Raw genomic sequence first — 110,644 nt, forward strand, 5'->3', positions numbered from 1 at the left:
GGGGGCCAAGCACGCCCTGACCTACATGCGCGAGAACCAGCCGGGCTCGATCGTCAACATCAGCTCGATCGCCGGCTTGATCGCCAACCACAATTCGCCGGCCTACAACGCCTCGAAGGCGGCGGTCTGGCTGCTCAGCAAGAACATCGCCCTCTACTGCGCCAAGCAGGGACTGGATATCCGCTCGAACTCGATCCACCCGACCTTCATCGACACGCCGATCCTGGACCCGCTGAGCCAGCGCCTGGGCAAGGAAGAGGCCCACGCCAAGCTGGGCCGCCAGATCCCGCTGGGCCACATCGGCGAGCCCAACGACATCGCCAACGCCGTGCTCTACCTGGCCAGCGACGAGAGCAAGTTCATGACCGGCGCGGAGATGCGCCTGGATGGCGGCATCTCGGCGATGTGAGTGAAGTTCTCCTCCCCCGCGGCGCGGGGGAGGTGGCCCAGAGGGTCGGAGGGGGCCAGCTGGGCGAACGCCGCATTAGCCCCCTCAGTCGCTCCGCGACAGCTCCCCCGTGACACGGGGGAGCAGATTTCCTTACCGCGGCGCGCGCTTGGCCAGGATCCGCTGCAGGGTCCGGCGGTGCATGTTCAGGCGGCGCGCGGTTTCCGAGACGTTGTGGCCGCACATCTCGTAGACGCGCTGGATGTGCTCCCAGCGGACGCGGTCGGCGCTCATCGGGTTTTCCGGCGGCGTCGGGGCGGCGTCCTTGGCGGCCAGCAGGGCGCGGGCCACGTCATCAGCGTCTGCGGGCTTGGACAGATAGTCGACCACCCCCGCCTTCACCGCCGCCACGGCCGTGGCGATGTTGCCATAGCCGGTCAGCATGATGACCTTGGCGTCGGGCCGCGCGTCGCGCACCGCCTCGACCACCTTCAGGCCCGAGCCGTCCTCCAGCCGCATGTCCAGCACCGCGTGGGCCGGCGCCGCGCCGCGCAGGATGGTCAGCGCCTCGGCGACCGAGGCGGCCAAAGTCACCTCGAAGCCGCGCTGCTCCAGCGCTCGGCCAAGCCGCGTCCGCAGCGGCCCGTCATCGTCCAACAGAAGAAGCGACTTGTCCGGCAGCGCCGAAACCAGCTCTCCGATATCCGCCATAGAAGTCAGCCCCTCCCCGGGCCAATACTCAACAGGCCAAATAACGACCCATACTTTCCCTTATCCGCGCCGTACATCAAGCCCCCGTATATCCGGGAGCTTCAAGCGCGTGTCTCGGCCAGCGGGCCGAGACCACGGCGCCACCCCGTCGACCATTGCGGAAATCCACCGTTGCGCCGGTTCGTTCCAGAAGGGTCTTGGCGATGAAGAAGCCCAGCCCCATGCCGATGTGGCCGGTGCGCGACCCCTCCGCGCCGGGGCGGGTCGTCACATAGGGCTCGCCCAGCTTGGCCAGCACCTCGGGCGAGAAGCCGGCGCCGTCGTCGCGGGCCTCGATGACGATGTAGCGCGCGTCGAAGCGGGCGATGACGATCACCTCGCTGCGGGCGAAGTCGACCGCGTTCTCGACGATCGAGGTCATGGCGTGGATGATCTCGGGGCGTCGCCAGATGTCCGGCGCGGCCTCGCCGGCCGGACCGTTGACTACGGCCTCGACGCGGATGCCATGCACCAGATGCGGCTCGATCACGTCCTGAACTAGCTGGACCAGGCTCATGCGTTCGTGCACGGCGTCCTTGGCCTCGGGCATCTCGGTCAGGCGCTGCAGGATCTCGCGGCAACGGGCGGCTTGGCCGATCAGCAACTCGGCGTCCTCGCGGATCTCCTCGCTGACGGCGTTGCGGGCCATCTCGCGCGAGACGACCGAGATGGTGGCCAGCGGCGTGCCCAGCTCGTGGGCGGCGGCGGCGGCCAGGGCGCCCAGGGCCGACAGGCGCTGCTCGCGGGCCAGCACCGTCTCGGTGACGTTCAGGGCCAGCTCCATCCGCGCGGATTCGCTGGCCGCCTGCCAGGCGTAGGCGGCGGTGATGACGATGCCGAAGATCCGCGCGGTGACGATCGACCACAGCATCAGCGGGCTGGGATCGGGCACGGGCGCATGGCCCGCCACGGTCGGCAGCGGCATGTGGAACAGCGCCAGCGCCACCGACGAGGCGATGGCCAACAGGCCCAGGCCCAGGGCGTAGCGCGCCGGCAGGGTCGCCGCCGACAGGGTCACGGGCGCTATCAGCAACAGCGAGAACGGGTTCAGCGCCCCGCCGGTCAGATAGAGCAGGCCCGACAGCTGCAGGATGTCGAACGCGATCTGGGCGGTGGCCTCGCCGTCGCGCGCCAGCCGCTGGCCGCTGGACGCCAGGCCCAACAGGACGTTCAGCCACGCCGACAGGGCGATCAGGGTGAAGCACAGGGCCCAGGGCACTTGCAGCTTGAGCGCGAGGCCGGCGACCAGTAGCACGGCGGTCTGGCCCACCACCGACAGCCAGCGCTGCGCCAGCAGGGTGCGAACCCTTAAGCGTCCACGGCGAAGCCCGGGCGCGGTCCAAGACCAGGCGTCGTCTTGCGCCGGTTCTTCGCCCGGCTTATCGAGCCCCTTATGACGTTGATCGTCGGGCGCTCTCGCGAACGAAACGTCGGTCATGACCGCAAGATTGACCATAATCTCCCGCCTGGCGAGAGTGAAAAGATCGGGCGGACCCAAAAGGATGAAACGCACATGCCTCGCCACCGCCTCGTTCTGATTCTGGCTTGTCTCCTGGGCCTCGCGGTGGTCGCGGGACTGGCGTGGAACGCCGGGGTCTTCAAGCCGCGGTCGGTGGCGGCGGTCGGCGGTCCGTTCCAACTGGTCGACCAGAACAATGTCCCGGCGACCGAGAAGGTCCTGAAGGGCAAGTGGAGCGCGGTGTTCTTCGGCTTCACCTATTGCCCCGACGTCTGCCCCGGCACGCTGCAGGGCCTGTCGGCGGCGACCGAGCAGCTGGGTCCGAAGGCCAAGGATCTGCAGATCGTGTTCATCTCGATCGACCCGGCGCGCGACACGCCCCAGCAGATGAAGACCTACCTGTCGGCCGACTACGTCCCGAAGACGACGATCGGCCTGACCGGGACCGAGGACCAGGTCAAGGCGGCGGCCAAGGCCTACAAGGTCTATTACGCCAAGGTCGGCGACGGTCCCGGCTACACCATGGACCACTCGACGGCGATCTACCTGATGGATCCCAAGGGCCGCTTCAAGACGGTGATCCCCTACAACCTGCCGCCCGAGGACATCGCCCGCCGGATCTCGGACGCGATGCGCGAAGGGTGAGCGGCGATAGAGGCCCGAGACCTCATCAGCCTTGAGCGCCCCCAATCAGATCTCCCCGGCGAAAGCCGGGGGAAACGGTGATGGGGGATGCGAGCTTGGCGCGGATGCTGATGTCTATCCGCTCTAGGCCTTGTGGAGCACCACGCCGAGGCGTTCGGCCGCCTGGCTGATGTACTCGGGCGCGGCCGCGTCGGTGATCAGGGCGTCCAGATCGGCCACCTCGATGATGCGGTGCAGGCATACCTTGCCGAACTTCGACGCGTCGCTGACGGCGATCACCTCGCGCGCGGTCTCGACCATCTTGCGGTTCAGCTGCGCCTCGGGCTCGTGATGCGTGGTGATGCCGCGTTCGACGTCGAAGCCGTCGACCCCCAGGAACAGCTTGTCGAGCAGCAGGTCGTCCAGCGCCGCGACGGTCTGGGCGCCGTAGAAGGCCATGTTGCGGCGGCGCAGCTCGCCGCCGAGCATGACGATCTTGATCCGTCGCTTCTGGTTGAGGACGCTCAGGACATCGAAGTCGTTGGTGACGACGGTTATGTCTTCCTCGTCGGGCAGGAAGCGGGCGATCTGCAGCGTCGTGGTGCCCGAATCCAGCATGATCGACTCGCCGGGCTTGACCATGCTGGCCGCCAGCTTGCCGATCCGCTCCTTTTCCTCGGTGTGGCTGACACGCTTGGTCTCTATGGCCGGCTCCACGCCGGCGTTGACCACCTCCGAGGAGATCGCCCCGCCATAGGCGCGCGTGGCGATCCCATGGTCCTCGAGATACGCCAGGTCCTTGCGGATCGTCTGCATCGACACGCCGAAAACCTCGGACAGGTGCGTGACCTGGACGCTGCCGCGCGAGCGCAGCATGCCGGTGATTTCCCGCCGGCGCTCGGACGTATCGCGCATCGCCTTGACCGAACCGTCCGCCATGAACCGTGTCTCCATCGCCGAACCGGAGCGCGCGGCGCCGGTTTCGGTATAGCGCGCAACAGCGTGCCTTCCTACCGACTCACCGTCAATCATACGACAAACCGGGCGTGGGGCGCGTGCCTGCCGGCGAGATGATGTTGCGGAAACGAAGCTTGTCGCGGCGCGCCGATCTCTCCGTCTTGGCGGCCCCTGAAAGCTAGGGCGCCGCGTCGGCGGAAAGCCGGAAGATCGAGGTCTGCCGGTAGGTCTGGCCGGGCTCCAGGCGCACGCTCGGAAACGCGGGTTGGTTGGGGCTGTCGGGAAAGTGCTGGGGCTCCAGGGCGACGCCCTCGTAGGCGCCGTAGGCATGGCCGCCCTTGCCGCGTCCCGCGCCCTTCAGCCAGGCGCCGGTGTAGACCTGCAGGCCCGGCTCTGTGGTCAGGAGCTGGACCGCGCGGCCCGAGCGGGGATCCTCGAGCCGGGCCACGGCGCGCGGTTCGGCGGTGACGGTGCCGTCCAGGACGAAGTTGTGATCATAGGCCTGGCCGATCACCCGCGCGGCTTTGAAGTCGAACGGACCGCCGGCCACCGGCGCCAGCTCGCCGGTCGGAATCCCCGTGGCGTCGACCGGCGTGTAGCGTTCGGCCGCCAGCGTCAGGCGATCGTCGAGGATCGTCCGGCCCGAGCCCGCGCCCGCCAGGTTGAAGTAGCTGTGGTTGCTGAGGTTGACGACGGTCGGCCTGGTCGTCGTGGCGCTGTAGCGGATCGCCAGTTCGTTCCTGTCGTTGAGCGCATAGGTCACGCTGACGCTGAGCGCGCCGGGGAAGCCCTCGTCGCCGTCGGGGCTGACATGGGTCAGGGTGACGCTCGCCTCGTCGCCGCTCTTGAGTTCGGCGATGGCCCAGAGCACGCGGCCGAACCCGACTTGGCCGCCATGCAGGGTGTTGGGGCCGTTGGTGGCCGCCAAGGCGTAGCGCTGGCCGTCCAGCGTGAAGCCGGCCTTGGCGATCCGGTTGGCGTAGCGCCCCAGCGTCACGCCAAGATAGGAGGGGTTGGCGACGTACTGGGCGACATCGTCATAGCCCAGGACGATGTCCGCGACCTGGCCGTCGCGGTCGGGGGTTTCCAGCGCTTGCAGCGCCGCGCCGTAGGCGATGATCCGCGCCTTGACGCCCCCGGCGTTGGTCAGCACCACGGCCGGCACGGGCCGTCCGTCGATCTGGCCGAAGGTCTCTCGACGGGCCTCAGCCGCCAAGGCGCTGGAGGCGAGGCCAAGCCCGACGACCATCAGGAACACAGCTTTCATCAAGGCTCTCCCGCCGGATCGCTCACGGTCCGACGGGATCGGGCGGGTGGCAAGCGCCGCCGTGGACGTCGTGGAGCGATCAGCGGCGCAGAGCCGCCTCGCCCCAGGTGACGACCAGCGGCTGGTCGCTGGTGCTGGTTTGCGAGCGCGCGACGATCTCGACCAGGCGCACGCCCTTGATGTCGGCGCTCAGCGGGCTGGGCCGGTCGCCAAGCCCCAGGGCGGGGCTCTGGGCCAGCAGCTTGCCGTCGCCATAGACGTAGAACACGGCCTTGTCCTTGGTGTTGCGGGTGGAATCGTCGACGCCGACCTTGGCCTCGAAGCGGCCATGGCCCGCGTTGCGGATCTCCAGGCGCGAATTGCTCAGGACGCCAATGCCGCTGTCGAAGCCCTGGCCGCCGATGCGCAGCGCCTGGTCGTAAGGAGTCGCATCGGCCTGGGCGCCGCCCCAACCGGCATAGCTGGGACGCTCGCCCGAGCCGCGGGTCTCGCCCCAGGCGTTGCGCATCCGGTGGATGACCGGATCGGGCTCGGGCGTGATCACGCCGTCGACCGCCACGTTCACGTCGCCGGGGATCTCCGACAGATAGACGCCGTCGTCGATCTGATGCTTGCCCGAGGCCTCGAAGATCAGCGTCTGGCGCGGCGCCAGGGTGAACTTGGTCTCGCCGGTGAAGGGCGCGGGCGAGGACTTGTCCCAGAGGTTCCTCAGCTGGATGGGCGCATCGTCCGTGAACTTCAGCTGCGCGGCCGTCAGGGTCACCTCGGTCCTGTCGAGGCCCCGGTTGAACAGCGCCACGGCCTTCCTGCCGTTCGACAGGGTCTTGACGATGATCTGCACGTCGTCGGACGCATAGGCGATGACGCCCTGGTGGCCGCCCGGGTCCTGGTTCAGCCGCACGATGTCGGCATTGCCCCAGATATCCATCAGGCTCTTGGGGGCCTGGCGCAGGTCGTAGCTGATCAGCAGCGGGGCGTTGATCATCGCCCAAAGCGCGAAATGCGACTGGGCCTCGGTCAGGTGGTTCTGGTCGAAATCGCCGTGGCCGATGAACAGGATGTCGGGATCGTTCCATGCCCCCGGCTTGGCGTAGAGGGCGCGGGTGGAGGCGCTGTCGAAGTTGTGCAGCATCCGGGTCCAACTGGGCGTGATGTCGCCGCTGGTGCGCCACAGGTGGCCGACATCCTTGCCCCAGGCGCGGACATTGGCCGAACCCCAGTTGCAGATCGCCAGGATGTAGTCGCCGTCCGGATTGTTCGCCTTCAGCGCCTGGGCCACCTCGGCATAGAGCGCGCGCACCGCGCCGATGTCCGTACGGTTGATAGAGACCTGGTCGATCAGCGGCGGCATGGGCCGGTAGCCGTGCTCGCGCACGATCGCCGCGTCGGGCCCGTAGACATTGATCCCGCAGGCGTCGACCTTGATGTAGTCGAAGCCCCATTCCTTGAAATACAGGCCGATGTCCTGGTCGACGTGGCCGGCCAGGCCCACCTCGCGCTCGGCCGTCGTACCTTCGGGCAGGTTCGGCGAGTGCAGGTCGTAGGCCTGCGAGCAGGCGTTGCGGCCGATGTCGGTATAGATGCCCGCCTTCAGCCCCATCCTGTGCAGGGCGTCGGTATAGGGCCGGAAGCTGGTGTCCTTGCCCTTGATCCTGGCCCCCTTGATCCTGGCCGACGGGAAGATCGCCGTGCGGATCTCCAGCCGGCCGTCCGATTGTCGGCGCTTGAGCCACCAGCCGTCGTCGATATTGACGTAGGTGTAGCCGAGCCTGGAAAGGCCGCTGTCGACCAGGACCTTGGCCGCGCCCACGACCTTGGCCTCGTCGACCTCGGTGCGGAAGGCGTTCCAGGAGTTCCAGCCCATCGGCGGCGTGCGCGCCTGGGCGCGCTCGGGCAGGGACCACTTGCCGGTCGCCGTCAGGGGATCGGTCGGCGCGGTCTGGGCCAGGACCGGGGCGGCGAGGGCCACAAGGCCGATCGCGGCGGCGGAGGCCAGCAGGGAGCGTACGGTCATCGGGGCCTTCGTCAGGACGGCTGCTTGGCGAGGAACACGCGCTTGGCGTTGCCGTAGTAGATCTTGTCGATCACCGACCGGGGAAGCGCCAGGCCGCGCACGTCGGCGTCGATGTCGTCGACGCGCCGGGTCTCGCCGGTCGCCAGATATGTCCAGTCCGCCAGCCAGACGGCATGGGCCTGCGTCTTGAAGGCCTGGGCGTCCTCGCCGGGGTTCAGCGTCAGGTCGGTGCCGTAGAGGATGCGGTCCTGGTGCTTGAGGAAGAAGTCGCGGACCTTCTGGTGGTCGCGGACAGACTGGTACTGGATCTGGGCCATGCGCGCGGCCAGCTCGACCACGGCGTTGGGGTGGGCGTCGAGAAACTTCCCCGCCTCGTCGACGCTCCATTCCAGGCTCGCCACATGGGCGCCGACGACGCGGAGCTTGGGGTGGCTGGCGACCATGTGGTCGCGCTTGGCCATCAGGGTCTCGTATCGCGGCATCTCCGGGTGGAGATACATGTGGTACTCCGGATGGGCGCTGAAATAGGACCGGTCGTTCTTGGTCGTCATCTGGTCCAGCGGCAGCCAGCAGTTCTTCGGCTCGCCCTGGTGGGCGATCAGGGGGATGTCGCGCGACGCGAGGTGGTCGAACACCGGATCGAAGCCCTTGTCGTCGATGAAGATCAGCTGGCCGGCCGAGTCCCGCTCGACCATGCCGATGTTCTTCCAGACCTTGACCGCCAAGGCGCCCTGCTGGAATTCGGCGTCGAGCGCGGCCGTGGTCTTCCGCGCCCAGTCCGCGCCGCCGAAGCCCTTCATCGAGAAGGTCGTGGCGTAGTGGAAATGCTGCGGGTCGAGCTTGGTGAAATGGTGGGCGGCGCTGGCCTGCAGCGCCAGCGACGGGAACGCCGGATAGTCGACGTTGATCGACAGCAGCTCGAAATTGTCGGCGCGCGCCTGATCGACGAAGGCGGGGTCCTCGACATTGACGTGCACGTGGGCGTCGAACTTGCGCACCTTGGCGAAGTCGGCGACGCCGTACGAAGATGAAGCCGCTGCGGCGTGGGTCGCGGGCGGCGCGCAGGCCAACAGCGCCAGGGGCGCCGCCAGGGCGGCAAGCAAACGCGTCTTGAGCCTCATAACCACCTCCAACACCCCAACGCGCCAAAAAGCAACGAAGCGAAACTTGTTGTTTCGTTTATGTGACTTTTTGTTTGCCTTCTAAAATCCGGCTGTGCAAGATCAAATATGCAGGCGCATGGGAGGCCGCGAGTGATCACCAAACCGCTGATGGATCGGCGCGGCGTTCTGGCGCTTTTCGGCGGCACGGCCCTAGCGGCCGTCGCTTTCTCGGGCCGCGCCCTGGCCGCGGCGCCCGTGGCGCAGGCCGGCGACGCGGTCCTCACCGTCGAGTTCGATTCCGCGCTGGGCAGCCGCCTGATCAGCAGGCTTTCGGGCCAGGCGGTGGCGCTCACCGACTTCGCGCCTTCCGAGACTCTCACCCTCAAGGGCGGCCAGGTCATCGACCGTTTCGCCTTTGTCGAGCGCCGTCAGGCGCCGGTCGCCGACCTGCATGGCCGCGGGGTTCGCCACACCGTGCGCGGCGTCTCGGCCGAGGGCTTGGAAAAGACCGTCGAACTGACCTTCTACGAGCGCTATCCCGGCTTTGCCCTGCTCAAGGTCGACTGGCGGCACACGCGAGGCGAACCCATCGTCATCGAGCGCTACCGGATCGGCGCCCACCTGCTGAAGTCCTCGGGCGCGGGGTTCTGGTCGTGGTCGGGCTCGACCCATCCGGACCGCCGCGACTGGGTTCAGCCGGTCAAGGACGGCTTCGAGCAGGCCAACTTCATGGGCATGAACGGGTCGGACTACGGTTCGGGCACGCCGATCGCCGACGTCTGGCGGCCCGACGCCGGCATCGCCGTCGGTCATGTCGAGCGCGTTCCCAAGCTGGTCTCCCTGCCGATCATCGCCTCCAGCGCCGGCGCGGCCGTGGCGCTCGAGGAAGAGCGCGCCGTCACCCTCAAGCCCGGCGAGACCCTGACCGCGCTCGACGGCTTCATCACCGTCCACCAGCGCGACTACTACGCCACGCTCGACGCCTATCGCCGGGTGATGGCCGATCGCGGCCTCGCCGCGCCCAAGGCGCCGGAGGGCGCCTATGAGCCGATCTGGTGCGCCTGGGGCTATGATCGCGACTTCAACGTCGCCGAGGTCGAAGGCACCTACGGCAAGGTCAAGGCGCTGGGCTTCAAGTGGGCCGTGCTCGACGACGGCTGGCAGACCAACGAGGGCGACTGGGCGCTGGACCCGCGCAAGTTCCGCAGCGAGGCGGACATGGTCGCCTTCGTCAAGACCATCCGCGCGGCGGGCCTCAAGCCCAAGCTGTGGCTGGCGCCGTTGGCCGTCGATCCCGGTTCGGACCTGCTGCACGACCACACCGACATGCTGCTGCTGGACGCCAATGGCGCGGTGCAGAACGTCACCTGGTGGAACGCCTTCTATCTCTGCCCCGCCTACCAGCCGACGCGCGATTACACCCAGAAGCTGGTGCGCAAGATCATCGGCGAGTGGGGCTATGAGGGCCTGAAGCTCGACGGCCAGCACATGAACGGCGTGGCCCCCTGCTACAACCCGGCCCACAAGCACGCTCGCCCCGAGGAGTCGGTCGAAAAGCTGCAGGACTTCTGGAAGCTGGTCTACGACACGGCGCGGGAGATCAATCCCAACGCGGTGGTCGAGTTCTGTCCCTGCGGCACGTCCTATGCCTTCCACAACCTGCCTTACACCAACCAGGTCCCGGCCTCGGATCCGCTGTCGTCCTGGCAGGTGCGCCTGAAGGGCAAGTCGCTCAAGGCGCTGATGGGCCGCGACGCCGCCTATGCCGGCGACCATGTCGAGCTGAGCGACGGCGGCGATGACTTCGCCTCCAGCGTCGGCATCGGCGCGGTGATCTCCACCAAGTTCACCTGGCCGAACGAGGGGCGTGGCAAGGACGCCAATTTCCGGCTGACGCCCCAGCGCGAAGCGGCCTGGCGAAAGTGGGCCGGGCTCTATGCCGACAAGATGCTGCCCAAGGGCCAATATCTGGGCGAGCTCTACGATATCGGCTTCGACAAGCCCGAGGCCCACGCGATCGAGAAGGGCGGGCGGCTGTACTACGCCTTCTACGCGCCGGCGTGGGACGGCCAGGTCGAGCTTCGCGGCCTGGGGCAGGGCGCCTATCGCCTCCTCGACTACTACAACGGCCAGGCGCTGGGGACCGCCAGCGCCAAGTCGCCGCGCATTCCCGCCAAGTTCGAGAAGTTCCTGCTGATCGAGGCCACCCCGATGAAAGGCGCCCGCGCATGACCGGCACCTCCGTCGCCGCGCCGGCCGTGGCGCCGGTCGGCGCTCGTCGCTGGCTGGTCTTCGCGCTGACGACCGTCGTGCTGTGGGGGGTATGGGGCGCGCTGGCCAGCGTCTCGGCGCGCCACGGCTTCCCCGAAACCCTCGTCTACTGCGTCTGGGCCCTGACCATGATCGTCCCGGCGGTCGTCGTCATGCACCGGGAAAAGTGGAAGCTGGACCGCGACCGCCTTTCGATCCTCTACGGGCTGCTGATCGGCCTGACCGGGGCCGGTGGTCAGATGATCCTGTTCTACGCGGTGACGCGCGGGCCGCCCTATCTGATCTTTCCGATCATCTCGCTGTCGCCGCTGGTCACCATCCTGATGTCGCTCGTCCTGCTCAGGGAGCGGACCAACCGCTGGGGCGCGCTGGGCGTCGCCCTGGCGCTGATCGCCCTGCCGCTGTTCGACTTCTCGCCCCAGGGCTTTTCGTTCGCGCAAGGCGCCGGCTGGTTTCCGCTGGCCCTGATCGTCATGCTCTGCTGGGGCGTGCAGGCCTATTTCATGAAGCTGGCCAACGCGCGCATGAGCGCCGAGAGCATCTTCTTCTACATGATGGTCAGCGGTCTCCTGGTCGCCCCCGCGGCGCTGGCCATGACCGACTTCTCCAAGCCGATCAACTGGGGCTGGGACGGTCCGGGTCTGGCCGCGGCCATCCAGGTGCTCAACGCCATCGGCGCCCTGACCCTCGTTTACGCCTTCCGACACGGCAAGGCGATCGTGGTGGCCCCGCTGACCAACGCCGGCGGACCGCTGGTGACGGCCGTGCTTTCGTTGCTGATCGCCGGTGTCGTGCCGGGCGAGCTGAAGCTGATCGGCCTGGCCCTGGCCTTCATCGCCTCGGCGCTGCTGGCCCTGGCGCCTTAGCGAGGACATTTCCCGCCTTTTCCCCTCGGGAGCGGTCGGGCCTGCGGCGACCGCTCCCTTTTTTGCGCGCCGACATCGCTGGTCGCGAGGTATTCAAAACGAAATTATGATGTTTCGTTTTCATTGCTTTGATTGCGTTGTGTCGAAGGTTGCGTTAGCGTGCCCCTCATTCAACGAAGGGTTCGACATGAAGGCGATGCTCGATCTGGTCGCCCGGCATAAGGCCGGCGAGGCGTGCGGGATATATTCGGTCTGCTCGGCCCATCCGCTGGTCATCGAGGCGACCCTGGCCCATGCGCTGGCGACCGGCGCGGGCGTGGTTCTGATCGAAGCCACCTGCAATCAGGTCAACCAGGACGGCGGCTATACGGGCATGACGCCCAACGACTTCCGCGACTTCGTCCACGCCATCGCCGATCGCGTCGGGTTGCCGCGCGAGCGGATCCTGCTGGGCGGGGATCACCTGGGCCCCAACCCCTGGACCAGCCTTTCGGCCGACGAGGCCATGGCCAAGGCCGATGTGCTGATCGAACAGTACGTGGCCGCGGGCTTCCGCAAGATCCATGCCGATTGCTCGATGTCCTGCGCCGACGACCCGACGCCGCTGCCCGAGGAAACCATCGCCCGCCGCGCCGCCCGCCTGATCGGGATCGCCGAGGCGACGCAGGCCCGTGTCGGCGGCGAGCCTTGCGTCTATGTGATCGGCACCGAGGTGCCCGTGCCCGGTGGAGCGGCCGAGGATTTGCCGGAGCTGGAGGTGACGACACCGTCAGCGGCGCGCGACACCATCGAGGCCCATCGCACGATCTTCGCGGAAGAAGGCCTGTCGGCCGCCTGGCCCCGTGTGATCGCCGCGGTGGTGCAGCCGGGCGTCGAATTCGATCATCACAAGGTCATCGACTACGACCGCGCCAAGGCCGTCGCCCTGAGTCATGCGCTCGATGATCAGCCGAGCCTGGTCTTCGAGGCCCACTCGACCGACTATCAGACCCCCAAGGCGCTGAAGGCTCTGGTCGAGGATCACTTCGCCATCCTCAAGGTCGGGCCGGGCGTGACCTTCGCGCTGCGTGAGGCCTTCTGGGCGCTGGACGCCATCGAGCGCGAATGGATCGGCGAGGATCGCGCCTCGCGCTTCCGCCACATCGCCATCGAGCGTATGCGCGCCGACCCTCGCAACTGGGGCAAATACTATCACGCCACCGGCGCGGCGCTGCGGTTCGACCTGCAGTACAGCCTCTCGGATCGGATACGCTACTATTGGCCCGATCCCGAGATCACCGCCGCCCAGGAAGCGATGTTCGCCAATCTCGCCGACAATCCCCCGCCGCTGGCCCTGATCAGCCAATACCTGCCCGACGCTTACGCGGCCGTGCGCAACGCGGCCCTGACGCCCAGCCCGGCGAACCTGGTGATCGCCCATATCGGCGCGATCCTGGAAAGCTATCGCGCCGCGTGCGTGGCGCAGCCGGAGTACGCCTATGCCTGACGTGACGCATCTGGGTCTGGACGAAGCGACGCTGGAGCGCCTGGGCGGGCTGTGGACCGCCCGCGAGATCGCGCAGCAACCGACCATGCTGCGCGAGACCCAAGCACTGCTGGCCGAGCGTCGGGAGGAGATCGAGGCTTTTCTGGCCCCGCTGCTGGCCAGGCCGGATCTCCGCATCATCCTGACGGGCGCGGGCACCTCGGCCTTCATCGGCGAGTGCCTGGCGCCGGTGTTGTCGACGCGACTGCGTCGCCGCGTCGAGGCCATGCCGACAACCGACCTGGTCTGCGCGCCCCACCTCTATTTCGAGCCCCAGACGCCGACCGTCCTGGTGTCGTTCGGGCGCTCGGGCAATAGCCCCGAGAGCGTGGCGGCCGTCGAGCTGGCCGACCGTCTGGTCGAGGATCTCCATCACCTCGTCATCACCTGCAATCCCGACGGGGCGCTGGCCGGCCATGGGCGAGGCGCGCGGGGTCTGACCGTGCAGCTGCCCGAGGCGACGCACGACCGCAGCTTCGCCATGACCTCCAGCTTCTCGTCGATGACCTATGCGGCGCTGGCGTTGTTCAGCGGCGTCGAGGCCATGGGCGAGCGGGTCGAATCCATCGCGCGGGCCATGCAGGGCGCGATCGCCGACCATGCCGGCGTGATGCGGGCCTTGGCTGACGAGGGCTATGAGCGGGTGGTCTATCTGGGCAGCCACATCTTCCAGGGGCTGGCGCGGGAGTCCGGCCTGAAGCTTCTGGAGCTGACCAACGGCGCGCTGGTGACGATGTTCGACTCGCCGCTGGGCTTCCGCCACGGCCCCAAGACCATCGTCAACGATCGCACCCTGATCGTCGTCTTCTTCTCCAACAACGCTTATACGCGCAGCTACGATCTGGATTTGCTCTACGAGCTGCGGGGCGATGGCGACGCCGCGCGCGTGGTGGCCATCACCGCGCAGGACGGAGTCGGCCTGGCCAAGGGCGACGAGATCGCGATCCAGGGCCTGGAGACGGCCGACGACGCCGATCTGCTGTTCCCGTTCATCGTCGCGCCGCAGATCTTCGCCTTCTTCCAGTCCCTGCGCCTGGGCCTGCGGCCCGACAAGCCCAACACCTCCGGCACCGTCAATCGCGTCGTGCAGGGCGTGCGCATCCACGAACTGAGCTGACGATGGACAAGCCGAACCTGTCCGCAGGATGTTTTCTGGGCGTGGATGGCGGGGGCACCAAGACCGCCTTCGTCCTCACCGATGCGGAGGGGCGGGAGCTGGCCCGCCACGAGGGCGGCTCCAGCTACCACATCCAGATCGGGTTCGAAGCGCTTCACACCCTGCTGCACGACGGCGTGGCCGCGGTCCTGGCCGAGGCCGGCGCGACGCCCCAGGACGTCATCTTCGCCTTCTTCGGCCTGCCGGCCCATGGCGAGGACTCCCAGGTCCAGCCATTTCTAGACGTCATTCCCGAGGCGGTGCTGGGCCATCAACGCTACGCCTGCGGCAATGACATGATCTGCGGCTGGGCCGGATCGCTCGGTGGCGGCGACGGTATCAATATCGTCGCGGGCACCGGCTCGATCGGCTACGGCGAGCGCCAGGGTCGCTCGGCCCGGGGCGGCGGCTGGGGCGAGGTCTTCTCCGACGAGGGCTCGGCCTACTGGATCGCCGTGCAGGGCCTCAACGCGTTCTCGCGCATGGCCGACGGGCGTCTGCCGCGCGGGCCGCTGCACGAGATCCTGACCCGGGAGCTCGAGCTGGCCAGCGACCTGGACATCTGCGCCTTCGTCTATGCCAAGTCCGCGCCCCAGCGCGACCGCATCGCCGCCCTCTCGCGCCTGGTCGCCCGCGCGGCGGCGCGGGGCGACGTCGCCGCTCGGCGAATCTTCGAGGAGGCCGGTCGCGAGCTGGCCGCGATCGTCGAGTCGATCCGCAAGCGCCTGGGCTATGAGCCGGGCGAGACGGTGGACCTGTCCTATTCGGGCGGCGTCTTTCAAGGCGGTGAGCCGATCCTGGCGCCTTTTCGCCAGCAATTGCTCGCCCACAGCCCCGACTATCGCCTGGTCGAGCCGCGCTTCACGCCGGCGATCGGAGCGGCGCTCTATGCCGCGCGCCTCAGCGGGCGGCGTCTGAGGCTGCCGGTCGATGCGTGACCGCGCCGGTTTCGGAATGTTGCGCTCCAGGCGCGCGGGTTTCGGCGCCGGTCGCGCTGACGCCGGGCTGTTCGCCGTGAGTCTCCTTCCTAGCGGCCAGTTTCGCGGTTCGGCGAGCCACCGGCGGCGCCTGATTTCGGTGCGGCCTCACGACGGCGTTGCTCAATCGCAACCAATGTTCACGGTACCAGTCGACGCGCAACGCGCGACGCGCTGGGGGTGCGTTAAAGAAATTACTTTGAAAACAGATATTTGCTGAGTTTGTGGGCGGAGGGTCGGCATTTGTGCAACGGATACGCGCTTGATAGAAAGTTTCGTTAAGTAGCGGTTTGACAACGTTGCGAAACCTTAGCTAGGATTAATACGATAAATAGGCCGCAGACCGAAACTTCGGAGTTTGCGCCACCAGAGGAAGGAAAGGGGTTCGTTATGTCACGTCGCCCATCGCACCGGGGGGCCGTCATGGCCGGCGCGGGCATCGCCGCATTGTTGTCGGCCAGCGCGGCTTTCGCGCAAACGCCCACCAGCGAAACGACCGCCAAGACCGGCGACACGGTCGAGGAAGTCGTGGTCGTCGGCGTCCGCGCCAGCGTGGCGCGCGCCGTCAAGACCAAGCGCGACGCCACCACGGTCCAGGATTCGATCAGCGCCCTGGAGCTGGGCATGTTCCCGGACGACAACGTCGCCGACTCGCTCAGCCACATCACCGGCGTTTCGATCTCGCGCACGGCCGGCGGCGAAGGCCAGAAGGTCAGCGTCCGGGGCCTGGGTCCGGAATATACGCTCTCGACCTTCAACGGCCGCATCCTCGCCACCGACGGCGCGGGGCGCGACTTCGCCTACGACGTGCTGCCGTCCGACGTGATCAGCGGCGCTGATGTCATCAAGGGGGCCGAGGCGGCCAACACCGAAGGCGCCATCGGCGGCCTGATCAACCTGCGCTCGGCCAGCCCCTTCGACCGGCGTGGCCAGCAGGGCATCGTGCGCCTCGAAGGCGACCGCAACCAGATGTCCAAGCTGGACGGGCGCAAGCTCTCGGCCGTCTACAGCAACACCTTCGCCGGCGACACGCTGGGCGTTCTGCTGGGCGTCGTCCTGGAAAAGCGCGACGACCGCACGGATGTGGCCGGCAATGACGGCGGCTGGACGCGCAATGCCGATCCCAACGACGAAAGCTGGGCCTTCGGCAACGCCTGGGGCGGCGCGATCGATCCCAACAACAACGGCGTGCTTGATCCGGAGGAATACGGCCTGATCGGCCCGGGCCAGTTCCGCGTTGGCTCGATCCTGGAGAACAAGAAGCGTCGCGCCTTCACGGGCAAGCTGGAATGGCGTCCCAGCGACAAGTTCAAGGTCGTCGTCGACGGCCTGACCACCAAGCTCGACTCCCCGCAAGTCGGCTACCAGCAGTCGTTCTACCCGCTCTACGCGCCGGGACGCTGGTCGAACATGGTGGTCAAGAACGGCATCGTCACCAGCTTCGACATGAACAATCCCGACCCGGAGATGCGCCTCAATCCGGAGCTGCTGAACCAGACCTCGTACCGGGTCGTGGAGACCCAGCTCTACGGCGCCAACGCCGAGTGGAGCGTCACCGACAACCTGACCCTGACCGGCGACGTCTATCGCTCGACCTCCAAGCGCCACTCGGGCGGCCAGGACAGCTACGTCGTCTTGCGGATGAACCAGCCCAACACCGCACACATCGAACTCTCCGGCGATCGGGTGCCCAACGTCACGGTCAACTTCGCCGACGGCCGCGAACTGATCAGCGGGCTCGACAAGGGTCAGTTCAAGGACTCGGATTTCAACACCCACTACTTCTCGCTCGCCGGCGACAATATCGACGACAAGATCACCGGCGGCTCGTTCAAGGGCAGCTGGGCGATCGAAAAGGGCTGGCTGGGCGGCGTGCTGTTCGGCGTCAACTACACCGATCGCAAGAAGTCGCGCGACCTGGTCAACAACGCCCTGACCGGCGGGGCCGACTACTACTCGGGCAACTACGCGATCAATGTCGGCGCCCTGGGCGGCAAGGTGATCTCCAACAGCTTCTCGCTGCCCAACTTCATGGACGAGGTCGACTCGAGGTTCCCGCGCACGTTCCTGGCCTTCGACATCCCGAAGTACCAGGCGGCCCTGGCGGCCTACAACGGCAAGCCGCGTCCGGGCGGCGGGACCTACGACTATTCCAAGGCCGCGCCGGTCTGGAACCCGCTGCAAAGCTACCGGGTGGGCGAAGAGACCTGGTCGGGCTTCGTCCAGGCCAATCTGGAAGGCGAGCGCTGGAGCGGCAATGTCGGCCTGCGGGTCGTGCGCACCAAGACCAACGCCCAGGCCTGGGACGCCAAGATCGTGCAGGTGATCGAGAACGGCGCGTTCAACTATACGGCCGTCTACGCGCCGCCGACCGCCATCGAGCAGGGCAACACCTATACCTACGCCCTGCCGTCGCTGAACCTGAACTATCGGATCACCGACGAACTGCGCGTGCGTTTCGGCGCGGCCAAGACCATGGCTCGTCCGTCGGTCGCGACCCTGGCGCCGACCAGCACCACCGAAAGCGTCTCGTGGGGCGACTTCACCCAGGTCTATAGCGGCAACGCCGAGCTGAAGCCCTATTCGGCCAAGCAGCTGGACCTGTCGGTCGAGTACTATTTCCGCCCGAACTCGATCTTCAACGTCGCCGTCTTCGGCAAGCGCATCAAGGACCAGATCACCACGAGCTGGGAGCCCGGCCAGGACATCGGCGTCGCGGGTCACCTGTTCAACATCAGCCGCCCGATCAATGGCGACCACGCCGAGGTCAAGGGCGTCGAAGTGGGCCTGCAGCACTTCCTCGACAACGGCCTGGGCGTTCGGGCGCAGTACACCCGCAACTGGGCTAAGAGCTTCGTCGGCGACCAGGAGCGTCCGCTGGAAGGCATCGCGCCGTCGGTCTACTCGCTGGGGGTCTTCTACGACCACGGTCCGGTCTCGCTCAGCCTCTCGGGCGACCGCACCGCCGGCTTCACCACGGCCGTCAACGTTCTGGGCAACGGCTACAACGAAAAGGCCGATCCGATCACCTGGGTCACGGCGCACGCGGCCTACAAGATCACCGAAAAGATGGACATCTCGCTGGAGGGCCAGAACCTCCTCGACAAGGCCAACACCTACAGCATCAACGGCAATCCGATGCTGCCACAGGGTTACTACCGCTACGGCCGCTCGGTGAAACTGGGCGTGAGCTACCGTTTCTAAGCCTCCCCCTGTCCGCCGTCGGTCCGCCATCGCGCGGGGCCGGCGGCGGTCTCTTTGCCAAATCATTCCATTCCACGACAATAAAGGGGGCGCGCATTGGTCCGGTCGCCAAGAGCGCAGCGATGGCTTGGCCACGCGTCCCTGGCGCTGCTGTCGGTCGCCGCCGTCGCGGCGGGATCCCTTGGCGATGCGGCGACGGCTCAGGCGGTCTCGCCGAATCGCGTCGCCGATTTCCGCGTCTCGGACGCCGATCTTCCCAATCCCGAGCGTGGCTTCTACCGCGCTGCCGACACGGATCTGGGCGCACTGGATCCGGCCTTCGTGGCCAAGACCTATGCCGAGGGCGACCGGCTGATCTATGCCCGCATCGATCTCGCCCCCTATCGCGACCGCGACCTGCCCGCCGCCTTTCTCGAGCGGCTGGAGAGGGGCTTCGAAACCGCGCGTCGGGGCGGGGTGAAGCTGATCATCCGGGCGACCTACAACTATCCCCGTGGTGAAACCGAGTACAGGGACGCCCAGGACGCGTCCCTCCCGTGGGTCCTGGCGCATCTGGCGGCGCTCAAGCCGCTGCTCCAGCGCAACGAGGACGCGATCGCCTTCATGCAGGCGGGGTTCATCGGCGCCTGGGGCGAGTGGCACACATCCTCGCACGATCTCACCGCGCCCGAGGCGCGGACGCGGATCAAGGACGCCTTGCTCGCCGCCACCCCCAACCGCTTCGTCCAGTTCCGCTATCCGCCGTATATCCAGGATTGGTCGCCCGAGCCGCCGGACCTCGCCGCCGCGCTCGATGGCGGGTTTCGGCTCGGCTTCCACAACGACTGCTTTCTGGCCAGCGATACCGATGTCGGCACCTACGACGACGATCCGGTCCCGCGCGAGCGCCAGCGCCGCTATGTCGACGCGCTGGGCGACCTGGCGCCGTTCGGCGGCGAGACCTGCAATCCCGCCGATGATCCCAGCCCCAGGCCGCGCACCACCTGCGACGACATTCTCATCGAGGGCCAGCGTTTCAACCTCACCTATCTGAACGAGGGCTACTACCGCCGACCCTTCCATGACCGTTGGCGCGCGCGAGGATGCCTGGACGCCGTGCGCGCCCGCATGGGCTATCGCCTGGCCCTCGTCACCGCCAACCACCCAGCGCGCGTGGCGCCCGGCGGCGAGCTTGCCGTCTCGATCGTGGTGCGCAACCTGGGTTGGGCGCGGCTCTACAATCCCCGTCCCGTGGAGATCATCCTGCGTGACGGCCAGTCTGGCGTGATGCGCCGCCTTCCGGCGCGGGGCGGCGAGCCACGCCGCTGGCTGCCGGGGTCGGACTCCGGCGCGACCCTCACCGTCACCGTGCCGGATGACGCGGCGGGCCCTCAGGAGATCTTGTTGGCCCTGCCGGACGCCGCGCCGAGGCTGAAGGGCGATGCGCGCTTCGCCATCCGACTGGCCAATGCCGACGATGGGGCCAAGGGGCAAGGATGGGACGCGACGAGCGGCGCCTTCAGCCTGGGAACGCGCGTGGAGGTCGTAGGAAAGTCGGTCGCGCCATGACTCGCGCGAGCGACGCCATGACGCGACGCAAAAAGTCTCGAAAGGGTAGACTCTATTAGGCTTGGGCGTGCTATGTTGCATTGCAACATAGCGGATGCGCCATGCTCTACGCCCTGCACGAGGCGGCTTACTACGCCTCCACCCCGATGCGCCTCGCGGCGCTGGCGGCCCGGGACTTCTGGGGATCGCCGTTGAACCCGGCCCATGACTCGGCCCTGGGCCGGCGCATGCACGCCGGCGCGGACCTGTTCGCCAACGTCACCCGGCGCTATGGCAAGCCGAAGTGGAACATCGACACGGTCAAGGTCGGCCAGGTCGACGTCCGCGTCCGCCCGACCGTGGTCTGGGAAAGCCCCTGGGCGCGCCTGATCCAGTTCGATCGCGACATGGCCGACATGCGCCGGGCCGGCAAGTTCTCGCTGGACCCCGCCGTGCTGATCGTCGCGCCGCTGTCGGGCCACTACGCCACCCTGCTGCGCGGCACGGTCGAGGCCTTCCTGCCCGACCACGCCGTGTTCATCGTCGACTGGATCAACGCCCGCGAGGTCTCGGTCCTGGAGGGTCGCTTCGACTTCCACGACTATATCGACCACATCATCCAGATGCTGGCCGTGCTGGGCCCGCGCCCCAATGTCGTGGCCGTCTGCCAGCCCGGCCCGCCGGTCCTGGCCGCCGCCGCCCTGATGGCCGAGCAGAACCACCCCTCGCGTCCGGCCAGCATGACCTTCATGGGCTCGCCGATCGACGCGCGCCTGTCACCGACGGTGACCAACCAGCTGGCCGAGGAAAAGCCGTTCACCTGGTTCCAGTCGAACATGATCTACACCGTGCCGCCGCCCTATGCGGGCGCGGGCCGGCGCGTCTATCCGGGCTTTGTCCAGCTGGCCAGCTTCATGAGCATGAACGCCGAGCGCCACCAGGAGGCCCACCGCCGCTACTTCAACGACCTGGTGAAAGGCGACGGCGACAGCGCCGACAAGCACCTGGAGTTCTACGACGAGTACCTGTCGGTCCTGGACCTGACCGAGGAATTCTACCTCCAGACCATCGACATCGTCTTCCAGCAGTACCTGCTGCCCAAGGGCGAGCTGATGCATCGCGGCGCGCGGGTGAAGCCCGAGGCGATCACCGACATCGGCCTGATGACGGTTGAGGGCGAGAACGACGACATTTCCGGCATCGGCCAGACCCAGGCCGCCCACGGCCTGTGCTCCAGCCTCCCCGAGGATCTGAAGCTGGACTATGTGCAGCCGGGCGTCGGCCACTACGGCGTGTTCAACGGTCGTCGGTTCCGCGAGGAGATCTATCCACGCGTGCGATCGTTCATCCTCAAGTGCGACCCGAATTTCGGGGAAGAGGCCTGAGGGACCGAAACCCCGCCCTGCGACGAGCTCAGGGTGAGGTTTTCTACTGAAGCGGCTCAAAGTAGCCCTCATCCTAAGCCTGTCGAAGGACGAGGGCGGCTCCTCCGCGCTTGCGGTGAACCTCAACGCACCCGATCTTAGAGCTAGATGTTCGCGCGCTCGGCCCAACGCTTTTCTGACGGTGATCGACTGGAGATCGGCGGCTGGCCCGTCCGCCTGCGGGTGGACGGCCGGGCCCGACGGATCTCGCTGCGCGTCGACCGCGCCAAGTCCGAGATCGTCGCCCTGGCCCCCAATCCCAAGCGCCTGAACGAGGCCGTGGCCTTCGCCCAGGAGAAGTCCGGCTGGATCGCCAAGCAGCTGGCGGCCTTGCCCGAGCGGATGAGCCTGGCCCCCGGCGGGATCCTGCGTCTGAACGATCGGCCCTATCGTCTGGAGGTCGGCCCCGGCGGCGCCCGGCTCGAGGACGGTCGCATCGTCGCGCCCGACGACGCCAATTGGGGCCTGAAAGTCATCCGCCTGGCCAAGCGCGAGGCCTTGGCCGTGCTGACCGAGCGCACCGCCATCCACGCCGCGGCCCTGGGCCGCCCGATGCCGTCGGTGGCGGTCGCCGACCCCAAGGCCCGTTGGGGCTCGTGCCGTCCCGCGACGCCCCGGGCGCCGGCGGCGATCCGCTACAGCTGGCGGCTGATCCTGGCCCCGGCGGCGGTGGCCGACTATGTCGCCGCCCACGAATGCGCCCATCTGATCGAGGCCAATCATGGCCCGAGATTCTGGGCGCTGTGCGAGCAGCTGGCGGGAAATCCCGCGCCCCACCGCGCCTGGCTCCGCGCCCACGCGGCGGAACTGCACGCGATCGGGGCTTAGTGAGGCTCTGCTCCCCTTCGAGGGGCGGAGATGCAGATTAATAAGGCAGCTGATCCGCCGGCGGCGGCGCGCCCGCGGGAGTCTCCGCGGCCTGGCCGGCCGGCGCGGCCGAGGGATCGATCAGATCGCCGATGGGGTCGGTTGACGGCGGCGGCTCGACAAAGCCGCCAGGGATGGGGGCGGCCTTCAGGCGCGGCAGGGCGGCGGCCATGAAGGTATGCCAGATCTCCGCCGGAGCGCCGGCGCCGCTGACCCGCTTCATCGCCGTGTTGTCATCCTTGCCGGTCCAGACGGCGGTGACGAAGCCGCCGGTATAGCCGACGAACCAGGCGTCCTTGTAGTCGCTGGTCGTGCCGGTCTTGCCGGCGATATCGTAGCCGTCGACCCTCGCGCGGGTCCCGGTGCCCGAGGCCACGACCGTCCGCATCATCTGGTTCATGTACTGCAGGGCCGGCGAGCCGATGACCGCCGAGCGGGGCTGCTTGTCGACGCTGTGGTCGTAGAGGACCTTGCCGCTGGCGGTGCGAATGCGCTCGATGCCATAGCCCTTGGCCAGGAAGCCGCCGTTCGAGAACGGGGCGTAGGCCTGGGCCATCTCCAGGGGGCTGACCTCGACCGCGCCCAGGGCCATCGACGGGTCCAGCTGGATCTTGCTGGTGATGCCCAGGCGGTGGGCGGTGTTGGCGACGTTGCTGGTGCCCACCTCGTTGGCCAGGCGGGCGGCGACCGTGTTGATCGACTGGGCCAGGGCCGTCTGCAGGGTCATCGGCCCCAGGTACTTGTTGGTGTAGTTCTTCGGCTCCCAGTTGCCGATCTTGATCGGCTCGTCGACGACCACGACGGCGGGCGTGCGGCCCTGCTCCATGGCGGTCAGGTAGACGAACGGCTTGAAGGCCGAGCCGGCCTGGCGGCGGGCGGTGGTGGCGCGGTCGAACTGGCTGTCGGCGTAGTCGGCGCCGCCGACATAGGCGCGGATGCGGCCTTCGCCGTCGATGGCCACCAGGGCCGCCTGCTGCACGCCCTGGGCTTCGTGCCCCTCGACGCCCAGCTTCACGGCGCGCTCGGCCGAAACCTGGATCGGCAGGTCCAGGGTGGTCTCGACCACCAGATCCTCGGTCGGTTCGCCGACCAGCGAGCGGACCTGGGCGTCGATATAGTCGGTGAAATATTGGGCGCGCTGGTTGGCCAGGGTGGCCGAGACCTGCACGGGGGTGCTGAAGGCCTGGTCGCGCTGTTCGGGGGTGATGGCCTTGATGCGGACCATCTCGTCCAGGACGATGGTGGCGCGGCGGGCGGCGCGCTCCTTGGCCGAGACAGGCGAATAGCGGGCCGGGCCCTTCATCATGCCGGCCAGCAGGGCGGCCTCGCCGATCGACAGGTCCTTGGCGGGCTTGTTGAAATAGCGCTGGGAGGCGGCCTCGATGCCGTAGGCGCCGGCCCCGAAATAGACCCGGTTCATATAGAGGGCCAGGATCTGCTTCTTGGAGAACTTCATCTCCAGCCAGACGGCCAGGATCAGCTCCTGGGCCTTGCGGCGATAGTTCTGGGCCGGGCTCAGGAACAGGTTGCGGGCCAGCTGCTGGGTGATGGTCGAGCCGCCGCGCTGGGGGCCGCCGTCATGGGTGGCGTTCCACACCAGCGAGCGGGCGATGCCCCAGGGGTTGAAGCCGAAGTGGTGGTAGAACTGGCGGTCCTCGATCGCCACGAAGGCGGCAGGCACGTACTTGGGCAGGGCGTCGATGTCGACCGGCGGCGCGTACTGGCTGCCGCGCACCGCGAGCAGGGCGCCCGAGCGGTCCAGATAGTTGATCGAGGGCTGGCGCTTGACGTCGTAGAGCTTGGACGTGTCGGGCAGGTCGCTGGCGAACACGGCGAAGAAGGCGACCACGAAGATCAGCCCCCAGACGCCCAGCACGGTCCCCCAGTAGACAAGGGCCTGAAGCGGGGTGCGCTGCGGCCTGGCCGCCTTGTTCCCGCCGAAGGGTCCGTTCGCCATGGTCGTCCTGTTCCAAGATACGGCGCGAAGAAACGCGCGAGGGCTCGCGCCCGCGCGTCTCGTTTAGCTGAAGCCCACACAACGCGCGACAAGATTGACGAGACGTGAACGATCCTTAAGGCGCCCTTGTGGCGAAGGTTCCCTCACGTCATATTGCTACCTATAATTGAGCCCCGAGGAGCGACGAACGACCATGACGCCCTTGGCCCGCCAACACTTGGCCAAGCCGTCCGAGGCTGCCAAAAGGGCGGCCGTGTACGTTCCTCCCGAATCCCCCGCCCTCGACCACGCCCGCGACGTCCTGCGGCGCACGTTCGGCCATGCCGACTTTCGGGGCATGCAGGCCGGGGTGATCAACGAGATCCTGGCCGGCCACAGCGCCATGGCCGTGCTGCCGACCGGCGGCGGCAAGTCGCTGTGCTACCAGATCCCGTCGCTGATCCGGCCGGGGGTGGGCCTGGTGATCTCGCCGCTGATCGCGCTGATGGCCGACCAGGTCCAGGGCCTGCGCCAGGCGGGCGTGGCGGCCGAGCGGCTGGACAGCAATATCTCGATGGACGAGCGCTCGGACATCTGGCGGCGCATCGACGCCGGCGAGGTCGACATGCTGTACCTCTCGCCCGAGGGCCTGATGCAGCCGTGGATGCTGGACCGCCTGGGCCGCACGCCGCTGGCCCTGATCGCCGTCGACGAGGCCCACTGCGTCAGCCAGTGGGGCCACGACTTCCGGCCCGAGTACCGAATGCTGGGGCGACTGGCCGAGCTCTTCCCCGATGTCCCGCGCCTGGCGGTGACCGCCACCGCCGACGCCCGGACTCGCGACGACATCCGCGCCGAACTGCGCCTGCAGGGCGCGGCCGAGTTCGTCGACAGCTTCGCCCGCCCCGAACTGGCCCTGTCGGCCGAACGCAAGCGCGGCAAGGGCCACGACCGGGTGGTCGAGCTGGTTCTGGAGCGCCCCGGCCGGGCCGGCGTCGTCTATGCCGGCAGCCGCGACAGCACCGAGAAGCTGGCCGAGAAGCTGAGCGCCGAGGGCGTGCCCGCGCTGGCCTACCATGCCGGCCTGGACAAGGCCGTCCGCGCCCGCCGGCTGGAGGACTTCCTCGAAGCCGACGCGGCGGTGATGGTGGCGACGATCGCGTTCGGCATGGGCGTGGACAAGCCCGACGTCCGCTTCGTGATCCACGCCGATCCGCCGGCCGCCATCGAGGCCTACTGGCAGGAGGTCGGCCGCGCCGGGCGCGACGGCCAGCCGGCCGAGGGCATCACGCTCTACGGTTCGGCCGACATGGCCTGGGCCGGCCGCCGGATCGAGACCCGCGAGGCGCCCGACGAGGTCAAGCAGGTCCAGTCGCGCAAGCTGCGCCAGTTCTATTCCATGCTGGAAGGCGTCACCTGCCGCGCCGCCGCTGTCCGCCGCTATTTCGGCGAGGAGGGCGTGGCCCGCTGCGGGGTTTGCGACGTCTGCGTCTCGCCGCCGACCGGCATCGACGCCACCGAGGCCGCCCAGAAGGCCCTGTCGGCCGTCCACCGCATGGGCGGGCGCTTCGGGCGCGGACGGATCATCGAGCACCTGCTGGGCAAGACCAAGGACGTCACGCCGCAGGAGGCCCAGCTGCCGACCTTCGGCATCGGTCGCGAGTTCAGCCAGCCCGTCTGGCGCGACCTGTTCGACACCCTGATCTTCGAGGGGCTGCTGCGCGAGGACCCCAATGACGGCCGGCCGCTGATCGGCCTGGGCGATGTCGAGGGCGTGCGCCAGGTCTATCGCGGCGAGCGGCGGGTCGCCCTGCGCCAGATGGCCGAGGCGCCCGAGAGCGGCCGCGCCTCGGGCGCGCGCAAGCGCCGCGAGGGCAAGGCCCTGACCATTCCGGCCGAGGACCAGGTGCTGTTCGAAGCGCTACGATCGTGGCGCAAGGAGCAGGCGCAGGCCCAGCACGTGCCGCCTTATGTCATCTTCCACGACGCCACCCTGGCCGAGATCGCCGCCGCCCGGCCCGGCAGCCTGGCGGCCCTCGGCAAGGCCGGCGGGGTGGGCCAGGGCAAGCTGGATCGCTACGGCGAGGCGGTTTTGAAGGTCGTGCGAGAGAACTAAACCGCTCTCGATGTGTTGGTACGGGGTCAAGCCGAGGAGCCTCCCCCCATGACGGACATCAGCAGCTTCACCCCCGACACTTCGTCCGCCGCCGCGGCGCTGGACGGCGCGAAGAAGACGACCGCCGAAAAGACCAAGCAGGCCAAGGAAGCGGTCAGCAAGGCCGTGAAGTCGGCCCGCGAGACCGCCACCGAAGTGGCCCAGCAGACCCGCACCTTCGCCAGTGAGAAGGCCAAGGTCGGCGCCGCCTGGACTCGCGACAAGGCCCAGGTGGCCCACCACGTCGCCGAGGACCACCCGATGGGCGTGGCCCTGGGCGCCTTCGCCATCGGCCTGGGCGTGGGGTTCCTGATCGCGCGGAACCTCGACTAGGGCTGGATCCAACCTCTCCTCCCCCAAAAGGGGGAGCAGAGGCGGATCAGAGCGCCAGCCGTTCGGCGTTCACGCCCGCGGCCCGCAAGGCCGCGAGGCGGGCGAACGCCAGCGTCAGGGCCTTGCGACGCGCCGGCGCCAGGAGGGTGACCGGCGCTTCGCGCACGACCGCGCCGCCGAATCCGTCGGCGACGACCAGCCCCGGCTCGTCCGGCAGGATTCCGTCCGGAAAGCTGGGCGCGACGGCGAAATAGAAGGCGTCGCAATAGGGGGCGTACTCGCCCCACTTTCGGTCGACCCGGAAGTCCTCCAATCCCGATTTCACCTCGACGATCAGCACGTCGCCTTTTGGACCCAGCGCCATCAGGTCGGCGCGCCGCCCGTTCGGCAGGGTCACCTCGGCCAGCGGCGCATAGCCCAGGTCGACGAGCAGCCGCGCGGCCCCGCGCGTCACCGTCAGGGTCGTCTCGGGGCGGGAGGGTTGGAGTTCGATGATCACGTCCACGGCGCGATCATGTTCCAGCTTTGTTCGTGGGGCAAGCGCCTTGCGACAAGGTCATCTACGGAGTTGCGTGGTCGCGCCGGCCTCTGTTCAAGGGGCTCTGTTCAAGGACCGCGGTCGACGGAATGATCGCCGCGATGGACGGACACTGGAGGCAGGATGCGCGTCGCCGTCTTTTCGGCCAAGGCCTATGACCGCCGCTTCCTGGAGGCGGCCAATAGCGAGTTCGGGCATGAGCTCGACTATTTCGACGCGCGCCTGGACGCGGCGACGGCGCGGCTGGCCAGCGGCTATCCCGCCGTCTGCGTGTTCGTCAACGACCGGCTGGACGCCGCCACGCTGGACGCCCTCGCGGCCGTGGGGGTCCGGACGGTCGCCCTGCGCTGCGCCGGCTACAACAATGTCGACCTAACCGCCGCCGAGACACTGGGCGTCACGGTCGTGCGCGTGCCGGCCTATTCGCCCGAGGCGGTGGCCGAGTTCACCCTGGGCCTGATCCTGGCCGTCGATCGCAACATTCCGAGGGCGTGGAGCCGGGTCCGCGAGAACAACTTCGCGCTGGACGGGCTGATCGGGCGCAACCTGTCGGGGCGTGTCGCCGGGGTGGTCGGCACGGGACGCATCGGCGCCCTGGTCGCGCGCATGCTGCGCATCGGCTTTGGCTGCGAGGTCCTGGCCAGCGACGTTTTCCAGGATCCCGACCTGGTCGCGGCCGGCGTCCGCTACGTCCCCGTGGAGACGCTGCTGCGCGAGGCCGATCTGATCTCGCTGCATTGCCCGCTGACGCCCGCCACCCGTCACCTGATCGACGCCCGGGCGATCGCCGACGCCCGGCCCGGCGTCCTGATCGTCAACACCAGCCGTGGCGCGCTGATCGACACCAACGCCCTGATCGAAGGGCTGAAGTCACGCAAGGTCGGCGGCGTGGCGCTGGACGTCTACGAGCAGGAGGCCGACCTGTTCTTCGAGGACCTGTCCAACGAGATCATCCAGGACGACGTCTTCCAGCGCCTGCTGACCTTTCCCAACGTGCTGATCACCGGCCACCAGGCCTTCCTGACGGAAGAGGCCCTGGGCGCCATCGCCAGGACGACCCTGGCCAGCCTGGCCGAGGTCGAGGCCGGCCGCGAACCCGTGAACCGGGTCGTGGCGGCGGTGGTGAAGGGATGATCAAGGGCTGGGGCCTACGGCGTCGGCTGCTTGGTCGGGCGCAGCATGCCCACGTCATAACCCAGCGCCTTGGCTCGCGCCGTCAGCGCCGCGCGATCGGCCTCGGTCGGGAGCTTGCGCGACAGCAGCCACAGATAGCGGCCCGAGCCCTCGCCGACGATCGACCAGCTGTAGTCGTCGGCGTGGTCCAGCACCCAGTAGTCGCCCCAGAACGGTCCGAAGAAGCTGACCTTCAGCTTGGCGTTGGTGGCCGTGTCGACGACCTTGGCCTTGCCCTCGCTGGTTTTGACCGGGCCGTCCACCGCGCCCTGGTGGCAGGTGTTGAGCACGCGGATCAAGCCGTCCGGACGCTTGGCGTAGTCGGCGGTGACGCCTTCGCAGCCCTTCTCGAACCGCATGTCGTAGCGGGCGACCTCGTACCAGCGTCCGACATAGCGATCGAGGTCGACGGTCTTAGCTGGCTGCGGCGGATTGCGATTGCCCACCGGGCCGGCGACGCAGGCCGACAGGCCGAGCGCGCCCACGGCGGCGGCGAGGAGGAGAGAAGGTTTCACGCGCCGGCTCCTGGCGGATGGTGGGGAAATTCCAGCTTGGCGTAACCCAGTGTCTTCACCCGCTCGAGGGCGACGGCCTTGGTCGAGGTCGGCATGTCGGCGACGCGGGAGATCAGCCAGACATAGTTGCCGCCCGGCGTGCCCATGATCGCCCACGACCCGTCGGCGGCGCGATCGAGCACCCAATATTCCTGCTTCTTGAGCCCGCCCAGAAAGCTCATGGTGAAGCGGGTGTTCTGGCTGCCCGGAATGATCTTGCCTGTGGTCGTGAAGACCTTCTCCAGGCCCAGCGGCGAGCCGCGATGGCAGACCTGACGGACCTTGAAGCTGGTCCCTTGGGCGGTGAAGTCGGTGGTCGGCGCCTCGCAGTCGCGTTGACCGAAGTTGGGCGTGCGGGCGATCTCGTACCAGCGGCCCGAATAGAAGTCGGGCGCGACGGCCTTGGCCGGCGGCTGGGCCGCCGCCAGGGCGATGCTGCTCGTCAGTGCGCAAGCCGCCACGGCGCCAAGCAGGGTCTTCGAAGAAAGCATGGGCGGACCTTTGTCCCAGGTCCGCCCAAACGCGATGGCTCGAGGTGAAGTTCCGAACTACTCGGCCGCGATGCTGACGCCGTTGACGGGGCGGTTCTTGAAGTTGATGGCCTGCAGGTGGCGGATGCCTTCCTCTGCGATGTCGTCGCCGACCATCCTGTCGCCCTCGCTCTTCAGCTCCTCGAGGTCGACATACATGGCGTAGAACGCCTTGGTGCGGTCGGTGATGATGCCGGCGTTGAGCAGGGTCTTGACCAGCACCCGGAAGATGTTGGTCTGCTCCTTCATGGTCTCCCGACGCAGGTCGTCGGTCATGATCTTCCCGTACTCCTCGACCACCTTGTCCGGATCCAGGCCGAACTCGGCGTAGAGATCCAGCTGCTGGTGCGGCGAGACAAGGTTGAACAGCAGGGTCTGGAAGCAGTGCGCGGCCCAGTCCTCGATGATGGCGTGTTCCTCGGCCGACAGCTTGGGCACCGTGCGGTCGGCCCAGATCTTCCCGAACTTGTGGTGGAAGGCCTCGTCGGTCATCACCAGCTGCAGCAGCTTCTTGCCGACCGGATCGTGGATCTTGGTGAAGAAGGTGGCGAAGGCGCCCATGGCCAGGCCTTCCACCAGCATCTGCATGCCGATGATCTTCTTGTAGACCTCGGGCGCGCCGATGATCTCGACCAGCAGGGTCTTCAGGGCCGGGCCGCACTCGACGGGCCTGCCCCAGCGGGCCTTGATGTACTTGGCGAAGGCCGTGACGTGACGGGCCTCTTCCCGGGTCTGGTTGGCGGCGTATTCCTGGGCGCCCTGGTCCTTCAGCACATGGCACAGGCTGGCCGACAGGTTCAGCGCGCCTTGCTCGCCGTGCAGGATCGACGAGAAGCTGCGCAGCACCGACTGGTTGATGAAGCGGATGCGCTGCTTGGGGTCGGACAGGTGGTTGGAGACGTAGTCGGTCGACAGGGCGATCACCAGATCCTCGGGAACCAGGGCCTGGTTTTCCATGTCGAACGGCTCGTCGAAATCGATATAGGCCTTGTCCAACGGGTCCCAGAAGTGGTCGTGGGTGGCCGAGATGATCTTGTCGAAGGCGCTGGAGCGGTTGCCGTAGCGGTCGAGTTCGAGCATCGACTCGAAATCGTCCGGCGCGACCGCGTCGTACATGGCGTCCTTGGTGATGTTCTTGTCGGTCATGTCGGCGCTCCCTGTCGGCCGTGGCCCGTCCATCCGACCGGATCCGTCTTGCGCGGGCTCTCGGCGATCTAAACACTGTCAACTCAACTCTTGACGCCGGTCAAATTAAAAATGACGGAGGCGTCAGGTTTGCGGCGCGGCTTAAGTTGGTGAACGGAATGAAGATCTTCGTGCTGACCGGGGCCGGGGTTTCGGCCGAGAGCGGCCTGGGCACCTTTCGCGACAAGGACGGGGTGTGGACGAAGTACGACCTGTCCGAGGTCGCCACGCCCGAAGGCTTCGCGAGGAATCCGGCCTTGGTGCGGGACTTCTACAACGCCCGCCGGGCCAACCTGGCGGGCGCCGCGCCGAACGCGGCGCATGTCGCTCTGGCGCGGCTGGAGGCCGGACTGGCCGCGCGCGGCGGCGAGCTGTGGCTGTGCACCCAGAACGTCGACGACCTGCATGAGAAGGCCGGATCCCAGCGCGTGATCCACATGCATGGCGAGTTGGCGGTGACCCGCTGCCATCACTGTCAGGCCACGCGACCGGACACCCAGGCGCTGACCGCCGAGGCCGTGTGCGCGGCCTGCGGTCGTGACGGCGGCGCGCGTCCGCACGTGGTCTGGTTCGGTGAAACGCCGCTGTTCATGGACGCGATCGAGGACGCCCTGGCCGACGCCGATCTCTTCGTCTCCATCGGGACTTCGGGCTCGGTCTATCCGGCGGCCGGCTTTGTCAGCGAGGCGCGGGCGATGGGGATCGCGACCTGCGAGATCAATCTGGAGCCTTCGTCGAACGCCTATGTGTTCGACGAGAAGGTCTATGGGCCGGCCAGCGAGACCGTGCCGGCCTGGGTGGAGCGGGTGCTCGACGGCCTCTAGGCCAGGCGCGCGACGCCCTGCTCGCACCAGCCCATCGGGCGCGGGACCTTGTCCAGGTAGAACCGCCGGGTCTCGTCCAGGGTGAAGCCGGCCGCCGCGATCGCCGCCGAGACCGGCCGGGTCAGGTGGCAGCCGCCGGCCAGGCGCGTCCAGAGCGGCTCCAGGCGCCGTTGCCAGCGGACCACCCCGTCGTCGGGCGACAGGCCGTGCTCGCAGAAAAGGAACCGGCCGTCGGGCCTCAGCACCCGCCGCGCCTCGGCCAGCACGGCCGCGGTCGAGCGCACCGAGCACAGGGTGAAGGTGCACAGCACGGTGTCGAAGCTGGCGTCGGCGAACGGCAGACGTTCGGCCTCGCCGGCGGTGACCTCGACGGCCAGGCCCTCGGCGCGCGGGGCGGCCTCGGCGATCGCGCGCAGTTCGGGGGATGGATCGACGCCGGTCACGCTGGTCGCGGTCCTCGGGTCGTAGAAGGCCAGGTTCAGCCCGCCGCCGATCCCCAGTTCCAGGACGCGGCCCCGCGCCAGGGGCACGATCTTCTCGCGCTGCTCGCGAATGGCCGGCGCGCCGCAGGCGCAGCACAGCAGCCTCGGCAGGATGTGGCGGTCGTACCAGGTGGCCATGCGGCGTTCCTCCCCGCCGACAGCAGGCCGCTCGCCGGCGGCGTCGGTCAAGACGACCTCCTGACAGATCTGGCAGCAATGGGGTCTATTCGGGCGCACGCGTTCCGGAGCTTTCGATGCCCAAGACCCTCAAGCCGCCCGCCGAGGAAGCCGAAGGCGCCTGCGCCTGCGGCGTGGTCCGCCTGGCCATCGGCGTCCCGGCCCGCTGGGCGTTCCACGACCACTCGGGTGAGGCCCGTCGCGCCCAGGGCTGCGCCTATGTCACCTATGTCGGCAGCTACCGCAGTCGCTTCCGCTGGCTGGCGGGCGAGAACGCCGTCACCCGCTACGAGCACGAGGGGACCACGCGCGGCTTCTGCGGCTGCTGCGGCACGCCGCTGTTCATGGAGCGCAAGCGCTCGCCGACCATGATCAACCTGCCGCGGGCCCTCTTCGAGACCCGTACGGGCCGCGAGCCGCGCTATCACACGTCCCTCGACCAGGCGCCGGACTGGGCCTATGCCGGCGGCAAGCTGATTCCGCTGAAGGGCTATCCCGGCGTGATGTGGGAGCGACCCAAGCCGAAGCGGAAGCGCGCCGCGATCGACGACTTTCTGTGAGCTACCGCTTGAGGCGGAAGACGCCGCAGTCGGCGTCGTGGAAGCGGGCGTCGCGTTCATAGGCGAAGCCGGCCTTGCGCAGCACGGTCTCGGATCCGGCATTGCCCTTCACGACAACGCCGACCAGCTCAGGCGGATCGCACCGGGTCCGCCAGAGCTCGACCAGCGCCGTGGCGATCTCGGTCGCCAAGCCTCGGCCCCAGGCGTCGCGCGCCAGGGCGTAGGCGATCTCGAATTCGCGGGTGTCTTCCAGCTCGATATAGCGCAGCGCCGCCCGGCCCGTGAAGGCGCCGTCCTCGTCGCGCAGGGTCCACAGGCCGACGCCGTGGTCGGCCCAGTGGCGCAGGCCAGTGTCAATATAGGCGTCGGTGGCTTCGGGCGAACGAACGCCGCCCAGGAAGCGCGAGACCTCGGGGTCGAGATGCAGCGCGACCAGGTCATCGCGATCCGTCAGGGAGAGCTTGGAGGCCCGCAGCCTGGCGGTCGCGAACGTCTCCATCAGTCCCGCGCGCCTTCCAGCGCCGCCAGCACGGCCGGCTGCAGCCGCGCCAGTTCTGCCAGGCGCTCGACCAGGGCTTCCTTGCTGTCCACGGCCAGGCCGTCGCGTAGGCGGGCCATGCGGTCGCGGACCTTGGAGAGGTCGGCGGCGTTGGCGGCGGTGACCACGGCCGCCTGGTGCTTGCAGGCGCCGAACTTCTCGAAGCCGGGGCAGGTGCAGGTTCCTTCGCCGGCCGGGGCCCATAGCTGCACGACATAGAGGTCGCCGACGCTGCCGGTGACGTGAGCGGTGACCTTCTCGTCCTCGATCGCCACGAGGTCGACGTCGCCCTTCTCGGCCATGGCCACGCCGGTGTCGAACCAGCGCTCGTCCATCCGCTCCTTCCAGGCGTCGGCGTCAAACAGCTGGCTCATTCCTCGTCCTCGATGCGGTGGATGTCGTCGTCCGACAGGCCGAAATGGTGGCCGATCTCATGGACCAGCACGTGGGTGATCAGGTCGCCGAGGCTGACGTCGCCGCGCTCGGCCCATTCGTCCAAGATCGGGCGGCGATAGAGAAACACCCGCGACGGCTCGGTCCCGTAGTCCAGCACCGAGCGGCGGCCCAGGTCCACGCCCTGGTAGAGGCCGGTCAGCTCGAAGGCGTCCTCGATGCCCAGCGAGTCCAGCACGTCCTCGGATGGGAAATCGTCGACCCGGATCACCACGTCGCCCGACAGCTTGCGAAAGCCGTCGGGCAGGGCGTCGAAGGCCTGCTTGGCCAGGACGGCGAAGTCGTCGAGCGAGGGGGCTAGGCGGGCGGACCAGGTCATGACCTCCCAAATAGAGCGATTGGGGCGGGACGCCACCCAGGCCGGGAAGGAAATCGCGACGGACCGTCACACCCGCCCTTGATCGCGCTCTGGTCATGGCCCGACTAATCTGGGATTCTGATTCGACGATCCGCTGGGGACCCGCCAGGGTAAGCGACGCGCCTGATGACTTCGTACGACCTGATCCTCGCGGCGGCGGCCGGCGCGGTTTGCTTGGCCCTTTGCGTGACCCTGTGGTCGCTGGGCCAGCGCCGGCGCTTCGAGGCGCGCATCGCGGCGCTGAAGGCGCGGCTCGTCCTGCAAGGCGGCGGCGAGGATGACGCGCCGGCCTGGGTCGAGGCGTTCGACGCCGCCGTGCTGGCTGTCGAGGACGGCCAGGCTCGCCTGGCCGCCGGCGCCGAGGGGCTTTCGGCCTGCGCCCAGGTGCTGGGTGTGGCCGCCGAGCCCCAGGCGGTGGTCGCCGCCCTGGCCGCGACCGATCCCGAGAACGCCCACAAGCTGACCGCCCTGTTCGAGCGCGGCGAGGCCTGCGTCTTCGAGGCGCGGGGGAACGGCGGCTGGATCTCGATCGAGGGCCGTTCGGCCGGCGCCCTGGCCTGGCTGCGCCTGGCGCCCGCCAGCGGCGGCGAGGCCGGCCTGCCGTCCGCGCCGCGCTTCGCCGCCTTTGTCGACAGCGTCGCCGAGCCCGCCTGGATCGCCGCCGCCGCCGACGGCCAGCCGACCTGGGCCAACGACGCGTTCGTCCGCGCGGTCGGGGCGACGTCCGCCTCGGCCCAGGCCCTGGCCGGCAAGAGCTTCGATCGCGCCGCCGACGCCCTGGCCATCGAGGCCGCCGAAACGGGCGAGCGCCGGGAGACCCTGCGCTGGATCAACCTGGAGGGCCGCCGTCGGGCGTTCCGCGTCTCGGCCCAGCCGCTGGAAGGCGGTGGGGTGGGGGTGTTCTGTGTCGACGTCACCGAGATCGAGGACGTCCGCGACGCCTTCAAGAAGCATGTCGAGGCCCACGACGAGACCCTGAACCACATCGCCGAGGCGGTGGCGATCTTCAGCCAGACGCGGCGTCTGTCCTACCACAACACCGCCTTCGCCGAGCTGTGGGGCCTGGAGCCGGCCTGGCTGGCCGAGCGGCCGACCCACGGCGAGGTGCTGGACCGTCTGCGCCAGCGTCGCCGCCTGCCTGAGACGATCGACTACGCCGGTTGGAAAGCCGCCGAGCTGACCCGCTACGAGGACCTGGGGCCGCAGGCCGACGACTTGTGGCACCTGCCCGACGGCCGCACGCTGAAGGTCGTGCGCCAGCCCCACCCGCTGGGCGGCATGCTGCTGATCTATTCCGACATCACCGGCGAGCTGCGCCTGAAGGCCCAGTACAACGCCCTGATCCAGGTGCAGCAGGCCACGCTGGATAAGCTGAACGACGCCGTCGCCGTGTTCGGCTCCGACGGCCGCCTGCGGCTGCATAACGAGGCCTTCGAGACCTTCTGGAACGTCAGCGCCTTCGCCCTGGAGGCGGCCGGCGACTTCGAGGGCGTGGTCGAGCTGTGCGTGCCGCGCCTGCATGACCTGGCCTTCTGGCGCGAGCTGAAGGGGCGGGTGGCCGATCCCGATCCGCAGATGCGCGCCCCGACCTCGGGCGAGGTGCGCACCTCGGACGACCGCATCGTCGTCTATCAGAGCCGGCCGCTGCCGGACGGCGCGACCCTGATCGCCTTCGCCGACGTCACCGACACCCGCGACCTGCAAAGCGCCCTGGCCGACCGTTCCGCCGCCCTGGCCGAGGCCGAACGGCTGAAGCGCGACTTCGTCGGCAACGTCTCGTACGAACTGCGCACGCCGCTGACGACGATCATCGGCTATTCCGAGCTGCTGGAGCGCGCCGACGGCATCTCGGAACGTGGCCGCAACCACGTGGCCGCCGTCCGCGCCGCCGCCACCCAGCTGGCCCGCTCGATCGACGACGTGCTGGACATGGCCCAGATCGACGCCGGCGAGATGGCGCTGGAGATCGAGGACATCCGCGTCGCCGACCTGCTGCTGAACGCCCAGGAGCGCGCCTTGAAGGACGCCCAGCTGGGCGCGGTGACGCTTGCCGTCGAGTGCGAGGAAGACGTCGGCCTGATCCGGGGCGACGCCAAGCGCCTGGCCCAGACCCTGGCCCACCTGGTCGACAACGCTCTGCGCCAGACACCGCCCGGCGGCCGCGTGACCCTGCAGGCGCGTCGCGCCCTGGGCGAGGTGCGGCTGGACGTCTCCGACACGGGCCGGGGCGTGCCGTTCCATGTCCAGGCCCACATCTTCGACCGCTTCGTCGGCCGGGATCGTGGCGGTCCGGGCCTGGGCCTGGCCCTGGTCAAGGCTTTGGTCGAGCTACACGGCGGCTGGGTGGCCCTGGAAAGCGAGCCGGGCGCCGGCTCGACTTTCACCTGCCACCTGCCCGAGACCCAGCAGCCGGGCGCCATGCAGCCGGAGCTGGGCTTCTAGTCGGCCGCCTTGGCCGCCTTCGGCCAGGCGCTGACCACGGTTTCGCCGCGCATGACCTGCACCCGGTCGATCCGCGCCGTGACGAAGCACTGCTGGTCCTTGATCCAATTCGGCGTGTAGCCGGTGATCTCCTTGAAGGTCAGCGCGCCGCGATAGCCGCCGCAAAACACCTGCGGCTTCTGGCCCAGATCGGTGATTTCGCCCTCGACCACCAGCGTCAGGTCGCGGGCGAAACGCTCGGCGTGGTCGCGGCGCCCGCGCGCCTGACTGACCTCCAGTGGGGCCATGCCCGCCGGCAGCGCCGAGGGGCCGTTCTCTTCATAGGGAATGGCGAGGCCAAAGCTGATGGCCTTGGTCGAGTCCGCCAGCTGGTAGCTGATGCTGGGCGGCGGCGCGCGGCCAGGCGTCATGCCGATGGCTGCGGACGGCGCCATCAGTCCGATGGGCCGGCCTTCGGCGTCCAACGGTTGTCCTCTGTGGGTTTCGACGTCGAAGAAGAACGACTGCAGCGGCGGCAGGACCTGTAGGCCGCTGTTCTTGAAGCTTCCGAAGTTGCGTTCGGTGATCTCGCCGAACCCGATCGAGGTGACCAAGCTTCCGGTGCGCTTGTCGTATAGCCACCGGCCCGATTGCTTGAAGATCCCGTACTTGCGCGGCTTCTCCTCGACGAAGCGGGTCGTCAGCCGAAAGCGACGGCCGGTCAGGGATGGCGCGGCGGCGCTGGCGGCGGCCTCGACCATGGCTTGGCGCAGGCTCTGCTGGTCCAGAACCGGCCCTTCGTCCATGGAGGTCCCAGCCATGAACAAGGCTGCGGCGAGAAGATATCCTGACATTGAGCGCCCCTTCGCACTCAATCATTGCGCGCGCCAGAGCACGATCTGTCAATCTCCATCGGACATAAAGATATCTTTATGCGTTAATTGCTCGGAAGGGCTCGGGGTTGTATAAGCTCGCCCAGAACTCCCCTACGACTTCAACGACGCAGGAGCCGCACGTGGCCGACTATATCGTCAAGGACATCTCGCTCGCCGACTACGGTCGCAAGGAAATCGCCATCGCCGAGACCGAGATGCCGGGCCTGATGGCCACGCGCGCCGAGTACGGCCCCAAGCAGATCCTGAAGGGCGCCCGCATCGCCGGCAGCCTGCACATGACCATCCAGACCGCGGTGCTGATCGAGACGCTCGTCGCGCTCGGCGCCGAGGTCCGCTGGGCCTCGTGCAACATCTTCTCGACCCAGGATCACGCCGCGGCCGCCATCGCCGCCGCCAACATCCCGGTCTTCGCCTTCAAGGGCGAGAACCTGGTCGAGTACTGGGAATACGCCCACAAGATCTTCGAGTGGCATGACGGCGGCTATCCGAACCTGATCCTCGACGACGGCGGCGACGCCACTCTGCTATGCGTGCTGGGCCCGAAGGCCGAGAAGGATCCGTCGATCCTGAACAATCCGCAGAACGAGGAAGAAGAAGCCCTCTACGCCGTGATGAAGAAGTACCTGGCGGAGAAGCCGGGCTTCTATTCGGCCATCCGCTCGGCCGTCACCGGCGTCTCGGAAGAGACCACCACGGGCGTCCACCGCCTGTACCAGATGGCCCAGAAGGGCGAGCTGCCGTTCCCGGCCATCAACGTCAACGACAGCGTCACCAAGAGCAAGTTCGACAACCTCTATGGCTGCCGTGAATCGCTGGTCGACGCGATCCGTCGCGGCACCGACGTCATGCTGTCGGGCAAGGTCGCGGTGGTCTGCGGCTACGGCGATGTGGGCAAGGGCTCGGCCGCCAGCCTGCGTCAAGGCGGCGCTCGCGTGATCGTCACCGAAGTTGACCCGATCTGCGCCCTGCAGGCGGCGATGGAAGGCTATGAAGTCCAGACCCTGAACGACGTCGCCGACAAGGCTGACATCTTCGTCACGGCGACGGGCAACAAGGACGTCATCACCGTCGACGACATGCGGAAGATGAAAAACAACGCCATCGTCTGCAACATCGGCCACTTCGACAGCGAAATTCAGATCGCCGGCCTGCGCAACTTCAAGTGGGACGAGATCAAGCCGCAGGTCCACCACGTGGAATTCCCGGACGGCAAGAAGCTGATCGTGCTGTCGGAAGGCCGCCTGGTGAACCTGGGCAACGCCACCGGCCACCCCTCGTTCGTGATGTCGGCCTCGTTCACCAACCAGACCCTGGCCCAGATCGAACTGTGGACCAACAAGGCCAAGTACGAGAACCAAGTCTACACCCTGCCCAAGCACCTGGACGAGAAGGTCGCCTTCTTGCACCTGGAAAAGCTGGGCGCGAAGCTGACCCAGCTGCGCAAGGACCAGGCCGACTATATCGGCGTGCCGGAAGCCGGTCCGTTCAAGCCGGACCACTACCGCTACTAAGGCGCGCGCTCGCGCCAGCGTTCGGAGGGCCCGTCGCGCATGCGGCGGGCCCTTCTGCGTTTCAGGGGTCTGGCGCCCTGTTCAAGTCCGCCTCGCTCGGCTAATCGCTTGGCATGCCGCTAGCCCTGATCCTCTCCAGCCATGTCGCCGGCAGTCAGGTCGGCGCGACCGCTCAGGCCGCCGCCTTGGCCCCGTTCGGGATCGACGCGATGGTCGTGCCCACGGTGCTGTTCGGCCGCCATCCCGGCTGGGGCGCGCCCGGCGGCGCGGCGACGCCGATCGAGACCTTCGAGGGCATGCTGGACGGGATCCAGGCCAACGGCCTACTTGGCCTGGTCGACGTGCTGATCACCGGCTACTTCGCCACCGCCGCCCAGGTCCATGGCGCTGCCCGAGCGATCGACGCCGTCCGCGCCGCGCCGCGCGGCAAGGCTTTCACCTCCGCGCCGACCGTCGTCGTCGATCCCACCATGGGCGACGAGGGCAAGGGGCTGTACGTGCCCGCCGAGACCGCCGAAGCGATCGTCGCCGAGCTGGCGCCGCGCGCCGACGTCATCGCCTGCAATGCCTGGGAGCTCGAGCGGCTGACCGGCGCCGACGCCCACGAGCCCATGGCGGCCGCGACCGCCGCGCGGGCGCTGGGCAAGACCACCCTGGTCTCGTCCGTCCGACGCGGCGACGAGATCGGCGCGGTGCTGACCGACGCCGACGAGGCCTGGCTGGCCCTGCACGCCGAGGCCGACCGCGCGCCCAACGGGACGGGCGACCTCCTGACCGCCCTCTACGCCGCCGCCCTGATCGAGGGGCAGACGGCCTCGCACGCCCTGGCGCGGGCCGTCGGCGGCGTGGCCGAGACCGTCGCCGCCGCCAAGCTGTGGAGCGCGCCCGAGCTGCCGATCGTGGCCATGGGCGCGCGGATCAAGCAGACCTCTCCCACCGTCCGCATCGAGCGCTTGGCTTAAGACATGACCGTCGACATCACCGGGCTGTGCCCCGACCGCTTCGCCCGCGTCCGCGACGCCTTCGCGGCCAATTTCGAGAATAACGGCGAACTGGGCGCGCGCTTTTCCTTCGCCCTCGACGGCGAGATCGTCGTCGACCTGATGGGCGGCTTCGCCGATCGCAAGCGCGAGGTCGCGTTCGGTCCCGACACCCTGACGGCCCTGTTCTCGACCACCAAGGCGGTGGCGGCCTTGCTGGTCGCGCGCCTGGTCGACGAGGGGCGCCTGGCCTACGACCAGCCCGTCGCCGACGTCTGGCCCGAGTTCGCCCAGAACGGCAAGGGTGAGGTGACCGTCGAGCAGGCCATGTCGCACCAGGCCGGCCTGTCGGGCTTTCCCGACGAGACCGACCCGGCGATCTGGTTCGACTGGGACGCCACCTGCGCCAAGCTGGCGGCCATGGCCCCGCTGTTTCCGATCGGCTCGGCCAGCGGCTACCACCCGGTGACCTTTGGCTACATCGCCGGCGAGATCTTCCGTCGCGTCGACGGCCGGACCATGGGGACGGCCCTGCGCGAGGACATCGCCGGGCCGCTGGGCCTGGACCTGTGGATCGGCCTGCCCGACAGCGAGCACGGCCGGGTGGCCGAGCTGATGCGCCCGACGGCCCTGCCGCAGTTCGGCGAGATCAACGCCGCCGTCACCGCCGCCTTCCTCAAGCCCTGGTCCTCACCGGGCGGCAAGGGGGCGGCCGAGTGGCGTCGGGTCGAGATCCCCTCGGCCAACGGCCACGCCACCGCGCCCGCCCTGGCCCGCCTGATGGGCGCCCTGGCCAGCGGCGGAAGCCTGGAGGGCCGCTCGATCCTGAACCCGGCCGGAATCAAGGCCGCCAGCGCCGAGCGGATCCGTGGCCGGGACCTCGTCCTGCCCTATGAGATCAGCTGGGGCGCGGGCTTCATGCGCAACGAGCCGAACCTGTTTTACGGCCCGACGGCCGAGGCGTTCGGCCATTCGGGCTGGGGTGGGTCGTGCGCCTTCGCCGACCCGACGCGCGGGGTGTCCGGAGCCTATGTGATGAACAAGCAGGGCGTCGCCCTGATCGGCGACCCGCGCGCTGTGCGCCTGATCGAGGCGGCGTACGCGTCGCTCTAGAGGTCTCGCTTCAGGGATCGTTGAGGCCTAGGCTCTAGCGTCGCCCGGAAAAGGGGAGAGACGCATGGCTTCGATCCGTATCGCCGCGCTGGCGCTGACCGTGTTGACCCTGGCGGGCGCCGCCCGCGCCGAGGAGCGCGATTTCTGTCCCGATCGACCCGGCAAGGGCTCGCCGCCGTGCGTGATGGACAAAGGCCGTTTCCAGGTCGAGGTCAGCGGCGTCGACGCGACGCTCGACAAGAGCGACGGCGTCTCGACCCGTGACATCGCCTATGGCGGGCTGGAGCTACGGTTGGGTCTGACCTCGATGGTCGAGGGGCAGATGTCCTGGACACCCTACGAGCGCGTGCGGACCAAGGACCATGGCGTCGTCTCGACGGTGTCGGGCGCGGGCGACCTTGGCCTGGCCCTGCGGTGGTCGTTGAAGAACCCGGCCGGCGATGGCCTGTCGATCGCCGTCCAGCCATTCGTGACCGCGCCGACCGGGGCGGACGGGATCGGCGGCGGCGAATGGCCGGGCGGGGTGATCGTCCCGGTCTCGATCCCGCTAAACGGCGACTGGTCGCTGAGCCTGTCGCCCGAACTCGACGCCCGGCCCGACGCCGATGGCGCGGGGCGTCACGCCGGATACGCCTTTGCGGGCGGTGTTGGTCGCGCGGTCGGCGCGGTGAGCCTGGGCGCGGAGCTTTGGGTCGATGTCGACGACGACCCCGCCGACCGCGTCACCCAGACCAGTTTCGACCTGACCGCCGCCTGGACGCCCGAGGCCTTGAAGGACGTCCAGTTCGACGCCTCGGCCTATGTCGGCCTCAACCGGCGGACCCCGGACCTGGAGCTGGTGTTCGGCGTGGCGCACCGGTTCTAGGGTTTGGGGTTCTGATGGTGACCAGGCCCACGAGGCCCGCCGCGATCGCCGCCGCGGCGCTGATCCCCATCACCCACGGATAGCCGCCGCCTCCCGGCGCGAAATAGACAAGGCCCAGCACCGCCACGGCCAGCAGCCCCGCGATCCGGGCCACGGCGTTGTTGATGCCGGAGGCGACGCCGGCATGGCTGGAGGGGACCGCCGCCATTACCGTGCTGGTCAGGGGCGCGACGCTGATCGTCATCCCTATGGCCAGCACCAGCAGGCCGGGCAGCACGCCGATCCAGAAGCCGCTGGCGATCCAGGGGCCGCCCAGCATCGCGAAGCCGATCCCGGCGGTGATCGGCCCGACCGTCAGCATGGCCTGCGCGCCGACCTTATTGGCGAGCCGGCCGGCGACGCCCGACAGCGTCCCCATCACCACCGACAGCGGCAACAGGGTCGCGCCGGCCTCGGCGGCCTTGTAGCCGTGCCGGGCGATCAGCTCGTAGGGCAGGAAGAACAGGGCTCCGGTCAGGCCGAAATAGAGGGCCAGGGTCAGGAGGTTGGCGCCGCTGAAGGTCGGCGAGCGATAGAGCGACAGCGGCATCATCGGATGCGTCTCGCGGGCTTGCAGCGCGATGAAGCCGGCCAGGATCGCGACGCCGGCGACAAGGGCGCTCCAGACGGCGGGGCTGGCCCAGCCGCGCTCGCCCGCCGCCGTCAGGCCCCAGGTCAGGGCGCCCAGGCCGGCGGCCGCCAGGATCGCGCCGCGCCAGTCCAGGTGGTCGACGTCGGGATCGCGGCTCTCGGGCACCGCCTTCAGTGTCAGCCAGACGGTGGCGGCGGCGATCGGCAGGTTGATCAGGAAGATGGCGCGCCACGACACCGCGTCGACCAGCCAGCCGCCCAGCACCGGTCCGATGGCGGCGGTCACGGCGGCGAAGCCGGCCCAGGCGCCGATCATCGGGCCTCGCGCCGTCTCGTCGAACGACGCGCCCAGGATGGCCAGGCTGGCCGGCACGACGAAGGCCGCCGCCAGGCCCTGGACGGCGCGGGCGGCGATCAGCAGCTGGACGTTCGGGGCCAGGGCGCAGGCCAGGGAGGCCAGGGCGAACAGGATGACGCCGGCCACGAACATCCGCCGCCGGCCCCAGCGGTCGCCGGCCGAACCGCCGATCAGCACCAGCGCGCCCAGCAGCAGCAGATAGGCGTTGACGATCCACTGGATCTGACCCGGATCGGCCTTCAGCGCCTGGCGGATGGCGGGCAGGGCGACATTGACCACCGAGCCGTCGATGAAGGCCAGGCTGGAGCCCAGCACCGTGGCGGCCAGGATCAGGCGGCCGCGCGCCGGCGAGATCGTCCCGTCGTCCGGAGAAGGTTCAGCGCCGGCCATGGCCACGACCATGGCCCGGCGCAGGGACGTTGGCTAGGCCGGCGACAGCTGACGGGTTTTCTTCCAGGCTCCGTAGGCGAAGGTCGCCACGCCCAGCCAGATGAACACGAACGACAGCGCCCGTAGCGGGGTGAAGGGCTCGCCCAAGGCCACGCCGACCGCGAACTGCAGGGTCGGGGCGATGAACTGCAGGAAGCCCATGGCGCTGAGCGGCATGCGGCGCGCCGACCAGGCGAACAGGGCCAGCGGCACGACGGTCGCGGGACCCGCCAGCAGCAGCAGGGCGGTGACCCCCGGGCTCGCGCCCAGGTGGCCCGCGCCGGTCGCTTGCAGGTGCAGGACATACAGCAGGCCCGGAACCGCCAGATAGGCGCACTCGATGAACAGGCCCGTCTGGGCGTCGGCCTTCACCTGCTTTCGCAGGATGGCGTAGAGGCAGAAGCTGAGCGCCACGCCCAGCGAGATCACCGGCAGGTGGCCCAGGGCGGCGGTCTGGATGGCCACGCCGACCGCGGCCAGGCCGATAGCGATCGCGCCCTCGCGGCTGATCCGCTCGCGAAACAGCAGCGCCCCGGCCGCCACGTTCATCAGCGGGTTGATGTAGTAGCCCAGGCTGGTCTCGATCACGTGGCCGGCGTTGACCGCGAAGACGTAGATCGACCAGTTGACGAAGATCGCCAGGGTCGACAGGGCCAGGACGAACAACGTCTTGGGCTGGCGCAGCACGGCCGCGACCTGGCCGCCCTGACGGGCCAGCAGCACGATCAGCAGCGCCCATGGCGCGGCCCACAGGGTGCGGTGGGCGATCATCTCCCACGAGCCCACGCCCAGGGTCGACAGCAGATGGAAATAGAGCGGCAGGAAGCCCCACAGCGTGTAGCAGCCGACGCCCGCGATCAGGGCCGCGCGTCCTTCGTCTCGGGTCTGGTTCACGTCCGCCGCCATGGCGTGTCGTCCTTGCTAGCGAAAAATCGGGGGCGAAAAGAAAAGGGCTCCCGGGACATCGGTCCCGGGAGCCCTGATTTCCACCCGCTTGTTGCGGAGGTCAGGCCGGGGTCTTCTGCTTGATCAGGCCCTTGTCGTGCAGCAGCTGGGCGATCTGCACGGCGTTCAGGGCCGCGCCCTTGCGCAGGTTGTCGGCGACGCACCAGAGGGCGATGCCGTTCTCGACGGTCGGATCGGTGCGGATGCGCGAGACATAGACCGGGAACTCGCCGGCGCTTTCCTTCGGCGTCATGTAGCCGCCGTCCTCGCGCTTATCGATGACTTCCACGCCGTCGGCGTCGCGCAGGATCTCGCGGACGTCGTCTTCGTCCAGCGGGGTCTCGAACTCGATGTTCACAGACTCGGCGTGGCCGACCATGACCGGCACGCGCACGGCGGTGGCGGTCAGCTTGATCGCCGGATCCAAGATCTTCTTGGTCTCGGCCATCATCTTCCACTCTTCCTTCGTGTAGCCGTCCTCCATGAACACATCGATGTGCGGAATGACGTTGAAGGCGATCTGCTTGGTGAACTTCTTGGGCGGCGGGGCGCCCAGGACGAAGACGCCCTTGGTCTGCTCCCACAGCTCGTCCATGCCTTCCTTGCCCGCGCCGGAGACCGACTGGTAGGTCGAGACGACGACGCGCTTGATCTTGGCTTCGGCATGCAGCGGCGCCAGCACCACGACCAGCTGCGCGGTCGAGCAGTTGGGGTTGGCGATGATGTTCTTCGGCAGCTTGTTGACCGCGTCCGGGTTCACTTCCGGCACGACCAGCGGCACGTCCGGGTCCATGCGGAAGTGGCTGGAATTGTCGATGACGATCGGACCGGCCGCGCCGATCTTCTCGCCCCAGGCCTTGGAGATCGCGCCGCCGGCGCTCATCAGCACGATGTCGACGGTCGAGAAGTCGAACTGCTCAAGGTCCTCGCAGCGGATGATCTCGCTGCCGTAGGAGACTTCCACGCCGATGGACTTGCGGCTGGCGATGGCGTGCATCTTGTCGACCGGGAATTTGACTTCCTCGAGGATGTTGAACATCTCGCGGCCCACATTGCCCGTGGCGCCGACCACGGCGACCCGGTAACCCATCGCGCTCTCCTGAAGACTGCCAACAACGGCTGACGCTCCGCGCATCGCGCGGAGCGGCGTTCCGTACGCCTCATGACCTCCGCGCGCAAGGCGAGGAAAGCTGGCGCGGCGATCAGCCGGGCTTGTCGGCGGCCTTGTCCGGCGTGGCCGGCGCGTCGTCTTCCAGGGTGAAGGTGATCGGCAGGGTGATGACCAGGCCGTCGACCGTGTCGCCCTCCTTGGTCCACGGATTCATGCGCATGACCCCGGCCGCCTTGATCGCCGCCGCGCCGAAGTCCAGGCCGGCCGGACGCTCGCGCACGGCCTGGCAGTTGCTCAGCTCGCCCGTCGCCGTGACGGTGCAGGTGGCCGCCGCCTCGCCGGTGCGGACGCCGGCCTTGATCGCCGCCTCCGGATAGATCGACGCCATGCCCTCGGGCGACAGGGTGCGGATCCATCGCGGCCTGGTCAGCTTGCGGGTGTCGGCCAGGGCCGGGTCTCGGAAGCGGAAGGGCACGTCGATCTTCAGGGCCTTGGCGGCCTTGGCCTCTTCCGGCGCGAGAGTGATGCCGAACGATTTCGACAGCGACTGGGCCGCCTTGCCGAAGCCCTTGCCGCGGGGGTTTTCCGAGATCACGTCACAGCCGCGCAGCCGGCCAGTATGGTGGTCGAGGCCGCAGCGCAGGGCCGCCTGGCCGGAGGTCAGGCCCGCCGCCCCTGCGGCCAGGCCGCGTTGACCTCGGCCTGGGTCGGGACCTGGGTCCACGGCGGGTCGAGAACGACCGAGGTGCTGGTCGTCGTGAAGGAGCGGCTGGGCGCTTCCCAGTTGATCGGGATCGCCACCGTGCCGCCGGGCACGGCCTTGCCGCCGCGGATCTTGGGGGTCATGCGAAGCTGCGGCGTCAGCTGCAGGCCGGCCGCGCCGAAATTGTAGTCCTTGGGCGACTCGCTCAGCACCTTGCAGTTCTGCAGGAAGCCCTCGGTGGTCACCTGGCAGCCGATCGTCGCCTTGCCGGCGACGCCGTCATCGATGGCCTTCTTGGGAAAGACGTTGGCGATGTCCTGGCCGGTCGGCTTGCGCAGCCAGTTGGGATTGGCGTCGCCGGGGGCCAGGAACTCGAAGAAGGTCCGCACCGGCCGCCCAGTCGTCGCTGCGCCGGCGTCGTCGGTGGTCTTGATCCGCTCGTAGCCCACCACCGACAGCGCCGCCTGACCGAAGCCCTGGCCGGCCGGCTCCTCCCTGGCGATCCGGCAATCGACCAGCTTGCCACCGGCGGCGGCCGTGCAGTCCAGGCCGGCCTTGCCGGTGACGGTCGCGCCCTTGGGATAGGCGGCCTTCATCTTGTCGCGGGGAACCGTGACCGTGAAGTGCGGTCGCCAGCCGCCGCCCGGCGCGCGGGCCAGGTCGTCCTCGTCCTCGGCCCGGACCTGATGGGCGAACGCAACCGAAAGGCCGGCCATGAGCGAGACCAGCAGCAGCTTACGCGACAGCACGATGAGACCCCGAGCAAGGGGCGGCGCGCGACCCCTTCGGCGCTCGACCCTAGGTCGAGGATAGGGCAGTCATTCGCCTCTCGCCAGAGGGTTTCCGACGCGCGCCGAGGTCCCTATGTTGCCGGCCATGACCGACGTCGCCGCGCCCCCGCTTCCGAACGCTTCCGAACTGACCCAGGACGGCCCCGCCGTCCGGCTCTTTCTCGTCGACGGCTCGGCCTATCTGTTCCGCGCCTACCACGCCCTGCCGCCGTTGACCCGCAAGAGCGACGGCCTGCCGGTAGGCGCCGTCCAGGGCTTCTGCAACATGCTGTGGAAGCTGATGCGCGACATGCAGGGCGACACGCCCACGCATCTGGCGGTCATCTGGGACCACTCCGAGAAGACGTTCCGCAACACGCTCTACGACAAGTACAAGGCCCACCGTCCGCCGCCGCCAGAGGACCTGATCCCGCAGTTCCCGCTGGTGCGCGAGGCGACGCTGGCGTTCGGCGTGCCGGCCATCGAGCTGCCGGGCTACGAGGCCGACGACCTGATCGCCGCCTATGCCTGCAAGGCGCGCGAAGTGGGCGGCGAAGCGGTGATCGTCTCGTCCGACAAGGACCTGATGCAACTGGTCGGCGACGGCGTCTCGATGTTCGATCCGATGAAGGGCGTGCGCATCGAGCGCGAGCAGGTGTTCGAGAAATTCGGCGTCTATCCCGAGCGGGTGGTCGACGTGCAGGCCCTGTGCGGCGACAGCGTCGACAACGTTCCGGGCGCGCCGGGCATCGGCATCAAGACCGCCGCCCAGCTGATCAACGAATATGGCGACCTGGACACGCTGCTGGCTCGCGCCGGCGAGATCAAGCAGCCCAAGCGTCGCGAGACCCTGATCGAGTTCGCCGACCAGATCCGTCTGTCGCGGGCCCTGGTGAAGCTGGACTGCGATACGCCGCTGCCCCAGCCGCTGGACGAACTGACCGTGCGCGAGCCGGACAAGGCGGTGCTGGCCGCCTTCCTCGAGCAGATGGAGTTCCGGACCCTGGCCCGCCGGGTCGGCGATGGCTCGGCCGCCGCGGCGCCGGGCAATCTGGAGCGAGCCCCTGGTCTTGGCGGCGGGGCCCAGCCCAAGGCGCCGGTCAGCACGGTGTCGTACATGGGGGCGGCCGCCCGCGCCGCCGCCAACCCGGTCGCCGAGCCGGTCAGCATCGACCACGCCGCCTATGTCTGCGTCCGCGACCTGGACACCCTGCGCGCTTGGGTGGCCAAGGCCACGGCCAAGGGCGTGGTGGCCTTCGACACCGAGACAGACGCCCTGTCCTCGGCCAATGCCGGCCTGTGCGGCGTGTCGCTGGCGGTCACGGCGGGCGAGGCCTGCTACATCCCGATCAGCCATTGCGAGAAGGCCGACGGCCTGGCCTTCGAGGCTCCCGCAGACATCGAGCAGATCCCGCTGGCTGACGTCATCGCCACCCTCAAGCCGCTGCTCGAGGATCCGGCGGTGCTGAAGGTGGCCCAGAACGCCAAGTATGACATCGCCGTGCTGGCGCGCCACGGCATCCAGGTGGCGCCGATCGACGACACCATGCTGATCTCCTACGTGCTGGAGGCCGGCGAGCACGGCCACGGCATGGACGAGCTCTCGGAGCTGCACCTGGGCCACAAGCCCATCCCGTTCAAGCAGGTCTGCGGCGCGGGCAAGGGCCAGATCAGCTTCAAGCACGTGGCCCTGCCCGAGGCGACGGCCTATGCCGCCGAGGACGCCGATGTCACCCTGCGCCTGTGGGAGATCCTGAAGCCCCGCCTGGCGCGCGCGGGTCTGTCGACCGTCTACGAGACCCTGGAGCGGCCGATGCCGTCGGTGCTGGCGGCGATGGAGAACGAGGGCGTCCGTGTCGATCCCGAGGCCCTGCGCCTGCTGTCCAACGAGTTCTCGCTGCGCATGGCCCAGTTCGAGGCTCGCGCCCAGGAACTGGTCGGCCGCCCCTTCAACCTGGGCAGCCCCAAGCAGATCGGCGACGTGCTGTTCGGCGAGATGAGCCTGAAGGGCGGCAAGAAGACCGCCACCGGCCAATGGTCGACCGACAGCGACGTGCTGGAGAGCCTGGCGCTGGAGCACGAGCTGCCGCGCGTGCTGCTGGACTGGCGCCAGCTGTCGAAGCTGAAGGGCACCTATACCGAGAACCTGATCGCCGCGATCGCCGAGCGCACGGGCCGGGTCCACACCTCCTACGCCCTGGCCGCGACGACGACCGGGCGGCTGTCGTCGTCCGATCCCAACCTGCAGAACATCCCGGTCCGCACCGAGGAAGGCCGCAAGATCCGCAAGGCGTTCATCGCCGCGCCGGGCAAGGTGCTGATCAGCGCCGACTACAGCCAGATCGAGCTGCGCCTGCTGGCCCACATCGGCGACATCCCGCAGCTGAAGAAGGCCTTCCAGGAGGGCCTCGACATCCACGCCATGACGGCCTCCGAGATGTTCGACACGCCGATCGAGGGCATGGACCCGATGATCCGCCGCCGGGCCAAGGCCATCAACTTCGGCATCGTCTACGGCATCAGCGCCTTCGGCCTGGCCAACCAGCTGGGCATCGGCCAGGGCGAGGCCGGGGCCTATATCAAGACCTATTTCGAGCGCTTCCCCGGTATCCAGGCCTATATGGATGCGACCAAGGCCTTCGTGCGCGAGCACGGCTATGTCACGACCATCTTCGGTCGGAAGATCAACATTCCGGAGATCCAGTCGAAGTCGGTCGGCCAGCGCCAGTTCGCCGAGCGAGCGGCGATCAACGCCCCTATCCAGGGCGCGGCCGCCGACGTCATGCGCCGGGCGATGATCCGCATGCCCGCCGCCCTGGAGGCCGCCGGCCTCGAGGCCAAGATGCTGCTGCAGGTTCACGACGAACTGGTGTTCGAGACGCCGGCGGGCGAGGCCGACCGCGCCTGCGACGTGGTCCGGGCCGTCATGGAAAAGGCCGCCGAGCCGGCCGTGGCCCTGTCCGTGCCGCTCACGGTCGAGGCTCGGGCCGCGCTCAACTGGGACGAAGCGCACTAAATGTAAAATTTCGCGGATTCGTCAAAACTGCGACATCGCGTCACGCCAGGGTTAATGCCCCGGCAATGGTTGTGGGCTCACTGCTTGGGTGACGCCCGCAAACCCTAGTATAGTTTCAAAGAGTAGCGTTATTCGAGGTTTAGCGGTCGTCGTCCACGAGACGAGGAGCCCGCCCGTGTCCATTGGCGACCTGAAGATTCCCCACAAGCTGATGGCGGTGTTCGCCGTCATGCTCACCACGATCATGCTGATGGGCGTGGTTCTCTACGTCAACAAGGTGAGCCTTGGACACTCCGTCGAACGCACCGAGCGTGCGTATGAGATGCTGCGCCAGGCGGATACGGCGGCCTTCCGCCTGACCCGCCAAGAGAACTCGCTGCGCGGCTTCCTGCTGTCGGGCGACAACTACTACGTCAAGCGCCTGGAAGAGGCGCACAAGCCCAAGTTCCTGAAGGCGCTGGACGAACTGCGCACCCTAGCCGACGGCGACCAGGAGGACCTGGGTCGCATCGCGGCGGTCGACGCCGCCTACGCCAACTATCGCAAGCTGGCCATCGAGCCCGGCGAGCGCCTGGGCGCCGATCCGGCCACTCGCCCGCAAGCCGTCGAGCTGGTCAAGAACGACGGCGTCGCCGACAAGGCCGTCACGCCGGTCGAGGACGCGATCGAAGCCATCACCAAGAACGCCGAGGCGGAACTGAAGGCGGAAGCCGCCGCTCAGAAGAAGGCCTCGACGGAATCGACCCTGGCCCTGGCCGTCGGCATCCTGATCACCGCCGGCATCGCCATTGGCGGCGGCCTGCTGCTGACCGGCGCCATCGCGGGACCCGTCTCGGCCATGACCAACGCCATGCGGCGTCTGGCCGCCGGCGACAACACCGTGGCCGTGCCGGCCCAGGGCCGCAAGGACGAGATCGGCGACATGGCCGGCGCCGTCGCCTTCTTCAAGGACGCCGCGATCGAGAAGATCCGCGTCGAGCGTCAGGCCGCCGAGCACCGCGATGCCGCCGACAGCGAACGCGCCGCCAACGAGGCCGAGAAGGCCGAGGCCGCCCGCGAGGACGCCGTCGCGATCACGGCGCTGAACGAGGCGCTGGACCTTCTGGCCGCCGGCGACCTGACCCATCGCATCAACACGCCGTTCGCGCCGAAGACCGAGAGCCTGCGGACCAATTTCAACGCCGCCGCCGACCGCATGCAGCAGGCGATCCAGGCGATCGGCTCCGCCACCGGCGGGGTCAACAGCGGCTCGGACGAAATCGCCGAGGCCTCGGACAACCTGTCGCGCCGCACCGAGCAGCAGGCCGCCAGCCTGGAAGAGACCGCCGCCGCCCTGGACGAGATCACCGCCACGGTCCGCAAGACCGCTTCGGGCGCCAAGGAAGCCTCGCAGGTCGTGGCCACCGCCCGCGCCGACGCCGAGCGCTCGGGCCGCATCGTCAGCCAGGCCGTTTCGGCCATGACCGAGATCGAGACCTCGTCCAACCAGGTCAGCCAGATCATCGGCGTCATCGACGAGATCGCCTTCCAGACCAACCTTCTGGCTCTGAACGCCGGCGTCGAGGCGGCGCGGGCGGGTGAAGCCGGCCGCGGCTTCGCGGTCGTCGCCCAGGAGGTCCGGGCCCTGGCTCAGCGCTCGGCCGACGCGGCCAAGGAGATCAAGACCCTGATCTCGACCTCGACCGCCCAGGTCGAGGCTGGGGTGGACCTGGTCGGCCAGACCGGCGAGGCCCTGGGCCGCATCGTCGAACAGGTCGCCTCGATCGACACCCTGATGCAGGAAATCTCGGCCTCGACCACGGAACAGGCCACCGGCCTCAACGAGGTCAACGGCGCGGTGAATCAGATGGACCAGGTCGTCCAGCAGAACGCCGCCATGGTGGAAGAGGCCACTGCCGCCACCCACTCGCTGAAGAACGAAGCCAAGTCGCTGGCCGAGATGGTGGCGCGCTTCCGCGTGACCCAGGGGCAGGCCGTCGCCGCGGCCGCACCGCCACGTCCCGCCACTCGCCTGGCGCCGCCGATGGTCTCCAAGGCCAAGCCGGCCTCGCGCCCATCCGCGCCGGCCTCTCGCGGCAACACCGCCTTGGCGGTCAGCGAGGACTGGGAAGAGTTCTGATCGCCGCTATCGGGCGCTACGAGACTTCAAGCAGGCTCTCCGGGAAACCGGGGAGCCTTTCTCGTATCAGCCCTTGTTGAGCGCGATCGTCTCGAACGACGACTTGGTCGGCTGCGGCGGGTGGCTCGCGCCGGGCGTCGGCAACGCCAGGCCGATGGCGGCGGCGGTCTGCGTCGTGAAGCGACAATCGCGGACGCTGACGCAGCCGTAGATGGCCCCGCCGGCGCCGGGTTCAAGAGGCTCGCATACCCGGGGTTTCCGAGTGCGTCGCGAGGTGTCCTGATCCAACAAGAAAGGCCGGAAACCGCCTTGACGGTTCCCGGCCTTATTTGATGCGCTCGATGGAACGAAATCAGAAGATTTCGAACAGGCCGGCGGCGCCAGCTGAGATCGCGATCAGCGATCTCAGCCATCCTTCATTGATGGGCGCCGTCCTCCGTCCTGATCGAAATCAGAAGATTTCGAACAGGCCGGCGGCGCCCATGCCACCGCCGATGCACATGGTCACGACGCCCAGCTTGGCCTTGCGCCGCTTGCCTTCCAGCAGCAGGTGGCCGGCGCAGCGGGCGCCGGTCATGCCGAACGGGTGGCCGATGGCGATCGAGCCGCCGTTGACGTTGTACTTCTCGGGATCGATGCCCAGGCGGTCGCGGCTGTAGAGGCATTGCGAGGCGAAGGCCTCGTTCAGCTCCCAGATGTCGATGTCGTCGACCTTCAGGCCGTGGCGTTCCAAGAGGCGCGGCACGGCGAAGACCGGGCCGATGCCCATTTCGTCGGGCTCGCAGCCGGCGATGGCGAAGCCCTTGAACAGGCCCAGCGGCTCCAGGCCGCGCTTGGCGGCTTCCTTGGCTTCCATCACCACGACGGCGGCGGCGCCGTCCGACAGCTGGCTGGCGTTGCCGGCGGTGACGAACTTGCCCTCGCCCATCACCGGCTTGAGGCTGGCCAGGCCCTCCAGCGTCGTCTCCGGGCGATTGCATTCGTCCTTGGTGACCACGTAGTCGACCAGGCTCTCTTCCTTGGTCTCCTTATTGACCACCTTCATCTTGGTGGCCATCGGCACGATCTCGTCATCGAACAGGCCGGCGGCCTGGGCGGCGGCGATGCGCTGCTGGCTGCGCAGCGAGTATTCGTCCTGATATTCCCGGCTGACGTTGTAGCGCTTGGCCACGATGTCGGCGGTGTCGATCATCGCCATCCAGAGCGCCGGATGGGTCTGCATCAGCTTCTCTTCGGTGATGTGGAAACGGTTCATATGACCGCCCCCCTGCACCAGCGAGATCGACTCCACGCCGCCGCCGATCGCGACAGCGGCGCCGTCGTTGCGGACGTAGTTGGCGGCCGTGGCGATGGCCTGCAGGCCCGACGAGCAGAAGCGATTGACGGTCTGGCCCGAGGTGGTCACCGGCAGGCCGGCCCACATGGCCGCGTTGCGGGCCACGTTCATGCCGGTGGCGCCTTCAGGACCGCCGCAGCCCAGGACCACGTCCTCGACCTCGGGGCCGTCCAGCTTGGCGCGCTTGACCGCGTGCTGGATGGCGTGGCCGGCCATGGCCGCGCCGTGGGTGTTGTTGAAGCCGCCGCGGTTGGACTTGGCCAGGCCCGTGCGGGCGTAAGAGACGATGACCGCTTCGCGCATTGAGGCGCACTCCCCGTTAAAACATTAGTTTGAATTGCCGCCACCCTAGACTGGCTTTTCGCGGTGCGAAAGGTCACGCGCACGTCAACGTCACGCCAGCCCACTTTCCGTACGGTGATTTCGAAACACGTCGACACCGGTGTCTAAAATGCTGATTTTCCTGATCTTCGTTTCGCGTTGACTTTCCCTGATTCCGGGATGAACGCTGAGATTGTGTCGCGGGCTCGACCTCGCGGCCGGAAAAACAACATTCGGGAGGCTATCATGACCACCGCCACGCCGCGCCGCCAGGCGCGCCGCGCGCTGCTGGGCGCCAGCGCGCTCACCGCCGTTCTCGCCATTCCCGCTCTGGCCTTGGCCCAGCAAGCGGATCAGACCTCGGTCGACGAAATCATCGTCACCGCCACCAAGCGGGACGCGACGATCCAGGACATCCCGTTCTCGATCAACGCCCAGACCGAGAAGGACATCCAGCGTTCGGGCGCCGTCACGCTGGAGGACCTGTCGCGCAACGTGGCGGGCCTGACGATCCAGAACCTCGGCCCCGGCCAAAGCCAGGTGTCGGTGCGCGGCGTCTCGGCCGGCCAGGTCGTCCGCGACCAGCCCGGCGTGAAGGAGCAGGTCGGCGTCTATCTCGACGAGTCGGTGATCTCGTTGTCGCTGTTCACGCCCGACATCGACCTGTTTGACCTCAACCGGGTCGAGACCCTGCGCGGCCCGCAGGGCACGCTGTTCGGCTCGGGCTCGGTCGGCGGCACCATCCGCTACATCACCAACCAGCCCAAGCTGGGCGTCAATGAAGGGGTCTTCGAGGCCAACGCCAACCTGGTCGGCGGCGACGACTTCGGCGGCCATGTGAAGGGGGCGGTCAACGTGCCGATCTCCGAAAAGGTGGCGCTGCGCGCGGTCGGCTATCTGACCCGCTATGGCGGCTTCATCGACGCGCTCAAGGAGGGCGGCAAGGTCGAGAAGAACGTCAATGACGGCACGCGGCGCGGCGGCCGGATCGCCTTGCTGATCCAGCCTTCGGAAAACTTCAGCCTGACCCCGCGCGTCGTCTACCAGGAAATCCGGGCCCACGGCTTCAACCGCCAGGAAGTCTTCAATCTCTTCGCCAACAACAACACGACCACCCGGCCCAAGATCCAGCTGGGCGAGCGCGAGCAGTACCTGCTGCTGGACGAGAGCTTCGCCGACAACACCCTGCTGGCCGACCTGACCGCCAACCTCGACCTGGGCGGGGCGGCCCTGACCTCGGTGACCAGCTACATCAGCCGCGACATCGCCGTGAACCGCGACGCCAGCGCGCTCTCGGGCAGCGTCTCGGTCGACCTGGGCTTCCCGGCCGCGGCGGTGACCCTGCCGTCCAAGCTGGTCGACACCACCGACCTGGAGCAGTTCACCCAGGAACTTCGCCTGGCCTCGACCGGCGACGGACCGTTCCAGTGGGTGGTCGGCGGCTTCTATTCGAAGGTCGACCGCGTCTACAACCAGCGCCTGCCGACCCCTGGCTACGACGCCTATACCGACGCGGTGCTGGGCGCGGGCACCTCGGCGGCGGTGGCCAACGGCTTCCCGTCGAACTCGCCCTACAACGCCTATCTGCCCTACGACATCAAGCAGAAGGCCGTGTTCGGCGAGGTGAATTACACCCTGGGCAAGCTGACCGCGACGGCGGGTGGTCGCTACTACGACTTCAGCGAGACGCGGCAGTTCAAGTCGGGCGGCCTGTTCGCCAACGGCGACAACCGCACCGACAAGACCTCGTCGGACGGCTTCACCCCCCGCTTCCTCCTGAGCTACGAGGCCAGCGACACCGTGACCTTCAACGCCCAGGCCTCGAAGGGCTTCCGCCTGGGCGGCGTCAACGATCCGCTGAACCTGCCGCTGTGCACCCCGCAGGACGCGACGATCTTCGGCGGCTACCAGTCCTATAACGACGAGACGCTGTGGAACTACGAGGGCGGGATCAAGTCGCGCTTCGGCGGCGTCCGCTTCAACGGCGCGGTGTTCTACACCGACATCAAGAACCTGCAGACCACCCTGGACGCCGGCTCGTGCAGCTCGCGCGTGGTGTTCAACGTGCCCAAGGCCCATACCAAGGGCATCGAGGGCGAGCTGACCGCGCGCCTGGCCTCGGGCCTGGATATCGGCCTGTCGGGCAGCCTGCTGGAAGCCGAGTTCGACTCGACCGTCAAGGACGGGACGGGCGCGGTGATCGGCGGCATCCGCGAGGGCAACCGCCTGCCGTCGGTGCCGAAGTTCCAGGTCTCGTTCGACGTCACCTACAGCCGCGAGGTCTGGGACGGCGCCAACGGCTATCTCAAGGCTTCGGTCCAGCACGTCGGCAGCCGCTTCACCCAGGCCAGCGACCAGGAGAACAACCCGCGCTCGTTCGTCTCGAACCTGCCGTTCGGCGGCGCGACGGGCCTGGTCCCGACAGTCGTCGACCTGAAGTTGCCCAGCTACGAGATCGTCAATCTCAGCGCCGGGGTCGAGATGAAGGACGGTGTCGACTTCACCCTCTACGTCAACAACCTGTTCGACGAGAACGCCCTGCTGTCCTTCGACCGCGAACGCGGCGGTCGCGCACGCCTGGGCTATTCCGTCGGCCAACCGCGTACGGCCGGCGTGACGGTGCGCAAGTCGTTCTGATCCCCGGAGGGGGCGGTCGCCTCGGCGGCCGCCCGCCTTACGCCGGGGTAAGCTTGACGCCCCACCGGCGCGGACGGACGCTGATCCCAACCATAAGGGAGGACGCGGCCATGGCTGATCGCGCCTACGATCTGGTCCTGCGGGGCGGGACGGTGTTCGACGGGTCGGGCGCGCCCGGCGTGGTCGCCGATGTCGGGGTCAAGGGCGGCCTGATCGCGGCCGTCGGTCCGGATCTGGCGGCCGGCGTCGAGGAGATCGACGCCCGAGGACGGATCGTCACGCCCGGCTTCGTCGATATCCACACCCACTATGATGGCCAGGCGACCTGGAGCGGCCAGCTGGGCCCCAGCTCTGGCCATGGCGTGACCACGGTGGTCATGGGCAATTGCGGCGTCGGCTTCGCGCCGTGCCGACCGGAGGATCACGACCGCCTGATCAGGCTGATGGAGGGGGTCGAGGACATCCCCTTTCCCGTTCTGACCGAGGGCCTGCCCTGGGCCTGGGAGAGCTTTCCCGACTATCTCGACTTCCTGGCGGGTCGAGCCTTCGACGTCGATGTCGGCGCTCAACTGCCGCACGCCGCCTTGCGGGTCTATGTGATGGGCCAGAGGGGCGCCGATCGCGAGCCGGCGACGGAGGCCGACATCGCCGCCATGGCCGCCATCGCCCGACGGGCGGTCGAGGCCGGCGCGCTGGGCTTTTCGACCTCGCGCACCCTCAACCACCGCACCAGCGACGGCCAGCCGACCCCGACCCTCACCGCCGGCGAGGACGAGCTGACCGGCATCGCGCTGGGGCTGGCGGCGGCCGGCAAGGGCGTGCTGCAGCTGGTCTCGGACTTCCATCCCGACGGCGCGGCCGAGCTGGCCATGGTCCGCCGGATCGTCGAGCGCTCGGGGCGGCCGCTCTCGTTCTCCCTGGTCCAGAGTCCCAAGTCGCCCGACGGCTGGAAGGCGATGCTGGTGGGTCTGTCGGCCGCCGTCGACGCCGGCCTCCCGATGAAGGCCCAGGTCTGCGGCCGTCCGGTCGGGGTGCTGTTCGGGCTGGAGCTGACGCTCAATCCGTTCAGCCAGACAGAGGTCTATGGCGAGATCGCCAGGCTGCCCCTGGCCGAGCGCGTCGCCGCCCTGCGCGACCCGGCCTTCCGCGCCCGCCTGCTGGCCGAGGACGCGGACCCGCAAGGGCCGTTCGCCGGGCGGGCCTTGAGGGCATGGGACATTCTCTTTCCGATGGGGGCGGAGCCGGACTACGAGCCGACCGCCGACAAGAGCGTGGCCGCGATCGCCGCGCGCGAAGGCCGCGACCCCGCCGCCGTGGCCCTGGACGCCCTGCTGGTGAACGGCGGGCGCGGCATGCTGTACCACCCGTTCCTGAACTATGCCGACGGCTCGCTGGACCCCAGCTTCCGCATGCTGACCCATCGCGACACCGTGCCGGGCCTGTCAGACGGCGGGGCGCATGTCGGCATGATCTGCGACGGCAGCTTTCCGACCAGCAACCTGGTCCACTGGACCCGCGACCGCGCGCGAGGGGCGCGCATCACGCTGGAGACGATGATCGCTCGCCAGACCCGCGACACGGCCGCCGCCGTCGGCCTGCTGGATCGCGGCCTGATCGCGCCCGGCTACCGCGCCGATCTCAACGTCATCGACTACGAGGGTCTTCGCCTGGACGCGCCGCGCGTCGCCTACGATCTGCCGGCCGGCGGCCGGCGCCTGGTCCAGCGCGCCCATGGCTATGTCGCCACGATCGTCGCCGGCGTCGTCACCCAGCGCGACGGCGAGCCGACGGGCGCCTTGCCAGGACGGCTGGTGCGCGGGGCCCAGGCCCCGCCCTTGTCCCTGGCGGCGGCGTAGAGAGTCAGTTCGCTTCGGGCTTCACCAGCGGGTCGGCGTGGCGGTGGATCAACCGCCACGCGCCGTCCTCGTGACGAAACAGCTCGGTGATCCGCAAGTGCATCTCGACCGGTTCGTCGTGGCCGGTCAGGCGCACCTTGGCGTGCTGCAGGCCGGTCCAATAGGCTAGGTCGCCGACGGCGTCGCTATGCAGGATCTCCAGCGTCGTCTCGCCGCCCTCGACGAACGATATGGCGTCGCGCGCATACATGTCCGCGACCCTGTCGGCGCCCTCCTCATGGCCGCCGCGCGGCGGAAAGAAGCTGGCGGGGCAGGCGGTGGCGGCCAGCATGTCCAGCGGTCCGGCCTTGCCGTTGACATAGGCCTCGGCGGCTTGGCGGCGGATGTCGAGGAAGGTGTCGAAGTCGGACATGGCGGCTCTCCTGCTGGTCATCAGGAAAGCGCGCGAGCCCCGGCGAAGGTTTCCGCGAACCGTCAGCGTTTCGGCAGGATGGTCAGGCCGTCCGGTAGTTCGTTGCGGTCGTCGCCGCGCGGCGGGACGTGCTCGGCCAGGATGGCGCCCGCGCGGCCCACGGCGGCGACGAAGCCGTCGGCGATGCGGCCGGCCTTTAGGCCGCCGACCAGATCGGCCACGACATCGTCCCACACCGTGTTCGGCGCGGCCTTGTAGATGCCCTCGTCGGCGATGACCTCGACGCGATGCTCGGCCAGGGCGGCGAAGATCAAGACGCCGGTGCGGTCACGGGTGACGTGAAGACCGTGGCCGAGGAACTGCTCCATGGCCGCGCGCTTGACCCGCGCTGCCTTCAGCGAGGCGGGCGTCAGGGCTCTGCGCACCGGCGGCATCGAGACCACAAGGGCGGCGACGACGAACACCACCACTTGCAGCGCGATGTAGGTGGAGAGCGCCGACAGGATCGCGCCGTCCAGCGCGGAGGCGTGGCCGATGCTCCAGCCGCCGAACAGGCGGGTCAGCATCTCGGGCCGGAAGCCGGCGAACAGGGCCGCGGCCGGCAGGACCAGGGCGGTCGCCGCCGCCCAGACCAGCGGCGTCTCGCGATAGTCCGACACCTCGGGCGCCAGGACGCAGAAGATCTCGCCGGCGGTGGTCCGCTCGGCCTCGGCGACCGCGCCGGCGATGCGGTCGAGGTCCTGCGGGGTCATGCCATGGGTCATTTTCGGCGCCATCTCACCAGCTCCCCGAACTGCCGCCGCCGCCGAATGATCCGCCGCCGCCCGAGAAGCCGCCACCGCCGCCACCGCCGCCGCTCCATCCCCCGCCGCCCCGGCCGCTGTTGTTCAGCGCGCCCAGGATGATCCACGGCAGGGCCGAGCCCAGACCGCCTCGGCGGCGGCCCCGGAACAGGCTGGAGAACACGAAGATCACGAACATGAAGATCAGGAAGCCGACGATCGGCGAACCCTTGGCCTGGTGCCGCTCGGGCTGGGAGGCCTGTTCGATGCGGGCCTTGGCCTGGTCGGCGGGCAGGCTGAGCTGCTCGACGAGGGCGTCGGTCCCCGCGACGATGCCGCCCTCCATGTCGCCGTCGCGGAACTTCGGCAGGATGGCGCTCTGGATGATGACGCTGGACAGGGCGTCGGTCAGCACCGGCTCCAGGCCGTAGCCGACCTCGATCCGCACCTTCCGCTCGTTGGGCGCCACCAGCAGGATGGCGCCGGTGTCCTTGTCCTTCTCGCCGATGCCCCAGGTCCGGCCCAGCTGGTAGCCATAGTCCTCGATCGGATAGCCCTGCAGGTCGGGCACGGTGGCCACGACCAGCTGGCGGCCGGTCGTGGTCTCCAGGTTTTCCAGCTTGGCGGTCAGGTCGCGCTCGGCGTCGGGCGACAGGATCTGGGCGTCGTCGACCACCCGGCCGGTCAGGGGCGGGAACTTCGGCGCGGCGAAGGCGGGGAGGGCCGTCATCAGCAGAATGACGGCCATCAGAAATCCGCTCATCCCCGCGAAAGCAGGGACCCAAGCGGACTTGGCCACGGCGACGCCGCGCGAAGCCGTCAGGCCCGGCTTGGGTCCCCGCGGTCGCGGGGATGAGCGGAGAATGTGCAAGTTACTGGACCTTCGGCGGGGTGGCCGTCGGCGGGTTCGAGAAGTCCACGGTCGGCGCGTTCTGCGCGGCGGCCGAGGCCTGGAACAGCTGGGCCGGCTTCTGGCCGCTGTACAGCGTCTTGGCCCAGAACACGCTGGGGAAGGTCCGCAGCGTCGTGTTGTACTTCTGGGCGGTCTCGTTGTAGTCGCGCCGCGCGATGGCGATGCGGTTCTCGGTGCCTTCCAGCTGGCTCTGCAGGGCCAGAAAGTTCTGATTCGACTTCAGGTCCGGATATTGCTCCTGGATGACCATCAGGCGTCCCAGGACGCCGGACAGCTGGTCCTGGGCGGCGGCGAACTTCTGGAACTGGGCTGGGTCGGTGATGGTCGAGGCGTCGACCTTGACCTGGGTGGCGCTGGCGCGCGCCTGGGTGACGGCGATCAGAACGTCCTTTTCCTGGGACGCGTAGCCCTTCACCGTGGCGACCAGGTTCGGCACCAGGTCGGCGCGGCGCTGGTATTGGTTCTGCACCTCGGCCCAGGCGGTCTTGGTCGCCTCGTCCTGGGTGGGGATGGTGTTGATCCCGCAGCCCGCCAGCGTGGCCGGGACCGCGACGATCAGGGCGACGCGCGAAGCGTTACGGACAAGACGGTTCATCAGGACCCTCCAAGGAGCCCGCCCCGCTCGGGCGGCATGCCCGGTAGGGAATGAACAGGCTCGTCTCTGGTTGCGAACATGTATGCTCGCGTACCGCTGTTAGATAGCGCGTGTATTGATACACGTCAGAGGCGGCAGAATTAAACCTTGTCCATGTCGGCGAAAGCCTGTTTTCGCGGGCCGATGTAGCCGAACAGCCAGGCGGCCACCTTGCGCATCTGAATCTCCTCGCTGCCCTCGGTGATCCGGTAGCGGCGGTGGTGACGGTAGATGTGCTCGAACGGCTTGTGTCGCGAATAGCCGATGCCGCCGTGGATCTGCATCGCCCGGTCGGCGGCCTCGCAGCACAGGCGGTTGGCCCAGTAGTTACACATCGAGACCTTGTCCGAGAGCCGCTTCTCGACCTCGACCTTGGACATCTGGTCCATCTCCCAGGCGGTCTTGCGGATCAGCAGGCGCAGCATCTCGGCCTGGGTCGACAGCTCGACGATCGGGAACTGGATGGCCTGGTTCTCGGCCAGGGCCTTGCCGAACGGCTTGCGCGCGCGCGCGTACCTGATGCTCTCTTCTATACAGTAGGTGGCCGCGCCCAGGCTGGAGGCGGCCTGGCGGATGCGGTTCTCGTGCACGAAGTGCTGGGCCAGCGCCAGGCCGCCGCCCTCGGGGCCGAACATCGCGCTCTCCGGAACCCAGACGTCGGTGAAGCTGACGCGCGGGTGGTCGGTCGGCATGTTGAAGGTCCAAAGATACTCCTCGATCTTCACGCCGGGCGCGTGGGCCGGGACCAGGAAGGCGGTGATCCCCCGGGCGTCGCCGTCCTCGCCGGACGTGCGGACGAACAGGCAGCAGTGGGTGGCCGCGTGCATGCCGGTGGTCCACATCTTCTCGCCGTTGATCCGCCAGCCGGCCTCGCCGTGGTGCGCCTCGCGGATCGCGCGGGTCTCCATGAAGGTGGCGTCCGAGCCGTGGTCGGGCTCGGTCAGGCCGAAGGTCGGGCGGAAGGCGCCCTTGTCCAGCATGTCGGTGATCAGGGACTGCTGGTCGGGCCGGCCGAAGTCGCGGATCATCAGCACGAACGGATTGTTGCCGACGATCGAGTGCTCGTTCTGCAGGTCGTTGAATAGGCCCAGGCCCTTGCTGGCCAGATGCTCGCGGATCACCGCCATCCAGAGGTTGGAGCCGTCCTTGCCGCCGTACGCCTTGGGCAGGGCGAAGCGGTAGTGGCCGGCCTGGTCGGCCAGCTTGCGGGCCTTGGCCAGCAGCTCTTCCCACTCGTGCCGGGGCAGGCCGCCCATGTCCCAGTCGGTGCGGGCCCATTCGCGGCGGTGGTCGAAGAAGCGGTCGTTGTCGTCGCGCGCCTGCAGGGGCGCGATCTCGGCCGCGATGAAGGCGTCAAGTTCGGCCAGATAGGCCGTCAGGTCCGGTGGCAGTTGGAAGTCCATGGCAAAGCCTCCCTCGCGCGCGTCTTCTGATTATGTGCGGAGAGACTATGCGCGCCCCGTCGCCGCGGCCAATCGTGCCCCTTGGGAATGTGTCGAAGGCGCCGAACCGCAAGATCGGTCGAGCGCCTCGGGGGCGAGCGCGTCTAACTGGCCTTGCCACGGAGACGGGGAGACGATGAAGGCGGCGCTTCGCAACTATAACGCCCGGATGCAGCGGGTGCTGGATCACATCGATCAGCACTTGGATGGGGATCTGGACCTGGAGACTATGAGCCGCGTGGCCGCCTTCTCGAAGTTCCATTTCCACCGCCAGTTCATGGCGACCTTCGGGGTGTCCGTGCACCGCTATGTCCAGCTGGCCCGGCTGAAGCGGGCGTCGCACCGCCTGGCGGTCCGGGAGGAGCAGAGCGTCACCGAGATCGCGCTGGAGGCTGGCTATGACGCGCCGGACGCCTTCGCGCGCGCCTTTCGGCGGCGGTTCAAGCAGTCGCCCTCGTCGTTTCGCAAGGCGCCCGACTGGGCGCCGTGGCTCGCGGCCTTCGGGCCTCTGGACAACGCCAGGAGCAAGCTGATGCAGATTATCTACGAACCCCAGGACGTGACGATCCGCGAGACGCCGCCGACCCCGGTGGCGATGCTGGAGCATCGCGGCAACCGCGCGACCCTGACTGCCACCATTGAGCGGTTCATCGCCTGGCGCAAAGCCGCGGGCCTGTCGCCCGAGACCAGTCCGACCTTCAATATATTCCGGTCGGAGCGCACGCCGGAGAATCCCGCCGACTACGCCATGGACATCTGTGTCGGGACGGATCGCGAGATCGGCCCCGACGACGGGGGCATGAAGGCCGGCGTGATCCCCGGCGGGCGGTGCGCGGTGCTGCGGGTGGCGCACAACACCAACAACCTGGAGCCCGCCGCGCTCTATCTCTATCGCGATTGGCTGCCGGCCAGTGGCGAGGAGGTCCGGGACTTCCCCGTCTATTGCCGGCGGCACATCTCGTTCTTCCCGCACGCGCCGGTGCACGACGTGGTGGTCGAGCTGTTCCTGCCTTTGAAGTAGCGGTCCGGCGGCGCGGTCTCGCCGTTTCCGTACGGCGGTCGCCGCGTTCGACTGGAAACATCCGTTTTCTGAAAAATCGACGCGCGGGCGAAATTGAGCTTGCGCAATTTCTGATCACTGATATCTAAGCGATGCTTAGTTCGGATCCGAAGCACCGGTGGGGATATCGGTGCGAGCCATCCAGATAGGGTGGCAAGGGCCGAGCGGCCAGTACCGCTTATCACCGATCAACGATCTGACCGCAACTTCCCCAACACCGGAGGGCTTTCTGATGAAGCTCCGTTCCCTGGCGGCCGTCGCCGCCCTGACCACGTTCATGTTCGCCGGCCCCCTCGCGGGTAGCGCCCTGGCTGACGGCCGCATCGCCGCCGCCCTGGACGCGCCCGTGGCCGCCAAGACCAAGGTCGTCGCCGGCGGCGCCGTCTTCGTCTGCGAAGGCGCCGAGTGCGTCTCGACCCAAGCCCCCTCGCGGGCCCTCACCGCGGTCGCCTGCAAGGCGCTCGCCAAGGAAGTGGGCCGCGTCGCGGCTTTCGGCGGCGAGACCAAGTCGCTGGACGCCGACGACCTGACCCGCTGCAACGCCTCGGCCAAGGGCGCTTCGGCCCTGGCCTCGGCTAAGTAAGAACACGTATCCGCTTTACCTGAGTACCCAGACGCTTTGGGGCTGTCGTTTCTCCGGCCCCGTCTGGCTGTTTCCTCGAGCATTCGCCTGAACGGGGCGGCGGGATCCTTCCGCCGCCTCTTTTCTTTTCCGGACGGAGCACTAGGTGTTGGGCATGGACACGAGCTTGGCCGCACAGCTGGAAACCGTTCTGCGCAAGGCCGCGGGCGAGGGAACGGCGTTGGCCTCGATGACCGTGGACTACGCCGCCGACGCCGGGGTGGACGGGCTGGAGCCCAAGGGCTGGATCGAGCGGGCGACCCGCAGCCTGGTCTTTGCCCAGGGCGAACTGCGTCGCCCGGACGGCGCATTGGCGGCTTCGGCCTCGGCCGTGTTCCGCCGCGCCGGGGATTGAACGCGGGACTTGCTCGCCAACTGGCGCGCCGGCTTGGTTGCGACCGCGAAAGGCCCGTGTTATCAGGCGCGCGGCTTCGGACGGGGCGGCGTTTACGCGCCGGCCGTCCATGTGCTTTTTTCAAGCGCGCTCAAGCCTTTAAGCCGCGATAAGGGTTAACCTTCTTGTTCGCGGCCATTTGCAACGCACCGGGCGGATACCAAGTGGCGGACGAAACCAAGGCGACGGATGCGGGTCAGCGCTATGCGCAGTCCCTCTTCGAACTGACGATCGAGAACGGCAATCTGGCTAAGGTCGAGGCCGACCTTAAGAGCCTGAAGGCGATGATCGCCGACAGCGCCGACCTGCGCCGCCTGATCGACAGTCCGGCCTTCTCCGCCGACGACAAGGGCAAGGGTCTCGTCGCCGTGGCCGTGAAGGCCCGCTTCGACATGCTGACCACGAAGTTCCTGGGCCTGGTGGCCACCAACGGCCGCACGGCCGATCTGCTGGGCGCCATCTCGGCCTTCGTCGCGCTGTCGGCCAAGCATCGCGGCGTGGTGACGGCGGAAGTCGTCTCGGCCGCCGCCCTGTCGCCCGCCCAGCTGAAGGGCGTGCAGACCGCCCTGGCCCAGGCCCTGGGCAAGACCCCCGAAGTTTCCACGCGCGTCGACCCGTCCCTGTTGGGCGGGCTGAAGGTGCGCGTCGGTTCGCGTCTCTTCGACGCTTCGCTCCGTTCGAAGCTCGATTCCCTGAAATTCGCCCTGAAGCGCGCCTGAGCGTATAAGCGCGCCTTAAAAAATTAGATCGCAGAGAGCCCAGAAGACCATGGACATCCGCGCCGCCGAGATTTCGGCCATCCTCAAGTCGCAGATCGCCAACTTCGGCGAAGAAGCCGCTGTTTCGGACGTTGGCCAAGTGCTGTCCGTCGGTGACGGCATCGCCCGCATCTACGGCCTGGACAACGTCCAAGCCGGTGAAATGCTGGAATTCCCGAAGGCCGGCGTGAAGGGCATGGCCCTGAACCTCGAGCGCGACAATGTCGGCGCCGTGATCTTCGGCGCCGACGCCGAGATCAAGGAAGGCGACGAAGTCCGCCGCCTGGGCGAGATCGTCGACGTGCCGGTCGGCAAGGGCCTGCTGGGCCGCGTCGTCAACCCGCTGGGCGAGCCGATCGACGGCAAGGGCCCGATCCAATACACCGAGCGTCGCCGCGTCGACGTGAAGGCTCCGGGCATCATCCCGCGCAAGTCGGTGCACGAGCCCGTGCAGACCGGCCTGAAGTCGATCGATACCCTGATCCCGGTCGGCCGCGGCCAGCGCGAGCTGATCATCGGTGACCGTCAGACCGGCAAGACCGCCGTCGCCATCGACACCATCCTGAACCAGAAGGCCGTCAACGCCGGCAAGGACGAGAGCGCCAAGCTCTACTGCGTCTACGTCGCCATCGGCCAGAAGCGCTCGACCGTCGCCCAGATCGTCAAGACCCTGGAGGAGCACGGCGCCCTGGAATACACGATCGTCGTCGTCGCCTCGGCCTCGGAACCGGCCCCGCTGCAGTACCTGGCCCCGTTCTCGGGCTGCGCCATGGGCGAGTGGTTCCGCGACAACGGCCTGCACGGCCTGATCATCTATGACGATCTGTCCAAGCAGGCCGTCGCCTACCGTCAGATGTCGCTGCTGCTGCGCCGCCCGCCGGGCCGCGAAGCCTATCCGGGCGACGTCTTCTATCTGCACTCGCGCCTGCTGGAACGCGCCGCGAAGCTGAATGAAGACAACGGTTCGGGCTCGCTGACGGCTCTGCCGATCATCGAAACCCAGGCCAACGACGTGTCGGCCTACATCCCGACCAATGTGATCTCGATCACCGACGGCCAGATCTTCCTGGAAACCGACCTGTTCTACCAAGGCATCCGCCCGGCCGTGAACGTCGGCATCTCGGTGTCGCGCGTCGGCTCGTCGGCCCAGATCAAGGCCATGAAGCAGGTCGCCGGCCCGATTAAGGGCGAACTGGCCCAGTATCGTGAAATGGCCGCCTTCGCGAAGTTCGGCTCGGACCTAGACGCCTCGACCCAGAAGATGCTGGCGCGCGGCGAACGCCTGACCGAGCTGCTGAAGCAGCCGCAGTACGCGCCGCAGTCGGTCGAAGAGCAGGTCTGCGTGATCTACGCCGGCACGCGCGGCTATCTGGACAAGATCCCGACCTCGTCGGTTCGCCGCTTCGAGACCGAGTTCCTGGCCCGTCTGCACAGCCAGCACAAGGATCTGCTGGACGGCATCCGCACCAAGAAGGCCCTCGACAAGGACCTGGAGAACACGCTGAAGAGCGCGCTCGACAGCTTCTCGTCGACCTTCGCCTAAGCCCCCTCGGAACCGCTCGGAGAGAGTAGCGCCGAATGGCCAGCTTGAAGGAAATGCGCAATCGGATCTCGAGCGTCAAAGCGACGCAAAAGATCACGAAAGCGATGCAGATGGTGGCGGCGGCCAAGCTGCGCCGGAGCCAGGACGCGGCGGAATCCGCCCGTCCCTACGCTCGGCGTCTGGCCAGCGTCATCGCCAACCTCGCCAGCGGCGTGTCGGGTGACGGCGCGCCGAAGCTCCTGGCCGGCACGGGCCGCGACGACCGCCACCTGGTCGTCGTCGCCGCCGCCGACCGGGGCCTGGCGGGTGGCTTCACCTCGTCGATCGTCCGCGCCGCGCGCCAGCACATCGACGGCCTGATCGCCCAGGGCAAGACCGTGCAGATCATCTGCGTCGGCAAGAAGGTGACGGCGCAGCTCGCCCGTCCCTACGCCGGCAAGATCGTCGAGACGTTCGACCTGTCGGCCTATCGCCAGCTGACGCTGTCGGTGGCCCAGCCGATCGCCGACACCGTCACGCGCCTGTACGAAGCCGGCGAGACCGACGTGGTCACCCTGTTCTACAGCCGCTTCAAGTCGGTGGTGCAGCAGATCCCGACGGGCCTGCAACTGATCCCGGCGACCGTGGAGGGTGTCGAAGCCCCGACCGGTCCGACGGCGGTCTATGAGTACGAGCCCTCGGAAGAGGCCATCCTCGAGACCCTGCTGCCGCGCAACCTGACGGTTCAGATCCTGTCGGCCCTGCTGGACAACATGGCCGGCTTCTACGCCAGCCAGATGACCGCCATGGACAACGCCACGCGCAACGCCGGCGACATGATCAAGCGCTACACCCTCGAGTACAATCGTTCCCGCCAGGCCCAGATCACCAAGGAGCTGATCGAGATCATCTCCGGCGCCGAAGCCGTCTGATCTAGCCTAACGACACAAGCACGCAGAGACCGAAAGACCGCATCGCCATGGCCAAGACCCCGACTGAAAAGCCGGCCGCCGCCGCCGCCAAGAAGCCCGCCGCCCCCAAGGCCGCCGCTGCTCCGAAGGCCGCTGTCGCCGCTAAGGCTCCCGCCGCCGCCGCTGCTAAGGCTCCGGCCGCCAAGAAGCCGGCCGCACCCAAGGCCGCCGCGCCGAAGGCTCCGGCCAAGTCCCTGGACGGCGCCACCGGCCGTCTGGTGCAGATCATCGGCGCCGTCGTCGACATCGAGTTCACCGGCGCCCTGCCGGCGATCCTGAACGCCGTCGAGACCGTCAACGAAGCCACCGGCCAGCGCCTGGTGTTCGAAGTCGCCCAGCACCTGGGCCAGAACACCGTCCGCGCCATCGCCATGGACGCCACCGAAGGTCTGGTCCGCGGCCAGCCCGTGCGCGACACCGGCGAAGCCATCCGCGTGCCGGTCGGTCCGGGCACCCTGGGCCGCATCATGAACGTCATCGGCGAGCCGATCGACGAGCAGGGCCCGATCCAGTCGACCCTGTCGCGCCCGATCCACCGCGACGCCCCGACCTTCGCCGAGCAGACCAACACCGCTGAAGTGCTGGTCACGGGCATCAAGGTCATCGACCTGATGTGCCCCTACACCAAGGGCGGCAAGATCGGCCTGTTCGGCGGCGCCGGCGTCGGCAAGACCGTGACGATGCAGGAACTGATCAACAACATCGCCAAGGCTTACGGCGGTTACTCGGTTCTGGCCGGCGTGGGTGAACGCACCCGCGAAGGCAACGATCTGTATCACGAGATGATCGAGTCGAACGTCAACGTCGACCCGAAGGCCAACAACGGCTCGACCGAAGGCTCGCGCTGCGCCCTGGTCTACGGCCAGATGAACGAACCGCCGGGCGCCCGCGCCCGCGTCGCCCTGACCGGCCTGTCGATCGCGGAATACTTCCGTGACGAAGAAGGCAAGGACGTGCTGCTGTTCGTCGACAACATCTTCCGCTTCACCCAAGCCGGCGCCGAAGTGTCGGCTCTGCTGGGCCGCATCCCGTCGGCCGTGGGCTATCAGCCCACCCTGGCCACCGAGATGGGCAACCTGCAGGAGCGCATCACCTCGACGAACAAGGGCTCGATCACCTCGGTCCAGGCCATCTACGTCCCCGCCGACGACTTGACCGACCCCGCGCCGGCCACCTCGTTCGCCCACTTGGACGCCACCACCGTTCTGTCGCGTGACATCGCGGCCCAGGCCATCTTCCCGGCTGTGGACCCGCTGGACTCGACCTCGCGGATCATGGACCCGCTGGTCATTGGCGAAGAGCACTACACGGTCGCCCGTCGCGTCCAGGAAGTGCTGCAGCAGTACAAGGCCCTGAAGGACATCATCGCCATCCTGGGCATGGACGAGCTGTCGGAAGAGGACAAGCTGGTCGTTTCGCGCGCCCGCAAGATCTCGCGCTTCCTGAGCCAGCCCTTCCACGTCGCCGAGCAGTTCACCAACACGCCGGGCGCCTTCGTCCAGCTGAAGGACACCATCCGCTCGTTCAAGGGCATCGTGGACGGCGAGTACGACCACCTGCCGGAAGGCGCCTTCTACATGGTCGGCCCGATCGAGGAAGCCGTGGCCAAGGCCGAAAAGATGGCGGCTGAAGCCTGATGACCGAAGAAACGGAACTGGCCGGTTTCTGCTGCGAGGAGTTGGCGGAGGCGGTGTCTCCGGACACCAACGCCGGCCTCATCGAGCATGACAGCGGCCTGATCCTGCTGAACCTCGGCGAGCGGGAAGAAGAGGGCGAAACCGGCCTGATGCTGGCGACGATCCACTTCTGCCCGTTCTGCGGAACCGAGATCCAGACCGACGAAGACATCGAAGCCGCCCTGGGCGGCGTCGAGGAGACCTTCAACTGATGGCCAAGCTGCACTTTTCCCTGGTCGCGCCCGAGCGTGAACTGTTCTCCGGCGACGTGGACCTGGTCCAGGCTCCGGGTTCGGAAGGCGACTTCGGCGTCCTGGCCGGCCACGCTCCGTTCATGACCACCCTGCGCGAAGGCAAGGTGACCGTGAAGGACGGCGCGACGACCAAGGTGTTCGACATCCAGGGCGGTTTCGCCGACGTCGGCCCGGATGGCCTGACGATCCTGGCCGAGCACGCCGTCGAAGCGGCCTGATTTGGCGTATCGCCGATACGTTTCGAAGCGCCCTCGTTCCTTGCGGACGGGGGCGTTTTCGTGTCTCGCCTGTGCGGGACGCGAAAAAATTACACTTGTGACCCAATCTACGCCTCAATCGGTAGCCATAAGGGTTGCGAGGGACCGCCTGTCGGTTTTAATGCCGACCTCTCGTCTTGTTGGGGATATCCAGCCTATGCGCCTTGCGCTCGTCAGCCTGATCGCTCTCGGTGCGGTCTCGACCGCCGTTGCCCAGGAGCAACCCGCCGCTCCGGCTCCCGCTCCCGCCCAGGCTCCCGCCGCCGCGCCGACCCCGGCCGCCGCGCCCGCCGATCAAGCCGCTCCGGCCGCTGCCCCGGCCGCCACCCCGGCTGACCAGGCCGCTCCGCCCGTGGCCGCGCCGCAAGCCGGCGCGCCGGCCGAAACCTACACGGCTCCGGTCCGTGGTCCGAAGACCACCGACCCGGTGACCCTGAAGCTGCTGGACGTGCTGGACAAGGTCTGCAAGCCGCAGGTCGCCGGCGGCGATTTCGCCCAGCTGACCAAGGACTACGGCTTCAAGAAGAAGAAGGAACAGCAGGTCCTCGACCTCGGCAAGCCGTACAACATCACGCTCGACAACCCGGGCTCGAACAAGAACGTCTGCACGGTCACCATCGACTACGCCCAGACGCCCGAGCAGGCCCAGGAACTGGCCAACGGCCTGCACGACTGGGCCACGTGGGAAAACAGCCCGCAGCTGCGCCTGATCCGCAACGACCAGACGGTCGGCAGCGACTTCCGCCGCTTCACCGTGTCGTGGGACGACGCCTGGGCCGGCGGCCACGCGGGCCTGGTATACATGCGCCTGAAGAAGCTGGACGAAAGCTCGGTCGGCAAGAACTTCGAACGCGCCCAAATCCTGTACAGCACCAGCAGCCGCTAAGCTGGTTGCCCCTCGGGGGCTCTGGACCTATCTAAGCGAGGCGCGGGGGACGACCCCCGCGCCTTTTGCTTTTGCAACCGCCGAATGCCGGGGACGACCCCACCTTTTCAGGAAAGGGGCTCGTCGTGGCCTGGATCATTCTCCTCATCGCCGGATTGTTCGAAATCGGCTGGGCCGTGGGCCTGAAGTTCACCGAGGGCTTCACCAAGCCGATCCCGATCGCCCTGACCGCCGTCAGCCTGGTGCTGTCGATGGGCCTGCTGGGCTGGGCCGTGAAGACCCTGCCGCTGGGCACGGCCTATGCGGTCTGGACCGGCGTGGGCGCGGTGGGCACGGCCATCGTCGGCATCGTGCTGTTCAAGGAGCCGGCGACCGCCGCGCGGCTGGTCTGCCTGGGCCTGATCGTGGCCGGGATCCTCGGGCTGAAGGTGTTCAGCGCCGGTTCGGCGGCTTAGGCCGCCGCGCGGCCCTCCAGGGCGATGAAGTCGAGGCAGCGCTGGGCGACGGCCTCCCAGCCGGGTTCCCCAGGCAGCCAGTGGCTCATCTCGGGGAACACCTCGACGCTCCCGCCCAGGCGCGCGGCCGTCTGGCGGACCGTGGCGGGCGGATGGATGACGTCCTGCCCGCCGGCGATGGCCAGCACCGGGCAGCCCGGCGCCGAGACCGAAGTGGTCATGAACGGGTCCAGCCACCAGTTCAGCGTCTCCCACAGCGCCCGGCCGCTCTCGGCCGTCATGCGGGCGAAGATCGCCTTGCGCTCGGGCTTGGCTAGCCGGTCGACGCTGTAGCGACGCACGACGCCGTAGTCCGGCGCGATGGCCTGCAGCCAGTAGGGGCCGAAGGTGTAGAGGCTGACGGCCGACACCGCCTCCTCCAGGCTGGCGCCGGAGACGCCCCAGGGCGCGGACGGAGCCAGCAGGATCAGCTTGGAGATCTTGGCGCGCGAGGCGGCCATTTGGGCGACCAGGCCGCCCATGGAGTGGCCGATCAGAATCGGCGGCGTCTCGCAGGCGTCGGCCAGGCGCGCGACCTGGCGGGCGTAGTCGGTCATCGAGACGCCGGCGGCGCTGCTCGCGCCGTCGTGGCCGATCAGATCGGGCGTCAGCACATCGTGCCCCGCCGCCTCGAACGGCGCGCGGAAGGCGTCGAAGGTCCAGCCGCCGCAGAAAGCGCCGTGGACCATGATCACGGGTGCGCGCATGGACGCCCTGAAGAAACCCCGCCGACGAAGCAGCCGGCGGGGTTCAGCCTACACTTACTTCGCCGGCTTGGGCGAGGTTTTGGCGGGCGCCTTTGTCGCAGGCTTCTTGGCGACCGGGGCCTTGGCGACGGCGGCCTTCGGCTTGGCTTCGGCCTTCGGCTTGGCCGGAGCTTTCGCCGGAGCCTTGGGCGCGGCGGTCTTCGGCTCGGCGGCGGTCTTGGCCGGAGCCTTCGCCGCCGGAGCCTTCGCAGCGGGGGCCTTCGTCACGGGAGCCTTCGCCGCCGGGGCGGCCTTGGCGGCCGGCGCGGCCTTCGGAGCGACCTTGGCCGGGGCCGGAGCGGCCTTCGCCTTGGCGACCGGCTTGGCGGCGGCCTTGGGCGCCGCGGCGGCCGCGACCTTCGGCTTGGCCGGGGCCTTGGCGGCGGGCGCCTTGGCCGGAGCGGCGGCGGGTTTCTTCGGCGCGGCGGCCTTCGGGGCGGCGGCGGCCTTGGCCGGAGCCTTCGCGGCCGGAGCCTTCGTCGCCGGAGCGGCCTTGGCGGGCGCGGCGGCCTTGGACTTGGGGGCGGCCTTCGGCTTGGCCGGGGCCGGAGCCGGAGCCTTTGCGGCCGGCGCCGGGGCCGGGGCGGGCGCCGGAGCCGCCGCGACCGGGGCCGGCTCAGGCGCCTTCACGGGTTCGGGCGCTGGAGCCGGGGTCGGCGCGGGCGCCGGGGTTGGCGCTGGCGTCGGCGTCGGCGCGGCGGCCTTGGCCGGTTCGGGCGCCGGGGCGGGGGTGGCCGGCTTCTTGCCGCTCAGCCAGGCGATCAGGTCGTCGAGGATCTTCATCGTGTTGGGCTCGTCTATGAGATAATGGGCGTTGTTCGGATATTCCTTGTAGTCGGCGGTCGCGTACTTCTTGCCGACTAGGCGGACGTCTTCGACCGGCGTCGTGCGGTCCAGCGCGCCCGCGAGCACCAGCACCGGCACGGTGACCTTGCTGGCGTCGACATAGGCGGTCTTGTTGGGGTCCTTGTGCGGCCAGGCCAGGTCGGCCAGCACCCGCCCGCTGTCATGGACCATCTTGGCGTAGAGCTCGTCGTGTCGCGCGGGCGGCACGGCGTTGGCCACGCCGAACTTGAAGCCCGCCTTCCACATCTTGCCGGCCTTGGTCTCGGGCTTGGAGGACAGAGCCAGGTTCAGGAAGGTGAAGACCGGCGCCAGCTTGGGCTTGCCGCGCGCATCGGCCGGCGAGGCGGGGGCGAACAGGGCGAGCGCGGACGCGTGGCCGGCCTCGGCGACCTTCTGGGCGATCAACCCGCCCATCGAATGGCCGATGACGATCGGCTTGCGGCCCGTCTCCTTGGCCAGGGTCTGGGCCAGGGCGCTCATCTCGGCGACGTAGTCGGCCAGGGTCAGCCCGGCCAGGCCCGCGCGCGGGCCCTCGACCGTGCGCACCGCCGACCGGATGGTCGGGGCCTCGACGCGATAGCCTTCGGCGCGCAGCCGGGCGGCGACGGGACCCCAGACGTCCCCTCCGCAGCCGTAACCGTGAATCAGCAGAACCGTGTCCGCCATTCCGTTCTCCCCACCGCGACGAACGCCGTTTTCAGGCATTCCGCGCGAACCCCGCGAAGGCGGCGACCACCGCTTCGTAGACCCCGCGCTTGAAGGGTACGATCAGTTCGGGCGTTTCGTCGAGCCTACCCCATTTCCAAGCGTCGAACTCGATGTGCTCGTCCGCCTCCAGATCGATCTCAGACTCCTCGCCGATGAAGCGATAGGCGAACCAGACCTGCTTCTGACCCCGCCAGCCGCGCGAGCGCTTTTCGTTGGCCAGGACCTCGGGCGGGAAGTCGTAGGTGATCCAGCCCTCGGTGCGTCCGAGGAGCTCGACGGACGTCACGCCGGTCTCCTCGGCCAGTTCGCGGCGGGCGGCGGCTTCAAGATCCTCGCCCTCGTCGACGCCGCCTTGCGGGAACTGCCAGTCGTAAGGCGGCGCCTGCTTGTGGCGGCGGCCCAGCCAGACGCGGCCGTCCTGGTGGAACAGGACGACGCCGACGTTCGGGCGGTGCTGGGGGTAGTCGGGCTCGATCATCCCGAGCCTTGTTCCACGAGTTCAGGCGGGGCGCTAGCTTAACGGTGGGCTAAGGCCGAGGCGGGGGCCAGCTGCAGGCCGCGCGCCTGCAGGCCGGCGGACCAGATGCGGACCTGGGTGATGGTCACCGGATAGGCGAAGCCCGAGCCCAGCGACTGGCCGCGACCGGCCGCACCGTTCTCCAGCGCCCGCAGCTGGGCGTCGATGGCGCCGGCCGACAGCTCGTCGTCGATCACCCGGTCGGCCGAGGCGCGCGGGATCGGGCCGCCGCGACGCGAGGCCAGGCCGTCGTCGACGAAGGCCAGACCGCGGGCCTTCAGCACGGCGTTGAAGGTGGTCATCGCCTGGTCGCTCTCGACGAACCGGGCGCCCAGATAGTTCGACAGGCCGAAGTAGCCGCTGGCGCGCGACATCAGCCACTCCAGCTTGCGCACGGTGTCTTCCGGCCGGTTGGCGGCGATCAGGGTGTAGGGGCCGGGGTCATTGGCCGGATAGTCGGCCGGCTCCATCGGCGTTTCCAGCAGCACCTCGTGGCCATGGGCGCGGGCCAGGTCGATCCAGCCCTGCAGGCCCTCGGCATAGGGCGCGAACGACAGGGTGATCTCGCCCGGCAGGGTCTCGATCGCCGCGCGGGTGGTCTGGGCGTTGAGGCCCAGGCCTCCGATGACCACCGACACCTTGGGACGGCCGTTCGGCGTGAACGGGCGGGCGTAGGCTTCCGCCGCCGTGCGACCATCCGCGCCGATGATCGGCAGCGGGCCGCCGCCGGGGCCGGGCGCGGTCAGGCCAGCGATCGGGGCCTGGGCCAGGCCCGGCCCCTGCGGGATCGGCGGCAGGTTCTGAAGGCCCTCGATCGGCGTCGCCTCGCCGCCCTCGGGGGCGACGGGCGCGAAGGGATCGCGCGACAGCCCCAACTGGCCGGGGACGAAATCGGCCTCGTGGGCGGGATCGCCGCTCAGCGCCTCGCGCCAGCCGTCCGGCGCGTTCTTGGTGGCGCCGATCTTGGTCAGCTCCAGACGAATCACCGGCGCACCGGCGTGCGGGTCGCTGGTGATCAGCACCAGGGTCGCCAGCGAGGTCAGGAACAGAAGGGCCGCGCCGCTGGCGCCGATATAGGGGTTGCTCAAGGCGGCCATCAGCTTGGCGCGCAGGTCCCCGGATCCGCCCTCGGCGGGCGCGGCGGCGGCATAGGCGGGCTTGCGCGAGAACGTGACGGCCATGACCCGGACAGGCTAGCGAGGAAGCTTCGAAGATATGGTTAACGAGATCCTGCGATCGGCCGGCGGCGGCGCGGCGCGACGTCGCGGGCCCAACGAAAAACGCCGCCCCGGTGTCCCGGAGCGGCGTTGATCTGGGGCGGGAAGAACGCCCTATTTGTTCTGGGTCACCGGCGCCTTGCCGGCCGCGGCGGCCGCCTTGGCGGTGACCTCGGCGACCTTGGCCGCCGGCTTGGGCAGCTTGGGCGTGGCGGCGACCGAGCCGGCGTTCAGCACGGCGATGGCGCGCTCCAGCTGGAAGTCGCCCTTCTTGTCGTCGAAGGCCGCCGGCGGCGCCTCGGCCGGGGCGTGCGGCGCGACGCGGGTCTTGCCCTCGTCGGCGTTCAGCGCGTTCTTGAAGCTGGCCTCGCTGAACCAGACGCGGTTGGCGATGTCCTGGGCCTGGTCGCGGGTCTGAGCGACCTCGAGGTCCGGGGCGATGCCGGTCTTCTGGATCGAGCGGCCCGACGGGGTGAAGTATTTGGCCGTGGTCAGCTTCAGGGCGCCGTCGGCCCCGCCGCGCAGCGGGATCACGGTCTGAACCGAGCCCTTGCCGAAGCTGGTCAGGCCGACCAGTTCGGCGCGGTGGCGATCCTGCAGGGCGCCGGCGACGATTTCCGCCGCCGAGGCCGAGCCCTGGTTGATCAGCACGACCATCTTCATGCCGTTCAGCAGGTCGCCGGGACGGGCGTTGTAGCGCTGGATGTTGCGCGGGTCGCGGCCGCGCTGGCTGACCACCTCGCCGCCGTCCAGGAACACGTCGGCCACGCCGACCGCCTGGTCCAGCAGGCCGCCGGGATTGTTGCGCAGATCCAGGATCAGGCCCTTCATCTGCGGGTTCTTGGCCTTCAGGTCGTTGATCGAGGCGACCACCGCGTCGGTGGCCTTCTCGTTGAAGCCCGGCAGGCGGACATAGCCATAGTCGCCTTCCATGCGGGCGATGGCCGCCTTGGGCTTGATCACCTCACGAACCAGCTTGACGTCGAACGGGTCGGTCTTGTCGCGGGCGATGGTCAGGGTGACCGCCTCGCCGGCCGTGCCGCGCATCTGCTTGACGGCCTCGGTGACCGTCAGGCCCAGCACGCTCTGGCCGTTGACCGCGGTGATGTAGTCGCCGGCCTGGATGCCCGCGCGCGAGGCGGGGGTGCCGTCCATCGGCGAGATCACCTTCACGACGCCGTCCTCGCTGGTGACCTCGATGCCGAGGCCGCCGTACTCGCCGCGCGTGGTGTCCTGCATGTCCTCGTAGCTGTCGGGCGACAGGTAGCCCGAGTGCGGATCCAGGCTGGTCAGCATGCCGTCCAGCGCCGCTTCGATCAGCTTCTTGTCGTCGACCTCGGTGACGTACTGGTCCTCGACCGTGCCCAGCACGTCGCCGAACAGCTCGAGCATCTTGTAGGTCTTGGTCTTGGGGGCGTTGTTCGCCTGGGCGATGGGGCTGACGTAAGCCATCGCGCCCGCGCCGAGGACGAAAGCCGAAACTCCGATGAGCAGATACTTGCGCATTAAGGCCCTGAAGGCTCCCTGGCGGCGCGCGGCGCCGCAAACCGTGTTTAGCCCCGTCCAACCACTGACAGTGGCCGTAGGTGTAATTACGGCCACCATTACTGAAAAAGTCGACTATCGCGACTCTTGTTTGAGCCAGCGTTCCGGGTCCGCCGGCTCACCGTTCTCCCGGACCTCCATATAGAGTTCCGGATCGGAGGATACATGATCCGGCATCTTCCCGATGGGGGCGCCGGCCGCGACAGATTGTCCGGGTGACGCCGTTATCTGGTCCAGGCCGGCCAGCACCAGATGATAAGCGCCTTGCGAGCGCAGGATCAGCACCGCGCCCCAGCCGTTCAGCGCGCCGGCGTATTCGACGGTGCCCGCGGCGGGGGCGGTGACGGTCAGGCCCTTGTCGACACGGATGGTCAGGCCGGGCGACTTGCCCCCGGCCGGCATCTCCTGGCCGAAGCGGCGGACGATGGCTCCTGCGGCGGGGCTGCGCAGGTGCAGCGGGCCCGTCGGCTCGACCCGGCCCAGCCCATCGGTCAGAGCGCCCAGGGTGCGCAGTTCGCTCTCCTCGGCCAAAGCCTCGTGGGCGAAGGCGCGCTCCAGCTGGGTCTTCTCGATGATCAGGCGCTCGATCTCGCCCTTGCGGTCGGCCACCACGCTCTCGGCGGTGAACAGCTCGGCCGAGGCGGCGGCGGCTTCGCGGCGCAAGGTCCCTACGGCCGTGGCCTGGCGGGCGTAGGCGTCGGCGCGGCGCTGCAGCTCCGGCGTCATCGCCCGGATCAGGATCGCCGCCCGCACGGCGTCGCGGGCGTCGCCCGGCGAGACCAGCAGGGCCGGCGGCGGGTCGCGGCGGAACAGCTGCAGGGCCGACAGCAGCAACGACAGCCGCTGCCGGTTGACGCCCAGGTCGGCCAGGATCGAGCGCTCGCGGGCGTTCAGCGTTTCCAGTCGGGCGCGCTTGGCGTCGACATCGGCCCCGGCGGCGATGCGGGCGTGATCCAGGCGGTCCAGCTCGGCCCGAAGATCCTCGATCTCACGGCGGGTGTCGGCGGCCTGCTGGCGATCCTTGGCGCGCTGGGCCTCGATGGCGCGATCGGCGCGCTGCCAGCCAACCACGGCCGTGGGAACGGCGAGGGCCAGGGCCACGAGGCCGATGACGAGTCGTGAGCGGGACATCGCTCGATCTCTAGCCCTAATCGCGGTGATAGGGCGAGCCCGACAGGATGGTGGCGGCGCGATAGACCTGCTCGGCCAGCATCGCCCGAGCCAGGGCGTGCGGCCAGGTCTGCACGCCAAAGGCCATGGTCTCGTTGGCGGCCGACAGGATCGAGGGATCCAGACCGTCGGCGCCGCCGATCAGGAACACCACGCGGCGATGGCCGTCGTCGCGCAGCCGGGCCAGGTGATCGGCAAAGGCGCGGCTCTTCCAGGCCTTGCCGTGCTCGTCGCAGGCCACGACATAGGCGCCCTCCAGGTGCGGCCGCAGCACCTCGGCCTCGGCGGCCTTGCCGGGTTTCCTGGCCTCGACCTCGACGATCTCGACAGGGCCCAGGGCCAGGGCGCGACCGGACGCGGTGGCGCGGGACGCATAGTCCAGGGCCAGTTGCGCCTCGACCATGCGGCCGAGTTTTCCGACGGTGAGGATGGTGATCTTCATCGGGAAACAGGGCTCGAGGCCGCTATCCCTTCACGAGACAGCGGCCGAGCGCGAGAGATCAGTTCGCAGCCGTACGGTGCGGGGCGTCGACCGCCCAGATCTTCTCGATGTTGTAGAAGCTGCGCACTTCGGGGCGGAACAGGTGGATGACGACGTCGCCGGCGTCGATCAGCACCCAGTCGCAATGCGGTAGGCCTTCGACCCGCGCCTTGCCGAAGCCGTTTTCCTTCAGCGCCCGCAGGATGTGATCGGCCAGAGCGCCGACGTGACGGTGCGAACGGCCGGACGCCACGATCAGGCTGTCGGCGACCGAGCTCTTGTCCGTCAGGTCGATGTGGACGATGTCCTGGGCCTTGTCGTCGTCCAGGCGGGTGAGGATCAGGCGCTCCAGCGCCTTCACGTCGAGGGGCAGACTCAGGCCCGGGGATTCAGTCGAGGACTCGGCGCCGGCCGAGCCTTCGTGCGCACTTTGCGCGGGGTCGCTACGCAGCGGATTGCTCCTTATGGGGTCGCTGTGGATATCCCTCATAGCACGGAATTGGAGAAACCGTGAGGGGGTGATGGCCGAACGCTGTTTGGCCGCGCGGCGTGAGGCCTCCGCGCCACGCCGGAAAGCTTGGCCTTCAGCCTTTCGGCCGCCCTGTCTGCCGCGACCTCAAAGCCGTCGAGGAGGCGAAGTTCAGTGGGCCGGTCAGGTAGACCCAGGCCGGGGCCGTGGCGTCGGGCAGGCGCGCGGCGGCGCTGGCCGGCCAGCGGGCGAAGGCGAAGCGGCGGGCGGCCGGGGCGGTGCGGGCTTTCAGCGCGATCCAGGGCCGCGAGATCACCGCCACCGGAACCTCGCGCATGATCTGGGTCCAGCCGCGCCAGCGGTGGAAGGTGGCCAGGCTGTCGGCGCCCATCACCCAGACGAACTTCACGCCCGGATAGCGCGCCCGAAGAACCCGCAGAGTGTCGATCGTGTACCGCGAACCCAGCCGCGTCTCGGCGTCGGAGACGATCATGCCCGAGCCGCGCGCCCAGCGGCGGGCGGCGGCCATGCGCTCAGCCACGGGACGGGTCTCGTGCGAGGACTTCAGCGGGTTCTGCGGCGAGACTAGCCAGATGACCCGGTCCAGCTCCAGGCGACGCATGGCCGTCTCGGCGACGTGGGCGTGGCCCTCGTGCGCCGGGTTGAAGCTGCCGCCGAACAGGCCGACGCGCATCCCGGGCTCCAGGTGGAACCCGAGGCGCTGGGCGTTGGGCCGGCCGGCCTCAGGGACGAGTCTGGCCGGTCCCGCGAACCACATACTTGAACGTCGTCAGTTGCTCGGCCCCAACCGGGCCGCGGGCGTGAAGCTTGTCGGTGGCGATGCCGATCTCGGCCCCGAAGCCGAATTCGCCGCCGTCGGCGAACTGGGTCGAGGCGTTGACCAGCACGATGGCGCTGTCGACCGCCGCCACGAAGGCGTCGGCGGCGGCCGCGTCTTCGGTGACGATCGCGTCGGTGTGGCCCGAGCCATGGGCGGCGATATGGGCGGCCGCGCCGTCCACGCCATCGACCACGGCCACGGCCAGGATCGGCGCCAGGTATTCGGTGGTCCAGTCCTCCCGGGTCGCCGTCGTCATGGACGGCACGATGGCGCGGGCGGCGGCGTCGCCGCGCAGTTCACAGCCGGCTTTCACCAGCGCGTCGGCGATCGGCGGCAGCAGGGTCTCGGCGGCGGCCCTGTCGACGAGCAGGGTCTCGGCCGAACCACAGACCGACACCCGGCGCAGCTTGGCGTTGACGACGATGTCGACGGCCTTCTTCGGGTCGGCGGCCGCGTGGACGAAGACGTGGTTCAGGCCTTCCAGGTGACCCAGCACCGGGGCGCGGGCCTCGGCCTGGACGCGGGCGACCAGGCTCTTGCCGCCGCGCGGGATGATCAGGTCGATGGCCTTGTCCAGGCCCGACAGGATGGCGCCGACGGCGGCGCGGTCCGGGGTCTTCACCGCCTGGACGGCGGCGGCGGGCAGGCCGGCGGCCTTCAAGCCGCGTTCGATCGCGGCGTGGATGGCGAGGTTGGAGTCGATGCACTCCGAACCGCCGCGCAGGATCACCGCGTTGCCCGAGCGCACGCACAGCGCCGCGGCGTCGGCGGTGACGTTCGGGCGGCTCTCGTAGATCATGGCGATCACGCCGATCGGGGTGCGCACGCGACTGATGTCCAGGCCGTTGGGCCGGGTCCAGCGCGCGGTGGCCACGCCGATGGGATCGGGGATGTCGGCCACGGCCTCGACGCCCGCCGCCACGCCTTCCAGGCGTTTCTCGTCCAGCAGCAGGCGTTCCTGCATGGGAGCGGTCAGGCCATTGGCGCCGGCGCGGGCCAGATCCCTGGCGTTGGCGGCCAGAATGACGGCGGCGTCCCGGCGGATCTCTGCGGCCATGGCCCGGATGGCGGCGGTGCGCTGCTCTGGCGTGGCGAGGCGAAGCGCGCGCGCGCCCTCGCGGGCCGTCCGGCCCATCCCCGCCATTGTCGCCTGCAAGCTGGCGCCCGCGTCGTCCATCGTCCCGGTCCTAATCCTAATGGCCCTGGTAAGTTATGCTCAGGTTGAGGCTTACCTAGGCGCTTTCCGGCAAGGATGAAACCGGCTTCGTCTGAAAACGGATGGAGTTTCGCTGCGTGGCCGATGCAGGCCCGGGTTTCGAAGAGGTTTCCGTGTCACAGGGCGCCAGTTCTTCGCGAACAGGTCACCTTGCCGCCTTATGGAAGCCCGTGAGCGCACCTATCTGTGCGTTCGAGGAGTCCATGGACAGTTTGCTTTCCCCCGTCAGCGCGTTCGTTTCGCAACACCAGGCTTGGGCCGGCCCGATTCTCGGGGCCCTGACCTTGCTGGAATCGATGTTCCTGATCGGAGCGTTCGTGCCGGCGACGGCCTTGATGCTGCTGGCCGGCGGCCTGATCGCCAGCGGCGCGCTGGATCCCGTCGAGGTGTTCTTCTGGTGCGTGGCCGGCGCGGTGCTGGGCGACGCCATCTCGTTCCAGATCGGCCGCCAACTGGGCGCGCGCGCCCTGCGCCATCCGGCCCTGCGGTCACGCCGCCGCGCCGTGGCGCGCACGCGCCTCTATGCCAGCCGCTATGGCGTGGTGTCGGTCTTCGTGGGCCGGTTCTTCGGGCCTCTACGCGCTTTCGTGCCGGTGATGGTCGGCATGCTGCAGATGCGCGCCTGGGTCTTTCAGGTCGCCAACGTCGTCTCGGCGATGCTGTGGGTCGGCGTCCTGCTGGCGCCGGGCTACCTGGCCGCGCGAGGCCTAGCGCTGCTGGAGCTGGAAGGCTGGGCGCTGTGGCCGCTTCTGGGCGGCGGCGCGGCCATCGTCCTGGGCGGCTCGGCCCTGATCAACGCGTTGCGCCGGTCGGCCCAGCGTCGGCGCGCGGCGCTGCCGGCGACCCTCTAAGGGCGCCGGCCTTTTCGCTCGTCCTATTCGGCATCCCAGGCGTAGGCCTTGTCCAGCCAGTCGCCCAGGCGCCCGTCCGGTTGGGCCAGGCCGTGGATGCGGGTCATCTCGTCGTCGGTGAGGGCGAAGTCGAGAATGTCGAAATTCTCCTCGACGCGCTTGGGGTTGCTGGTGCGCGGGATGGCGATGACGCCCTGCTGGATCAGCCAGCGCAGGGTGACCTGGCCCGGGGTCTTGCCGTGAGCGCGGCCGATCTCGATCAGCGTCAGATCCTGGCCGACCTTGCCCTGCGCCAGGGGCGACCAGGCGGTGATCGAGACGCCCAGGGCCTCGGCCTTGGCCTTCAGGGTCTTGAGCGAGAGATAGGGGTGATACTCGACCTGGTCGGTGGCGATCGGCGCCTCCGACAGCTTGGCGGCCTCTTCCAGCTGGGCCGCGGGAAAGTTCGACACGCCGATGGCCCGCGTCCAGCCGCGCGAACGGACCTCGTTCAGCGCCTTCAGGGTTTCGACCAGCGGGACCTCGGGCTTGGGCCAGTGCAGCAGCAGCAGGTCGACATGGTCGACGCCCAGGCGCTCCAGGCTCTTCTCGGTCGAGCGCTGCAAATCACCGTCGGCGAACTTGTCGATCCAGACCTTGGTGGTCAGGAAGATCTCGTCGCGCTTGATCCCGCTGGCCTTGATCGCCCGACCGACCTCGCGTTCGTTGCCGTAGATCTGGGCGGTGTCGATGTGGCGATAGCCGACCTCCAGCGCCTTCTCGACCAGCGTGACGGCCGCCTCGTTCTCCAGCTGCCAGGTGCCGAAGCCGAGGGCGGGGATCAGGACGTCGCCGGAGCGGACGGCGGGAACGAGCTTGGACATGAAGAACTCCGGAAAAGGCGTCAGGCGGATATGGGGGCGGGGTGGGCCTGGTCCCAGGCCTTCACGACCGTCTTGGGCGCGGTGGCGCGCCATTGGCGCAGGACCAGTCGCTGGACCGTGCCGGAATGGGCCTTGTCCAGGCGAACCAGCACATAGGGGTAGTTCTTGAAGTGGTCGGTGAAATGGAACACGTCCGGCTCGGCCTCGACCAGCATCTCGCGCTCGTCGAAGGGCACGGCCGGGCAGACCAGGCTCTCGCCGTCCTCGAACAGGCGGGTCAGGAACTTGCCGTGCGCCTTCAGGCACGGGCGGCCATAGGACGTGCCGTCCTCGACGCCGGGCAGTTTGAACGCGAAGGCTCTGACGTCTTCGTAGGTCATGGGCAAGCTCTCCCCAGCGCGACTATATGTGGTGAATGGACACCGAGAACACCCTGAAGACGCCGGTCCTGGTGCTGGGCGCGACCAGCCTGATCGGCGACCACCTGCTGCGGCGGCTGGTCGCCGAGGGTTTCGACCCCGTGGCCTTCAGCCGCCGGCCGCCGTCGGAGGACGCCTGCTGGATCGGCGGCGACCTGAAGGACGCGGACCTGGAAGAGCGCCTGCCGCCGGCGGCCACGGTGTTCTCGCTGTCGCCGATATGGCTGCTGCCGGCCGTGCTGCCGTTGCTGAAGGCGCGGGGCATGGAGCGGCTGATCGCCTTCTCCTCGACCAGCCGCTTCACCAAGACCGACTCGCCGGACGCGGGCGAGCGGGCCGTGGCGTTGGAGCTGGCCAGCGCGGAAGCCGCCGTCGAGACCTGGTGCGGCGAGCATGGCGTCGCCTGGACCCTGCTGCGGCCGACCTTGATCTATGACGAGGGCCACGACGAAAACGTCAGCCGGATCGCCCGCCTGGTGAAGCGGTTCCACGTCATGCCGCTGGCCGGTGCGGGCGAGGGGCTGCGCCAGCCGGTCCACGCGGCGGACCTGGCCGCCGGCGCCCTGGCCGCGGCCCATGCGCCCGCGACGCGCGACCGCGCCTACAACCTGGTGGGCGGCGAGACGGTGACCTACCGCGTCATGGTCGACCGGGTGTTCGAAGGCCTGGGCAAGACGCCCCGCAGCCTGCCGATGCCCGTGTGGCTGTTCGGTCTGATCATGCGGCTGGCCAAGCCGTTCTATCCCGGCGCGACCACGGCCATGGGGACCCGGATGGGCCAGGATCTGACGTTCGATTCCGGCGAGGCGGTCCGGGATTTCGCATGGGCGCCGAGAGCGTTCCATCCCCGGTTCTGAACCGATCTCCCGCAAGGGAGTAAGGGCGTCAATCCGCGTCGGCCAGCACCATGGCGAAGGGCGTCAGCGCGCCGTCGCGCTCGACATAGCCGCTGACCAGCTTGCGGTTGGGCGGCAGGGCGCCCAGGTCGATCTCCTCGCTCGGGAACACCACGGTGCGGCGGTCGCCGATGCAGACCACCAGTTCGTAGCCGTCGAAGGCCCGGCGCGACATGGCCTTGATGTACGAATAGTACGGCTCGCGCCGCCACGCGGCAGGCTTGCCGGGGTCGACGACCACGTTCAGGCGCTTGCCGTCGCGGTCGGAATACATGACGAAGCCGGCCTTGTCGGGGCGCCACTCGGGGCCGAGCTTCTCGGACGTGATCCACAGGCACATGAAGCCCCGGCAAGCGGTCGGGCGATGCTCGTAGTGGCCACAGCCGCCGCCTTTGCGGAAGTGCGAGCACCAGACGCCGTCGGCCTTGTCCAGGGCTTCGATCGCCAGGACCTTGCAGCACAGGCCGCATGACCCGCAGGTCTTGCCGGCGGCTGGCTGGGCGAACACCAGCTCGGTCACGCGGCGAAGCTCCGCACCACGCCCAGGTCGACGTCGCGATCGGGTCGGATCTCGAAGCCGCGCTGGCCGACCAGGACGTTCAGGGTCAGGCCGTCGGTGGCGCCGCGCGCGGCCCAGGCCCGCAGGGTGGCGTGGTAGGGCGCCTTGCGCCAGGCGTCGGGGCTGGCCGGATCGACCTCGACGACCATGCGGCGGCCCTGGTCTTCGCGGTGCAGGACGAAGCGGGCCCGGTCCGGCCGCCAGTCCTCGCCCAGGCCCTCGCTCTTCAGCCAGTAGCAGGCGAAGTCGGCGCAGGCGCGCGGGCGGTCGACATAGATGGCGCAGCCCGAACCCTTGCGGAAATGACCGCACCAGGCGTGCGGCGGCTTGGCCAGCGCCTCGACGCCCATCAGCTTGCAGCACATGCCGCATCCGCCGCAGCTCTTCCCGGCCATCGTCCCCATCCCGGCCAATCGTCAGGAGGCGGACGTTAGCGGGGCTGTGTGACGGTTTGATGCGGGGGAGCGGGGCGAGTCGTGCTCGGTCAGACGTCGCGGTTCTCAAACTTTGCTTTCCTGGGCCCTGTGCCCAGGACCCAGAGTTCAGGAACAGCTGAACGGCAGGCAGACCTCAGTCTGGCCGCCGCGCGAATTTTGATACGCACAGTGCGCCTTTGAGCTGGGTCCTGGGCACAAGGCCCAGGAAAGCGAGGATATTTGTCCCGTTGACTATCAAACGGCCTAACCCCTTGCGCACGTCGTCCGCGTCAGGGCGTAGCCGGCGAAGGCGTTTTCCTTTCCGCCCATCTTGGCGACGATGGTCCAGGTCAGCGTGTCGCCATCGCGCCGCCAGCGGTTGACGAAACTGGCGTCGGGATAGGCGTAGGCGATGTCGAAGCCGCCCGGCTGGACCTCGCCCTTGCCCGTGGCGGTGAAGTCGCCGCCGAAGCTGTCGGCCCAGAAGCCGGAGACGCCAATGGGCGGTCCATCCTTGGGCGGGACGCCTCGGCCCGCCAGCACCAGGTGGGCGGCGTAGCGGTCGGCCGGATCGGCCTTGGCGTGGCTATCGGCGTCCACCGTCAGCAGCGTTCCCAGCGCCGCCGGCCGCGCCGACAAGCTGATCTCCACCGCCTTGCCCATCACTTCGCCGGCGCCGCGCCAGCAGCCTTCCAGCGCCTTGACCTCGGCGGGAACCGGGGCGGGCGGCGGATCCTCCGCCCGGGCGGCCCCGGCCATCGCCAACAGCAAAGCGCTCACGCTCGACACGCGCATCATCATCCCCCGAACTGCGGCCGCCGATCCGCGCATGAGTCGGCCCTGACGCCTACTCGACGCCCGTGGCGCTCCACACGCCCAGCTCGTTGCCGGACGGATCGGTGAAGTGGAAGCGGCGGCCGCCGGGAAAGCCGAAGATCGGGGCGGTGATCACGCCGCCGGCCTTGACGACCTTGTCCAGCATGGCTTCCAGATCATGGGCGTAAAGGATCACCAGCGGCCGGTCGGTCGAGCCTTCCTGCGGCTTGGCGAAGCCGCCGTCTGCGCCCTGGCCCTCGAAGGCGACATAGTCGGGACCGTAGTCGACGAAGCTCCAGCCGAAGGCGACGGAATAGAAGCTCTTGGTCGCCGGCAGGTCGCCGCCCGGCCACTCGATGTAGTCGATCTTGCCGTCCTCGCGCATGACGCTCTCCAGGAGTTTTGTTCCTTTTTTGTTCTAGATGCCGCTTACGGCAGAGTCCAGACGCTGGTCCGCTTGACGGCGAAATCCTCGAGCTCGCGCGTGGTCTCGACCTGGTACTCGGCCAGCTTCAGCAGGTCGTCCTTGCGGAAATAGGTGCGGCCCGGATCGCCAATCAGCACGCTGGCGCCGGCGGCCCGACCCAGGCGTAACCAGTCCATCACCGCCTCGGCCATCGGCCGCTCGTAGCAGATGTCGCCGGCCAGCAGCACGTCGACCTCGGGTGGCGGGGCGTTCAGCAGGTTGACGTCGGTGAAGTCGACCGCGACGCCGTTGGCTTCCGCGTTCAGGCTGACGGCCGCCTCGCAGAAGACGTCGATGTCGGCGGCCAGCACGCTCCGCGCGCCCGCCTGCATGGCCGCGATGGCGACGATGCCCGAACCGGTGGCGAAGTCGATCACCCGCTTGCCCGCGACGATTTCGGGGTGGTCCAGGATGTAGCGCGCCAGGGCCTGGCCGCCCGCCCAGGCGAAGGCCCAGAACGGCGGCGGCAGGCCGATCTCTTCCAGCGCCTCCTCGGTCAGTTGCCAGATCGGCGTGATCTCGTCGGCCAGATGCAGCGACAGCTCGGGCGCGTGCGGCGTCGGCTGGAAGCGCGTGTTGTCGCGGATGAAGGCCCGCCGGCCTTCCAGGGTCTGGACGATCATGGGCGGCTTAGAGCACGCGGCGGGTCAAGCCGCGACCGGTTTGCTCGACGCGGCCTTCAGCACGGTCAGATAGCCCGGCGCGGTCAGCATGCCGGCGGTCAGGCCCTTCTTCTCCAGCAGGCGGTGGGCCAGCGGCAGGTTCCAGCACGGGGTGTGCATGAACATGTGGTGCTCGGCGTGGAAGTTGACGTGGTAGGGCGCGATCAGGGCGCGCTCGATCCAGTTGGCGTGGGTGGTGCGGGCGTGACGGAACGGGTCGGGCTCGTCCTTGGCCACCAGGGCGTGCTCGGCGATGTTGCGCAGGCGGGTGACCAGCGGAAACCACGTCGCCATCGGCACGATCCAGAGCGCCAGCCAGGCCCACCACAGGCCCATCGCCGACAGCACGAGCAGGATGCCCAGGTTCCAGAGCAGGAACGGCCTTTGTCGCGCCACCTCGCCGGCGAAGATCGCGCCTTTCGGCTGGTCGCCGGAAGAGACTCGAAGCTTGCCCAGCAGCGGCCCGAAGCGCTGCTTGAAGAAGGTCTGGCCGGTCAGGTCGCGGACGATCTTGCGGCGCAGGGACGCGCGGGTCGTCGGGAACGGCGCGGAGAGGACCAGGTCCGGATCCTCGGCCTGCTGCGCGAACTTGTGGTGGGTCAGGTGATAGGGCCGATAGCTGGCCAGCGACGCGCCCGTCGGGGCGGCGCACAGCCATTCGCCGATCCAGTCGTTGACCTTCAGGTTCGGGTGAAGTCCGCCGTGGGCGGCCTCGTGCATCAGTATGGCCAGGCCCAGTTGCCGCGCGCCGATCAGCATCACGGCCAGGACATAGGTCAGCGGGTTGGGGAACAGGACGAACAACGCCCCGGCCAGCAGGATCACGGCCCAGGCATGGGCGACCATGGCGATCCCGCGCCAGGACGAGCGCGCCGAGATCCGCGTCCATTCCTCGGGCGTGAAAAGGTCCTGGGGTTTGACGCGTGCGGCGACGGCCATGGAACGATCATCGCACATTCAGGTTGGTCCCGACAGCATGACCCGACGTCACATTCCGGAGCCGCCGATGCGCCGACCGACCGCCGCCTTCCTGCTCGCCATGACCTTCGCCGCCGGGGCCTTGCCGGCCGCGGCCGCCAGCTTCGACTGCGCCAAGGCCCACAAGGCCGACGAGCGGGCGATCTGCGCCAACCGCGCGCTCAACGACCAGGACGTGCGGATGGACCAGCTGTACGGCATCACCCGCCATCTCGTTCCGATGGGCGGGCGCGGCGCGATCATGGATGACCAGCGGGTCTGGCTGAAGTCGCGGGCTAGCTGCGGGGCGAACCGCGCCTGCCTGGCGCGCAGCTACGACGACCGCATCCGCCAGCTGAACACGGTCATGGACCGCGTCTACCGGCAGGGGCCGTTCTAAGCCTTTAGAAGCTGACGCCCGGCTTCCACAGCCCCGCGACCAGACCAGCGAAGACGATCAGGCCGGCGACGGCGTTGGACTTGAACAGCTTCAGCGCGCCGGAGCCGTCGTCCAGCCGGACGGCGGCGGCCTGGCGCGACAGGTGCAGGGCGAATAGGGCCGCCAGCGGCAGGAACAGCGGGCCGATGTTCCCGACCCAGCCGGCCGCGACCACGAAGCAGAACGACGCCAGGTAGAAGCCGGCCACCCCGACCTGGACCCGGTCGCCCAGCCGCCGAGTCGACGACTTGATCCCGGCCAGGGCGTCGTCCTCGATGTCCTGGATCGCGTAGATCGTGTCGTAGCCGAGGGTCCAGAAGATCCCCGAGGCGTAGAGCAGGGCGGCCGACCACGACAGATGGCCCACGGCGGCGGCGTAGCCCAGGAGGGCGCCCCAGTTGAAGGTCAGGCCCAGCCAGGCCTGCGGCCACCAGGTGATGCGCTTCATGAACGGGTAGCCGGCCACCAGCCCCAGCGACAGCACGCCCAGCCCGATCGCGACCCAGCCCAGGGTCAGCAGGATCAGCAGGCTGACCAGGCTGCAGCCGACCAGGAACAGCCAGGCCTGCTTGATGGTGATCAGCCCGGCCGGGATCGGCCGCAGGGCGGTGCGGGCCACCTGGGCGTCGAAGTCGCGGTCGACGATGTCGTTGAAGGCGCAGCCCGCCGCCCGCATCAGGGCGGCGCCGACGAACACCGCCAGCAGCAGCCACGGATTGGGCCAGCGGCCCTGCTCGGCGGCGGCCAGGGCGATCCCCTGCCAGCCGGGCAGCATCAACAGCCAGATCCCCGCCGGCCGATCGAACCGGCCCAGCTTCAGCCACGGTCGCAGGCGCGGCGGCGCGTGGCGGTCGACCCAGTTGGTGGTGGCGGCGTCGGGCAGGATCGCGGAGGTCATGCGGCGAGGCTTAACCCGCAATCGCGGAAGGGGGGAAGGGCGGTCTCAAGCTCGTCATAGGTAAATTCAATCTCTCTGACAGGAACGATCAATTGGATTTATCGCGCCCAAGCGGCGAATGTCTTCCTGCAAGTTGTTCGCAGGAGAGAAGCCATGACCCGCGCCGCCATTCGCCTGTCCGGCTGGAGCCTGCTCGTCGCGGGCGCCGGCGCCGGAATTGTCCTGCCCCATCCCGTGACCACCGCCTTCTGGACCGCCGCCGCCCGGCTGTTCGACCGCGTCGGTGATCGAGGCATGGTCGCCCGCCTGACGGCGGCGACCAAGTTCGGCCCCCGGATCCGCCGCGGGATGGACGGTCGACCGGCTCGCCGGGTCGGTGGGGTCGCCGAAGCGTTCTGAGGCTTCCGAGCGCCGCGCTGAAGCGCTAGCGTCTGAGAATGAGTCTCAACCCCCGTCGCAAGCCGCGTCGCCCCCTGACCCGCGTGGAGCGGTGGGCGCTGGACGGCGTGGGCGGGACGCTGCTGGCCATCGGCGCGGTGGGCGTCGTCACCCCAGGGCTGCCGACGACGGTTTTCTGGATCGGCGCGGTTCTGTGCTTCCTGAAGACCCGGCCCCACACCGTCAGACCGATGCTGCGCGTGCCGGTGGTCGGTCCGGCCATCGTCTGGTTCCTGCGCTGGCGGCCATTCGGCGGCGGACGCAAGCGGCGCCGCTGACGGGTCGCGAAAAGCGGCGAAAGCGCCTATCTACGCCTCGCCATGACCGACGATATCGAGGACGAGACCGAAATCGGGGCCCGCAAGCGCGCCCTCTCCAACCGCCAGGTGCTGGCCTTCGTGGCCCGGTTCTGGAAGCGGCGGCCGGTGCTGTTCGGCCTGGGCGTCACCCTGACCCTGGTGGCGATCGCCTTCGACCTGGCGCTGCCCTATGCCTCGGGTCACCTGGTCGACACGGTCACCAGCAAGCCGCGCGGCGACATGGGCGCCTGGCAGGCGCTGGGCCTGTTCGTCGGCGTCTATTTCGCCTTCGCGGTGATACGCAACATCGCCCACCGGTTCTGGATCCCGCTGGCGGCCCGGAACATGGAGGAGATGACCAACGAGGGCTTCGCCAAGGTGCAGGCCTTCTCGTCGGACTGGCACGCCGACAGCTTCGCTGGCGCGACGGTGCGCAAACTGACCCGGGCCATGTGGGGCTATGACAGCGTCACCGACGCGGTGACCATCTGGCTGGGGCCGGGGATCATCGTGCTGGTCGGCCTGTCGATCGGCATGCTGCTGCGCCAGCCCCTGGCCGGCGCCATCTCGCTGGTGGTGGTCGTCGCCTACCTGTCGGTGAACCTGTGGATCACCGAGCGCTACGTGCGGCCCAGCAACCTGCGCTCCAACGCGCTGGACTCGCAGATCGGCGGAGCCCTGGCCGACGCCGTGACCTCCAATCCCACCGTCAAGAGCTTCGGCGCCGAGCAGCGCGAGGCCGCGCGTCTGGCGCAGGTCACCGCCGCCTGGCGCGACGCGGTGATGGTGACCTGGAGCCGCTTCACGGACGTCTGGCTGGGCCAGAACCTGCTGCTCGTTGTGCTGCAGGCCGGCCTGACCGGCTCGATGGTCTGGGCCTGGGCCAAGGGCACGGCCACGCCCGGCGACGTCGCCTTCGCCATCACCGCCTTCATGCTGATGAGCGGTTATCTGCGGAACCTGGGCGAGAACATCCGCATGCTGCAGAAGGGCATCGACGACACCGAGGACGTCGCGGCCTGGACCAGCCTGCAGCCGCAGATCGCCGACGCGCCCGGTGCGCCCGACTTCCGGCCGGGCCCCGGCGGTATCGAGTTCCGCGACGTGACCTTCCGCTACAAGGCCGCCGGCGCGCCGCTGTACGACCATTTCAGCCTGAAGATCGCGCCCGGCGAGCGGGTCGCTCTGGTGGGGCCCACCGGCTCGGGCAAGTCGACCTTCGTCAAGCTGGTCCAGCGTCTGCACGACCTGCAGGACGGGGCGATCGTCATCGACGGCCAGGACGTCTCGAAGGTCACCCAGACCTCCCTGCGCCGGGCCATCGCGGTGGTGCCGCAGGATCCGGCCCTGTTCCATCGGTCCTTGCTCGAGAACATCGCCTACGCCCGGCCGGACGCCACCCGCGCCGAGGTCGAGGCGGCGGCGAAGAAGGCCCGCGCCCACGACTTCATCCTGCGCCTGCCCCAGGGTTACGACACCCTGGTCGGCGAGCGGGGTGTCAAGCTGTCCGGCGGCGAGCGCCAGCGCGTGGCCATCGCCCGCGCCTTCCTGGCCGACGCGCCGATCCTGGTGCTGGACGAGGCGACCTCGTCGCTGGACGTCGAGACCGAAGGCCAGGTCCAGGCCGCCGCCGAGGCGTTGATGGAGGGGCGGACCACGATCGTCATCGCCCACCGCCTGTCCACCGTGCGCGGCGCCGATCGCATCCTGGTCTTCCAGGGCGGCCGCGTCGTCGAGGAAGGCCGCCACGCCGAGCTGACTGCCCAGGGTGGGGTCTATGCCCGGCTGAACGCGATCAGCGCGGGCGTAGCCTAAGCGGGGCGGCCTAGGGCGCGGGCTGGCAGCCCTCGTCGATCGGTTGCAGCGAGAGCGCATAACCGCCGGCCACGAGGTCGCGGCGAGGCTTGGCCGGCGTCATCGCCACTTGGCCCGCCGCCATTGCGGCCTCGACATTGCCGGTCTCGCAATGGGAGGACGCCTGGGCGATCCGCCGCCAGCGGCCGTCCTTCAGCTGGAAAACGTCGAAGATGCTGCCCACGCCCAGCAGCACCTCGTCGGCGCCGTCGCCATCGACGTCGATCAGCAGGGCCTTGCACACCGAACCGGCGTTGATGCAGTCGGAGCGTCGATCGGAGTCCCAGGCCTGGTTGACGAAGGTGTCTGGCAGCTTCCTCCCCGCCGGATAGACGGTGACCCGCGAGAAGTCCGGCTTGGCGGGCTGGGGCGCGGAGCGGCTCTCCAGAACGCCAGCGTCCCGCGCTCGCCGGGCGATCTCGGGATCGGGATTGGCCTTCAAGCGGTCCAGGGCCTTGCGGCCGTACCGCCCGCTCTCGAAGCGCAGGAACTGGAAGTCGAACTTTTCGGCCGAGACCCTGCCGGCCTCCAGCCGCTTGACCTGGCTGGCCACCGACAGCCGCGCCGGGTCGGCGATCGGCGTGAACAGGGCGATCAGCAGCAGCACCGACACGGCGGCCATGACCAGGTTGGTCCGCTCCAGCGGCTTCATCCAGGGCGCGGGCCGCAGGGCGGCCAGAGTGTAGCCGACGGTGAAGCCGGTCGCGACGATCACATAGGTCGCGGCCAGCACCCGATCCGGCGTCAGGCCGTACTGGCCGATCCGCAGCCACAGGGCGTAGGCCGCCAGGATCACGACCGGGATCATCAGCAGGCTGGCGGCGCGTGCGGCCCAGCACAGGATCGGATTGGGTGGCTCGATCCCGTCCTGATAGGCGGCGTTGATCAGGATGATCAGGGCGGCGGCGGCCGACAACAGCAGGGACGCGGCCGCCTTGGTGCTCCACAGCGGCGCCAGGCCCGTGAACGGCAGGGTGGCCAGGAAGCCGGCGGCAATCACCACCATCAGCGGCAACAGCCAGGCCAGCAGGACCAGGCCCACCGTGCGCACGCCGCGCACCAGCCCCGCGCGGGCTTCGGTCAGTTGTACGGCCATGTGGACGGCGGCGGCGAACATCAAGCCGGTGGCGGGGAAGGCGAAGGCGGTCTCGCCGATCAGCTTCTGGATCGCCTCGACCCCGATCAGCTTGAACAGGGCGGCGGCCAGGAACAGCAGCAGCCAGAAGGCCCCGGTGAACAGCAGCGACAGGACCAGGCGCACGACATTGGTCCCGACCAGGTCGAAATAGTCGGCGTAAGGGGCCAGGGGCTTGTGGACCGCCTCGGCCGGCTGGACCAGATGGTGGGCGATGAACAGCAAGGCGGCCACGGCGACGAACAGCGGCGGCGACAGCGGTCCCGCCCCGATCCGGTCGGGCGCCGCCCCCGTCCAGGCGGCGTGGACCGCCAGGATCGCCGCCAGCGCCGCGGCGACCAGGCTCCAGCCGATCAGAAACGTCCGCCGCATGGCCGACAGCGCCGCCAGCGGGATCATCGGGACCATCAGGGCGCAGACCAGAAGCGGCGCGTACAGCGTCGGCTGGGTGGCCGGCCAGGTCTTGGACTCGTCGGCCTTCTGCAGCAGGAACAGGGCGATCCCCTGCGCCAGGCCGATGGCCAGCCGGGTCAGGGCGGTGGTGCGGCTGGTCCTGGCGTCCGTCGCGTCCGTCATGCCTCGGCGTCTCCCTCGTTCGGCCGCACAGCACCACGCCGCCGCCCGCTTGTGAAGCTGAGCCGATTTCTCTTTCGCCGCGCTGTCGGCGCGGGCGCGTTTCCAACGTCCTCGTTTTTTTGTGGCCCGATGGCCGCGTTCTGGAGGATCCCGCGATGATGAAGCCGCCCGCCGCCTCGATCGACGATTACCTGGCCAGGCTGCCGACCGCTCAGCGCGCGGCGCTGGAGACCTTGCGCGGCCAGATCCGCGCCCTGGCGCCGGACGCAAAGGAGGCGATCAGCTATGGCCTGCCGACCTTCAAGCTGAACGGCAATCTCGTCCACTTCGGCGCGGCCGCGAAGCACTGCGCCTTCTATCCGGGCGCGGTGATCGATCAGTTCGCAGACCGGCTGGCCGGCTTCGAGACCGCCAAGGGCACGATCCGCTTCCAGCCCGAGGCGCCGCTGCCGCTGGACCTGATCGCCGACATCGTCCAGCGGCGGATCGCGGACAACCGGCGGATCGCCGCCGAGCGCGCGGCGCGCAAGGCGCGATGAGGCCAGGCGGGGACGCGCCGCCTCGGCCGCGGCGCATCCCGGGGGCGACTAGGTCTTGGCCGCGACCGGCAGCCGGAACGGCGCGCCCAGCCGATTGAAGGCGTTCATCGCCGCGATGGTGATGGTCAGATCTACCAGCTCCTTCGGCGCGAAGGCCGCGGCGGCGGCGGCATAGGCCTCGTCCGAGGCGTGGGTCTCGCTCACCAGGGTCACTTCCTCGGCCCAGGCCAGGGCGGCGCGTTCCTGGTCGGAGAAGAGGTGAGAAGCCTCGCGCCACACCGGGACCAGCATCAGCTTGTCGACGGACATGGTCTTGAGCAGGTCGCGGCTGTGCAGGTCGATGCAATGGGCGCAGCCGTTGATCTGGGAGACCCGCAGGAACACCAGATGGATCAGCGCCTCGGGCAGGCTGCTGGCCTTGGTGACGTAGTGGTGGACCCCGAACAGCGCCTTCGCGCCTTCGGGGGCGACCTCGGACCAATTCAAGCGCGTCATGTTCGTCTTCTCCTCTTTGCGCCGATGGGCGTCGAGGTTGAGACGGAGCGCGGGCGGCCAATGTGACGGCGGCGGCGGACTTTTTCGCGGGTTGTCCTAACGCGCCAGCCGCCCGTCCTCCAGCGCGGCCGGCTCGAACGAGAAGATCACGCTGGGATCGGGCTTGGCCACGCCCTTGACCAGCTTCTTGTCGGCGGCCGCGTGCAGCAGCCAGCGGATGACGTTCAGCCGCGCCGCCTTCTTGTGGTCGGCGCGCACGCAGATCCACGGGGCGATGTCGCTGTGGGTGCGCATCAGCATCTCATCGCGGGCCTTGGTGTAGTCGTCCCACTTGTCCTGGGCGACCTTGTCGAGATCACTGGTCTTGAAGGCCTTCAGCGGATCCTCGCGGCGGGCCTTCAGGCGCTCGGCCTGTGCCTCGCGGCTGATATCCAGCCAGAACTTGACGTAGCGCAGGCCGTTCTCGACCAGCATCCGCTCGAAGGCGGGCACGTCGCGCAGGAACTGCTCCTGCTGCTCGGGCGTCGAGAAGTCCATCACCCGCTCGACCCCGGCCCGATTGTACCAGGAGCGGTTGAAGATCACCGCCTCGCCGCAGGCTGGCAGGTATTCGACGTAGCGCTGAAAGTACCACTCGCTGCGCTCGCGCTCGTTCGGCTTGGGCAGGGCCACCACCGTGGTGGCGCGCTTGGACAGGTGTTCGGTCACGCGGGCGATCGTGCCGTCCTTGCCGGCCGAGTCGCGGCCCTCGAAGATCACCAGCAGCTTGTCGCCGTTCTTGATGGCCTTCTTCTGCATTTCGATCAGGGCGAGCTGCAGCTGGCGGAGTTCATTGTCGTAGTCGTCGTGCTTGCTCATGAGCCGAGCCTACCCCCCTAAAGTCGAGTTGCGCTAGAAGGACGCCATGATCCGCCTTTTCGTTCCCAACGACCTCTCCGCCGGCGCTGGCGTCGTTCCGACCGTCGACCAATCGCGCTACCTGACCCAGGTCATGCGCCTGGGTATCGGCGCCGAGCTCTTGCTGTTCAACGGCCGCGACGGCGAGTGGCGGGCGAGCATCGTCGAGTCGACCAAGCGCGGCTGCCTGCTGAAGGCCGACGAACAGATCCGGCCGATGGAGATCGGGCCGGACCTCGATCTGATCATCGCCATGGTCAAGCGCGGCCGGGTCGAGACCATCGTCGAGAAGGCCGCCGAACTGGGCGCGCGCCGCGTGCGCCTGACCATCACTCGCCGCACCAATGTCGACTTCGTCAAGCTGGGTCGCTTGGACGCCATCGCCATGGAAGCCGCCGAGCAGACCGGCCGCCTGGACGTGCCGGAGGTGCGGGATCCCGAGAAGCTGGACAAGATCCTGGACGACTGGGATCCCGCGCGCCGGCTGGTGTTCTGCGACGAGGGCGGCGACGCCAAGCCGGCCATCGAGGCGCTGGCGGGAACTGGCGCGCCGGCCGCCATCCTGATCGGTCCGGAAGGTGGGTTCGCCCCCGAGGAACGCGAGCGGCTGCGGGGGCTTTCCTTCGTCACGCCGGTGTCTCTGGGCCCGCGAATCCTGCGCGCCGACACCGCCGCGATCGCGGCGATGACGCTGTGGCAGGCGGCCGCGGGCGACTGGCGCTGAAAATATATGCTCAAGGTGACCCCTTGAGGTTCGCAAAGAAAACGCCCAACTGGGCGTGACTGATGAGTACGCCGTCGGCGGAGAGCATGGGCCCTCTCCTCCCTCAGCATCGCAACCCCCGGGGAGGGACGGCTTGCATGGCCGACACCGCTAGCGTCCAAGAGCGTCCGCTGACGCTCGCCGATCTGACCGACTATTTCGCGCAAGGGTCCAAGCCCAAGGAGGCCTTCCGCGTGGGGGCCGAGCACGAGAAGTTCGGGTTCTACCTGGGGTCGCACGGGCCTGTTCCCTACGAAGGCGACAAGGGCGTCCACGCCCTGCTGACCGGCCTGCAACGCTTCGGCTGGAAGCCGGTCATGGAAGGCCCGACGATCATCGGCCTGGAGCGCAACGGCGCCAATGTCAGCCTGGAGCCGGGCGGCCAGTTCGAGCTGTCGGGCGCGCCGCTGGCGACCATGCACGACATCTGCGAGGAGACCGGCCAGCACCTGGACGAGGTCAAGACCGTCGCCGACGAACTGGGCCTGGGTTTCGTGGGCCTGGGCTTCTCGCCGCTGTGGAAGCGCGAAGAGGTGCCGGTCATGCCCAAGGGCCGGTACGTCATCATGCGCAACTACATGCCCAAGGTCGGCAACCTCGGTCTCGACATGATGCTGCGCACCTGCACGGTGCAGGCCAATCTGGATTTCTCCAGCGAAGCCGACATGGTCGCCAAGTTCCGCATGAGCCTGGCTCTGCAGCCGATCGCCACGGCCCTGTTCGCCAATTCGCCGTTCACGGAAGGCAAGCCGAACGGCTTCCTGTCTGCCCGGGCCAACGTCTGGACCGACACCGATCCGAACCGTACGGGCCTGCTGGATTTCGTGTTCGAGGACGGTTTCGATTTCGAGCGCTACGCCCGCTACGCCCTCGACGTGCCGATGTACTTCGTCAAGCGCGGCGACAAGTACATCGACGTCGCTGGCCGATCCTTCCGCGACTTCATCGAGGGCAAGTTGCCCGAGCTGCCTGGCGAGATCGCCACGATCAAGGACTGGGCCGACCACACGACCACGGCCTTCCCCGAAGTGCGGCTGAAGACCTATCTGGAGATGCGCGGCGCCGACGCCGGCCCCTGGAGCCGCCTTTGCGCCCTGCCGGCGCTGTGGACCGGCGTGTTCTACGATGACGCCGCCTTGGCGGCGGCCTGGGACCTCTGCAAGGCCTGGACGATCGAGGATCGCGAGGGTCTGCGCCGTGACGTGCCCCGGCTGGGCCTGAAGGCCCAGGTCGCCGGCCGCACCGCCCAAGACGTGGCCAAGGACTTCGTGGCCATCGCCAAGTCGGGCTTGAAGAACCGCGCCCAGCTGAACGGCGGCTTCTTGGACGAGACCATCTATCTGGGCGAGCTGGAGCAGATCGCCGACAGCGGGATCACCCCCGCCGAGAAGCTGCTGTCGCTGTACGATGGCGAATGGCGGGGCGACATCGGCCGGGTGTTCACCGACTGCGCCTACTGATCCCAATTCCCCCTTTGTCATCCGCGCATAGCCGGGACCCCGGGGGGAGTAACGCGGAGCTTGCGGTCCCTGGGTCCTGGATAGCCTCTACGAGGCTTCCGGGATGACACGGGATTTTTCACGTCAGGATTTGGTCTGATTGGGCCGCGTTTAGGGTCGCAAGCTCTGGTGAGTCTCGTTATGTAGTTCATATACATAACGAGGATATTGATGCTGTTCAGGACCGCTCTGCTCGCTGGCTCGCTGCTGGCCGGGAACGCCTACGCCCAAGACGCCACCCAGGCCGCTCATGACGACATCTATGCGCTGGGCGAGGTGCGGGTCACCGCGCGCGGCAGCAACGGCGACCTGATCGGCGGGACCGAGATCCGCGCCGAGGACCTGCGCAAGTTCGACAAGGTCAGCGTCGACCAGGCCCTGGACCTGATCCCGGGGGCCTCGGCCGGCAACAGCGGTGGTTCACGCAACGAGCGGCTGGTGTTCATCCGCGGCTTCGACCGCTTCCAGACCACCCTGTCGATCGACGGGGTGCGGGTGTTCCTGCCCGCCGACAACCGCATCGACTTCGCGCGCTTCCTGACCGCCGACCTTTCCGAGGTGCAGGTCTCCAAGGGCTATGTCTCCGTACTTGACGGCCCGGGGGGCATCGGCGGGGCGATCAACCTCGTCACCCGCACGCCCTCGACGCCGTTCGAGGGCGAGGTGCGGCTGGGCGCGGGTTTCGACGGCGACGGTTCGCTGAACAGCAACAGCGTCTCGGGGCGCGTGGGCGGCCGCACCCAGCATTTCTATGCCCAGCTCAGCGGCGCGCGGAACGAGCGCACCCACTGGGCCCTGCCCGACGGCTACAGGCCCACGACACTGGAGAACGGCGGCTATCGCGACCATTCCGACAGCGAGGACTGGCGGGTCAACGCCAAGGTCGGCTTCACCCCGCGCGAGGGCGACGACTATTCGCTGACCTTCACGCGCCAGGAGGGCGGCAAGAACGCGCCGTTCCACGTCACCGACACGGCCAGCACCCGCTACTGGACCTGGCCCTATTGGAACATCGACAGCCTAGCCCTGCTGACCCGCACCCAGATCGCCGAGCACGCCTATCTGAAGACCCGCTTCTACCGGAACACCTTCGAGAACGGCCTGTTCTCGTGGGACAACGCCCGCCAGAACACCCAGACCCTGGGACGGGCGTTCCGATCCTACTACGATGACGTGGCCTATGGCGGGAACGTCGAGCTGGGCGTCCAGCTGACCCCGAGCAACACCCTGAAGGCGGCCGCCTTCTATCGCCGCGATGAGCACGTCGAGTGGCAGACCAGCTACGCGCCGGCCCTGACCGAGCCCCGGCAGACCACGACCGAGGCGACCACCTCGATCGCCCTGGAGGACACCCAGAGCTTCGGCCAGGACGTCGACCTGGTGGTGGGCGTCTCGCGCGACCATCGCGACCTGTCGATGGCCCAGGACTTCAACGCCAACGCCTTCGTCTTCTATCCGCTGACCAGCGACAGCGTCTGGAACGGCCAGGCGGCCCTGGTCTGGCGACCGACCGACACCGCCCAGCTGCACGCCAGCGTCTCGTCGCGGGCGCGCTTCCCGACCCTGTTCGAGCGCTTCAGCTCGCGGTTCGGCACGGCGATCCCGAACCCCACGGTGGGGCCCGAGCGGGCGGTGAACTACGAGTTGGGCGCGCGGGGCGACATCACGCCGTTCGTCACGGTCGAGGGGGCGGTGTTCTACAGCGACGTCCGCGACGCCCTGATCGCCATCCCGGTGGCCCTCGGCGCGCCGTTCGGCACAGTCAGCCAGACCCGCAATGTCGGCGATGGCGAGTACTACGGCGCCGAGGCCTCGGTGACGGCGCGGGTCTCGCCGAACCTGACCCTGGGCGGCAACTACACCTGGCTGCACCGCGACTTCACCGACCCGACCAACGCCGCGTTCCGGCCGCTGAACGCGCCCAGCCACAAGCTGTTCGCCTATGCCGACTGGACGGCGGGCTGCCTGACCCTGACGCCCAATATCGAGGCCGCCTCCAAGCGCTGGACCGTGACGTCGAGCAGCCTGATCACCCCGGCCCGCTATTACCGCACGGGCGCCTATGTGCTGGTCGGGCTGACGGCTCGGGTGGCGGTGACCGACAAGATCGACGTGCTGGTCGGGGCCAGGAATCTGCTCGACCAGAAGTACCAGCTGGTCGACGGCTTCCCAGAGGAAGGCCGCAACTTCCGCGCCGACCTGCGGGTCAAGTTCTAGGAGGAAACGCCATGCGCCTGTCCGTTCTCGCCGCCCTCGCCGTACTGGCGACGCCGTTCGCCGCCTTCGCCCAGATGGCGCCCGCGATGCCGGCGCCGGCCTGCGCCGCCATGGACAAGGACCTGCCCGCCGAGCTGGCGGGGTGGACCGACAAGGTCCCGCTGGCCGCCGCGACCTCGGTCGCGGGCCTGTCGAAAGCAGCCCTGGCGCCGGGCCGGGCCTATCTGGCGACCCTGGCCCCGACGCCCGAGGTCGCCTATGCGACGCAGCCCGAGAAGCCGGGCGGCACGGTCAGCAAGGGCGGTCTCTTCTCGCTGACGATCGACAAGCCTGGCGCCTATGTGATCGCGCTGGGGACGGGCGCCTGGATCGACGTGCTCAAGGACGGGGCGGCCGCGCGATCGACCGCCCACGGGCGCGGTCCGGCCTGCACGACCCTGCGCAAGATGGTGACCTTCGACCTGATGCCCGGCGCCTATGTCGTGCAGATCTCGGCCAACGCCGAGACCAGCCTGCCGATCATGGTCGCGGCCAAGCCCTGACATGCGGTTCGCGGCGGTCGGCAAGGTGCTGGGGCTGATCGGCGCCGCCTGTCTGGCGATCGCCTTCACGCCCGGCCTGGCCCAGCGCCCCGCCTCGGACGTGCGGGTCGAGCTGGGGCGGCGGCTGTTCTACGACGCCGACCTGTCGATCGACGGGACCATGGCCTGCGCCACCTGCCATGAGCAGCATCACGGCTTTTCCGACGGCAACGCGACCCATCCGGGCGTGCACGGCGATCCCGGTCGACGCAACGTCCAGACCTTGGCCAATGTCGGAACCTTCGCCAGCCTGACCTGGGGCGATCCGCGCGTGACGCGGCTGGAGGACCAGGCCCTGATCCCGATCGCCGGGACCAGCCCGGTCGAGATGGGCTTCCATGGCCAGGAGGCGGTGCTGGAGGCCCGCATCGGCGGTCAGGCCTGCTATCGCAAGCTGTTCGCCGCCGCCTTCCCGGGCGAGGCGGTCAGCATGACGACGATCACCAAGGCCCTGGCCGCGTTCCAGCGGACCCTGGTCTCGCGAGACGCTCCTTATGACCGCAGGGCGCGAGGGCAGGCGGTGGAGACGTCGATCGAGGCGATACGCGGCGAGACGCTGTTCTTCGGCGAGGCCGGCTGCGCCCGCTGCCACGCGGCGCCGGACTTCACCGACGCCCCCAGGCCGTCTTCCATCGCATCGACCGGCCCTTCACGGGCGATCAGGGGCTGGGCGAGATCACCGGCAAGGCCGAGGACAGGGGCAAGTTCCGCACGCCGTCGCTGCGCAACGTGGCGCTCAGCGCGCCGTATCTGCACGACGGCTCGGCGCGGACCCTCACGGGCGCGATCCGGCGACACCGCGCGGCGATGAGATTGAAGGACGGCGAGGTGGCGGACCTCACGGCGTTCCTGCGCACGTTGACCGACGAACGCTTCGTCGCCGATCCGCGCTTCGCGCTACCGAAGACCTCGTGCGAGGCCGACGCGGCGCGGTTCTAAAATATCGCTCTCACGCCAGCGATGATTCCGGCCCACAGGGCCAGGGTCGTCGCCAGGGCGAACAGGCGGCCCCAGGCAAGCTTGCGCTGGGCGGTGGTCGTCGCGTGAACAGCGTCCGTCCGATACGAGACGTAGGCCATGGTCTTCCTCCGCGCCCCTCTGACGGGAGCTGAACCTCATGGTCACGCTCCCAGTGGTTAAAAGGGGTTTAAAGTCCGTCCGGACCTATATCGCGCCTACGCCCTTGTAGGGTTGATCCAGGTCATGCTCGACCCGGTTGGGGTCGGGCATCTCCACATTCGGCTTCCAGTGTTCGGCCTGGCTGGTCCCCGCGCCGCTGTCGGTGTGGCGGACCACCTCGTCGACATCGGTCGCCTCGGTCCGGCCCGCCGTGCGGTCGCCCAGCTCGAACTCGACGTGCTCGGGATAGAAGGCGACCCGCCCGGCGATCTGGTCGACGGCGTCGTAGGGGGTCTCGTACGACCAGACCGCGTTCTCGATGATCTGGCGGTCGCGATAGAGGGTGAAATAGGCCGCGTCGCCCTTGTAGGGGCAGTGGGTGACCTTGTCGGTCCGGCGCAGGAAGTCCATCTGCACGTCGCCGCGCGGGAAGTAGAACACGGGCGGATAACTGGCCTCCTTCAGGACCAGCACGTCGTCGCTGTCGGCGATCTCGTGACCCTCGAACAGCACGCGCACGGTGTTCGGCGCGCGGGTGATGGTGATTGGATGGCTCTCGTCGGGGATCTTCATGGCGGGCTCCCGTGTGAAACTGGGGTTCCTTGAATGAACGCGCGAGGCGGCCGCCAAGCTTCAAATCGAACACGGAATGCGCGAACCGCTCGGCAAGGCGTTGCTTGTGAAACCGTCTGACGCGTGATCTTCTCCCCGCCAAATTGGGGCCGGCGGGGTGATTTGACCATGGGGGGTCGGGTCCGCGCCCCTCGCACGTTTCAAGGCTAGCGTATGAACATCGTTATCGCCGCGGGCATCCTGGTCACGCTCGTGACCGGCATCCCCGTCGTCATCCAGTTGCTGAAGGGCCATCCGCGCGGCCTGATCATCTGCTTCCTGGCCGAGATGTGGGAGCGCTTCTCCTACTACGGCATGCGGGGTCTGCTGATCTTCTACCTGACCCAGCACTTCCTGTTCGATCCGAAGGTCGCCAGCGGCCACTACGGCGCCTACACCTCGCTGGTCTACATCGTGCCGCTGCTGGGCGGCTTCCTGGCCGACCGCTACCTGGGAACCCGCAAGGCCGTGGCCTTCGGGGCCATCCTGCTGGTCGCCGGCCACCTGGCCATGGCGGTCGAGGGCAAGCCGGCCGTCCAGACCCTGACCTACGCCGGCCAGACTTATACGTTCCAGGCCGACGGGCGCGGTGACGAGCGGGTGGCCAAGATGATCGTGGCGGGCAAGCCCTACGACGTCACCGCCACCGAGAAAGGCGACTTCGCGATCAAGGACCTGCCGGCCGACGCCGGCCTGCCCGCCGTACTGCTCAAGGGCCAATACAAGCTGGACGTCACGGGCCGTGATCCGCTGTATCTGAACATCTTCTGGCTGGCCCTGTCGCTGATCATCGTCGGCGTCGGCTTCATGAAGTCGAACGTCGCGGCCCTGGTCGGTCAGCTCTATCCGCAGGGCGATCCGCGCCGGGATCCCGGCTTCACCCTCTACTACTACGGCATCAACCTGGGCTCGTTCTGGGCCGCCATCCTGTGCGGTATCCTGGGCGTCAACATCGGCTGGTGGGCCGGCTTCGGCGCGGCGGGCCTGGGAATGCTGGCCGGCTTCGTGATCTTCGTGCTGGGCAAGCCGTGGCTGCTCGGCAAGGGCGAGCCGCCCGAGGGCGCGAACCTGAAGGAGAAGGTCGCCGGCCCGATCACCCGCGAACTGGTCATCTACGGGGTCTCGATCCTGGCCGTGATCGCGGTGTTCCTGGTCGTGCAGCGCACGCCCGTGGTCAACGTCACCCTGCTGGCCGGGATGTTCGGCTCGCTGGGCTACATCCTGTGGTTCGCCTTCGCCAAGTGCCAGAAGGTCGAGCGCGAACGCCTGCTGCTGGCCACGGTGCTGGTGTTGGGCGCGGTGGTGTTCTGGACCCTGTTCGAACAGGCCGGCTCGTCGCTGAACCTGTTCGCGGCGACCAATGTCGATCTGAAGCTGCTGTCCAAGCCGGTCGAATGGTTCGGCGGCTCGGTGGTGCTGGGCGCGCCCAGCCAGCTGGCGGCCGCCGGGATCTCGACGGCGGGCAAGTTCTGGGTCAACACCGACTTCAACGCCGCCCAGACCCAGGCGATCAACGCCGGCTGGATCCTGATCTTCGCCCCGGTCTTCGCCGCCCTGTGGACGTTGCTGACGGCGCGTGGGGTGAATCCCAACCCGATGATCAAGTTCGGCCTGTCGCTGATCCAGGTGGGAGCCGGCTTCCTGATCCTGCTGGTCGGGGCCAATTTCGCCGACGGCGCCTTCCGCATGCCGCTGGTGTTCCTGGTGCTGATGTACATGCTGCACACGGGCGGCGAGATGTGCATGTCGCCGGTCGGGCTGTCGCAGATGACCAAGCTGTCGCCACTGCACATGGTCTCGTTCGTGATGGCCGTCTGGTACATGGCGCTGGCCATGGCCAATCTGTTCGGCAGCTGGATCGCGGCCATCGCCTCCACCGAGACCATCGGCGGCCAGGTGCTGGATCCCGGCGCGGCCATGGCCCAGTCGCTGCTGGTCTTCAAGGTCATCGGCCTGGCCGCCATCGGCCTGGGCGTGGTGTTCCTGGCGCTCTCGCCGGTGCTCAAGAAGTGGTCGCACGGCGCCGACGAGACCGACCCGCTGCCGATCGCGGATCCGACCGTTCAAGGTCAGGCCTAGAGCGCGTTAGGTTTAAGTGTGAGCGGTTAAACCGCTCGAACGCGCTCTAAGTGTAAGAAGATAGAGCCTGTCTGGTTTAGATGGTTCCATCTAAACCAGACAGGCTCTAGACGGGCGTGAAAGAAGGGCCCCGGCGACGATCCGGGGCCCTTCACGAGGCGTGGAGGGGCCACGCCTCAATCGGGTAGGGACGGCCCTGGCGGAGGCTCAGACCGCCAGGGCCGTTTCCGCTCCCTACCCGAAACTCTTGCGCACCTTGACGAACAGGTACGGCTCGAACGGCAGTTCGCGCCGCTCGACCTGGGCGACGACCCCCGAGGCCCGGCTGCCGGCGTAAATCACCCGCGTGCGGGTCTTGTGGCGGCTGGTCCAGTTGGCCAGCTCGGTGCGGATGGTCAGGTCCCTGCGCGGCCGCCACTCGACGAAGCCTTCCAGCCACTGCTCGAACGTGAAGGTCCGCACCTCGCCGATACGGTAATAGCGCTCTTCGTTCTGGCAGTTGGTGATGACGCCCCAGCTCCACCGGCCGCCGGGCATGTCGCGGGTGAAGTTGACGTTGCAGGTGAACGGCGTCTGGCCCGAGATCCGCCGCTTGGCGTGGGTGACGGGGTCGCGCACCTGGCTCTGCGCCCACGAGAAGCGCGCCTTCAGCTGTCCGCCGCTGACGCCCAGCTTGTCGGTCGGCAGGGTCAGGTTGGCCTGGTAGACGTCGCTCTTGCCGTCGCCGATATTGCCCGGCGCCTCGAAGACCGTGTTGATCGGGATGACGTCGACCACGTCCTTCAGCTCGGCGTGGCGCCAGCTGACCACCAGGGCGCCGCCGCCCCAGAAGCGCTTCTCCCAGGCCGTCTCCATCACCCATTTGCGCTCGGGCACCAGGTCGGGATTGCCGGCGTCGACCGTGCCGGTCTCGGTGCCGGCCGACGAGACGAAGTCGCCGAAGTCCAGCTGGCCGACCTCGCGCTCCACACGAAAGCGGAGCTGGTCGGTGGCGGTCGGCGACCACGTCGCCAGCACTCGGGGCTTGGGATAGAAGAACGACTTGGCCAGGTCCGTGTCGCCGCTCTGGCTGATGCGCGAGACCTCCAGCCGCGCGCCAGCCTCGATGTTCAGTTTCGGGTTGGCCCGCCAGATCGCCTTGCCCGACAGTTCGCCGCGCAGCTCCTCGACCTTGACCTGGGCGGCCGGCAGCGGAATGGCGACGCCATTCTCGAAATACCGCGTGTCGCCGTCCAGGACGTTGTAGGCGCCTTCCAGCCCGGCTTCGAACGACAGGCCGTCGCTGCGTCGGTGTTTCAGTTCGGACCGCAGGATGCTCTCGCCGGTGTCGGTTCTGGCGGTGTAGTCGACGAACAGGCTCGGGGTCTGGAAGGTCGAGCCATAGGTCTCGCGCTCCAGGTTCTGCAGCAGCACCAGCTGCAGGTCGGTGCGCGGCGACAGACGCGCGTCGTAGCGGGCCCCGAACTCGCCGGCCCAGTCCTCCACGGTCTCGCCGTGCAGCTCGCGGCCCGGAGCGGGGAAGACGCGCGTCGCGGTGACGTCGCGATCGAAGCTGAAATATTCCAGCTTGGCGTTCACCCGCGTCTTGCCGTCCAGCAGCGGCCGCTGGACCGCGCCGCGCAGAATATAGTTCTGGAAGACGTCGTACCCCTTCAGGGCGTCCTTGGTGACCGGGACGCCATCGCCGTTCGTCCGCAGGCGTACGCCGCCGTCATAGGTGTTGTCGGTGCGGTCTCGCGTGGCCTTCAGCGAGCCTTCCAGGGCGTTGTCGCCCTCGCGGCGCGAGCCCTCCAGCTCGAGGACCGGGCCCAGGAAGCCGTCCGGATAGACATAGGTCTGGAGGTTCACGACCTTCTGGACCTGCACCGTGCGCTTGAGCACGATATTGGCCATCACCGTACGGCCCTGCATGTCGATGCCCGGTGCGCCGCCGCGGATCAGGTCGATGCGCTCGACCGTCGGCGCCGCGATCCGACGCAGCATGTCCTCGAGGGGTTCGCTCTTGGTGGTCGGGCGCTCACCGTTGATCAGCACGTTGCCGGCCGTCCCGGCGAAGCCGCGCGCGCTGTCGCCCTGGTCCAGGGTGAAGCCGGGCAGGCGAGTGATCATGTCCAGCGCCGTGCTGGGCTGAGCGGCGGCGAAGAACGCCGGCGCATAGGGAATAACGCCGGGCTGGGTCGGGTCGGTGTCCTGGGCGTTGGCGGCCGGTGTCGGCGCGGGCGTGGACGAGGCCGTGGCGACGGCCTGGCTTTCCTCCAGCGGGGCCAGGCTCGCCCAGGCCAACAACAACACGCTCGCCAGCATCGCTCGTCCCCTCGAGCCCTCCCCAGGACCCTTCGTCAGGGGCACGGTGGCGGCGCGGGTCGCGGGATGAAAGTTACAAGCGTGAAATGTGGATTAAATCGCGGAAACGTTGCCGCCGATCACCTGGGACCGGCGGCCTTCACGTTCGCTAGACCGCCGTGCCGCCCACCGTCAGGCCGGTGATCTTCAGCGACGGTTGGCCAACGCCCACCGGCACGCCCTGGCCGGATTTGCCGCAGACGCCGATGCCGGGGTCGAAGCCGAAGTCGTTGCCGATCATCGTCACCCGCGTCAGGGCCGACGGGCCGTCGCCGATCAGGGTCGCGCCCTTGACCGGGGCGGTGATCTTGCCGTCTTCGACCAGATAGGCCTCGGTGCACTGGAAGACGAATTTGCCGTTGGTGATGTCGACCTGGCCGCCGCCGAAATTGGCGCAGTACAGGCCGCGCTTCAGCGAGGCGATCATCTCTTGCGGATCGTCATGGCCCGCCAGCATGCCGGTGTTGGTCATGCGCGGCATCGGCATGTGGGCGTAGGACTGGCGGCGACCGTTGCCGGTGGCCTTCATGCCCATCAGGCGCGCGCTCATGCGATCGTGCATGTAGCCCACGAGAATCCCGTCCTCGATCAGGATGGTGCGCTCGGTCGGGGTGCCCTCGTCGTCGACGGTTAGCGAGCCGCGGCGTCCGGGGAGCGAGCCGTCGTCGAACACGGTGACGCCCTTGGCGGCCACCCGCTCGCCGATGCGGCCCGAGAAGGCGCTGATGCCCTTGCGGTTGAAGTCGCCTTCCAGGCCGTGGCCAACGGCCTCGTGCAGCAGCACGCCGTTCCAGCCGGGACCGAGCACCACGTCCATCTCGCCGGCCGGGCAGGCGACGGCGTCGAGGTTGACTAGCGCCATGCGCAGGGCTTCGTCGACCTGGCCCTGCCACTTGTCGGGGCTGATCCAGGCCGAGAAGCCGGCGCGGCCGCCGGCGCCGGACGAGCCGCTCTCGCGGCGGCCATCCTTCTCGACGGTGACCTGGACATTGACCCGCACCAGCGGACGGACGTCGCGGATCAGCTTGCCGTCGGCCCGCAGGATCTCGACCACGCGACGCTCGCCGGCCAGCGAGGCCATCACCTGGACGACCCGTGGGTCGCGGGCGCGGGCGAAGGCGTCGATCTCCTGGAGGAGGCTGACCTTGTCGGAGAAGTCGGGCGAGCTGACCGGATTGTCCTCGCCATAGAGCTTTTCGTTGGTGGCGCGCGGACCCTCGGCGACGACGCCAGCGTGGCCGCGCTTGGCCAGGCTGGCCGAATCGGCGGCGCGGCGGATGGCGGCCTCGGAGATCTCGGCGGCATGGGCGTAGCCGGCCGTCTCGCCGGCCACCACGCGCAGGCCGAAGCCCTCGCCGCTGTCATAGGAGGCGCTCTTGAGGCGTCCGTCGTCGAAGACGAAGGCCTCGCTCTCGGAGCGCTCGAGGAACAGTTCGCCGTCGTCGGCGCCGGCCAGGGCCTCGCCCAGGATCGTCCGGGCATTGTCGGGATCGACGCCGGCGGCGTCCAGCAGCGAAAGGGAAGAGGCGGGGATCGGAGCGTTCATGCCTTACAGGTAGGCTTTCCGAGCGCGTCCGTCACCCCGCCCCTTTTGTCGCGGTTCGGATCGAGGGCGAGGATCAGTACTCGCGGCGGACCTCGCCCGAGCCGGTGATCTCGCTGCTGACCGACTTGGGTTCGGTGCGCAGTTCGACGTCGCCGCTGCCGGAGATGTCGATCTTGGCCTTGTTGGTGGCGAAGATCGCGCCGCCGCCGCTGCCCGACACGTCGACGACCGCCTCCTTGGCCTTGAGGTCGGCCAGGTTGACGTATCCCGAGCCGGAATTGTCGATGGCCGCGGTCTCGACCCGGCCGGCCGCCTCGACGTCGCCGCTGCCGCTGACGGTCACGGCGACGGTCGGATGGTCGTAGCGACGGATGTCCAGATCGCCCGAGCCGCGTACGTCGAACTTGGTGACGTCCGGCGCGATGACGGTGATCTTCACCCGCTCGGATTGGCTCTCGTAGTGAATACCGAACGCGTTGATCGTGATGCTGCCCGGATCGCCGTCGTCACCGTCGGCCAGGCCGATGTGACCGCCGTCCACGCGCAGGCGGTCGACATAGGCCTTCGGGCCAGAGGCGACGATCCTGGCCTCGGCCCCCTGGACGAAGACGACGTCCACCGGCAGGTCGATGCGCAGCTCGTCCTTGCCCGTCCAGGCGAAGGTGCGGTCGACATTGGGCGCGCTCGGCTGGCCCTGGACGCTCAGATGGCGCGCGGTGCGGATCACCTTGCCGTTCTCGCGAATGACGATGGTGTCGTCATGGTCGATCGGAAAGGTCCAGCCGTTCTTCATGATGTCGGGGCCGGCGATGGCCGCCACCCCGGCGAAGCAGCCGACGGCGAGCGCGAAGCTGGCCCCGGCGACGATGAGCGTATTGCGGATCAACATGGTCCCCTCCTTGTTCCGCTCAGGCTTGTTCGATGGCAGGCTTCAGCAGCCGGTAGTGAAGGCGGGCGTACCAGACGACCGCGTTGAAGACCCCGACGGTCACCAGCGTCAGCAGGGCGCCGAGGCAGGTGGCCAGGGCCATCAGGCCCAGGCCCGCCAGGAAGGCGGTGATCGGGCCGCCGGGCGGTCCGGTCAGCGGACCCATGGCGAAGACGAAGCCGCCGGAGACGAAGATCGCGATCACGGCGACCATGATCCCCAGCAGCGCGCCCAGCACGCCCATCAGCACAGGGAGCAGGATCATCACGTCCAGGGCCCCCAGGCCCAGCAAAGCGATGACGGCGGCCAGGGCGTTGGACGGGTTCTTGCGTTCTTCCCACTGTCGCAGGCCGTTCTCGGCGCGCAGCTCGCGCGCCAGGCGGTCGGGGTCGCCGAGGGCGGCCGCCGTCTCGGCCTCGCCGCGGCCGGCGGCCTGGGCCTCGGCGAAGTGGGCCTCGTGGTCGGCGACGATGTCGGCGATCTGGGTGACCGGCAGACCGGCCAGGCCCCGGCGCAGGCGGCTGATGAACTCGGCGCGGGTCATGCGGCGGCTCCCACGATGTCGTTGACCGCCCGCGAGAAGGCCGTCCATTCGGCCGTCTGCTGCGTCAGGCTTTGGCGCCCGGCGGCGGTCAGGCGATAGTACTTGCGCGGCGGACCGCTCTGGCTCTCCACCAGATAGGTTTCGACCAGCCCATCCGACTGCATGCGGCGCATCAGCGGATAGATCGTCCCTTCCCCCATATCGATGTCCCTCGTCAGCCTGCTGGCGATCTCATAGGCGTAGCTGTCGGCGTGCGAGAGCAGGGCCAGCACGCACAGCGCCAGCACGCCTTTCTTCAATTGGATTTCAATGGCTTCGGGCACGACGTCCTCGCCTCCTCGGATGCTCCCTTGTATCGAGAGGTACTGGGCATCGCAAGGTACCTGGCCATGAACAATACGTAATGATCCGGAACGCCGTTCTTCGGCTTATTGAGAGGGGTTCTTAACTGGGGCGGCCCCCTGGGCGCTCAAGCCGGGGAGGGGCGCGCAATCCCATGGCGGGCGCGTGGTCTCTGGTGCTTGGCAACCGCTGGCGATGCGCGTATGCAGCCACGGACCGACCATCGGGCGGACTGGGCGTCGACGCGCGACTCACCTTTGAGCGACGTCGATTGCAGGGGGTCGTATCGAAGGTCGTAATACGCAGACTCGGCGCGGCGTGGCTTTGATCGACGTCAATCGATCGAAGGCAAATCGCCGCCGAAACGGGCCGTGAGGGATATGAAGGCGCAATTTTCGGGGATTCGGCGGATCATGTCGGGCGCGTCCGCGCTCGCCGCCTCAATGGTGTTCTCTGGGATGTTCGCGGGGCAAGCCCTCGCCGAGGATCTGCTGGGCCAACCGACGCCGGGGGCGATCGACCTTCAGCCGGCCGCTTCCGAGCTGAAGCACCACGCGATCCAGTTCCACAA

At 68.5% G+C, this 110,644-nt stretch carries 108 protein-coding genes (2 of these 108 running past the window's edge); 51 read left to right on the forward strand and 57 right to left on the reverse strand.

All coding sequences use genetic code 11. The features are described 5' to 3' along the window. Positions 1–409, forward strand: partial view of an SDR family oxidoreductase gene (locus MZV50_RS01430; protein ID WP_252632639.1) — the 3' portion only. It extends 377 nt beyond the left edge of the window; the window shows 409 of its 786 coding nt (coding positions 378–786); its start codon lies beyond the left edge, outside the window; its stop codon occupies positions 407–409. 132 nt (positions 410–541) lie between these two features. Here MZV50_RS01430 and spdR read toward each other — a convergent pair whose 3' ends face one another. Together spdR and MZV50_RS01440 are read right to left on the reverse strand one after the other, a co-directional pair. Beyond that, a complete protein-coding gene (gene spdR / locus MZV50_RS01435; protein WP_223392217.1) occupies positions 542–1,099 on the reverse strand; it encodes a stationary phase response regulator transcription factor SpdR in 558 nt (185 codons plus the stop codon). Positions 1,100–1,175: 76 nt separating this feature from the next. Further along, the gene (locus tag MZV50_RS01440) at positions 1,176–2,576 is read right to left on the reverse strand and encodes an ActS/PrrB/RegB family redox-sensitive histidine kinase (protein WP_252632640.1); all 1,401 of its coding nucleotides are present in this window, start codon (positions 2,574–2,576) and stop codon (positions 1,176–1,178) included. A 75-nt stretch (positions 2,577–2,651) separates the two neighbouring features. Between MZV50_RS01440 and MZV50_RS01445 the strand changes: the two genes are divergently transcribed. Further along, positions 2,652–3,242 (forward strand): SCO family protein, encoded by a 591-nt coding sequence (locus tag MZV50_RS01445; protein ID WP_252632641.1) that lies wholly within the window; start codon positions 2,652–2,654, stop codon positions 3,240–3,242. 123 nt (positions 3,243–3,365) lie between these two features. Here MZV50_RS01445 and agaR read toward each other — a convergent pair whose 3' ends face one another. The 4 genes from agaR to MZV50_RS01465 all read right to left on the reverse strand — a co-directional run bounded on the left by agaR (position 3,366) and on the right by MZV50_RS01465 (position 8,580). Beyond that, complete coding sequence (agaR, locus tag MZV50_RS01450; RefSeq protein ID WP_252632642.1) at positions 3,366–4,160, reverse strand: transcriptional repressor AgaR; 795 nt, start codon at positions 4,158–4,160, stop codon at positions 3,366–3,368. Positions 4,161–4,356: 196 nt separating this feature from the next. Further along, a complete protein-coding gene (locus MZV50_RS01455) occupies positions 4,357–5,445 on the reverse strand; it encodes an aldose epimerase family protein (RefSeq protein WP_252632644.1) in 1,089 nt (362 codons plus the stop codon). A 79-nt stretch (positions 5,446–5,524) separates the two neighbouring features. After that, positions 5,525–7,459, reverse strand: a complete 1,935-nt coding sequence (locus MZV50_RS01460) for an NPCBM/NEW2 domain-containing protein (protein WP_252632646.1) — start codon at positions 7,457–7,459, stop codon at positions 5,525–5,527. 11 nt (positions 7,460–7,470) lie between these two features. After that, on the reverse strand, positions 7,471–8,580 hold the full coding sequence (locus MZV50_RS01465) for an amidohydrolase family protein (protein ID WP_252632648.1): 1,110 nt from the start codon (positions 8,578–8,580) through the stop codon (positions 7,471–7,473). A 132-nt stretch (positions 8,581–8,712) separates the two neighbouring features. On the opposite strand from MZV50_RS01465, the gene MZV50_RS01470 reads away from it, so the two are divergent. The 9 genes from MZV50_RS01470 (at position 8,713) to MZV50_RS01510 (ending at position 22,340) form a co-directional block, all read left to right on the forward strand. Beyond that, the gene (locus MZV50_RS01470) at positions 8,713–10,794 is read left to right on the forward strand and encodes a glycoside hydrolase family 36 protein (RefSeq protein ID WP_252632650.1); all 2,082 of its coding nucleotides are present in this window, start codon (positions 8,713–8,715) and stop codon (positions 10,792–10,794) included. Then, positions 10,791–11,699: a DMT family transporter gene (locus MZV50_RS01475; protein WP_252632652.1), complete on the forward strand. Its 909-nt coding sequence runs from the start codon at positions 10,791–10,793 to the stop codon at positions 11,697–11,699. The genes MZV50_RS01470 and MZV50_RS01475 overlap by 4 nt, the downstream gene beginning before the upstream one ends. 187 nt (positions 11,700–11,886) lie before the next feature. Continuing rightward, positions 11,887–13,185: a D-tagatose-bisphosphate aldolase, class II, non-catalytic subunit gene (locus tag MZV50_RS01480; RefSeq protein ID WP_252632653.1), complete on the forward strand. Its 1,299-nt coding sequence runs from the start codon at positions 11,887–11,889 to the stop codon at positions 13,183–13,185. Next, positions 13,178–14,341: an SIS domain-containing protein gene (locus MZV50_RS01485; protein WP_252632654.1), complete on the forward strand. Its 1,164-nt coding sequence runs from the start codon at positions 13,178–13,180 to the stop codon at positions 14,339–14,341. The genes MZV50_RS01480 and MZV50_RS01485 overlap by 8 nt, the downstream gene beginning before the upstream one ends. A 2-nt stretch (positions 14,342–14,343) precedes the next feature. Further along, complete coding sequence (locus tag MZV50_RS01490) at positions 14,344–15,318, forward strand: N-acetylglucosamine kinase (protein WP_252632656.1); 975 nt, start codon at positions 14,344–14,346, stop codon at positions 15,316–15,318. Between the two features lie 462 nt (positions 15,319–15,780). After that, positions 15,781–18,561: a TonB-dependent receptor gene (locus MZV50_RS01495; protein ID WP_252632658.1), complete on the forward strand. Its 2,781-nt coding sequence runs from the start codon at positions 15,781–15,783 to the stop codon at positions 18,559–18,561. 96 nt (positions 18,562–18,657) lie between these two features. Continuing rightward, on the forward strand, positions 18,658–20,109 hold the full coding sequence (locus tag MZV50_RS01500) for a DUF4832 domain-containing protein (RefSeq protein WP_252632660.1): 1,452 nt from the start codon (positions 18,658–18,660) through the stop codon (positions 20,107–20,109). A gap of 101 nt (positions 20,110–20,210) precedes the next feature. Then, positions 20,211–21,473 carry a polyhydroxyalkanoate depolymerase gene (locus MZV50_RS01505; protein WP_252632661.1) on the forward strand — a complete coding sequence of 421 codons (1,263 nt, stop codon included), beginning with the start codon at positions 20,211–20,213 and terminating at the stop codon, positions 21,471–21,473. 147 nt (positions 21,474–21,620) lie between these two features. After that, positions 21,621–22,340, forward strand: a complete 720-nt coding sequence (locus MZV50_RS01510) for a M48 family metallopeptidase (protein ID WP_252632662.1) — start codon at positions 21,621–21,623, stop codon at positions 22,338–22,340. A gap of 37 nt (positions 22,341–22,377) precedes the next feature. Here MZV50_RS01510 and MZV50_RS01515 read toward each other — a convergent pair whose 3' ends face one another. Beyond that, positions 22,378–24,336 (reverse strand): transglycosylase domain-containing protein, encoded by a 1,959-nt coding sequence (locus MZV50_RS01515; RefSeq protein ID WP_252632664.1) that lies wholly within the window; start codon positions 24,334–24,336, stop codon positions 22,378–22,380. A 253-nt stretch (positions 24,337–24,589) separates the two neighbouring features. Between MZV50_RS01515 and recQ the strand changes: the two genes are divergently transcribed. Together recQ and MZV50_RS01525 are read left to right on the forward strand one after the other, a co-directional pair. After that, positions 24,590–26,431: a DNA helicase RecQ gene (gene recQ / locus MZV50_RS01520; RefSeq protein ID WP_252632665.1), complete on the forward strand. Its 1,842-nt coding sequence runs from the start codon at positions 24,590–24,592 to the stop codon at positions 26,429–26,431. 48 nt (positions 26,432–26,479) lie between these two features. After that, entirely contained in the window at positions 26,480–26,803 is a 324-nt protein-coding gene (locus MZV50_RS01525) for a hypothetical protein (protein ID WP_252632667.1), read from the forward strand. Positions 26,804–26,849: 46 nt separating this feature from the next. On the opposite strand, the gene mmcB is transcribed toward MZV50_RS01525, so the two are convergent. After that, the gene (mmcB, locus tag MZV50_RS01530) at positions 26,850–27,308 is read right to left on the reverse strand and encodes a DNA repair putative endonuclease MmcB (protein ID WP_252632668.1); all 459 of its coding nucleotides are present in this window, start codon (positions 27,306–27,308) and stop codon (positions 26,850–26,852) included. Positions 27,309–27,464: 156 nt separating this feature from the next. Here mmcB and MZV50_RS01535 point away from each other — a divergent pair, with 156 nt between their 5' ends. Further along, positions 27,465–28,475 carry a 2-hydroxyacid dehydrogenase gene (locus tag MZV50_RS01535; RefSeq protein WP_252632670.1) on the forward strand — a complete coding sequence of 337 codons (1,011 nt, stop codon included), beginning with the start codon at positions 27,465–27,467 and terminating at the stop codon, positions 28,473–28,475. 14 nt (positions 28,476–28,489) lie between these two features. On the opposite strand, the gene MZV50_RS01540 is transcribed toward MZV50_RS01535, so the two are convergent. From MZV50_RS01540 to MZV50_RS01550, 3 genes are read right to left on the reverse strand one after another with little or no spacing between them, the layout of a single operon-like run. Continuing rightward, complete coding sequence (locus tag MZV50_RS01540) at positions 28,490–29,029, reverse strand: lipocalin family protein (RefSeq protein WP_252632671.1); 540 nt, start codon at positions 29,027–29,029, stop codon at positions 28,490–28,492. Beyond that, positions 29,026–29,559, reverse strand: a complete 534-nt coding sequence (locus MZV50_RS01545) for a lipocalin family protein (protein ID WP_252632673.1) — start codon at positions 29,557–29,559, stop codon at positions 29,026–29,028. Before MZV50_RS01545 ends, MZV50_RS01540 begins: the two co-directional genes overlap by 4 nt. 57 nt (positions 29,560–29,616) lie before the next feature. Further along, on the reverse strand, positions 29,617–30,744 hold the full coding sequence (locus MZV50_RS01550) for a ferritin-like domain-containing protein (protein WP_252632674.1): 1,128 nt from the start codon (positions 30,742–30,744) through the stop codon (positions 29,617–29,619). Between the two features lie 158 nt (positions 30,745–30,902). On the opposite strand from MZV50_RS01550, the gene MZV50_RS01555 reads away from it, so the two are divergent. Next, positions 30,903–31,607: an NAD-dependent deacylase gene (locus MZV50_RS01555; protein WP_436792199.1), complete on the forward strand. Its 705-nt coding sequence runs from the start codon at positions 30,903–30,905 to the stop codon at positions 31,605–31,607. Here MZV50_RS01555 and MZV50_RS01560 read toward each other — a convergent pair. Continuing rightward, positions 31,604–32,227, reverse strand: a complete 624-nt coding sequence (locus MZV50_RS01560) for a class I SAM-dependent methyltransferase (protein ID WP_252635152.1) — start codon at positions 32,225–32,227, stop codon at positions 31,604–31,606. The two genes, MZV50_RS01555 and MZV50_RS01560, sit on opposite strands and share 4 nt — an antisense overlap. Positions 32,228–32,343: 116 nt before the next feature. Here MZV50_RS01560 and MZV50_RS01565 point away from each other — a divergent pair, with 116 nt between their 5' ends. Beyond that, entirely contained in the window at positions 32,344–32,826 is a 483-nt protein-coding gene (locus tag MZV50_RS01565; protein WP_252632678.1) for a GFA family protein, read from the forward strand. Position 32,827: 1 nt separating this feature from the next. On the opposite strand, the gene MZV50_RS01570 is transcribed toward MZV50_RS01565, so the two are convergent. Genes MZV50_RS01570 through MZV50_RS01580 form a run of 3 tightly spaced genes read right to left on the reverse strand, consistent with a single transcriptional unit; the run spans position 32,828 to position 34,136 of the window. Then, the gene (locus MZV50_RS01570) at positions 32,828–33,325 is read right to left on the reverse strand and encodes a GNAT family N-acetyltransferase (protein WP_252632680.1); all 498 of its coding nucleotides are present in this window, start codon (positions 33,323–33,325) and stop codon (positions 32,828–32,830) included. Next, positions 33,325–33,738 carry an SWIM zinc finger family protein gene (locus tag MZV50_RS01575; protein ID WP_252632682.1) on the reverse strand — a complete coding sequence of 138 codons (414 nt, stop codon included), beginning with the start codon at positions 33,736–33,738 and terminating at the stop codon, positions 33,325–33,327. Before MZV50_RS01575 ends, MZV50_RS01570 begins: the two co-directional genes overlap by 1 nt. Further along, positions 33,735–34,136 carry a metallopeptidase family protein gene (locus MZV50_RS01580; RefSeq protein WP_252632683.1) on the reverse strand — a complete coding sequence of 134 codons (402 nt, stop codon included), beginning with the start codon at positions 34,134–34,136 and terminating at the stop codon, positions 33,735–33,737. Before MZV50_RS01580 ends, MZV50_RS01575 begins: the two co-directional genes overlap by 4 nt. 165 nt (positions 34,137–34,301) lie before the next feature. On the opposite strand from MZV50_RS01580, the gene divL reads away from it, so the two are divergent. Further along, a complete protein-coding gene (divL, locus tag MZV50_RS01585; protein ID WP_252632684.1) occupies positions 34,302–36,617 on the forward strand; it encodes a cell cycle protein kinase DivL in 2,316 nt (771 codons plus the stop codon). Here the strand turns inward: divL and MZV50_RS01590 are convergent. Further along, positions 36,614–37,417, reverse strand: a complete 804-nt coding sequence (locus tag MZV50_RS01590; RefSeq protein ID WP_252632685.1) for a hypothetical protein — start codon at positions 37,415–37,417, stop codon at positions 36,614–36,616. The two genes, divL and MZV50_RS01590, sit on opposite strands and share 4 nt — an antisense overlap. Positions 37,418–37,611: 194 nt before the next feature. Between MZV50_RS01590 and ahcY the strand changes: the two genes are divergently transcribed. The 4 genes from ahcY to MZV50_RS01610 all read left to right on the forward strand — a co-directional run bounded on the left by ahcY (position 37,612) and on the right by MZV50_RS01610 (position 41,961). Further along, positions 37,612–39,003, forward strand: coding sequence for an adenosylhomocysteinase (gene ahcY / locus MZV50_RS01595; RefSeq protein WP_252632686.1), 1,392 nt, complete (start codon positions 37,612–37,614; stop codon positions 39,001–39,003). A gap of 113 nt (positions 39,004–39,116) precedes the next feature. Continuing rightward, entirely contained in the window at positions 39,117–39,965 is an 849-nt protein-coding gene (locus MZV50_RS01600; protein WP_252632687.1) for a bifunctional hydroxymethylpyrimidine kinase/phosphomethylpyrimidine kinase, read from the forward strand. 3 nt (positions 39,966–39,968) lie between these two features. Continuing rightward, the gene (locus MZV50_RS01605; RefSeq protein ID WP_252632688.1) at positions 39,969–41,096 is read left to right on the forward strand and encodes a serine hydrolase domain-containing protein; all 1,128 of its coding nucleotides are present in this window, start codon (positions 39,969–39,971) and stop codon (positions 41,094–41,096) included. Positions 41,097–41,160: 64 nt separating this feature from the next. Continuing rightward, positions 41,161–41,961, forward strand: coding sequence for a transporter (locus tag MZV50_RS01610; RefSeq protein ID WP_252632689.1), 801 nt, complete (start codon positions 41,161–41,163; stop codon positions 41,959–41,961). On the opposite strand, the gene MZV50_RS01615 is transcribed toward MZV50_RS01610, so the two are convergent. From MZV50_RS01615 to MZV50_RS01635, 5 genes are all read right to left on the reverse strand, one after another. Further along, complete coding sequence (locus MZV50_RS01615) at positions 41,906–43,339, reverse strand: MFS transporter (protein WP_252632691.1); 1,434 nt, start codon at positions 43,337–43,339, stop codon at positions 41,906–41,908. The two genes, MZV50_RS01610 and MZV50_RS01615, sit on opposite strands and share 56 nt — an antisense overlap. 33 nt (positions 43,340–43,372) lie before the next feature. Next, on the reverse strand, positions 43,373–44,284 hold the full coding sequence (gene rarD / locus MZV50_RS01620) for an EamA family transporter RarD (protein ID WP_252632692.1): 912 nt from the start codon (positions 44,282–44,284) through the stop codon (positions 43,373–43,375). Positions 44,285–44,384: 100 nt separating this feature from the next. Beyond that, positions 44,385–45,413, reverse strand: coding sequence for an aspartate-semialdehyde dehydrogenase (locus tag MZV50_RS01625; RefSeq protein WP_252632693.1), 1,029 nt, complete (start codon positions 45,411–45,413; stop codon positions 44,385–44,387). A 112-nt stretch (positions 45,414–45,525) separates the two neighbouring features. After that, positions 45,526–46,158 (reverse strand): TonB family protein, encoded by a 633-nt coding sequence (locus MZV50_RS01630; protein WP_252632694.1) that lies wholly within the window; start codon positions 46,156–46,158, stop codon positions 45,526–45,528. Next, complete coding sequence (locus MZV50_RS01635; RefSeq protein ID WP_252632695.1) at positions 46,095–46,886, reverse strand: TonB family protein; 792 nt, start codon at positions 46,884–46,886, stop codon at positions 46,095–46,097. Before MZV50_RS01635 ends, MZV50_RS01630 begins: the two co-directional genes overlap by 64 nt. A gap of 127 nt (positions 46,887–47,013) precedes the next feature. Here MZV50_RS01635 and polA point away from each other — a divergent pair, with 127 nt between their 5' ends. Further along, entirely contained in the window at positions 47,014–49,923 is a 2,910-nt protein-coding gene (gene polA / locus MZV50_RS01640; protein ID WP_252635153.1) for a DNA polymerase I, read from the forward strand. A gap of 175 nt (positions 49,924–50,098) precedes the next feature. Further along, a complete protein-coding gene (locus MZV50_RS01645) occupies positions 50,099–52,042 on the forward strand; it encodes a methyl-accepting chemotaxis protein (protein ID WP_252632696.1) in 1,944 nt (647 codons plus the stop codon). Between the two features lie 66 nt (positions 52,043–52,108). Here the strand turns inward: MZV50_RS01645 and MZV50_RS01650 are convergent, their stop codons facing one another. Both MZV50_RS01650 and MZV50_RS01655 read right to left on the reverse strand, forming a co-directional pair. Next, positions 52,109–52,330 (reverse strand): hypothetical protein, encoded by a 222-nt coding sequence (locus MZV50_RS01650; protein ID WP_252632697.1) that lies wholly within the window; start codon positions 52,328–52,330, stop codon positions 52,109–52,111. Between the two features lie 163 nt (positions 52,331–52,493). Beyond that, positions 52,494–53,681 carry an acetyl-CoA C-acyltransferase gene (locus tag MZV50_RS01655; protein ID WP_252632698.1) on the reverse strand — a complete coding sequence of 396 codons (1,188 nt, stop codon included), beginning with the start codon at positions 53,679–53,681 and terminating at the stop codon, positions 52,494–52,496. Between the two features lie 264 nt (positions 53,682–53,945). Here MZV50_RS01655 and MZV50_RS01660 point away from each other — a divergent pair, with 264 nt between their 5' ends. Both MZV50_RS01660 and MZV50_RS01665 read left to right on the forward strand, forming a co-directional pair. Continuing rightward, positions 53,946–56,336: a TonB-dependent receptor gene (locus tag MZV50_RS01660; RefSeq protein ID WP_252632699.1), complete on the forward strand. Its 2,391-nt coding sequence runs from the start codon at positions 53,946–53,948 to the stop codon at positions 56,334–56,336. 110 nt (positions 56,337–56,446) lie between these two features. Continuing rightward, positions 56,447–58,192, forward strand: a complete 1,746-nt coding sequence (locus tag MZV50_RS01665) for an N-acyl-D-amino-acid deacylase family protein (RefSeq protein ID WP_252632700.1) — start codon at positions 56,447–56,449, stop codon at positions 58,190–58,192. Positions 58,193–58,196: 4 nt separating this feature from the next. Here the strand turns inward: MZV50_RS01665 and MZV50_RS01670 are convergent, their stop codons facing one another. The 5 genes from MZV50_RS01670 to MZV50_RS01690 form a co-directional block, all read right to left on the reverse strand. Next, positions 58,197–58,604 carry a YybH family protein gene (locus MZV50_RS01670; protein WP_252632701.1) on the reverse strand — a complete coding sequence of 136 codons (408 nt, stop codon included), beginning with the start codon at positions 58,602–58,604 and terminating at the stop codon, positions 58,197–58,199. A gap of 62 nt (positions 58,605–58,666) precedes the next feature. Beyond that, positions 58,667–59,380 carry a TPM domain-containing protein gene (locus MZV50_RS01675; protein ID WP_252632702.1) on the reverse strand — a complete coding sequence of 238 codons (714 nt, stop codon included), beginning with the start codon at positions 59,378–59,380 and terminating at the stop codon, positions 58,667–58,669. A 1-nt stretch (position 59,381) separates the two neighbouring features. Then, positions 59,382–60,149 (reverse strand): TPM domain-containing protein, encoded by a 768-nt coding sequence (locus tag MZV50_RS01680; protein ID WP_252632703.1) that lies wholly within the window; start codon positions 60,147–60,149, stop codon positions 59,382–59,384. A 109-nt stretch (positions 60,150–60,258) separates the two neighbouring features. Beyond that, positions 60,259–60,894 carry a LemA family protein gene (locus MZV50_RS01685; protein WP_252632704.1) on the reverse strand — a complete coding sequence of 212 codons (636 nt, stop codon included), beginning with the start codon at positions 60,892–60,894 and terminating at the stop codon, positions 60,259–60,261. Between the two features lie 140 nt (positions 60,895–61,034). Next, positions 61,035–62,336 (reverse strand): acyl-CoA dehydrogenase family protein, encoded by a 1,302-nt coding sequence (locus MZV50_RS01690; RefSeq protein ID WP_252632705.1) that lies wholly within the window; start codon positions 62,334–62,336, stop codon positions 61,035–61,037. A gap of 175 nt (positions 62,337–62,511) precedes the next feature. Here MZV50_RS01690 and MZV50_RS01695 point away from each other — a divergent pair, with 175 nt between their 5' ends. The 11 genes from MZV50_RS01695 (at position 62,512) to sugE (ending at position 71,230) form a co-directional block, all read left to right on the forward strand. After that, positions 62,512–63,396, forward strand: a complete 885-nt coding sequence (locus tag MZV50_RS01695) for an AraC family transcriptional regulator (RefSeq protein ID WP_252632706.1) — start codon at positions 62,512–62,514, stop codon at positions 63,394–63,396. 271 nt (positions 63,397–63,667) lie between these two features. Next, positions 63,668–64,018 carry a CC_3452 family protein gene (locus tag MZV50_RS01700; RefSeq protein ID WP_252632707.1) on the forward strand — a complete coding sequence of 117 codons (351 nt, stop codon included), beginning with the start codon at positions 63,668–63,670 and terminating at the stop codon, positions 64,016–64,018. Between the two features lie 154 nt (positions 64,019–64,172). After that, positions 64,173–64,412 (forward strand): hypothetical protein, encoded by a 240-nt coding sequence (locus MZV50_RS01705; RefSeq protein ID WP_252632708.1) that lies wholly within the window; start codon positions 64,173–64,175, stop codon positions 64,410–64,412. Between the two features lie 203 nt (positions 64,413–64,615). Then, positions 64,616–65,170: a F0F1 ATP synthase subunit delta gene (locus MZV50_RS01710; RefSeq protein WP_252632709.1), complete on the forward strand. Its 555-nt coding sequence runs from the start codon at positions 64,616–64,618 to the stop codon at positions 65,168–65,170. A 49-nt stretch (positions 65,171–65,219) separates the two neighbouring features. Further along, positions 65,220–66,752, forward strand: a complete 1,533-nt coding sequence (gene atpA / locus MZV50_RS01715; protein ID WP_252632710.1) for a F0F1 ATP synthase subunit alpha — start codon at positions 65,220–65,222, stop codon at positions 66,750–66,752. A gap of 35 nt (positions 66,753–66,787) precedes the next feature. Beyond that, complete coding sequence (locus tag MZV50_RS01720) at positions 66,788–67,663, forward strand: F0F1 ATP synthase subunit gamma (protein ID WP_252632711.1); 876 nt, start codon at positions 66,788–66,790, stop codon at positions 67,661–67,663. A 47-nt stretch (positions 67,664–67,710) separates the two neighbouring features. Next, on the forward strand, positions 67,711–69,339 hold the full coding sequence (gene atpD, locus MZV50_RS01725; protein ID WP_252632712.1) for a F0F1 ATP synthase subunit beta: 1,629 nt from the start codon (positions 67,711–67,713) through the stop codon (positions 69,337–69,339). Next, positions 69,339–69,590 carry a hypothetical protein gene (locus tag MZV50_RS01730; RefSeq protein ID WP_252632713.1) on the forward strand — a complete coding sequence of 84 codons (252 nt, stop codon included), beginning with the start codon at positions 69,339–69,341 and terminating at the stop codon, positions 69,588–69,590. Before atpD ends, MZV50_RS01730 begins: the two co-directional genes overlap by 1 nt. Further along, entirely contained in the window at positions 69,590–69,850 is a 261-nt protein-coding gene (locus MZV50_RS01735; RefSeq protein ID WP_004621865.1) for an ATP synthase F1 subunit epsilon, read from the forward strand. Before MZV50_RS01730 ends, MZV50_RS01735 begins: the two co-directional genes overlap by 1 nt. 160 nt (positions 69,851–70,010) lie before the next feature. Further along, on the forward strand, positions 70,011–70,775 hold the full coding sequence (locus MZV50_RS01740) for a hypothetical protein (RefSeq protein ID WP_252632714.1): 765 nt from the start codon (positions 70,011–70,013) through the stop codon (positions 70,773–70,775). A gap of 125 nt (positions 70,776–70,900) precedes the next feature. Next, the gene (sugE, locus tag MZV50_RS01745) at positions 70,901–71,230 is read left to right on the forward strand and encodes a quaternary ammonium compound efflux SMR transporter SugE (RefSeq protein ID WP_252632715.1); all 330 of its coding nucleotides are present in this window, start codon (positions 70,901–70,903) and stop codon (positions 71,228–71,230) included. Here the strand turns inward: sugE and MZV50_RS01750 are convergent. From MZV50_RS01750 to MZV50_RS01795, 10 genes are all read right to left on the reverse strand, one after another. Then, positions 71,227–71,976, reverse strand: a complete 750-nt coding sequence (locus tag MZV50_RS01750) for an alpha/beta hydrolase (RefSeq protein ID WP_252632716.1) — start codon at positions 71,974–71,976, stop codon at positions 71,227–71,229. The two genes, sugE and MZV50_RS01750, sit on opposite strands and share 4 nt — an antisense overlap. 54 nt (positions 71,977–72,030) lie before the next feature. After that, positions 72,031–73,527 carry an alpha/beta hydrolase gene (locus MZV50_RS01755; protein ID WP_252632717.1) on the reverse strand — a complete coding sequence of 499 codons (1,497 nt, stop codon included), beginning with the start codon at positions 73,525–73,527 and terminating at the stop codon, positions 72,031–72,033. Between the two features lie 31 nt (positions 73,528–73,558). Next, on the reverse strand, positions 73,559–74,047 hold the full coding sequence (locus MZV50_RS01760) for an RNA pyrophosphohydrolase (protein ID WP_252632718.1): 489 nt from the start codon (positions 74,045–74,047) through the stop codon (positions 73,559–73,561). A gap of 38 nt (positions 74,048–74,085) precedes the next feature. After that, positions 74,086–75,267 (reverse strand): divergent polysaccharide deacetylase family protein, encoded by a 1,182-nt coding sequence (locus tag MZV50_RS01765; RefSeq protein WP_252632719.1) that lies wholly within the window; start codon positions 75,265–75,267, stop codon positions 74,086–74,088. Positions 75,268–75,417: 150 nt separating this feature from the next. Then, entirely contained in the window at positions 75,418–76,809 is a 1,392-nt protein-coding gene (locus MZV50_RS01770) for a S41 family peptidase (protein ID WP_252632720.1), read from the reverse strand. A gap of 114 nt (positions 76,810–76,923) precedes the next feature. After that, complete coding sequence (locus MZV50_RS01775; RefSeq protein WP_252632721.1) at positions 76,924–77,979, reverse strand: murein hydrolase activator EnvC family protein; 1,056 nt, start codon at positions 77,977–77,979, stop codon at positions 76,924–76,926. 16 nt (positions 77,980–77,995) lie between these two features. After that, positions 77,996–78,460: a 23S rRNA (pseudouridine(1915)-N(3))-methyltransferase RlmH gene (gene rlmH, locus MZV50_RS01780; protein WP_252632722.1), complete on the reverse strand. Its 465-nt coding sequence runs from the start codon at positions 78,458–78,460 to the stop codon at positions 77,996–77,998. Positions 78,461–78,518: 58 nt separating this feature from the next. Continuing rightward, positions 78,519–78,950 (reverse strand): ribosome silencing factor, encoded by a 432-nt coding sequence (gene rsfS, locus MZV50_RS01785; protein ID WP_223395952.1) that lies wholly within the window; start codon positions 78,948–78,950, stop codon positions 78,519–78,521. 133 nt (positions 78,951–79,083) lie between these two features. Beyond that, entirely contained in the window at positions 79,084–79,746 is a 663-nt protein-coding gene (locus tag MZV50_RS01790; RefSeq protein WP_252632723.1) for a nicotinate-nucleotide adenylyltransferase, read from the reverse strand. Continuing rightward, positions 79,712–80,986: a glutamate-5-semialdehyde dehydrogenase gene (locus MZV50_RS01795; protein ID WP_252632724.1), complete on the reverse strand. Its 1,275-nt coding sequence runs from the start codon at positions 80,984–80,986 to the stop codon at positions 79,712–79,714. Before MZV50_RS01795 ends, MZV50_RS01790 begins: the two co-directional genes overlap by 35 nt. Positions 80,987–81,228: 242 nt before the next feature. Between MZV50_RS01795 and MZV50_RS01800 the strand changes: the two genes are divergently transcribed. Beyond that, complete coding sequence (locus MZV50_RS01800) at positions 81,229–81,876, forward strand: DedA family protein (protein WP_252632725.1); 648 nt, start codon at positions 81,229–81,231, stop codon at positions 81,874–81,876. A 23-nt stretch (positions 81,877–81,899) separates the two neighbouring features. Here the strand turns inward: MZV50_RS01800 and MZV50_RS01805 are convergent, their stop codons facing one another. Continuing rightward, positions 81,900–82,739, reverse strand: coding sequence for an aldo/keto reductase (locus MZV50_RS01805; protein ID WP_252632726.1), 840 nt, complete (start codon positions 82,737–82,739; stop codon positions 81,900–81,902). A 20-nt stretch (positions 82,740–82,759) separates the two neighbouring features. Then, positions 82,760–83,125, reverse strand: a complete 366-nt coding sequence (locus MZV50_RS01810; RefSeq protein ID WP_252632727.1) for an MmcQ/YjbR family DNA-binding protein — start codon at positions 83,123–83,125, stop codon at positions 82,760–82,762. Positions 83,126–83,154: 29 nt separating this feature from the next. Here MZV50_RS01810 and MZV50_RS01815 point away from each other — a divergent pair, with 29 nt between their 5' ends. Further along, a complete protein-coding gene (locus MZV50_RS01815; RefSeq protein WP_252632728.1) occupies positions 83,155–84,015 on the forward strand; it encodes an SDR family oxidoreductase in 861 nt (286 codons plus the stop codon). A gap of 28 nt (positions 84,016–84,043) precedes the next feature. On the opposite strand, the gene MZV50_RS01820 is transcribed toward MZV50_RS01815, so the two are convergent. The 6 genes from MZV50_RS01820 to MZV50_RS01845 form a co-directional block, all read right to left on the reverse strand. Continuing rightward, positions 84,044–84,574 carry a YkgJ family cysteine cluster protein gene (locus MZV50_RS01820; RefSeq protein WP_252632729.1) on the reverse strand — a complete coding sequence of 177 codons (531 nt, stop codon included), beginning with the start codon at positions 84,572–84,574 and terminating at the stop codon, positions 84,044–84,046. Further along, the gene (locus MZV50_RS01825; protein WP_252632730.1) at positions 84,571–85,008 is read right to left on the reverse strand and encodes a YkgJ family cysteine cluster protein; all 438 of its coding nucleotides are present in this window, start codon (positions 85,006–85,008) and stop codon (positions 84,571–84,573) included. Before MZV50_RS01825 ends, MZV50_RS01820 begins: the two co-directional genes overlap by 4 nt. A 285-nt stretch (positions 85,009–85,293) precedes the next feature. Further along, positions 85,294–85,824: a hypothetical protein gene (locus MZV50_RS01830; RefSeq protein WP_252632731.1), complete on the reverse strand. Its 531-nt coding sequence runs from the start codon at positions 85,822–85,824 to the stop codon at positions 85,294–85,296. Positions 85,825–85,876: 52 nt separating this feature from the next. After that, positions 85,877–86,230, reverse strand: a complete 354-nt coding sequence (locus MZV50_RS01835; RefSeq protein WP_252632732.1) for a VOC family protein — start codon at positions 86,228–86,230, stop codon at positions 85,877–85,879. A gap of 44 nt (positions 86,231–86,274) precedes the next feature. Then, entirely contained in the window at positions 86,275–86,934 is a 660-nt protein-coding gene (locus MZV50_RS01840; protein ID WP_252632733.1) for a class I SAM-dependent methyltransferase, read from the reverse strand. Positions 86,935–86,958: 24 nt separating this feature from the next. Next, positions 86,959–87,912: a fatty acid desaturase family protein gene (locus MZV50_RS01845; protein WP_252632734.1), complete on the reverse strand. Its 954-nt coding sequence runs from the start codon at positions 87,910–87,912 to the stop codon at positions 86,959–86,961. 67 nt (positions 87,913–87,979) lie between these two features. Here MZV50_RS01845 and MZV50_RS01850 point away from each other — a divergent pair, with 67 nt between their 5' ends. Continuing rightward, a complete protein-coding gene (locus tag MZV50_RS01850; protein ID WP_252632735.1) occupies positions 87,980–88,330 on the forward strand; it encodes a lysozyme inhibitor LprI family protein in 351 nt (116 codons plus the stop codon). A 4-nt stretch (positions 88,331–88,334) separates the two neighbouring features. Here MZV50_RS01850 and ubiA read toward each other — a convergent pair whose 3' ends face one another. Beyond that, entirely contained in the window at positions 88,335–89,267 is a 933-nt protein-coding gene (ubiA, locus tag MZV50_RS01855; RefSeq protein WP_252632736.1) for a 4-hydroxybenzoate octaprenyltransferase, read from the reverse strand. A gap of 153 nt (positions 89,268–89,420) precedes the next feature. On the opposite strand from ubiA, the gene MZV50_RS01860 reads away from it, so the two are divergent. From MZV50_RS01860 to MZV50_RS01870, 3 genes are read left to right on the forward strand one after another with little or no spacing between them, the layout of a single operon-like run. Further along, positions 89,421–89,666: a hypothetical protein gene (locus MZV50_RS01860; protein ID WP_252632737.1), complete on the forward strand. Its 246-nt coding sequence runs from the start codon at positions 89,421–89,423 to the stop codon at positions 89,664–89,666. A gap of 38 nt (positions 89,667–89,704) precedes the next feature. Then, on the forward strand, positions 89,705–89,983 hold the full coding sequence (locus tag MZV50_RS01865) for a DUF454 family protein (RefSeq protein ID WP_252632738.1): 279 nt from the start codon (positions 89,705–89,707) through the stop codon (positions 89,981–89,983). A gap of 42 nt (positions 89,984–90,025) precedes the next feature. Beyond that, the gene (locus tag MZV50_RS01870) at positions 90,026–91,819 is read left to right on the forward strand and encodes an ABC transporter ATP-binding protein (protein ID WP_252632739.1); all 1,794 of its coding nucleotides are present in this window, start codon (positions 90,026–90,028) and stop codon (positions 91,817–91,819) included. 10 nt (positions 91,820–91,829) lie between these two features. Here MZV50_RS01870 and MZV50_RS01875 read toward each other — a convergent pair whose 3' ends face one another. Next, a complete protein-coding gene (locus tag MZV50_RS01875; RefSeq protein ID WP_252632740.1) occupies positions 91,830–93,569 on the reverse strand; it encodes a DUF4153 domain-containing protein in 1,740 nt (579 codons plus the stop codon). A 155-nt stretch (positions 93,570–93,724) separates the two neighbouring features. On the opposite strand from MZV50_RS01875, the gene MZV50_RS01880 reads away from it, so the two are divergent. Continuing rightward, a complete protein-coding gene (locus MZV50_RS01880) occupies positions 93,725–94,108 on the forward strand; it encodes an iron chaperone (protein WP_252632741.1) in 384 nt (127 codons plus the stop codon). 48 nt (positions 94,109–94,156) lie between these two features. Here the strand turns inward: MZV50_RS01880 and MZV50_RS01885 are convergent, their stop codons facing one another. Further along, positions 94,157–94,603, reverse strand: coding sequence for a carboxymuconolactone decarboxylase family protein (locus tag MZV50_RS01885; protein ID WP_252632742.1), 447 nt, complete (start codon positions 94,601–94,603; stop codon positions 94,157–94,159). A 96-nt stretch (positions 94,604–94,699) separates the two neighbouring features. Then, positions 94,700–95,461 carry a polyphosphate kinase 2 gene (gene ppk2 / locus MZV50_RS01890; protein WP_252632743.1) on the reverse strand — a complete coding sequence of 254 codons (762 nt, stop codon included), beginning with the start codon at positions 95,459–95,461 and terminating at the stop codon, positions 94,700–94,702. 46 nt (positions 95,462–95,507) lie between these two features. On the opposite strand from ppk2, the gene MZV50_RS01895 reads away from it, so the two are divergent. The 6 genes from MZV50_RS01895 (at position 95,508) to MZV50_RS26450 (ending at position 101,499) form a co-directional block, all read left to right on the forward strand. Further along, positions 95,508–96,224 carry a 16S rRNA (uracil(1498)-N(3))-methyltransferase gene (locus MZV50_RS01895; protein ID WP_252632744.1) on the forward strand — a complete coding sequence of 239 codons (717 nt, stop codon included), beginning with the start codon at positions 95,508–95,510 and terminating at the stop codon, positions 96,222–96,224. Between the two features lie 137 nt (positions 96,225–96,361). Beyond that, positions 96,362–97,723: a glutamate--cysteine ligase gene (locus MZV50_RS01900; protein WP_252632745.1), complete on the forward strand. Its 1,362-nt coding sequence runs from the start codon at positions 96,362–96,364 to the stop codon at positions 97,721–97,723. A gap of 210 nt (positions 97,724–97,933) precedes the next feature. Next, on the forward strand, positions 97,934–99,979 hold the full coding sequence (locus MZV50_RS01905) for a TonB-dependent receptor plug domain-containing protein (RefSeq protein WP_252632746.1): 2,046 nt from the start codon (positions 97,934–97,936) through the stop codon (positions 99,977–99,979). 11 nt (positions 99,980–99,990) lie between these two features. Next, positions 99,991–100,521 (forward strand): homogentisate 1,2-dioxygenase, encoded by a 531-nt coding sequence (locus MZV50_RS01910; protein ID WP_252632747.1) that lies wholly within the window; start codon positions 99,991–99,993, stop codon positions 100,519–100,521. Between the two features lies 1 nt (position 100,522). Then, positions 100,523–101,371: a cytochrome-c peroxidase gene (locus tag MZV50_RS01915; protein ID WP_252632748.1), complete on the forward strand. Its 849-nt coding sequence runs from the start codon at positions 100,523–100,525 to the stop codon at positions 101,369–101,371. A gap of 2 nt (positions 101,372–101,373) precedes the next feature. Continuing rightward, complete coding sequence (locus MZV50_RS26450; RefSeq protein ID WP_289781895.1) at positions 101,374–101,499, forward strand: hypothetical protein; 126 nt, start codon at positions 101,374–101,376, stop codon at positions 101,497–101,499. On the opposite strand, the gene MZV50_RS01920 is transcribed toward MZV50_RS26450, so the two are convergent. Both MZV50_RS01920 and MZV50_RS01925 read right to left on the reverse strand, forming a co-directional pair. Further along, positions 101,496–101,639 (reverse strand): hypothetical protein, encoded by a 144-nt coding sequence (locus MZV50_RS01920; protein ID WP_252632749.1) that lies wholly within the window; start codon positions 101,637–101,639, stop codon positions 101,496–101,498. The genes MZV50_RS26450 and MZV50_RS01920 overlap by 4 nt on opposite strands. 85 nt (positions 101,640–101,724) lie before the next feature. Further along, entirely contained in the window at positions 101,725–102,252 is a 528-nt protein-coding gene (locus MZV50_RS01925) for a DUF427 domain-containing protein (RefSeq protein ID WP_252632750.1), read from the reverse strand. 213 nt (positions 102,253–102,465) lie between these two features. Between MZV50_RS01925 and MZV50_RS01930 the strand changes: the two genes are divergently transcribed. Continuing rightward, positions 102,466–104,370 carry a peptide MFS transporter gene (locus MZV50_RS01930; protein ID WP_252632751.1) on the forward strand — a complete coding sequence of 635 codons (1,905 nt, stop codon included), beginning with the start codon at positions 102,466–102,468 and terminating at the stop codon, positions 104,368–104,370. A 234-nt stretch (positions 104,371–104,604) separates the two neighbouring features. Here the strand turns inward: MZV50_RS01930 and MZV50_RS01935 are convergent, their stop codons facing one another. From MZV50_RS01935 to MZV50_RS01955, 5 genes are all read right to left on the reverse strand, one after another. Beyond that, positions 104,605–106,674 (reverse strand): TonB-dependent receptor plug domain-containing protein, encoded by a 2,070-nt coding sequence (locus MZV50_RS01935; RefSeq protein ID WP_252632752.1) that lies wholly within the window; start codon positions 106,672–106,674, stop codon positions 104,605–104,607. Between the two features lie 148 nt (positions 106,675–106,822). Then, positions 106,823–108,259, reverse strand: coding sequence for a metalloprotease TldD (tldD, locus tag MZV50_RS01940; RefSeq protein WP_252632753.1), 1,437 nt, complete (start codon positions 108,257–108,259; stop codon positions 106,823–106,825). A 73-nt stretch (positions 108,260–108,332) separates the two neighbouring features. Next, positions 108,333–109,148 (reverse strand): GIN domain-containing protein, encoded by an 816-nt coding sequence (locus tag MZV50_RS01945; RefSeq protein ID WP_252632754.1) that lies wholly within the window; start codon positions 109,146–109,148, stop codon positions 108,333–108,335. 19 nt (positions 109,149–109,167) lie between these two features. Then, positions 109,168–109,731 carry a DUF1700 domain-containing protein gene (locus MZV50_RS01950; protein ID WP_252632755.1) on the reverse strand — a complete coding sequence of 188 codons (564 nt, stop codon included), beginning with the start codon at positions 109,729–109,731 and terminating at the stop codon, positions 109,168–109,170. Then, complete coding sequence (locus MZV50_RS01955; protein WP_252632756.1) at positions 109,728–110,054, reverse strand: PadR family transcriptional regulator; 327 nt, start codon at positions 110,052–110,054, stop codon at positions 109,728–109,730. The genes MZV50_RS01950 and MZV50_RS01955 overlap by 4 nt, the downstream gene beginning before the upstream one ends. 399 nt (positions 110,055–110,453) lie before the next feature. On the opposite strand from MZV50_RS01955, the gene coxB reads away from it, so the two are divergent. Next, positions 110,454–110,644, forward strand: partial view of a cytochrome c oxidase subunit II gene (gene coxB, locus MZV50_RS01960; RefSeq protein ID WP_252632757.1) — the start only. The gene runs 748 nt beyond the window's last position; 191 of the gene's 939 nt are visible here — the first part of the coding sequence; it begins with the start codon at positions 110,454–110,456; its stop codon lies off the right edge, out of view.

It is taken from the genome of Caulobacter segnis (assembly GCF_023935105.1).
In the GTDB taxonomy this organism is placed as follows: Bacteria; Pseudomonadota; Alphaproteobacteria; order Caulobacterales; family Caulobacteraceae; genus Caulobacter; species Caulobacter segnis_B.

Bases quoted from the DNA above. Each gene is read 5' to 3' on its own strand.
- MZV50_RS01495 (WP_252632658.1), top strand. From the start codon at position 15,781: ATGGCCGGCGCGGGCATCGCCGCATTGTTGTCGGCCAGCGCGGCTTTC.
- MZV50_RS01895 (WP_252632744.1), top strand. From the start codon at position 95,508: ATGATCCGCCTTTTCGTTCCCAACGACCTCTCCGCCGGCGCTGGCGTC.
- MZV50_RS01790 (WP_252632723.1), bottom strand. From the start codon at position 79,746: ATGTGGTTCGCGGGACCGGCCAGACTCGTCCCTGAGGCCGGCCGGCCC.
- MZV50_RS01905 (WP_252632746.1), top strand. From the start codon at position 97,934: ATGCTGTTCAGGACCGCTCTGCTCGCTGGCTCGCTGCTGGCCGGGAAC.
- MZV50_RS01600 (WP_252632687.1), top strand. From the start codon at position 39,117: ATGCCGCTAGCCCTGATCCTCTCCAGCCATGTCGCCGGCAGTCAGGTC.
- MZV50_RS01720 (WP_252632711.1), top strand. From the start codon at position 66,788: ATGGCCAGCTTGAAGGAAATGCGCAATCGGATCTCGAGCGTCAAAGCG.
- MZV50_RS01700 (WP_252632707.1), top strand. From the start codon at position 63,668: ATGAAGCTCCGTTCCCTGGCGGCCGTCGCCGCCCTGACCACGTTCATG.
- MZV50_RS01685 (WP_252632704.1), bottom strand. From the start codon at position 60,894: ATGAACCGTCTTGTCCGTAACGCTTCGCGCGTCGCCCTGATCGTCGCG.
- MZV50_RS01870 (WP_252632739.1), top strand. From the start codon at position 90,026: ATGACCGACGATATCGAGGACGAGACCGAAATCGGGGCCCGCAAGCGC.
- MZV50_RS01920 (WP_252632749.1), bottom strand. From the start codon at position 101,639: ATGGCCTACGTCTCGTATCGGACGGACGCTGTTCACGCGACGACCACC.
- MZV50_RS01800 (WP_252632725.1), top strand. From the start codon at position 81,229: ATGGACAGTTTGCTTTCCCCCGTCAGCGCGTTCGTTTCGCAACACCAG.
- MZV50_RS01480 (WP_252632653.1), top strand. From the start codon at position 11,887: ATGAAGGCGATGCTCGATCTGGTCGCCCGGCATAAGGCCGGCGAGGCG.
- MZV50_RS01445 (WP_252632641.1), top strand. From the start codon at position 2,652: ATGCCTCGCCACCGCCTCGTTCTGATTCTGGCTTGTCTCCTGGGCCTC.
- MZV50_RS01570 (WP_252632680.1), bottom strand. From the start codon at position 33,325: ATGGAGACGTTCGCGACCGCCAGGCTGCGGGCCTCCAAGCTCTCCCTG.
- MZV50_RS01880 (WP_252632741.1), top strand. From the start codon at position 93,725: ATGATGAAGCCGCCCGCCGCCTCGATCGACGATTACCTGGCCAGGCTG.
- MZV50_RS01900 (WP_252632745.1), top strand. From the start codon at position 96,362: ATGGCCGACACCGCTAGCGTCCAAGAGCGTCCGCTGACGCTCGCCGAT.
- MZV50_RS01610 (WP_252632689.1), top strand. From the start codon at position 41,161: ATGGCTTCGATCCGTATCGCCGCGCTGGCGCTGACCGTGTTGACCCTG.
- MZV50_RS01690 (WP_252632705.1), bottom strand. From the start codon at position 62,336: ATGGACTTCCAACTGCCACCGGACCTGACGGCCTATCTGGCCGAACTT.
- MZV50_RS01935 (WP_252632752.1), bottom strand. From the start codon at position 106,674: ATGCTGGCGAGCGTGTTGTTGTTGGCCTGGGCGAGCCTGGCCCCGCTG.
- MZV50_RS01525 (WP_252632667.1), top strand. From the start codon at position 26,480: ATGACGGACATCAGCAGCTTCACCCCCGACACTTCGTCCGCCGCCGCG.
- ppk2 (WP_252632743.1), bottom strand. From the start codon at position 95,461: ATGAGCAAGCACGACGACTACGACAATGAACTCCGCCAGCTGCAGCTC.
- rlmH (WP_252632722.1), bottom strand. From the start codon at position 78,460: ATGAAGATCACCATCCTCACCGTCGGAAAACTCGGCCGCATGGTCGAG.
- MZV50_RS01915 (WP_252632748.1), top strand. From the start codon at position 100,523: ATGCGGTTCGCGGCGGTCGGCAAGGTGCTGGGGCTGATCGGCGCCGCC.
- MZV50_RS01740 (WP_252632714.1), top strand. From the start codon at position 70,011: ATGCCGACCTCTCGTCTTGTTGGGGATATCCAGCCTATGCGCCTTGCG.
- MZV50_RS01840 (WP_252632733.1), bottom strand. From the start codon at position 86,934: ATGATCGTCCAGACCCTGGAAGGCCGGCGGGCCTTCATCCGCGACAAC.
- MZV50_RS01575 (WP_252632682.1), bottom strand. From the start codon at position 33,738: ATGAGCCAGCTGTTTGACGCCGACGCCTGGAAGGAGCGGATGGACGAG.
- MZV50_RS01930 (WP_252632751.1), top strand. From the start codon at position 102,466: ATGAACATCGTTATCGCCGCGGGCATCCTGGTCACGCTCGTGACCGGC.
- MZV50_RS01945 (WP_252632754.1), bottom strand. From the start codon at position 109,148: ATGTTGATCCGCAATACGCTCATCGTCGCCGGGGCCAGCTTCGCGCTC.
- MZV50_RS01670 (WP_252632701.1), bottom strand. From the start codon at position 58,604: ATGTCCGACTTCGACACCTTCCTCGACATCCGCCGCCAAGCCGCCGAG.
- MZV50_RS01555 (WP_436792199.1), top strand. From the start codon at position 30,903: ATGAAGATCTTCGTGCTGACCGGGGCCGGGGTTTCGGCCGAGAGCGGC.
- MZV50_RS01565 (WP_252632678.1), top strand. From the start codon at position 32,344: ATGCCCAAGACCCTCAAGCCGCCCGCCGAGGAAGCCGAAGGCGCCTGC.
- MZV50_RS01605 (WP_252632688.1), top strand. From the start codon at position 39,969: ATGACCGTCGACATCACCGGGCTGTGCCCCGACCGCTTCGCCCGCGTC.
- MZV50_RS01860 (WP_252632737.1), top strand. From the start codon at position 89,421: ATGACCCGCGCCGCCATTCGCCTGTCCGGCTGGAGCCTGCTCGTCGCG.
- divL (WP_252632684.1), top strand. From the start codon at position 34,302: ATGACTTCGTACGACCTGATCCTCGCGGCGGCGGCCGGCGCGGTTTGC.
- MZV50_RS01615 (WP_252632691.1), bottom strand. From the start codon at position 43,339: ATGGCCGGCGCTGAACCTTCTCCGGACGACGGGACGATCTCGCCGGCG.
- MZV50_RS01835 (WP_252632732.1), bottom strand. From the start codon at position 86,230: ATGCGCGAGGACGGCAAGATCGACTACATCGAGTGGCCGGGCGGCGAC.
- MZV50_RS01765 (WP_252632719.1), bottom strand. From the start codon at position 75,267: ATGGCCGTCACGTTCTCGCGCAAGCCCGCCTATGCCGCCGCCGCGCCC.
- MZV50_RS01885 (WP_252632742.1), bottom strand. From the start codon at position 94,603: ATGACGCGCTTGAATTGGTCCGAGGTCGCCCCCGAAGGCGCGAAGGCG.
- MZV50_RS01755 (WP_252632717.1), bottom strand. From the start codon at position 73,527: ATGGCGGACACGGTTCTGCTGATTCACGGTTACGGCTGCGGAGGGGAC.
- MZV50_RS01560 (WP_252635152.1), bottom strand. From the start codon at position 32,227: ATGGCCACCTGGTACGACCGCCACATCCTGCCGAGGCTGCTGTGCTGC.
- MZV50_RS01845 (WP_252632734.1), bottom strand. From the start codon at position 87,912: ATGGCCGTCGCCGCACGCGTCAAACCCCAGGACCTTTTCACGCCCGAG.
- MZV50_RS01695 (WP_252632706.1), top strand. From the start codon at position 62,512: ATGAAGGCGGCGCTTCGCAACTATAACGCCCGGATGCAGCGGGTGCTG.
- MZV50_RS01735 (WP_004621865.1), top strand. From the start codon at position 69,590: ATGGCCAAGCTGCACTTTTCCCTGGTCGCGCCCGAGCGTGAACTGTTC.
- MZV50_RS01475 (WP_252632652.1), top strand. From the start codon at position 10,791: ATGACCGGCACCTCCGTCGCCGCGCCGGCCGTGGCGCCGGTCGGCGCT.
- tldD (WP_252632753.1), bottom strand. From the start codon at position 108,259: ATGAACGCTCCGATCCCCGCCTCTTCCCTTTCGCTGCTGGACGCCGCC.
- MZV50_RS01680 (WP_252632703.1), bottom strand. From the start codon at position 60,149: ATGAGCGGATTTCTGATGGCCGTCATTCTGCTGATGACGGCCCTCCCC.
- MZV50_RS01795 (WP_252632724.1), bottom strand. From the start codon at position 80,986: ATGGACGACGCGGGCGCCAGCTTGCAGGCGACAATGGCGGGGATGGGC.
- MZV50_RS01465 (WP_252632648.1), bottom strand. From the start codon at position 8,580: ATGAGGCTCAAGACGCGTTTGCTTGCCGCCCTGGCGGCGCCCCTGGCG.
- MZV50_RS01455 (WP_252632644.1), bottom strand. From the start codon at position 5,445: ATGAAAGCTGTGTTCCTGATGGTCGTCGGGCTTGGCCTCGCCTCCAGC.
- MZV50_RS01850 (WP_252632735.1), top strand. From the start codon at position 87,980: ATGCGCCGACCGACCGCCGCCTTCCTGCTCGCCATGACCTTCGCCGCC.
- MZV50_RS01505 (WP_252632661.1), top strand. From the start codon at position 20,211: ATGCTCTACGCCCTGCACGAGGCGGCTTACTACGCCTCCACCCCGATG.
- MZV50_RS01760 (WP_252632718.1), bottom strand. From the start codon at position 74,047: ATGATCGAGCCCGACTACCCCCAGCACCGCCCGAACGTCGGCGTCGTC.
- MZV50_RS01830 (WP_252632731.1), bottom strand. From the start codon at position 85,824: ATGCGCGTGTCGAGCGTGAGCGCTTTGCTGTTGGCGATGGCCGGGGCC.
- MZV50_RS01460 (WP_252632646.1), bottom strand. From the start codon at position 7,459: ATGACCGTACGCTCCCTGCTGGCCTCCGCCGCCGCGATCGGCCTTGTG.
- MZV50_RS01550 (WP_252632674.1), bottom strand. From the start codon at position 30,744: ATGACCGACAAGAACATCACCAAGGACGCCATGTACGACGCGGTCGCG.
- MZV50_RS01545 (WP_252632673.1), bottom strand. From the start codon at position 29,559: ATGCTTTCTTCGAAGACCCTGCTTGGCGCCGTGGCGGCTTGCGCACTG.
- MZV50_RS01705 (WP_252632708.1), top strand. From the start codon at position 64,173: ATGGACACGAGCTTGGCCGCACAGCTGGAAACCGTTCTGCGCAAGGCC.
- MZV50_RS01825 (WP_252632730.1), bottom strand. From the start codon at position 85,008: ATGGCCGGGAAGAGCTGCGGCGGATGCGGCATGTGCTGCAAGCTGATG.
- atpA (WP_252632710.1), top strand. From the start codon at position 65,220: ATGGACATCCGCGCCGCCGAGATTTCGGCCATCCTCAAGTCGCAGATC.
- MZV50_RS01655 (WP_252632698.1), bottom strand. From the start codon at position 53,681: ATGCGCGAAGCGGTCATCGTCTCTTACGCCCGCACGGGCCTGGCCAAG.
- MZV50_RS01490 (WP_252632656.1), top strand. From the start codon at position 14,344: ATGGACAAGCCGAACCTGTCCGCAGGATGTTTTCTGGGCGTGGATGGC.
- MZV50_RS01535 (WP_252632670.1), top strand. From the start codon at position 27,465: ATGCGCGTCGCCGTCTTTTCGGCCAAGGCCTATGACCGCCGCTTCCTG.
- MZV50_RS01775 (WP_252632721.1), bottom strand. From the start codon at position 77,979: ATGTCCCGCTCACGACTCGTCATCGGCCTCGTGGCCCTGGCCCTCGCC.
- MZV50_RS01510 (WP_252632662.1), top strand. From the start codon at position 21,621: ATGTTCGCGCGCTCGGCCCAACGCTTTTCTGACGGTGATCGACTGGAG.
- MZV50_RS01440 (WP_252632640.1), bottom strand. From the start codon at position 2,576: ATGACCGACGTTTCGTTCGCGAGAGCGCCCGACGATCAACGTCATAAG.
- MZV50_RS01625 (WP_252632693.1), bottom strand. From the start codon at position 45,413: ATGGGTTACCGGGTCGCCGTGGTCGGCGCCACGGGCAATGTGGGCCGC.
- agaR (WP_252632642.1), bottom strand. From the start codon at position 4,160: ATGGCGGACGGTTCGGTCAAGGCGATGCGCGATACGTCCGAGCGCCGG.
- MZV50_RS01730 (WP_252632713.1), top strand. From the start codon at position 69,339: ATGACCGAAGAAACGGAACTGGCCGGTTTCTGCTGCGAGGAGTTGGCG.
- MZV50_RS01675 (WP_252632702.1), bottom strand. From the start codon at position 59,380: ATGGCGCCGAAAATGACCCATGGCATGACCCCGCAGGACCTCGACCGC.
- MZV50_RS01770 (WP_252632720.1), bottom strand. From the start codon at position 76,809: ATGCGCAAGTATCTGCTCATCGGAGTTTCGGCTTTCGTCCTCGGCGCG.
- MZV50_RS01805 (WP_252632726.1), bottom strand. From the start codon at position 82,739: ATGTCCAAGCTCGTTCCCGCCGTCCGCTCCGGCGACGTCCTGATCCCC.
- MZV50_RS01515 (WP_252632664.1), bottom strand. From the start codon at position 24,336: ATGGCGAACGGACCCTTCGGCGGGAACAAGGCGGCCAGGCCGCAGCGC.
- MZV50_RS01875 (WP_252632740.1), bottom strand. From the start codon at position 93,569: ATGACGGACGCGACGGACGCCAGGACCAGCCGCACCACCGCCCTGACC.
- MZV50_RS01815 (WP_252632728.1), top strand. From the start codon at position 83,155: ATGGACACCGAGAACACCCTGAAGACGCCGGTCCTGGTGCTGGGCGCG.
- MZV50_RS01925 (WP_252632750.1), bottom strand. From the start codon at position 102,252: ATGAAGATCCCCGACGAGAGCCATCCAATCACCATCACCCGCGCGCCG.
- polA (WP_252635153.1), top strand. From the start codon at position 47,014: ATGACCGACGTCGCCGCGCCCCCGCTTCCGAACGCTTCCGAACTGACC.
- MZV50_RS01750 (WP_252632716.1), bottom strand. From the start codon at position 71,976: ATGCGCGCACCCGTGATCATGGTCCACGGCGCTTTCTGCGGCGGCTGG.
- MZV50_RS01660 (WP_252632699.1), top strand. From the start codon at position 53,946: ATGACCACCGCCACGCCGCGCCGCCAGGCGCGCCGCGCGCTGCTGGGC.
- ubiA (WP_252632736.1), bottom strand. From the start codon at position 89,267: ATGACCTCCGCGATCCTGCCCGACGCCGCCACCACCAACTGGGTCGAC.
- MZV50_RS01910 (WP_252632747.1), top strand. From the start codon at position 99,991: ATGCGCCTGTCCGTTCTCGCCGCCCTCGCCGTACTGGCGACGCCGTTC.
- MZV50_RS01590 (WP_252632685.1), bottom strand. From the start codon at position 37,417: ATGGCTGGGACCTCCATGGACGAAGGGCCGGTTCTGGACCAGCAGAGC.
- MZV50_RS01580 (WP_252632683.1), bottom strand. From the start codon at position 34,136: ATGACCTGGTCCGCCCGCCTAGCCCCCTCGCTCGACGACTTCGCCGTC.
- MZV50_RS01665 (WP_252632700.1), top strand. From the start codon at position 56,447: ATGGCTGATCGCGCCTACGATCTGGTCCTGCGGGGCGGGACGGTGTTC.
- MZV50_RS01950 (WP_252632755.1), bottom strand. From the start codon at position 109,731: ATGACCCGCGCCGAGTTCATCAGCCGCCTGCGCCGGGGCCTGGCCGGT.
- atpD (WP_252632712.1), top strand. From the start codon at position 67,711: ATGGCCAAGACCCCGACTGAAAAGCCGGCCGCCGCCGCCGCCAAGAAG.
- rarD (WP_252632692.1), bottom strand. From the start codon at position 44,284: ATGGCGGCGGACGTGAACCAGACCCGAGACGAAGGACGCGCGGCCCTG.
- MZV50_RS01865 (WP_252632738.1), top strand. From the start codon at position 89,705: ATGAGTCTCAACCCCCGTCGCAAGCCGCGTCGCCCCCTGACCCGCGTG.
- MZV50_RS01485 (WP_252632654.1), top strand. From the start codon at position 13,178: ATGCCTGACGTGACGCATCTGGGTCTGGACGAAGCGACGCTGGAGCGC.
- spdR (WP_223392217.1), bottom strand. From the start codon at position 1,099: ATGGCGGATATCGGAGAGCTGGTTTCGGCGCTGCCGGACAAGTCGCTT.